This window comes from Erythrobacter sanguineus (assembly GCF_900143235.1).
GTDB lineage: Bacteria > Pseudomonadota > Alphaproteobacteria > Sphingomonadales > Sphingomonadaceae > Erythrobacter > Erythrobacter sanguineus.
The window spans coordinates 112,955-225,670 of record NZ_FRDF01000004.1 but is presented as its reverse complement, the minus strand read 5'-3'; the positions used below and the strand labels follow the sequence as shown (position 1 = coordinate 225,670).

Sequence of the window (112,716 nt, the reverse complement as noted above, 5' to 3'; positions counted from 1 at the left end):
GTCGCCTATGTCATCCGCCTGTGGATCGCGCCTTGAGCGCACCGGTCAAGGTCTGGTTCGACGGTGCCTGCCCGCTGTGCCGCCGCGAAATCGCGCTGATGCAGCGGCTGGACCGGCGCGGGGCGATTGCCTTCGTCGATGTGGCAGATGACGCCGACCCATCCTGCCCGATCGACCGCACCACGCTGCTCGCGCGATTCCACGCCGAAGAGGATGGCATTGTCCACGATGGCGCGGCGGCCTTTGCGGCGATGTGGCGGGCGATCCCGGTTCTGCGTCCGCTCGGGTTGGCGGCGCGCAATGGTGCGGTGCTACGTGTGCTGGAAGCCGCCTATCTGCAATTCCTCAAGGTTCGGCCCCGGCTGCAGCGGTTCTTCGCCTAGAAAACGCTTGCCCTGCATCGCTGCATCGTCTGAATTCCGTTTCGAAGATAGACGGGAGAAACCAGACGCCATGACCTATTTCGGCGCGATGCAGAACGAAATCTACAATGCCGGGCTGAAGGGCATTCTGCCCACCTGGCCGGTCGATTTCGCCACACTCGAACAGCGCGCGCACGAAGCGCTCGGGCCGAGCCTCACCAGTTATGTCGCGGGCGGCTGCGGGGACGAGCACACGCAGGATCAGAACGCCGCCGCCTTCCACCACTGGGGCATGGTGCCGCGCATGATGGTCGATTGTTCGGAGCGCGATCTGTCGATCGAGCTGTTCGGGCACAGGTATCCGTCCCCGCTGTTCATGGCCCCCATCGGCCTGAACGGAGAAGCCTCGCAGGATCGTCACGGCGACATGGCCGCTGCCCGCGCTTCGGCGCTGACAGGGGTGCCGTTCTGCGCCTCGACGCTGGCGAATGACCCTCTGGAGGATGTGAAGGCGGCCTGCGGCGATACGCCCGCGTGGTTCCAGCTCTACACGCCGCGCAACCGTGAACTGGCGACCAGTCTGATCCGCCGCGCCGAGGAGGCGGGTTACAAGGCGCTGGTGGTGACGCTCGATACGTGGGTGACAGGCTGGCGCCCGCGCGACCTCAACGCGTCGAACTTCCCGCAGCTGCGCGGCAAGGTCTTGCAGAACTACTTCACCGATCCGGTGTTCCGCTCGCTGCTGACGAGGCCCCCCGAGGAGGACCCGGCAGCAGCGATCTTCACCTGGGCGGCGACATTCGGGCAGGTGCTGACATGGGATGACATGGAATGGTTCAAGTCGGTGACCAAGCTGCCGATTGTCCTCAAGGGCATCTGCCACCCCGACGATGCGCGCCGCGCGGTCGATTGCGGGGCGGATGCGGTTTATTGTTCCAACCACGGCGGGCGGCAGGCCAATGGCGGGATTGCCACCATTGATCTGCTGGAGGACGTGGTGAAAGCCGCGGGCAACACCCCGGTGCTGTTTGACAGTGGAATCCGGTCAGGCACCGATGCGGTCAAGGCGCTGGCGCTGGGGGCGCGGGCTGTGGGCGTGGGTCGGCCCTATACCTACGGCTTGGCGCTTGGCGGTGCAGAAGGTGCCGCGTGGGTGCTGCGATCAATCCTTGCTGAAGCCGACCTTCTGATGGCTGTTAACGGTTATCCGACCCTTGCAGATGTACGAAAAGCCGGCGCACGGAGGACCGATCGGTAATCGCTCTGCGCGCAAGTGTGTTAACCAAGTTTGCGCTACGTTTTCCACAGTTTTTCTGTTAATGTGTCCTTATAACAAAAGCGAATCGGGGACGTGATCAATGGCAAGACCAACTATCTGGTCCAGTGGGCCGGATCCCATGCAGCGCACTGTCTGCATTCAGGACGAACATTCGCGCCGTGCGCGCTATGGCCGCATCCAGCCGATGCAACGCCGCCAGTCTCTGCTTTCGCGGATCGCCAGCCTGATCGATTGATGGCAGCGGGCAAGCGTCAGCCGCCCGACCTCGCCATCATCACCAGCTTGGTGTCGGTGAAGGCAAGATAGCCTTCCTCGCCGCCTTCCGATCCAAAACCGCTGTCGCCCACCCCGCCGAATGGTGTTTCGGGTGATGAGACGATCAGCTGGTTGATTCCCACCATCCCGGCGCGCAAGGCCCGGCCAAGGTAATGCGCCTCGTCAAGATCGCCGCTGAAGGCATAGGCGGCCAATCCGTAACGCAGGCCATTGGCGATCCGCACTGCATCCTCGATCGTGTCATAGGGGACGATCCCGGCAATCGGGCCAAAGGGTTCTTCGGTCATGAAGCGGCTGTCGGGCGCGGGGTTGGCGATAACGGTCGGCTGGAAGAAGAAGCCCCCACCTGAACCGATCCCCTGAATGGCCGAACCGCCTGTCACCACTTCGCCGCGATTGCCGCCGGCATCGGCCACCACTGCTTCCATCGCCGCGATCCGGCGACCATGGGCAAGCGGCCCCATGTCAACGCTGTCATCCGCGCCCGGATCGCCGACTTTCAGCTTGCCGGCCTGTTCGGCAAATTCGGCGACGAACCGGTCGTAGATCGCCTTGTCGACCAGAAACCGCGTCGGCGACACGCAGACCTGCCCGGCATTGCGGAACTTGGTGGCAGCACACATCGCCACCGCACGATCAAGGTCGGCGTGGCGGCTGACAATCACTGGGGCGTGGCCGCCAAGCTCGGGGGTAAACCGCTTCATGTGGCTCGCCGCCAGCGCGCCCAACTGCTTGCCCACCGCGGTCGATCCGGTGAAGCTGACCTTGCGGGTGGCAGGCGCGGCGATCAGGTGTTCGGACACCGGGCCGGGATCACCATAGACCAGGTTCAGCACGCCTTTCGGCAGCCCTGCATCGACGAAACATTCGACCAGCAACTGCGCCGAAGCCGGGGTGTTCTCCGCCGGTTTCAGGATCGCGGTGCAGCCCGCCGCCAGCGCGCCTGCGATCTTTTTGCCCGGCAGGTTGACCGGGAAGTTCCACGGGGTGAGCAGCACGCTTGGGCCAATCGGTTCGTGCGTAACCATCTGCGCGATCAGCTGCCCTCCTCGGGCCGGGATCAGCCGGCCGCCCTTGCGCTTGGCCTCCTCGCCGAGGAAGTCGGTCACATCGGCAAGCCCGGTAATCTCGCCCACCGCCTGTGCGTGCGGCTTGCCCATTTCGGCGGTGATGATGCGGGCGATGGCAGGCGCACGTTCGCGCAGCAAATCGGCCGCGCGCCGCAGAATGGCGTAACGTTCCGCGCCGGGCGTGTGGCTCCACCCGGCAAAGGCATCATCCGCCGCCTTGAGCGCCGCGTCGAGCTGTGCCGGCCCCGCCTTGGGACATTGCCCAATGGTCGCGCCCGTCGCCGGGTTCACCACCGCCATGCTTCCCGCCTCGCCGGTCTCGATCCACTGGCCGTCGATCAGCATCCTGAGGGCGGGGTAGGCTGTCATGAGAGGCTCCTGAGTTTGAATCGACCTTGCGCGATATTGTAATTATATTGCGCATACTGTAGCGGCATTTCGGCTGCATCGCGAGGAGAGAATCATGCTGGTCGGCGTTCCCAAGGAAATCAAACCGAGTGAATTTCGCGTCGGCCTTACCCCCGAAGCGGTGCGCGAATATGTCGCCGCCGGGCATTCCGTCATCGTCCAGACCGGGGCCGGGCTGGGCATCGACAAGGATGATGATATCTACCGCAGGGCCGGGGCCGAAGTGGTCGGCACCGCCGCCGAAGTCTTCGCCCGCGCCGATATGGTGGTGAAGGTCAAGGAACCGCAGCCCGGCGAATGGGTGCAACTGCGCGAAGGGCAGATCCTGTTTACCTATCTCCACCTCGCGCCCGATCCCGATCAGGCGAAGGGTCTGATGGCATCGGGCGTTTCCGCCATCGCCTATGAAACCGTGACCGGGCCGGGTGGCGGATTGCCGCTGCTGGCACCTATGAGCGAAGTCGCCGGGCGGCTGGCAATCGAGGCGGGCGCGCAGGCCCTGCGCGCCAGCAATGGCGGGCGCGGCACGTTGATGGGTGGGGTGCCGGGCGTGCTGCCGGCGCGGGTCGTGGTGCTGGGCGGCGGGGTGGTCGGCACGCAAGCCGCGCGCATGGCGGTGGGACTGGGTGCGAGCGTCGAGATCTTCGACCGTTCGCTGCCGCGCCTGCGCCAATTGGACGAGATGTTCCAGGGCCGCGCCATCACCCGCTTTTCGACCGCGGGCACGATCGAGCAGGCGGTGGCGCAGGCCGATGTGGTGATCGGCGCGGTGCTGATCCCGGGGGCCAGCGCGCCGCACCTTGTGACCCGCGCGATGCTGCCCGACATGAAGAACCGCGCGGTGCTGGTCGATGTCGCGATCGATCAGGGCGGCTGTTTCGAAACGTCGCATCCCACCACCCATGAAAACCCGACCTACGAAGTCGACGGGATCATCCATTACTGCGTTGCCAACATGCCCGGCGCGGTGCCGCTGACCAGTTCCTATGCGCTCAACAACGCGACCTTGCCGTTCGGCCTTGCGCTGGCGAACAAGGGGCTGAAGGCGTGCGAGGATGACCCGCATCTCGCCCTCGGCCTCAATGTCCATCAGGGCCGGATCGCCAATGCAGCGGTGGCCGAGAGCCTCGGTTTTTCCTAAACCCCTGCCACCTCCTGCTCGATCGCGCCGAAGATCGAGTGGTTGTTATTATCGCGCATTTCGATCCGGACCGTATCGCCAATCTGCATGAACGGCGTTGTCGGCTGACCATCGCGGATGGTCTCGATCATCCGGATTTCGGCGATACAGGAATAGCCCGCGCCGCCATCTGCCACCGGCGTGCCGGCGCCGCCATCCGCGCCCTTGTTCGAGACCGTGCCGGTGCCGATCACCGTGCCTGCACCAAGGTTGCGGGTCTTGGCAGCGTGGGCGACCAGTTGCGCAAGGTTGAAGGTCGCATCCTGCCCGGCATTGGCGCGGCCAAAGGGTGCGCCGTTGAGGTCGACCATCAGCGGCAGGTGGATAAGGCTGTCCGCCCACGCCTCGCCCAGTTCATCCGGCGTCACCGCCACGGGTGAAAAGGCGCTGGCCGGCTTGGACTGGAAGAAGCCGAAGCCCTTTTCCAGTTCGGCCGGGATCAGCCCGCGCAAGGACACATCATTGACCAGCATCAGCAGCTTGATGTGGCCCGCCGCATCCTCTGCCGAAACGCCCATCGGCACATCATCGGTGATGCACGCAATCTCGCCCTCCATGTCGCAACCCCATGCCACATCGCCCAGCGGGATGCTGGCGCGCGGCGGCAGGAAGCTGTCCGATCCGCCCTGATACATCAGCGGGTCGTGATAGAAGCTGCCCGGCACCTTGGCCCCGCGTGCCTGCCGGACCAGTTCGACATGGTTGATATAGGCGCTGCCATCGGCCCATTGATAGGCGCGCGGCAGGGGGGAATGGGCCTGGCGTTCGTGGAACCGCTCGCACGGCACGGTTTCATGTTCGACATCGCGCGCGAGCACTTCGAGTTCGGGCGCGACCCGCTCCCAGTTGTCGAGCGCGTATTGCAGTGTCGGCGCGATGTATCCGGCGGCGCAGCAGCGGGTAAGGTCTTTCGACACCACCACCAGCTTGCCATCGCGGGTGCCGTTGTTGAGGGTTGCGAGTTTCATTGCGGTTTTCTCTCCGGGGAATCTTGTTGATTATCTGGGTGTGCGCGCTCGAAGGCGGGCAGCGCAAGGCAGGCCGCTTCAATCCGGGTCAGGTGCGGGCTGGCCGACAGGTCGTAAGCGAACCGTCGCGCATTGTAGAGCTGCGGGACCAGCACCACTTCGAAAAGGCCGGGCGCATCGCCGTGGAGGAAATCGCCCGCATCTAGCTGCGCCAGCCGCGCTTCGACCGGCACCAGCGTGCGGGCGAGCCAGTGGCGATACCACGTATCGATTTCGTCCTGCGTGTGGCCGAGCGGGTCTTTCAGGTATTTCAGCACTGGCAGGTTGTTGATCGCGTGAATCTCGGTTGCGATTGCATAGGCCAGTTCGCGCATTGTGTAGCGCGCCTCAAGGTCTTGCGGCAGCAGCGGCGGGACGGGATAGGCCTCGTCCAACCATTCCAGCAGCGCCATCGACTGCGCCCGGTCGCGCCCGTCCGCCTCCAGCATGGGGAGCGATCCGAAGGGGTTGCGCTGCGTGAAACCTTCGTCCTTGTTCTCGGCGGTGACGAGATTGACGGGGATGTTCTCGAACGCCAGCCCCTTCAGATTGAGCGCAATCCTGAGCCGATAGGAGGTCGAACTGCGGAAGTAGCCGTAGAGCTTCATTCCGGTGTCCCCGCAAGGCTGTAGGAGACACATGTTACACTGTCCAGGAAGCGAAAACCGGCCCCCATGCGCGCGCCTTTGATAACAGGTGCGAGGGCAGGGAATTTGCGGCGCTGCATGGTGTAATGATGGCACCGCCCGGCGCTGTAGGACAGGGGCGAAATCATGACGCGCATCAGAACGCCGCAATCCCTGTAATCGCGCGGCCCAAAATCAGCGCGTGGACATCATGCGTGCCTTCATAGGTGTTGACCGTTTCGAGGTTCACGGCGTGGCGGATCACCTGATATTCTTCCGAAATGCCGTTCCCGCCATGCATGTCGCGCGAGGCCCGCGCGATATCGAGCGCCTTGCCGACATTGTTGCGCTTGACGATCGAGATCATGTCGGGGGCGAACCGCCCCTCGTCGATCAACCGGCCCACGCGCAAGCTCGCCTGCAGGCCCAGCGCAATGTCGCTCATCATGTCGGCGAGTTTCTTCTGGAACAGCTGCGTGCCTGCCAGCGGGCGGCCGAACTGGTGACGATCGAGGCCATATTGGCGCGCGGCGGCAAGGCAGAATTCCGCCGCCCCCATCGCGCCCCACGAAATGCCGTAGCGTGCGCGGTTGAGGCAGCCGAACGGGCCTTTGAGCCCCTCCACATTGGGCAGCAGCGCGGATGCAGGCACGCGCACCTCGTCCATCACGATCATCCCGGTGGTCGAGGCGCGCAGGGAAATTTTGCCCTTGATTTTGGGCGCGGAAAGCCCGGCCATGCCCTTTTCCAGCACGAAGCCGCGGATCGCGCCGCCATGTTCTTCGCTCTTGGCCCAGACCACGAAGACATCGGCGAAGGGGGCGTTGGAAATCCACGTCTTGCTGCCGGAGATGACGTAATCATCACCATCCTTGCGGGCGAAGCTTTTCATCCCCGAAGGATCGCTGCCCGCGTCAGGTTCAGTGAGGCCAAAGCAGCCGATCAATTCCCCGCTGGCAAGGCCGGGGAGATATTTGCGGCGCTGTTCGTCCGAGCCATAGGCATTGATCGGATGCATAACGAGGCTGGATTGCACGCTCGCCATCGAACGATACCCGCTGTCCACCCGCTCGATCTCGCGCGCGATCAACCCATAGGCGACATAGCCCGCGCCCGCGCCGCCGAATTCTTCAGGGATGGTCGCGCCCAGCAGCCCGGCCTTGCCCATCAGCGGGAACAGTTCGGGCGCGTCTGTTTCTTCGCGGAAAGCGTCGATCACGCGCGGCTGCAATTCGCTTTGCGCAAAGCCACGGGCGGCGTCGCGGATCATCCGCTCTTCTTCGCTGAGCTGGCTTTCAAGGTCGAACGGGTCGTCCCACCTGAACGGCGCGATGCCGCTTTTGCCCGATGCGCTTGTCGGTGCCGGGGTGCCATGCATGGCGTTGCTCCTGCTTGTCTTGTTGGCCAATGCCTTCGCAGGCTTGCAAGCCCAGAGCAAGGGGCCGCGCCCGCCCGTTCAGCAGGTCGCCAGCATCCGGCCCACCGCATCAAGCAGCGCCGCCGGCGGGCAGGGCTTGGCCACCGCAATCGCGCGCGGAAAGCGGGCGGCGATTTCTTCGCGCTCGGCCAGTTCGGAATGGAGGATCACCGGCACATTATCGTCGATCAGCGTCTGCGCCAGTTCATAGGTCAGCCCGTCAATCAGCTCGATATCAAGGATCGCAAGATCGGGCTTTATCTTCTGGCAAGCCAGCATCGCCGAGGAAATCCCGGCATGCGGGCCTTCGATCTCGTAACCCGCCTCTGCAAAAGTATCGCACAGGTCGGAGGCGGTGATCAATTCGTCTTCGGCCACCAATATTCGCAAGGCCATCCGCCCTCTCCCCGTGTCAGCGACTCCCCAATGACAGGAGCGTAACACGGATTGGACGTAAAGTTTGCTTGAATATTATCCATTCCGGCCGAATTTTTCGATGAAGCCGGCCTCGTCATGCGCGGCGAGCAATTGGGCCTGTTCAACCCATTGGTCGCGCGTGATGCGGCCCTTGAACCGGCCAAGCTGGCCATCGACCCGTTCGATATCGGCTGCTTGCCACACCGCGATCTGGGCATAGGACGTGACGCTGAGTTCGCCCAGAAGTGCCACCAGTTTGGGGCCAACCCCCTTGATGCGCGAAAGATCATCCGCGGCAGGGGCCGGTGCGCTTGCGGGCGCTTTGGGCGGCGCGGCGGTGGTGGGCACCACTTGCGGCCCGGCCTCGGCATCGGTGCCGAGCGGCGCGGCGGCCACCGCCTGGGCGTTGGCGGCGGCGGAAACCGGGGCTTGTGCCGGTGTCGTCGCGGCCGGTGCGGCATCGATCAGCGCCTGATTGCGCTGCGCCCGTTCGGCCCCTTCGTCGAGCACGTCGCGGCGCAGCGCGGGTGCGGACTGGTCGTCAACCACCTTGGCCTTGCGGCTGATCCGCACCAGCATCCACAGGCCAAGGACGAAAAGCGCAAGGCCGAGCAAAATCAGCGGAAGCGAGACAGACGGATCGAGAGACATGACAGGGCAAACTCCAACGGGAATCAGATAGGGCTGCCGCTCTAGCAGCCGATGGCGCTTCTGCCCAAGTCCGTTGATGACCTGTAATATTGGCCTGAAGTTCCGATGCGGGTGTCAGCCGCCCTTCATGCTGGCCGCCAGCGCAGTCAGCTGGAGGAATTCCTGCCGCCAGAAATTGTCCTGCCCCGATTCGGTGCGATCCCCTGCAAGACTGCCGATTTCCGCGAAGCCGAAGCCCATCATCATGTCGTCCCCGCGCAGCACCTGCCCAAAGGCGGCAACGGCGGCGGCGAAGGCGAAATCGCCGGATGGCGCGGCGGCTGATCTGAGCGCGGCAGACGGCACCGCCTGTTCGATCAGCTTCGACCTGTCGCCATCGGGCAGCTTGTAGCGCAGCTTGACATTGGCGGCTTCGGCCAGCCGCGCCGTGGCGGCGGCTTGCGGCGCATCCTCGTAGCGGCGGGGAGCGATCCAGCCCTTGCCGCCCACCGGCACCACTTCGTAAAGCGCGGTGACCTGATGGCCTGCGCCGATATCGCCGGCATCGACCCGGTCATTGTCGAAATCTTCCTCGCGCAAGCTCCGGTTTTCATAGCCGACAAGGCGGTACTGGCTGATCACAGCGGGGTTGAATTCGACCTGGATCTTCACATCCCTGGCGATGGTGAACAGGGTGGAGCTCATTTCATCGCCCAACACCTTTTTCGCTTCCAATGCGCTGTCGATGTAGAAGTAATTGCCGTTCCCGTGATTGGCGATCTGCTCCATCATCGCTTCGTTGAAATTGCCCTGACCAAAGCCGAGCGTGGTCAGCGTGATGCCGCTATCGCGCTTTTTCTCGATCAGTTCGATCAGCGCGCTGGTGTTCGACACGCCGACATTGAAATCGCCATCTGTGGCAAGGATCACGCGGTTGACGCCGCCCTTGATGAAGTTGTCCTCGGCGATGTTGTAGGCCAGCGCGATCCCCGCGCCGCCCGCCGTCGATCCGCCCGCATTGAGGCTTTCCAATGCGCGGCGGATCTTCCCGGTGTCATTGGTGGGTTCCAGCACCATGCCCGCAGCCCCGGCATAGACGACGATCGACACCTTGTCCTGCGGCGACAATTCTCCTGCCAGCCCGGCAAGCGCGGTCTTGACCAGTGGCAGCTTGTCGGCGGCGTTCATCGATCCCGACACATCCATCAGAAACACCAGATTGGCAGGCGGGCGTTCAGCGCGCTCGATATCATAACCGCGCAGGCCGATGCGCATCAGGTACGTGCCATCGTTCCACGGGGTCTTGGCGACATCGGTCGTCACCGTGAAGGGCTGGCTGCGATCCTCGGGCCTCGCATAATCATAGCGGAAATAGTTGATCATCTCCTCGGTCCGCACCGCGTCCTGGGGTGGCATCATGCCTTGCGTCAGGAACCGGCGGGTGTTGGCATAGGCCCCGGTATCGACATCGACGCTGAAGGTGGAGACCGGCTCTGCCTGCGTCAGTTTGACGGGCGAGACTTCCTTGCCGTCATATTGCTCGCGGCCCGGATCGGTGGCGACCATCACGGGCGGGGCGAAATAGGCGCTTTCGGCCATCACGGTATCGTTGCGGATGCGCAGGCCTTTGGCGGCAGTCATTTCCGGGACAGCCGCGACCGAAGGTGGCGGGGGTGGCGGCGGCGCGGCGTTCTCCTGCCCGGCACAGCCTGCGACCAATGCGGCGAGCGCCGCCATTCCTGCCCAATGCATCACTTTCATCGCGTCTCTCCCCGCAATCAGCCCGGGGTCAGAAATCGATTCGCAGCCGTGAATAGCGACTGAACGCCCGCAGCTTACGGCGCAGCGCTATCGGGCGGGGGGGCGACCTGCTTGCGGAACAGGACCTTGTCCTCCTCGCCGAAGCCGCGCCGCCAGATCACCAGCGCATAGGTGCCGAGCACGGCGGGAATGCCGAACACCAGTTCGATCCATTCGGGCAGGAAGGTGAAGGCATAGCCCACCACCACCGCGGCGCCTGCGGCATGGACCAGCGGCCAGCGCCAGTTCGACACGGCTGCGCCCAGCAGGTGTTTGAGCAGCAGCGCCTTGACGAGGCTCGATACCGCCAGCGCGATCATCAGCGCGCCTGCCGCACCTGCCGCCTGATAGCCTTCGCCCAGCCCGGCATTCCTGACCGCGATGATCAGCGCGATCGTCAAGCCCGCCTGCAATGCGATCACCCCGACCGAAATAGCCAGATTGCGCTTGCGGGCGATGTAGACCAGCACGCTTTCGGATACGACCGCCATCGATGCGACCACCTCTGCCGCCAGCAGGAAGGCGAGCGCAGCCGTGCCCGCGACATAATCCGGCCCCCACAGGCCCATCACGGCCTCGCCCGGCAGGCCCAGCACCAGCGCGATGCCCAATTGCAAGGCAATGATCCAGAACCCCACCTGCCGCACCTGCGCGGCGATGGCACCCATGTTGCCGATCCGCAGGTTCTTGGTGATGACGGGGGACAGGATCGGTTCGAAACTGGTCTTCAGTTTCTGCGGCAGCGATGCGATCTGCTGCGCGGCGTAATAGATGCCGACAGCTTGCGGCGGCGCGAACAGGCCGAGGATGAAGATGTCGAGCAGCCGCGTGCCGCGTTCAATCGCGTCGGCCCCCACCAGCGGGAAGGCGCGGGTGGACATCGCCAGCATGGCGCGCAGGCGCGGCGTCCAGTTGCGCGGCAGGCCATAGGTGCGCAGGAACGGCCAGGCCGCTGTCAGCAAGCCGGCATAGATCGAAGCAATGAAGGCCAGCGCCAGCCCCGCATCGCGGGTGCCCGGCAGGTAGAAGAACACCCCCGCCGCGATCGAGATCGTCCACGGTTCGACAATCGCCCGCGCGCGCACCGTGGTGGCGATATCAAAGCGATATGCCTGCGCGGCGAGCAGGATTTCGGTGACCGCAAAAGCCGGGATCGTCGCGACCAGCCAGATATCCCATGCGCTGTTGGTGCCGTTGGGAAACATCGGTTCGGGAAAGGCCAGCAACAGCAGGGCGGCTGCACCCGAATAGATCAGCGCCAGCGCGATGCCATCATAGACAAGGTTCGCCTCCGCGCTGCGATCTTCGCCCGCGCCTTCGGACAGGCGCTGTGCCAGCCCGCGCTTTTCGCCCAGCGAACAGATCAGCGCGATAATCTCGATCAGCACCATGGCTGAGGCAAAACGCCCCAGCGCCTCGGCCCCGTAAAGGCGCGTGGCGATAACGAGGAAGGGGATGCGCGCCACCAGCCGGATGGCAAAGCCCATGGTGTTGGTGCGCCCGCCCTTGGCCAGCGTGGCAAGGTCATCGCCGCCCTTTTCGGGTGCGGGGGCGCTGTCGGCCTGGGGCTGGCTCACGCGTCCTGTTCTTTCTCGGGGTCTTCCCGTTCGGCCTTGAGCGGACGGGACAGCAGTTCGGCCACCACCTTCCCCGCGCTCTCGCCGCCAAGGATGGCGTTGACGGCAGCGACAATCGGCATGGCAATGCCGCGCGTCTCTGCCAGTCCGGCCAGCACCGGGGCGGTGTGCGCGCCTTCGGCCACGGTGCGGCGGTCAGCCATCAGCGCGGCTGCGGACGCACCTTCGCCAAGCGCCTTGCCGAGCGAGAAATTGCGGCTGGAGGTCGATGAACAGGTCAGCACCAGATCGCCCAGCCCGCACAGGCCCGCCAGCGTCTCCGCCTGCGCGCCCAGCGCCTCGCCAAAGCGCAGCATCTCGGAAAACCCGCGCGCGATCAGCGCGGCGCGGGCGTTCTGGCCGAGGCCGAGGCCTTCCACCACCCCGCAGGCAATCGCGAGCACATTCTTGACCGCGCCGCCGATCTCCGCGCCGGTCAGGTCGTCGGAATAATAGGGCCGGAAGGCAGGCCGGGCGATGGCAGGGGCGATCCGGTGCCACTGTTCCAGCCCGCCCCCGCAGGCGAGCGTCACGGCAGTCGGCAGGCCGGCGGCGACTTCATGCGCAAATGTCGGCCCGGACAGCACGGCGATGGCGCTTTGCGGGCAGGCTTCGCGCGCCACATCGTTCATCAGCCGGCCGGTGCCTGCCTCGATCCCCTTGGAACACAGCACCACATCGCGCGGGCTGCGGGGCAGCCCGGCCAGCACCCGGCCCAGCACCTGCGCCGGGGTGACCGCGAGGATGATGTCGAGCGCGCCGAAATCGCCAAGCTCGCCGGTTGCGCGGATGCTGGGCGCCAGTATCGCAGACGGCAGATAAAGCGGGTTGCGGTGCCGGGTGTTGATCGCGTCCACCACTTCGGGCTCATAGGCCCACAGCAGCACATCGCGGCCATCACTGGCGAGCATCTGCGCCAGCGCCGTGCCCCATGCGCCTGCACCGATGACGCCGATGGTTTCGCGCCTGTCCTGAGCTTGTTGAGGGATCATCCCTTCACTCCCGCCCCGCGCACCTTGCCTGCGTCCGGATCGAGCGGCCAGCGCGGGCGGGCCACGAAATCGAGAGGATCGCCTGCGAAATCCGAACTTGCAAGCGCCAACCGCTCGTATCCCGCCCATGCGATCATCGCGGCATTATCCGTGCACAGCGCCAGCGGAGGGGCGACAAAACGCATCGCGTGCTTCGCCGCCAGCCATTCCAGCGCGCTGCGCACGGTCTGGTTCGCGGCGACCCCGCCTGCAACCACCAGCGCCGGAAACGGGCCCGCGCCTGCCAGCGCCAGTTCCAGCCGATCAATCAGGCAATCCACCGCCGCCTGCTGGAAACTGGCAGCAATATCGGCAGGCTGGTGCTTGCCGCTGTCCACCGCGCGCAGCACCGCGCTTTTGAGGCCAGCGAAGGAGAAGTGCGGCTCTGCCGAACCTTTCATCGGGCGGGGCAGGGGGACGGCGGTCGGATTACCCTGTAACGCCAGCCGCTCCACCGCAGGCCCGCCGGGATAGCCCAGCCCGATCAGCTTGGCGGTCTTGTCGAAGGCCTCGCCCAGCGCATCGTCGATGGTGGTGGCAAGGCGGCGATATTGCCCCACGCCTTCGACGGCGAGGATCTGGCAATGCCCGCCCGACACCAGCAGCAGGAGGTAGGGAAAGGCAAGGTCCGCGTCTGCCAGACGGGGTGAAAGCGCGTGGCCTTCAAGGTGATTGATCGCCAGCAGGGGTTTGTCCGATGCCATCGCCAGCGCCTTGGCACTGACGAGGCCCACCATCACCCCGCCGATCAGCCCCGGCCCGGCGGTGGCAGCAATCGCATCGACATCGTCCAGCGTCATTCCAGCCTCGGCCATGACCTTTGCCAGCATCGGTGCGAGCCGTTCGGCATGGGCGCGCGCGGCGATTTCCGGCACCACCCCGCCATAGGGCGCGTGTTCGGCTTCCTGACTGGCGATGGCTTGCGCAATGATCGTGCGATCCCCGCGCACCAGCGCCACCGCCGTCTCGTCACAGCTCGATTCGATGCCCAGGATAACGGGTCTGGGCACGACTGCCGCTTCAGATGTGTGTGTGAGCGAACCCATGGCGCTTCCATCTAGTCTGTATGGCCGCTAGGGCAAGCATAGCCATGAACGAAGCATCACGAACCACGCCCCGCATCCGTCTGGGCACCCGCAATTCCCCTTTGGCAATGGCGCAGGCGGTGGAAACCGCTGCGCGTCTGTGCGCGGCCCACGGCTGGACGGAAGGCGCGGTCGAACTGGTCCCGGTGCTCGCCAGCGGGGACAAGGTGCTTGACCGGCCCCTGTCCGAAATCGGCGGCAAGGCGCTGTGGACCAAGGAACTGGATCAATGGCTGGGCGAAGGGCGGATCGATGCCTCGGTCCATTCGGCCAAGGATGTCGAGACAATCCGGCCAAGCGAATTCCACTTCCCCGCCTTCCTCCCGCGTGCCGACCGGCGCGATAGTCTGGTCGGCGCGGCCAGCATCGCCGCGATTCCGCATGGCGCGATTGTCGGCACCAGCGCGCCGCGCCGCGCTTCGCAGCTTTTGAACCTGCGGCCCGATTGCAAGGTCGTGACCTTTCGCGGCAATGTCGCCACGCGGCTCGGCAAGCTGGAGGCGGGCGAGGCCGACGTGACCTTCCTTGCCGCTGCCGGGCTGGAACGGCTGGGGCAGAGCGCGGTCGGCCATCCTCTGGGTCAGGATGAATGGATCCCCGCCGCAGCCCAGGGCGTGATCGCGATCGAATGCCTCGCTGCCAATGCGCAAGTCACCGCGCTGCTGGCCGCGATCGACCATGCGCCCACCCGCGCCGAGCTGGAGGCGGAGCGCGCCCTGCTCGCGGAACTGGGCGGCACCTGCCATTCGCCGGTTGCGGTATTGTGCCAAACCGGGGACGGCGAACCTGCCCGGAGCCGGCTTTCCATGCGCGCCGCATTGTTCAGCCCCGATGGCACCGAACGGATCGAAGGCACTGCCGATTTTGCGCCGGGCGATCATGCCCCCGTGCGCGCGCTGGCGGCAGACCTGCTGGCCCGCGCCACGCCCGGCATCGCCCCGCATTTCCGCGCCCAGAATCTCCAGAATGGCGGGTGAGGATGCAGATCCTCGCGCTCAGGCCCGAACCGGGGTTGTCCGCGACCCTTGATAAAGCGCGGGCAAAGGGGCTTGCGATCACCGGACATGCCTTGTCGGCAATCCGCCCCGTTGCATGGCGATGCCCCGATCCGGCCCAGTTTGACAGTCTGCTGATCGGCAGCGCCAATGCCTTTCTGCATGGCGGGGAGAACCTCGACAGGCTGAAGCACAAGCCGGTTTTCGCGGTTGGCGAGGCGACCGCCGAGGCCGCGCGCGCGGCGGGCTTTGCCGTGGCGCAGGTGGGCAGCGGCGGATTGCAGGGCGTGCTGGATGCGATTGTCCCACCCCGCCACATGCTGCGCATCGCCGGAGAGGAACACATGCCGCTGGCCCCGTCCCAAGGGGTAAGCTTCGATACGGTGATCGCCTATCGCAGCGTGGCCCTGCCGCTTGATCCCGCTGCGCCAATGCTGGCGAACGGGGCGGCGCTGGTGCTGCTCCATTCGGCGGCGACAGCGCGGCATTTTGCCGCCGAGTGCGACCGGCTGGGACTGGCGCGCACGGGTCTGGCGCTCGCCGCGCTTGGCCCGCGCATTGCCAGCGCAGCGGGCAAGGGCTGGCGCGCTGTCCACACCGCGCCGCGCCCCGATGAAGCCGCCCTGTTGGATTTGGTGTTTGACTTGTGCCAAGAGGGAGGCTCCATTCCCGTCGCTCCTGCCGGGACGCCGTAAGCGCGGCCGTGGCATGGTGGGGACAGTTCCTGATAGGATGGGCTCCGGCAGGGCAGGCCCCAATGGGACAGGCCCAACGGGACAGATAAGGTCGCAGAACGGATTCTGATGGAATCGAAATATACAAGCCGCCGCAAACCTTCCTCGGGCCGGGGATTGTTGCTGGCCGTGCTGGCTGCCTTCATTGCCGGTGGTATACTGGTGGGCTGGGTGGTGTGGTACAATTTCCAGCCCGAACGCAACGGCGCCCCGCGCCCCGATCCCGTGGTCGCCGTCGAAGCGGGGGAGGGAGCTGCGGCCCTGACCGAAGCGGGGTCTTCGCCTGCGCCCACGCCGCTGGCCGATGCGATCAAGGCTGAAAATGCCGAACAGGCGGTTGAAGCGGTGACCCGCGTGGCCGAACAGCAAGGCGGGCTGGATCAACGCCTCGCCGCCGCCGAACAGCGGCTCACCCAGCTTGATCTGCAGGCCCAGGCGGCGGCGGGCAATGCCGCGCGTGCGGAAAGCCTGCTGATCGCCTTTGCCACCCGCCGCGCGGTCGAACGCGGGGCCGAACTGGGCTATCTTGCCGATCAGTTGCGGCTGCGGTTTGGCGATCAATGGCCCAATGCGGTGGCGAGCATCATCGATTTTTCGCGCGATCCGATCCGGCTGGATGGGCTGGTCGCGCGGCTTGAAGGGCTGGGGCCGAGCCTGCGCGAAAGCAATGATGGCCCGTCGTGGGAGGCTTTCCAGCGCGAGCTGGGCCAGTTGTTCGTGTTCCGGCGTGAAAGCACCCCCTCGCCGCAGCCGCAGCGACGGCTGGAACGCGCACGCTGGGCGCTCGAACAGGGGCGCTATCAGAACGCGATCGACGAAGTGAAAGGGATGCCCGGCGCGGCCAAGGCCGAAAGCTGGATCAAGGATGCCGAACGCTACGCCAAGGCGATGGAAGCGCTGGAAGTGATCGAAACTGCCGCCGTGCTCGACCAGCGCGGCCTGCGCGACGGGGCCGGCAATCGGGTGCGGCAATTGAGCAGCCCGCTGGTGCTGCCTTAGTTTGGCAATTGCGCTGATGCGGGAGGCCTGCGCAGCCCAAGGTGACATGCAAACAGACCAATACCAGCGCGCCAAGATGCTGACGCGTCACGCGCTGGAGATGCTCAAGCCCGCAAGATCGCCGGCAGATCGCCCGATACGCCGCGCGCCTCGTCCATGAAGAAATCCTTGAGCATCGGGGTGCGCTGCACCGCCGCCATGCCCAGCCGCCGCACGGCGGATGCGGCCCTGCCCGGCACGCCGAACAATCGGGTCAACCCGTCGGTCGCCAACGCCACCATGAAACTGTCGAGCCCGCGCCATGTCTCGTAGCGCTTGAGCAGTTCCGGATCGCCCGGATCAAGCCCCAGTCGCGCGCCGTCCGCCAGCACTTCGACCAGTGCACCGACATCGCGCAGGCCAAGGTTCAGGCCCTGACCGGCGATCGGGTGGATCCCATGCGCCGAATCCCCGATCAGCGCGAGCCGTTCGCCCGTGATCTTGGCGGTGTGGTGGAAGCCCAGCGGCCATGACGAGCGGTGGCCGACAGTCTGCACCTTGCCCAGCACCCCGCCCATGCGTTTTTCCACCTCGGCAAGGAACGCCCGGTCGCCCAGCTTCATCACGCCCGCGCCATCCGCCTCCGACACGGTCCACACGAGGGATGACCGGTGGGTGCCGTCGGCATCATCGTTCAGCGGCAGCAGCGCAAACGGCCCTGCGGGATAGAAGATTTCCCACGCGACATTACCGTGCGGTTTTTCATGGGTCAGCCCGGCAATGATCGCGCGGTGCTTGTAATCCCACTTGGCCATGGTGATTCCGGCAGCGTCACGGGTCGGCGACTGGCGGCCTTCGGCGGCGATCATCAAGCGGCCCTTCAGCTTGACGCCGCCTTCCAGCACCGCGGCAACACCATATTCGCTGCGCTGGCGTTCAATCACCTTGGCCTTGGCCACCCAGTGGATCAGCGGTTCCTGCGCCGCAGCCTCGAACAGGGCGAGGCGCAGGCGGCGGTTGGGGAACATCCGCCCCAGCGTGCCGCCATCCGCGCCGGGCTGGAAATCGAGCCGGCCGGGCTTGTTCTGATCGGTCACGGCGATGCTGGCGATATCGCAGGCGAATTGTTCGAGGCCTTCCGCAATCCCGATATTTTCGAACAGGTGCCAGCTTGCGGTGGAAATCGCGGTGGCGCGGTCATCAAAACCTTCGGCGGTCAGTTCCGCCGGATCGGCGCGGTCGATCACGTGGCTCGACAGGCCCTTCTTCGCCGCCGCCAGCGCGAGGGTCATGCCGACCAAGCCTCCGCCAAGGATCACCAGGTCGCGCGTTTCAATTTCAGGCTTGGTCACGGGTTCGCTCCGATTGCGAAGATTGCGGCGCCAGCCTAGAGGGCTATCCGTGTCCCGCGCAAGAACCTTCCCGCTACCGATCCGTCAATTGCTTGCATGGATGCTTGCGCTGTTCGCAACCGTAATGCTGACGGGGGCGGGGCGCGCGCAGGATGTGCCGGACGAGGCGCGCTACGGCGATAAGAATATCGCCGTCGCGCTGTTCGCCGATGGTTCGCCGGTGGCGGGCGGGGAGTGGATGCTGGCGCTGCGTTTTACGCCCAAAAGCGAGGAGTGGCACGGATATTGGTCCAACCCCGGCGATGCTGGGCAGGGGATGCGGCTGAGGCTGGATCTGCCCGATGGCTGGGAGCTGGGCGAGCCGATCTATCCGGTGCCGCAGCGGCTGACGATCAGCGGGCTGATGAACCACATCTACGAAGGCACCTATGTGGTGCTGGTGCCGGTCAAGGTCGGGCCGGATGCCGATGTGATCGATCCGGGGCCGATCACCGGCCATGTGGAATATCTCGCCTGCACCGATCAGATCTGCGTGCCGCAGGACGCGGTGCTCGAAGAACGCCGGGGCGGCGATTTCGCGCGCTGGCGGGCCGAGGCCGCGCCGCTGCTGGATGCAAGGGCGCGCTTTGCCGTGGCCGGGCAGGGTTTGCAGGTGGCGATACCCTTGCCTGCGAGCGTGGGGCTGGCTGATCCGCATGTCTTCATCGCCAATGAACGGCTGGTCGATTACGCCGCGCCGCAGACCTTCCGCCGCGTGGGCGATGTGCTGATCGCGGAAATTCCGCTTGATGCGCGCCGCGCGGGCGAAGCGGCGATGGTGTCCGGCATTCTCGGTTTCGGCAACGGGGCGGGGGTGCGGTTCGAGGCGGCGCCCGGTGATGTCCCCACCGGCGGCGAATTGGTCGCCGGGCCGAAGCCTGTGGTCACCCCGCCGCTGTGGACGCTGATCCTTGGTGCGCTGGCCGGGGGATTGCTGCTCAACATCATGCCTTGCGTCTTCCCGATCCTCAGCCTCAAGGCGCTCAGCCTCGCCCGCGCTGGCGAGAGCGAAGGCGCCAAAGAGGGGGGGGCGCGCGCCGAGGGGCTGGCCTATACCGCGGGCGTGGTGCTGGCCTGCGTCGGTTTGGGCGCGCTGCTGCTGGCGCTGCGCGCTGCGGGCGAACAGGTCGGCTGGGCGTTCCAGTTGCAGGAGCCGGGCGTGGTCGTCGCCCTGCTGGTGCTGGCCGCCGCGATCACCGCGAATTTTGCCGGATTGTTCGAACTGCCATCGCTCTCGGTCAGCATGGGGGGAGAGCGGACCGGTGCCTTCGCCACGGGCCTTCTCGCGGCCTTCGTCGCCACCCCTTGCACCGGCCCCTTCATGGCGGCGGCGCTGGGTGCGGCGCTGCTGCTGCCGACGGCGCAAGCTCTGCTGCTGTTCGCGTTGCTGGGGCTGGGGCTGGCGCTGCCGTTTCTGCTCCTCGGTTTCGTTCCGGCGCTGCGGCGGATGCTGCCCAGACCGGGGGCGTGGATGGAGCGGTTCCGGCGGTTCATGGCGATCCCGATGGGGCTCACCGCGCTGGCGCTGGTGTGGCTGACGGTGCAGCTGGGTGGTCGCAGCTTCGGCCTTGTCGCGCTGGTGCTGGTGATCGGCGTGCTGATGGCGCTGTGGATTGTCGGACGCCTGCAGCGCAGCGGCAAGATCGCCTGGCCCGCCTTTGCCCTTGTCGCTGCGCCGTTTCTTGTCTTTGCCGCGATTGCCCTGCCTTCGGTCCACCAGACGGAGAAGGCGGAACAGGCGGCCAGCATCCACAATCCTCAAGCCTTCAGCGCCCAAGCCCTTGCCGCCGCGCGCGCCTCGGGCCAGCCGGTGTTCCTGTGGTTCACCGCTGACTGGTGCGTCACCTGCAAGGTCAACGAAAGCGTCGCGATCGAGCGCGAGAGCGTGCGTGACGCTTTCACCAGCGCAGGGGTGGTGACGATGATGGGCGACTGGACGGTGCGCGATGAAGCGATCACCGCCTTTCTGACCGAACAGGGCGCGGCCGGCGTGCCGCTGTATCTGTGGTATGCGCCGGGCGCGTCAAACCCGGAACAGTTGCCGCAGGTGCTTACGCCGGATCTGCTGACTGGTCAGACGCGGCAGAACTAGCACGTGCCGGGCGGCTTCGGACCTTTGAGGGTTCACCAGCGTGGCCGCGCGCCCGCAGCGATCCGATTTTCAGATTGCATGAACGCGGATAACGCACGCCCCGCAAGGGGTGCGTCAATCTGCACTTCCCCGGCATGCTGCCACCAGCTGCATCGGTAACGGGCTTGGATTGAGCCGCACCAGCCCCGCGCCGGGGACGGTGGCTGTCACTTCGCGCATACCGTCCAGCGCGTTCCATCCACGATGGATCGCAGGCGTCTCGCCCTCCCAGAACATCCGCTTGCCCTGCGCCGTTGCATCAACCGGCAGCCGCCCGATCGCGCCATTGCCGATCAGCGCCAGCAGCGCGGCTGCGCCCTCGTCAGCTGGGGCATGGCGCGTGATCCTGATCCGCGCCCGCGGCTGGCCGGCATCGACACATTCCAGCGCCAGCAACACTGGCTCGCCCGGAATGCCATAGACCAGCCGCATCGCCTGATCCTGACCGGCGCCGCTTTGCGCCCATAGGGCACCTTCGGTGTCGGGCGAGGCAAGCGGGGGCGATGGCCCTTCGGCTGCGGGCAGGCTGGCAGCGCGCGCCACGGCGGCATCGGTCGGCGGCGGCTTGCAGGCGGACAATGCCAGCGCGCCCAACAAAGCAGGCACCAGCGCAGGCGCAGCAAGGAGGCGCCTTGCCCCCATCACCGCGCCTTGATGAAGGTGCGGATATCGGCGGAAAGCTTGGCCCGGTCTTCGTCACGGATATACATCATGTGGCCCGCATCATAATATTTCCACGTGATCCGGTCCTGCGGAATCCCGGTGCGTTTCAGCGAATATTCCGCGCCAAAAAACGGCGTGGCGAAATCATACCAGCCTTGCGCGTTGAACACGCGCAGCCCGCTGTTCTGGCGCATCGCCTTGCCCACCAGAGGCGCGATGTTGAGATAGGCGTTGCGGCCCCAGCCGGCGCCCAGCGACCAGTCCCACTGCCTGCCGACATTGCCAATCGACTGGTATTGCCGGTCGGTGGTGTAGCCCAGCGTTTCACGCGCCCATTGGTTGATCGCGGCGGTATAGCCTGCGTCGATGCCGTAGAAGCTCGGATCATTGTCCGGCGTTTCACCCGCATTGTCGTAATCGCGGCCGGTGTAGCGCGAATCCAGCCGCCCCACGGTCAGCCCGCGATCGCGCAGCAATTCCTTGTAGAACCGCTGATCGGTAACACGCAGATCGGCCTGTTCGAGATATTGTTCCGAAAGCCCGGTCAGGCGGGCGAGTTCGGCGCGCACAGCCTCGCGTTCGGCCTGCGGCAAATCCTGCCCTTTCAACAACGCGCTCGCATAGGGCCCGATGGCGAACTGGCGCGCTTCTTCGGCAATGGCTTCGACCGATGCCGCCTGCGCCTTGCCGTGGAAATACGCCGCCGTCGCCATGTTGGGCAGTGCGACCACATAGGCCATTTCATTCCCCGGCGTCGGTTCACGCCCGGCGAAATCGAGGATCGTGGAAATCAGGATCAACCCGTTGAGGCCCACGTCGCTATAGGTGCTGCCCTCCAGCTCATCCACCACCATCGCGGTGCGGCTGGTGCCATAGCTTTCCCCGCCGAGATATTTGGGGGAGGACCAGCGGCCATTGTCATTGATCCAGCGCCGGATGACATCGGCGACGGCGCGGCCATCCTGCTTGAGTCCGTAATATTTCTTGGGATCGGTGCCCTGCGTCAGATAGCTGAAGCCGGTGCCGGGCGGGTCGATGAAGACAAGATCGGCGACGTCCAGCAGGCTGTCCGGGTTGTCGAGCAGCGGATAGGGCGGCGCCCCATCATCGCGCGCGTCAGACGGGATCGCCACCCGCTTCGGCCCGAAGGCCCCCATCTGCAACCAGACCGAGCCTGAACCCGGCCCGCCGTTGTAGATGAAGAACACCGGGCGCGTGGGGTCAGCGGGGGTCTTTATATAGGAGGTGGTGACGACGACCGCTTCAGGTTTGCCGTCATCGGAGGACAGGATCGTGTCGGCCATGGTCGCGCGATAGGCGATGCGCTGCCCGCCAAAGGTGCCGGAAAGATCGCGGGTGCGGACCTGTGGGGTGGGCGCGGCGGGTTTGGCGGCCTCAGCCGGTTGCGCGTCTTGCGCCATGGTGGGAACAGCGAAGGCGAGGGCGCCGACAGCGGCCAGCGCACTAATGACTTTGTGGTTCATCAAATAGGAAGTGGCAGTCTTGGCACGCGTGTTCAAGCACAGCTTAAGGCTTTCCGCCCATCTTCTTGAAGCGGGTCTTCCCATACCGCGTCTTGCGCGTTCCCGGCTTGCCCTCGTTCGACCGCCCTACAATCGGCGCGCGTTTTTGTTGGCCTGCCGCTCCGCTGCTTGAGGCCTCGCCGGGCAACCCAAGCTCATCCGCTTCCAGCCGCCGGATTTCGTCGCGCAGCCTTCCGGCTTCCTCGAATTCGAGGTTCGCCGCCGCATTGCGCATCCGTTTTTCGAGGTCTTCGATGTAGCTGCGCAGGTTGTGGCCGACGAGGTTGTTGCGCTCCTCATCGCCGGTATCCACCAGCACGCTATCCTGCGCCGCCGAATGGGCCACGATGTCGTGGATGTTGCGCTTGATCGTCTGCGGGGTGATGCCGTGTTCGGTGTTGAACTCTTCCTGCTTTGATCGGCGGCGGTCGGTTTCGGCCAGCGCCCGTTCCATGCTGCCGGTGATGCGGTCGGCGTAAAGGATCACCCGGCCATCGACATTGCGCGCCGCCCGCCCGATCGTCTGGATCAGTGACGTTTCGCTGCGCAGGAAGCCTTCCTTGTCCGCATCCAGAATCGCCACCAGCCCGCATTCGGGAATGTCGAGCCCTTCGCGCAGCAGGTTGATCCCGATCAGTACGTCATAGACGCCGAGGCGTAGATCACGGATCAGCTCGATACGTTCCAGCGTCTCGACGTCCGAGTGCATGTACCGCACCCGCACACCGGCTTCGTGCATGAATTCGGTCAGGTCTTCGGCCATCCGCTTGGTGAGCGTGGTTACCAGGGTGCGATAACCCTTGGCGGCGGTGGCTTTGCATTCGACGATGCAATCCTGCACCTGATCTTCGACCGGGCGGATTTCGACCGGCGGATCGATCAGGCCGGTGGGGCGGATCACCTGTTCGGCAAAAACGCCGCCGGTCTGGTCCATTTCCCAATGGCCTGGCGTGGCCGACACAGCAAAGGTCTGCGGGCGCATCGCGTCCCATTCGTTGAAGCGCAAGGGGCGGTTGTCGATGCAGCTTGGCAGGCGGAAGCCATATTCGGCCAGCGTCAGCTTGCGGCGGTGATCGCCCTTGGCCATCGCGCCGATCTGCGGCACGGTCTGGTGGCTTTCATCGACGAACAATAGCGCGTTTTCGGGCAGGTATTCGAACAATGTCGGCGGCGGTTCGCCGGGGAGCCTGCCTGTCAGAAAGCGCGAGTAATTTTCGATCCCGGCGCAGCTTCCCGTCGCCGCGATCATCTCAAGGTCGAAATGCGTGCGCTGTTCTAGCCGCTGGCGTTCGAGCAGTTTGCCTTCCGCCTCCAACTCCTTGAGCCGTTCTTCCAGCTCGAACTTGATCGCGGCCGCCGCCTGCTTCATCGTCGGGCCGGGGGTGACATAGTGCGAATTGGCATAGACCCGCACCTTCTCCAGCGCTGCCCCCTTGGTGCCGGTAAGCGGATCGAACTCGGCAATCTCCTCGATCTCGTCCCCGAAAAAGCTGATCCGCCAGGCCATGTCCTCATAATGCGAGGGGAATATTTCGAGGTTGTCGCCGCGCACCCGGAACGTGCCGCGGGTGAAGGCCGCATCGTTGCGTTTATATTGCAGCGCCACCAGCTTGCGGATCAACTCGCGCTGATCAACGGAGTCGCCCGCCTTGATGTCGAAGATCATCGCCGAGTACGTCTCGACCGATCCGATGCCGTAAAGGCACGATACCGACGCGACGATGATCACATCGTCGCGTTCCAGCAGTGCGCGGGTGGCCGAATGGCGCATCCGGTCGATCGCCTCGTTAACGCTGGATTCCTTCTCGATATAGGTGTCGGAACGCGGGACGTAGGCTTCGGGCTGGTAGTAGTCGTAATAGCTGACGAAATATTCGACCGCGTTTTCGGGAAAGAAGCTTTTGAATTCGCCGTATAATTGCGCGGCGAGGATCTTGTTGGGGGCGAGGATCAGCGCCGGGCGTTGCAGGGTCTCGATCACCTTGGCCATGGTGAAGGTCTTGCCGCTGCCGGTGACACCCAGCAGCACCTGCGTCTTCTCGCCGTCCAATGCGCTTTGCGTGAGTTCGGCAATCGCGGTCGGCTGATCGCCCGCCGGTTCGTATTCCGACACCAGCTTGAACGGGATGCCGCCCATCGACTTGTCGGGCCGGGCGGGGCGGTGGGGGGTGAAGTCCGAGCTCGTATCAGGCTCGTCCAGCCCGCGTCGGATTACAAGTTCTGCCATGGCCCGCCATATGAGGCCGGGCCGCACGCTTCTCAAGCCCGGTGGATTTTCCTGCCCGGTTTGCGGCATAATCGGTTATGGAGTGTGCGCAAGATGGGCGTCGTGATGGCGCCCCGGTAAAGGAGAATGCTGCATGAAGCGGATGGCGATGATCGCGGCTCTGGGCGCGTTGGTGGCGGGCTGTTCGGATGGCAATGCCGAGGGTGCCGCAAGCAATGCGGGCGCGGTGAGTGCCGACGAGGTTGCCCGCAAGGTCGAGGGCGCAGGCATCATGCCCGAACCCGGCCAGTACAAGGCCACCATCACCATGACCGGGATGGAGATCCCCGGCATGCCGGCCGACATGGCGGGCCACGGCAGCGGCATGACCACCACCAGCGAATATTGCCTGACCGAGGAAGACGTTGCCCAAGGCTTTGAAGAGATGATGAAGCGCGGACAGGACGGCGAATGCGCCTATGAAAGCTTCAACCTCGACGGCGGCAAGATGGATGCGGTGATGGTGTGCAAGACCCCTGCGGGCGAAGCGCGCATGACCATGAACGGCACCGCCTCCCCCACCACGTCCGATTTCACCGCGACGATGAAGATGAACGTGCCGGAAATGGGCGAGGGCACCATGAGCTTTGCCGCAAAGCACGAACGGATCGGCGACTGCCCGGCAAAATGACCTCGCCTGCTGAGCCTCGCGATTGTGACACTTCAGGGAAGGTTAAGCCGCACGGGGGCTTGAATGGGGATATGTCCCCGAACCGTGATGCCATCGAATTATCGCGCCTGCCCCGCCACTTCGCGGCGGCGGGGGAGGGCGCGCGGCAGGCTTACGAGCAAAGCGAACTGGCGCGCCGGGTCGCGCTCGCACGCGAGGCCTGCCCCGAGGAGCACGAAGCGGGCAAGCCGCGGATGGTGCGGATGCTGGGCGAGGCGCAGATCCTGCTCGAACCGCTGCGCCGCCATCGCCGCAAGCTGGCGATTGCGGCCACCGCCAATCCGCAGATGGTGATGATCCTGCCCGGCTTTGCCACCCATCCGGTGCGGATGCGCTATCTCGCCCGCCAGCTCGAAATCGCCGGACACCGGACCAAGCGCTGGGGGCTGGGTTTCAACTGGGGGCCGGACGAGGCGCGGTTCCGGCAGCTTGATGCACGGCTGGCCGATCTCCACGCGCGCCACGGCGGGCCGGTTGTGCTGATCGGCTGGAGCCTGGGCGGGCTGTTCGCGCGCGAACTGGCCAAGCGCCAGCCCCACGCGGTGGCCAAGGTCATCACCATGGGCGCGCCTTTTTCAGGTTCGCCGCGCGCCAATAATGTGTGGCGCGCCTACCAGTTCATTACCGGCCACAGCGTCGATGCGCCGCCGGTGGAGGCTGATCTCGCCGCAAAGCCGCCGGTCGAGACGGTCGCGCTGTGGAGCGCCAATGACGGCGCGATTGCCCCGCGCTGCGCCGCGGGCCGTCCGGGAGAGCGCGACCGCGCAATCGCGGTGCGCTGCACGCATCTCGGATTCACCTATGATCCGCAGGTGATCATGACCTTGCTGGGCGAACTTGAAGCGACCCGTTGAAGCCGCCTGCGCAAAGATATTGTGCCAGCTTCAGCATTAGCTTTCATTTTTCCCGCGCATCGGTAGATTGCTGCATTGCACCTAAGGGCACATGCGGGGGTCAATGAGCGCAGGAAGCAGCACGTTCGATGAAATGTTCGATGGCAGCGGCCAGACCCGGCCCGCCTATGACGAATATTGCCGCTGGTTTGACGAACAGCCGGGCGAATGGATGCGGCGCAAGGCGCGCGAGGCCGATGATACCTTCCGCCGCACCGGCATCACCTTCAACGTCTATGGCGAAAACGAGGCGGAAGAACGCCTGATCCCCTTCGACATGGTGCCGCGCATCATCACTGCGGCCGAATGGCGCAAGCTGTCGCGCGGGATCGAACAGCGGGTGCGGGCGCTCAATTCGTTCCTGTATGATCTCTATCACCGGCAGGAAATCGTGCGCGCGGGGCGGCTGCCGGAACGCCTGCTGCAAACCAATGATGCGTGGCTGGCCAACATGGTCGGCTTCACCCCGCCGGGCGGGATCTACACCCATATTGTCGGGATTGATCTGGTGCGCACCGGGCCGGATGAATTCTTTGTGCTGGAGGATAATGCGCGCACGCCCTCGGGCGTCTCCTACATGCTGGAAAACCGCGAGACGATGATGGGGATGTTCCCCGATCTGTTCAGCCGCGTCGGGGTGGAGAGTGTTTCCAACTATCCGCGCCGTCTGGCCCGCAGCCTTGCCGCCTGTGTCCCGCCGGCCTTTGCCGGGGGCAAGCCGACCGTGGCGGTGCTGACGCCGGGGATCTACAATTCGGCCTATTTCGAACATGCCTTCCTTGCTGACCAGATGGGCGCCGAACTGGTCGAGGGCAGCGATCTGCGCGTGGTCGAAGGGCGGGTGCAGATGCGCACCACCCGCGGGTACAAGCCGATCGACGTGCTCTATCGCCGGGTCGATGACGAATTCCTTGATCCGTTGACCTTCAATCCGGATTCGATGCTGGGCGTGCCGGGGATCATGGATGTCTACCGCGCCGGCGGGATCACCATCGCCAATGCGCCGGGCACGGGGGTGGCCGATGACAAAGCGATCTATTCCTTCATGCCCGAGATCGTGGAATTCTACACTGGTGAAAAGCCGCTGTTGCCGAACGTGCAGACCTGGCGCTGCGCCGATCACGATAGCCTTGCCTATGTGCTCGACAACCTCGCCGAACTGGTGGTGAAGGAGGTGCACGGATCGGGCGGCTACGGAATGCTGATCGGGCCGACATCATCAAAGCGCGAGATCGCCGCCTTCCGCGACAAGCTGAAGGCCAAGCCGGAAAACTACATCGCCCAGCCGACATTGGCGCTGTCGACCTGCCCGATCTACACCCGTGCCGGCCTCGCGCCGCGCCATGTCGATCTGCGGCCCTTTGTGCTGGTCTCTCCCGAAGGGATCGACATCACGCCGGGCGGGCTGACGCGGGTGGCGCTGAAAAAGGGTTCGCTGGTGGTCAATTCCTCGCAAGGGGGCGGCACCAAGGATACCTGGGTGCTCAAGGACTGATGGTGGGGGAACGCTCATGCTAGGCCGCACCGCCAACGGATTGTTCTGGATGTTCCGCTATCTCGAACGGGCCGAGAATACCGCGCGCCTGCTCGAAGCGGCGCTGCGCATGGCGTTGACCCGCGATCTCGTCGCTGCCGAGGCCGAATGGCGCTCGGTGATCGCCACGCTTGGCCTGCAACAGCCCTTCGAGGCCACAAACGAGAGCTATGACGGGTTGTCGGTCTGGAACTTCGTGCTGCGCGGGCCTTCGAATCCCGGCAATGTCCGGGCGATGTTCGGCGCGGTGCGTGCCAATGCGCGCACGGCCCGCACCAACATCTCGTCCGATGTGTGGGAAGCGGTCAACGACAACTGGATGAAGCTCGACAAGCTGCTCGCGCGTCCGGTCGGCCAGACCGCGGTGGGCGAAGTGCTGGGCACCATCCGGCGGGCCGGCACGCAGGTCCACGGCGCTTTCGACGGGTCGATGCTGCGCGACGAGGGCTATCATTTCAGCCGCGCCGGCACCTTCATCGAGCGCGCTGATTCCACTGCGCGCATTCTCGACATGAAATATTTCCTGCTGCTGCCCTCGCTCTCCTATGTCGGGTCGAGCCTCGATACCGGGCAGTGGGAACAGGTGCTGCGATCGGTCGCCGGAGCGCGGGTCTATTCCTGGCTCAACGCCGGGCAGATCGAGGCGCGCGGGATTGTCGATTTCCTCGTGCTTGATGATCGTTTTCCGCGCAGCCTCGCCTTCTGCCGCAGCGCGCTGCGCGAAAACCTGGCCGCGCTGGCCCGGATGCACGGGGTGGAAGGGCGCTGCAACGCCTTGATGCGCGATGCCGATACCCGCATCAGCGACCTGACCGTGGACCAGATCTTTGATCAGGGGTTGCACGAATTCCTCGTCGATTTCCTCGCCCGCAACGCTGCGATCAGCAGGGCGATCGCCGAAGATTACCGGTTCCACGCATGAGGACGCAGCCATGAGCAGGATGAGACTGGCGATCCGGCACACCACCCACTATTCCTTTGGCAAGCCGGTGATGCACGCGCTCCAGCGCCTGCGGCTGACCCCCAAGGAAACGCAGGGCCAGCGCATCATCGAATGGCAGATGCACCTTGAGAATGCCCATGCCGAGCTTGCCTATGACGATCAGCATTTCAACCATGTCACGCTGATCGGGGTGGAACCGGGCGCGCGCGAGGTGATCGTGACCTGCGAAGGGATTGTCGAGACCGAGGACAATGCCGGGGTGATCGGCCGCCATTCGGGCCACTTGCCCTTGTGGAGCTTCCTGCGGCAGACTCCGCTGACCCGTCCGGGCCCGAAAATGCGGGCCTTGCTGCGCGAGGTGCAGGGGCCGGTCGAGGAAGCGCCGCTCGATTTTCTTCACGCATTGTCGGCGCTGATCCGCGAACGGGTCGCCTATGAAACGGGGCGCACCCATTCGGCCACGACCGGCGAGGAAGCGGTCAGCCACGGGTTTGGCGTGTGTCAGGATCATGCGCATATCTTCATCGGCGCGGCGCGGGCAACCGGCATCCCGGCGCGCTATGTCAGCGGCTATCTGATGATGGATGACCGCATTGATCAGGAGGCCACCCACGCCTGGGCCGAGGCCCATGTCGATGGGCTGGGCTGGGTCGGCTTCGATGTCTCGAACGGCATCTGCCCCGATCCGCGCTATGTGCGCGTGGCGACCGGGAGCGATTATCGCGATGCTGCGCCGGTGACGGGCATCAGCTTTGGCGGTACCGAGGAGGTGCTCAGGGTCGATGTCGCGGTATCGGCCCACACGCCCGGCCCCGGGCAGAGCCAGCAGCAGGATCAGACCACGCAATAAGCCGACAGGCAGCAACGCGGAGCTTTGCGCAGCCGCCTGCTTTGGTCTAGGGCGACGCGCCCGCTTCCGGGGCGCTTGGGGAGACGAACCGACATGACCTATTGCGTTGGCATGGTGCTCGACAAAGGCCTCGTGCTGATGAGCGACACCCGCACCAATTCGGGCGTCGACAATATCTCGACCTTCCGCAAGCTGTTCCACTGGCATGTGCCGGGCGAACGCATGATTGCGGTGATGACGGCGGGCAATCTTGCCACCACGCAGGCGGTGATCAGCCAGCTGGAAGAGCGCACCAAGGCCCCGGGTGAGCGCGACAACGCGCTGCTGAAAGGTCCGACCATGTTCCAGGTCGCAACCGAGATCGGCCGTCTGCTGCGGGCTACCATCGAGGAAGCCCAGCGCGTCAATGGCGATACCGGCAAGGGGCGCTTCACTGCCACCATGATCGTTGCCGGGCAGATCGCCGGGATGCAGCCACGCCTGTTCATGATCTATCCCGAAGGCAATTTCATTGAGGCCAGCTGGGACACCCCGTTCTTCCAGATCGGCGAGACCAAATATGGCCGCCCGATCCTGATCCGCGGTTATGATAGCGACATGAGCTTCGAGGATGCGGTCAAACTGCTAGTGGTCAGCTTCGATTCCACCATCAAGGCAAACCTCTCGGTCGGCCTGCCGCTCGATCTGCTGGTGATCGGCAAGGACACGTTTGCCCCCACCCATGACCACCGGATCGGTGCCGATGATCCCTATTTCGCCACGATTTCATCGGGTTGGGGCGATGCGCTGCGTTCGGCCTTCCATTCGCTGCCATCCTACAGCTTTGACGGTGAAGGTTGACGGGCAGCAACAATCAAGGTTCGTTATGGACCAGTTTAACGATTTTTATTCAATGATTTGACTTTCCAGAGATATGGTAAATCCTCCGGATTGGTGGCGACCTTGCGTGAATTACCTAAGGGGTTGGCGCAGTCATCATCGCATGACACGCAAAGCCCCCCTCCATTTCATCGATTCCTGCAGCCGCCAGCGTGCTGAACTGGCGCGTGTGGGATTTGCCCTCGGTCATCATTGCGAGGTCTACGGCGATCTGTCCGAACTTTCGGTCCACCCGCCGCGCGAAGGGATCATCATCGCCCATGACACCGCCGAAGAAGGCGGGGTCGGGATGATCCTTGAAAGGCTCAGCCGGCTCGGGATCTGGCTGCCGGTGATCGCGGTCGAGGTGCAGCCCCGCCCGAACCGCATTGTCGAGGCGATCAAGGCCGGGGCGCTTGATTATCTCGCCCTGCCGCTGGATCCGGATCGTTTCACCCGCTGCCTCGCCCGGATCGAGAAAGAGGCCGAACAATTCGGTGTGGCCCGCCGCCGGATGATCGAAGCGCGCGACCGTATCTCGGCCCTGTCGGCGCGGGAGCGCGAGGTGCTCGAATGGCTGTCCGAAGGCAGCAGCAACAAGGCGATCGCGCGCGAGCTCGATATCAGCCCGCGCACCGTGGAAATCCACCGCGCCAACATGATGAACAAGCTTGGTGCACGCCACGCGGCGGAGGCCGTGCGGCTGCGGCTGGAGGCCAAGCTCGAACCGAAATTGCACGCCTGACCACGCGCAGTTCCCAGAACTGCAAGGTCCGCCAGCCGCGCCAAAACCTCTGGCTTGGGCGGGCAGGCCCGGAATGAAATTCGGATCCGGTACCCCCGGAGCGGCCCCGGTGCTGATGGTTCAGCGTGCCGGGGCCCGCCAACCTCGGGCCAACAGCGCCATTCTGCATCAGCAAGAAAACACGCGCCGCTTGGGCTTCGGACTGGCCGCGATTTCAGCGCCGCGCAATCGGCCTGCCGTGATCCAGCGCATTGTCGCGCCCGGTGGTATCACCCGGCGGGTCGGAACAACGCGGTCATTCACAACCCTGAAGCGGTTGATCCGATGCAATCGCATCGCAAACCGTTCTAGCGGCAGAATTTCGCGCCAGTGCCTTCGAGATGGAAGTGATCCTCGTGCGCAGCGTTGTATTTCGGGCCAAGCACGGTGCCGAAGCGCTTGCACGCGCTTTTGTGCACCACCCGCAGGAATTCGCGCGTCATCGCATCGCCGCCATCCCAGTCGCGCTTGAGCATGATCCGGCGGCCATCTTCCAGCACAAAGCCCGAAACGTCGATCGCCTCGGCGCGGGCATGGGCCGAGCGGCGTTCCGTCCCCGCGACATTGCGGCAGGCATAGGAACCCATCGTCTCGATCCGCGCGATCGGGCTGCCGAGGATCTGGCGCGCGGCGCGATCGACCCCGAAACGCGCCCAGTCGCTGAAGGCCTTGGCCGTGCCGCAGCGCAGCGGGCCGAGATTGCTCACCCCGAAGGTCGAACGGTCGCCCGCCAGCGCCGACAATTGCACCGTGCCAAGCTTGTTGCACCCCGGTGCGGCATAGGTATCGGGCAGTGGCTGGAACCGCGCGCCGGTTGCACCCAGATCGGCCAGGCAGCCGCGATCCATGCTGCTGGCGGCATAGCTTTGCGGGGCCGAGGCGATACGGGTCGCGGGGCGGGCCTCGGTTGCGGCCGAGCGGTTTGCCGCGCCCGGCGCAGCGCCGCCATTTCCTCCGGGGATGAGCGAACCACAGCCCGCCAGAACCAGCGTGGTGGCAAGCAGCGTCAATCCGCGGATGAATATCGGGGCTTTCATGAGTAGGCAGTATTGCGCAGAATTGGTTAACGCTGCGGAAACAACTGCGCTCAAGCGAAGCTTTGCGCCGATCTAAGGGAAAACCCCTGGCCGCGCGGCGCTCAGAATCGGGTGGTGAAACGCACCAGCGAATCCGGCAGGACATCAAGCAAAGCGGCCTCCAGCACCTTGTCCAGCCCGGACAGCACCAGCGTGCCGACCATCACCAGCGCCGCGCCGAACAGCGGCTTGCCATAGCGAGCCAGCGCCGCGGGGGTCTTGCGACGTTCGCCCAGCGCCAGCGGCCCGGCGCGGCTTGTGCCCAGCGCCGATCCGATCAGGATCGGCACCAGCGGCAGCACGCAGGGGTTTAGGATCGTCACCAGCCCCGCAAGGAAGGCAAGCAACAGCCCGCTGGCCATGATCAGCCCCGGTTACAGCGCGCCGAGCACGACAGCGCGCAGGCGCTTGCGGTCGGTTTCGGCAATCGAACGTGCGACTTCGCGCTGGCCCTTGAACACCAGCACAGTCGATTGGCGCGGGATGCGGTGCGCGCGCAGGAAGGCTTTCTGCTTGTCGAAATCGACCTTGATGAAGGTCACCTTGTCGCTTGCAAGTTCGGTGCGCAGTTCATCAAGGATCGGGGCCTGCGCGCGGCAGGTCGGGCACCAGCTGGCATGGACATCGACTACGATGGTCTTGTCCGCAGCCTGTGCCGCAGCAAATGCCCCGGCGTCATATGCCTGCCAGCCAGCGCCCGTTTCTGCGCGGGCGGTAACGGTAAGGGCAGCAGCCAGCAGCGCACCGATGGCAGTCAGCAGGGACAGGATACGCAGCATCGGGCAACCTCCGAAAGGGAACGCAAGGCGCAGGAGCGCGCCGCCCGTCCGGGGGGAGGGGGAAGGAAAGGCTGCGCGTTCCTGACATTACCGGTTTCGGGCGCGCAAGGCCGGGGGTTACACCGCCAGCAGCTTTTTCCGGGTCGCCTTGCTGACGATGATGATGGCCAGCATCGCAGCGGCAAAGCCCGGCACGATCTCGTAAAGGCCCGGCCCGCCGAGAAATGCCGAGTTCCAGCCCAGCGCGATCCACACGGCGACCACGCCCGCGCCGGTCATCAGCCCTGCCACCGCGCCTGCACCGGTCATGCCCCCCCTGCGTTCGCCCGCCCTGTCTTCGCCGTGCCACATCAGCGCCAGCAGGATCAGCGGGCCGAAGGCGGCACCAAAGCCCGCCCAGGCATTGGCGACAAGGCCCAGCACTTCGCTGCCAGGGTCGCTCGCCAGCAGACAGGCAGCGATGGCCACCAGCGCCACGGCGATGCGGCTGACATTCACCGCCTCGCGTTCCGAGGCATCGCGGCGCAGGAACAGGCGGTAGAAATCTTCCGTCAGCGAGGAAGATGACACCAGCAATTGCGATGAAATCGTGCTCATGATCGCAGCCAGCAGCGCGGCATAGAGAAAGCCCGTCACCGCCGGGTGGAACAGCAACTGCGCCAGCACGATGAAGATCGTTTCGGGATCGGCGATCACCAGCCCGTTACGCTCGACATAGGCGCGGCCCGCAATACCGAGGCCGATCGAGCCGATCAGCGCAATCCCCATCCAGCCAAGGCCAAAGGCCGCCGCGCGCGGCACGTTCTTCACCTTGTCGATCGCCATGAAACGCACGATGATATGGGGCTGGCCGAAATAGCCCAGCCCCCATGTCACCGCGCTGATAAATCCGATCGCGGTCAGCCCGTGGGTGAGGTCAAGAAAGCCTTCGACCGGGACATCTTTCAGGCTTCCGCCCGCTTCGCCCCCGGCGCCGAACATCACCACCGCCGGCATGATGACAAGCGCGCCCATCATGATCAGGCCCTGCACGAAATCGGTCAGGCTGACGGCAAGAAACCCGCCGATCATGGTGTAGGCCAGCACGATCCCGGCGGTGATCAGGATGCCGAGCATGTAATCGCTCATGCCGCTATTCGGCAGGATACCCGCGAAAGCCGTCTCGAACAGCTTGCCTCCGCCCACCAGCCCTGCGGCGGTGTAGACGGTGAAGAAGGCGACGATGATGATGGCCGAGGTGACGCGCAGCGCGGTGCCGCGTTCGGGGAAACGGTTGGCGAGGAATTGCGGGATGGTGAGCGCATTGCCGATCCGTTCGGTCTGTTCGCGCAGGCGCGGCGCGACCAGCACCCAATTGGCGACCGCACCGAGGAACAACCCGATGCCGATCCACGCCTCGACCAGTCCGGCCGCATAAAGCGCGCCCGGCAGGCCCAGCAGCAGCCAGCCCGACATGTCGCTCGCCCCGGCGCTGAGCGCCGCAACCGAAGGCGGCAGATTGCGCCCGGCCAGCAGATAGCCTTCGGAATCCCCGGTCGATTTTTTCCAGGCATAAAGCCCGATGGCGAGCATGAGGACAAAATATGCGGCGAGAGAAGCGAGGGTGGCACTGTTCATGGCGCGCGGGGTAACAAGCTGGCCCGTGCTTGACCACCGGCGGGCCGAAATTCGCAAGGATTGCCAAGACAATCCCCCGCCACCCTAAGCCTGTGTCCCGCCAGCGCGGTTTGCGGCAAGATTATGTCGCTTGCCAGATGCCTGCGCCCCCGGCCCGGGGGCGCGTGCGCCTCAATCCTCTTTCTTGCGCCGCGCTTTCTTGCGCTCGTGCGGGTCGAGGATCGCCTTGCGCAGGCGGATCGATTGTGGGGTTACTTCGACCATTTCGTCATTGTCGATATAGGCGATGGACTGTTCCAGCGTCATCCGGCGCGGCGGGGTGAGGCGGATCGCATCGTCCTTGCCGCTGGAACGCACGTTGGACAATTGCTTGGCCTTCATCGGGTTCACTTCAAGATCATCGGGCTTGGCGTTCTCGCCGATGATCATCCCGGCGTAGACCTTCATCTGCGCGCCGATGAACAGCTCGCCGCGTTCTTCCAGCATGTTGAGCGCATAGGCATTGGCATCGCCATCGCCGTTGGAGATCAGCACGCCGTTGTTGCGGCCTTCGATCGGGCCTTTGTAGACGTCATACTTCTCGAACAACCGGTTCATGATCCCGGTGCCGCGCGTGTCGGACAGGAATTCGCCGTGATAGCCGATCAGCCCGCGCGAGGGGGCCGAGAAGGTGATGCGGGTCTTGCCCACGCCCGAGGGGCGCATTTCGGTAAGGTCGGCCTTGCGGCGCTGCATTTTCTCGACGACCGTGCCGGAATGTTCGTCATCCACGTCGATGACGACCGTTTCGTAAGGCTCCATGCGCTTGCCATCTTCCTCGCGGAACAGCACGCGCGGGCGGCTGATGCCGAGTTCGAAGCCTTCACGGCGCATCGTTTCGATCAGCACGCCCAGCTGCAATTCGCCGCGCCCGGCGACTTCGAAGCTGTCCTTGTCCTCGCTTTCTGTGACGCGGATGGCGACGTTGGTTTCCGCCTCGCGCAGCAACCGGTCGCGGATCATGCGGCTGGTGACCTTGCTGCCTTCGCGTCCCGCAAGCGGGCTGTCATTCACGGCAAAGCGCATCGCCAGGGTCGGCGGGTCGATCGGCTGCGCGGCGATCGGTTCGCTGACGGAAGGATCGCAGATGGTGTTGGCCACGGTCGCCTTTTCAAGGCCCGCCAGCGCGATGATGTCACCGGCCTGCGCGGTTTCCACCGGCACGCGTTCCAGACCGTCAAAGCTCATCAGCTTGGTGGCGCGGCCGACTTCGACGACCTTGCCGTCCATGTCGATGGCGTGAATCGGATCATTGACCTTGATGGTGCCCGACTGCACCCGGCCGGTGATCACGCGCCCCATGAAGTTGTCACGATCAAGCAGCGTCGCAAGGAAGCTGAACTTGGCGTCCGGATCGAGTCCGGGCGAGGGGACGTGCTCGATGATTTTCTCGAACAGCGGAGCAAGGCTGCCTTCGCGCCGATCCTGGTCCTCGCTCGCATAGCCATCGCGGCCCGAGGCATAGAGCACCGGGAATTCGAGCTGGTCGTCGGCGGCATCGAGGCTGACGAACAGGTCGAACACCTCGTCGAGCACTTCCTGCGGGCGGCCATCGGGACGGTCGATCTTGTTGACCACCACGATCGGGCGCAGTCCCAGCGCCAGCGCCTTGCCGGTCACGAATTTGGTCTGCGGCATCGCGCCTTCGGCGCTGTCGACCAGCAGGATCACGCCGTCGACCATGCTCAGGATGCGTTCCACCTCGGCGCCGAAATCGGCGTGGCCGGGGGTGTCGACGATGTTGATCCGCGTGGTCTCGCCATCGGCCCCGTGCCACTCGACACTGGTGCACTTGGCAAGGATGGTGATCCCGCGTTCCTTTTCGAGATCGCCCGAATCCATCGCCCGTTCTTCCACCCGCTGGTTGTCGCGGAAGGTGCCGGACTGGCGGAACAACTGGTCGACCAGCGTGGTCTTGCCGTGGTCGACGTGGGCGATGATCGCGATATTTCTCAGCGAGGAGGACATTTTTTCGATTTTTCCACTCTGCAACCCGGGCGCAGCGGCTCCGGGCAGGTCAAATGCATGGCGCGCGGCCGGGCGCGCGGGGTTAGGCCGGGTTTATGGCAGGTTGGCGACAGGCGGCGACGTTACGGCATGGTGCCGCGAGCGCGCTGCTTGTTGCGTTGCAACATTGCCGCGCCGCCTAGCGCAACTGCGCCCAAGGGGCAAGCTTTGGGGCGCGGACAATGCTTTGCGGCGGGTCAGACACTGTTGCCTGCGCGCCACACAGGGAGGTTTTGCCTCGGAAAAGCGCGGGCTTTGCGCTTGTCGCGCAATCGTCACTCGCTTATCAGTCTCACCCACGACCGCGGGAGAGAGCGCATCGTATGATGCGAGCCGGAAAACCGGTACCGGGGTCGGGGGATTTGAGGAGAGGAATTTCCATGCGTTCGACCGTGACCGGCAATGCCGGATCGTACCGATTCACCCTGCTTGCAGGTGCCGCCGCTTTTGCCGTTGCCATGCCGGGCGCCGCGCTCGCGCAGGATCAGGGGCCCGAACTCGAGGCGCCCGAAAGCAGCAACCAGATCATCGTTACCGCCTCCAAGCGTGAACAGACGTTGCAGGAAACCCCGATCGCGGTCTCGGTGACCAGCGGCGAGGTGATCGAACTGGCGCAAATCCGCGACGTGCTCGACCTGCAGACCGTCACCCCCTCGCTGCGGGTGAGCCAGTTGCAGACATCGTCGGCATCGACTTTCATCATCCGCGGCTTCGGCAACGGCGATAACAACTTCGGCGTGGAACCTTCGGTCGGCGTGTTCATCGACGGCGTGTTCCGCTCGCGCTCTGCCGGGGCCCTGTCCGATCTCAACAACATCCAGCGCATCGAAGTGCTGAACGGCCCGCAATCGACCCTGTTCGGCAAGAACGCCAGCGCCGGCGTGATCTCGATCATCACCAAGGAACCGCAGTTCGAATTCGGCGGCAGTGTTGAGGCGTCCTACGGGAACTTCAACAACGTCTTCTTGCGCGGTGATATTACCGGTCCGATTACCGACAACATCGCCTTCTCGCTCGACGCCACCTACCAGAATCGCGATGGTACGGCTGAAATCGTCAATCTCGGGGTTGATCAGAATGATCGCAACCGCTGGTCGACCCGTGGTCAGTTGCTGATCGAGCCTTCGGCCGATTTCCGCATCCGCGCCATTGCCGACTATTCGCGCATTGATGAAGTCTGCTGTCAGGTCGGCACTGTTGTCGCCGGCCCGACCGCGCCTGCGCTCAACCTGCTCGGCGGGCAGGTGCAGACGTTCGACACCTTCTTTGATCGCACTGCGAACCTTAACATTGTGCCGGAGAACACGGTCGACAATTACGGCGGCTCGATCCAGATGGATTACACCGCCGGGGCGCTGAGCTTCACCTCGATCACCGCCTATCGCGAACTGCAGAACTTCTTCCGTTCGGATATCGACTACACCGCAGCCGATATCGCCAATGAACAGCGCGATCAGGGGGTCAAGACCTTCACGCAGGAGTTCCGGGTTGCTTCGGATTTCGATGGTCCGATCAACTTCCTGGTTGGCGGCTTCTACTTCGACGAGACGATCACGCAGGAAAGCCGCATCGAGAACGGCGACCAGATCCGCGACTTCTTCGAAATCCTGGCAGGGGGCAATCCGGCCGATGTGCTGGCTGGCAACCCCAGCGTGTTCAACGGGGTCGAGGCCGGGCTGGGCCTGCCACAGGAAAGCATTTTCCTGACCCCGCTGCTCACCAGCGAGAACTTCCGGATGGAAAACGAAGCCTTGTCGATCTTCGGCACGGTGGATTTCGAGCCGGTCGACGGCCTCGTGCTGACCGCGGGCTTCAACTACACTGATGACAAGAAGCGGTTCGCGCTGAGCCAGCAGAGCTTCGATCCGATGGCCAACATCAATTTTGTTGATGCGGTGATTGTCGGCCAGATTGCTCAGGCCACAGCGACGCCTCCGGCCAATGTCGGCCCGGCTGAAATCGCTGCATTCCAGGCTGCCAACCCGGCAGCTTTTGCGGCGATCGCCGGGGCGGCGACCGACCCGTCCATCAACACGCTGCTTGGGCTTCAGCCATTCCAGTTCCAGCCGCCCTTCCTCGCCATTCCCAACGCTGTCGAAGATGGCCGGACGAATGACGACGAATTCACGTACCTGCTGCGGGCCGCCTATTCGGTTTCGCCGGAGGTCAATGTCTACGCCAGCTACGCCACCGGCTTCAAGGCAAGCTCGATCAACCTGTCACGTGATAGCCGTCCGCTGGGTACCGACTTCACGGCCGGGCCGCGCGGGTCGACCATTCTGGCTCCGTCCTCGCCGATCCGTGACGCTGGTCTGGCCGTGCCGAACCTCGTTTCGGGTACGCGCTTTGCCGCGCCGGAAAAAGCCGAAGTCTACGAAATCGGCATCAAGGGTCAGTGGCCGGGCATCGGCTTCAACCTTGCCGTGTTCGATCAGACGATTCAGGACTTCCAGAGCTTCGCCTTCACCGGCACCGGTTTTGCGCTGCGCAATGCGGGCGAGCAGTCGGTCAAGGGGTTCGAGTTCGACACCACGATCCAGCCGACCGATGGTCTGATCCTGACCTTTGCGGTGACCCACCTCGATCCGCTGTTCGACAGTTTCGAAGGTTCGGTCGTCGGCGATCTGTCGGGCCAGCGTCCGGGCGGTATTCCGGCGTGGGCCATCTCCACCTCGGCGACTTACACGCATGAGTGGGATAGCGGTTCAAGGCTGATCACCCGCCTCGATTACAATCACGAGAGCAACACCGACATTAACAACGGCCTGCCGACCTTCAACGCTGCGCTGGGCAACACCCAGATTTTCCGCCGCGAGGTGAACCTTGTGAATGGCGCGGTGACGCTGGCGCTCAACAACGGGCTGGAATTCGGTCTGTGGGGCCGCAACTTGCTCGACGATGAGTACCTTCTGACGGTGTTCGATGGCGTTGCGCAGGCGGGCACGGTGTCGGGTTATCCGAACCAGCCGCGGACCTATGGCGGTCTGGTGCGCTTCCGCTTCTGATCGGATAGCGACGCAAACATGAAAAGGCCCTGCGCAGCGATGCGCGGGGCCTTTTTCGTTGCGCCTGCGGCAGGAATGTGATGCTTTGTCAGGGCTTCGTCAGCACAAGGGGATCATCACATGAATTATGCCGGCTTCTGGATCCGGGTCGTTGCCTATATCATCGACCTGCTGCCGCTCATCGTAATCGGTATCGCATTGGCGCTGCTGTTCGGCGATCCGCTTGTCGATACAGACCCCAGCCCGACCTTCGGAGCCTCGGATCTGCTCGGTCTGGTGATCGGCATCGCCTATTTCGTCGGCTTCGAAAGCTCTTCGTGGCAGGCCACGCCGGGCAAGCGGGCACTGGGCCTGATCGTGACCGATGCCGAAGGGCGGCGGATCTCGCCTGCGCGCGCCTTGGGCCGGTATTTCGGCAAGATTCTGTCGGGTGTGATCCTGCTGATCGGCTACATCATGATCGCCTTTACCGAACGCAAGCAGGGCCTGCATGATTTTCTCGCAGGCACACTGGTGATCAAGGGCCAGCCCGGCGACGTCGGCTATGACCCGACGGTGTTCGATTAATTCCTGCGCGGCGCGCGCGGGCGGGGGCTATAGCTCGCGCAGCGCCCGCGCCGGTTTCGCCCGCAACAGCGGCAGCGATCCGGCCAGCGCAAACGCCAGTACCAGGGCCACGCCGAGGCCGAGTACGCCGAGCACCTGCCCCCAGTCGGGCAGCCAGTCGAAGCTGAACAGCTGGGTGATCACCACCCACGCCAGCGCCGATCCCAGCCCCAGCGCGACCAGCGCCAGCACGCCTGCGATCAGGCCATATTCCGCCAGTTGCAGAAGCAGGATCTGCCGCCGGCTTGCGCCCAGCACCCGCAGCATTACCGTGTCATAGGTGCGTGCCGCGCGCGCCGCTGCAATCGCGCCCATCAGCACCGCGAGCCCCGCCAGCACCGTCACCGCCGCCGCCGCCAGCGTTGCCAGACTCACCTGCTGGAGCAGATTGCGCGCCTCCACCAGAATACCGCCGATCTCGATCACCGAACTGGACGGCAGTTTGCGCACCATGGCCCGCAACAAGGCTCCGCGCGCGGCAGGATCGGCATCGTCGGGCAGATCGATGGTGGCGGCAAGATTGTGCGGTGCGTCGCTGATGGCATTGCGGCTAAAGACCAGCGTGAAATTGAATCCCATGCTTTCCCAGTCGATCTCGCGCAGATTGGCGATCCGGGCGGTGCGTTCCACCCCGAGAATGCCGATGGTCAGGTAATCGCCGACCTTCAGGCCGGTCGCTTCGGCCAGTTGGGTATCGATCGAAACCAGCGGTTCGCCATCATGCATCGGGCTCCACCACTGGCCGGCGATCACGCGGTTACCCGGCGGCAGGCGGTCGGCATAGGTCAGACCGCGTTCGCCGCGCAGCGCCCAGGCGCCTTCGGGAATTTCCGCAAGATCGGCAACGCGGGTCATGGCATCCCTTGGCCCATAGGCCAGCACCGCCCCGCGCATGGTTGGGACAGAGCGGATCGCGGCCTTGGGGAAATCGGCCTGCACCAGTTCGATAAACCGGCGTTCCTTGTCGCGCGGCACGTCGAGCACGAAATAGTCGGGGGCTTCGCGCGGCACGCGGCTCTGGATATTGCCGTCAATCGCGCTCTGCACCGCGGCGAGCAGCACGAAGGCGGCAAGGCCAAAGCCCAATGCCGTCACCAAGGCGCCGGTGGGCGCGCCGGGGCGGTGAATATTGGACAAGGCGCTCCTGAGCAGCGGGTTGGCCGGACGCGGCAGGCGGCGGGCGAGGTGCTGGATCGCCCAGCCAAGCCCCGACAGCACCAGCAGCGCAGCCCCCGCTCCCAACAGGAACCCGCCCGACAACATCGGCTGATCGGTGGTCAGCAGCGCCAGCGCACAGATCGCTGCAAGGCCGATGCCGGTCGCAATCAGCGCGCGCCGGTCACGCGACAGCGGCACCACGCCTGACCGCATCAGCGCCATCGCAGGGAAGGTGCGCGCGCGCAGCAGCGGGGCTGCGGCAAAGGCGAAGGCCACCAGCAGCCCATATGCGCCCGCCAGCGCCAGCGGGGCAGGCGCGATGATAAATCCGCTGTCGACCGGCAGCAGCCCATCAAGCGCGGCGGCGAGCAGCGGCGTGACCAGCACGCCTGCCGCCAGCCCGGCGATGCTCCCTGCCAGCGAGGCAACGCCGATCTGCATGGCATAGATGCGAACGATGTCGCTGGAGGTCGCCCCCAGCACCTTGAGCGTCGCGATGCTGGTGCGGCGCTGATCGAGATAGGATGATACGCCGCCGGCAATCCCGATCCCCGCAATCACCAGCGCGGCAAGCCCCACGAGCGTGAGAAAATCGCTCATCTGGCGCACGAAACGGTCGGCCCCGGGCGAGGCGCGGTCGCGGGTGCGGATGTCGAACCCGGCATCGGGGAAAGCCTTGGTCAGCGCTTCTTCCACCGCTTCGGGATTGCGCCCCGGATCGGCAAAGGCGACGCGGTGCTTGCTCTGGTATAGCGCGCCGGGTTGCAGCAATCCGGCCTGCGCGGGGACATCTTCGGCGACGATCACCGTCGGGCCGAGCTGGAACCCTTCTGACAGGCGATCAGGTTCGTCCGCGATGACCCCTGCGGCGGTCAGTCTTGCGGTGCCAACGGTGAATTCATCGCCCACCTTGATGCCGAGCCGTTCCAGCGCGCTTTCCGCGATCCACGCGTCCGTGCCGGAAGGCGCAGCCACTTCGCGCCCATCGGCCAGCACCAGTGCGCCGAACATCGGCCATTTGGCGTCCACCGCCTTCAATTCGATCGGCGCGGCGGCATCGGGCGTGCTCGCCATCGCCTGAAGGCGGAACCCGCCCGACACTTCGCCATATTCGCCAAGCGCGGCCAATTCCTCAGCCGAAAGGTCGCGCTGCCACACCTCGACTTCGAGATCGCCGCCCAGCAGTTCCTGCCCGCTCGACGCCAGCTCGCGCTCGATCGCCGAGGTCAGCGTGCCGATGGCAGCCAGCGCCGCGGTGCCGAGGAAGATGCACACCAGCAGCAGGCGCAGTCCCCTGAACCGGGCGTTGAGGTCGCGCCGGGCGATGGTCCAGGCTGTGCTCCAGGACAGGTTCATGCCGCGCCCGAAGTGTCGGACACGATCACGCCGTCAGCCATGGTCAGCACCCGTTCGCAGCGCGCGGCAAGGCTGGCATCATGGGTGATGATCAGCAGCGTCGCTCCGGTTTCGGCGCGGCGGGCAAACAGCAGTTCGATGATTTCCGCGCCGGTGGCGGCATCGAGATTGCCGGTCGGCTCGTCCGCGAAGATCAGTTCCGGGCGCGGTGCGGTGGCCCGCGCGATGGCGACGCGTTGCTGTTCCCCGCCCGAAAGCTGGGTGGGATAATGCCCGGTGCGATGGCCAAGACCAACCGCTTCCAGTTCGGCAATCGCGCGCGGGCGGGCGTTTTCCATGCCCGCCAGTTCCATCGGGGTAGCGACGTTTTCGGCCGCCGTCATGGTGGGGAGCAGGTGAAAGGCCTGCAGCACGATCCCGATCCGGCCCCGGCGCGCAGCGGCAAGGCCATCTTCCGAAAGTCCCGCGAAATCCGCGCCTGCAACCATCACGCTGCCCCCGCTGGCGCGCTCCAGCCCGGATAGCACGGCCATCAGCGAGCTTTTGCCCGAGCCTGATGGGCCGAGCAGCGCGACCACTTCGCCGCGGGCGATGTCGAGATCGATACCCCGCAGGATCGTGACCGGCGCGGCACTGCTGCCGAGGGTCAATGTGAGATTGCGGGCGGAGATTGCGAGAGAGGGGCTTGTCACGGGGTTCCGATGGCATAGGTGAGACGATGCAACAAGCTACAGGTATGGAAGGCTCGCGGATGCACAAGCGCGGTTGGTCGAAAATCGGGACATTGGGCGCAGTTCTTGCGCTGATGACGCTGGCGGCATGCGACAATCCGGCCGAGGATGCGGCGGTTCCGCCCGCTTCGGGCGCAGCGCTGGGCGCAGGCGAAGGGCCGCCGCCGATCCCGGTGATGGGGCCCGAACGCCGTATCCTTGCCTTTGGCGACAGCCTGTTTGCTGGCTATGGTCTCGACCCGGCGCAAAGTTACCCCGCGCAGCTTGAGGCGGCTTTGCGCGCAAAGGGGGTGAATGCACGGATCGCCAATGCGGGCGTATCGGGCGATACCACCGCTGCCGGACTGCAACGGCTGGCCTTCACGCTCGATGCGCAGAACGAAAAGCCCGATCTGTTCATCCTCGAACTGGGCGGCAATGATCTGCTGCGCGGGCTTTCGCCGACAGAGACCAAGGCCAATCTCGACAAGATGATCGATGAGCTGAAGGCGCGGGATATTCCGGTGCTGTTGATGGGCATGCGCGCGCCGCCGAACTACGGGCCGGAATATCAGGCGCAATTTGATGGGCTCTACCGCGAATTGGCGAAATCCCACCGCGTCGAGCTGATCCCGTTCTGGCTGGAGGACATCTACCGCGAGCCCGAGCTGTTCCAGAACGACAAGATCCACCCCACCGCCGAGGGGATCGATCGATTGGTGGCCTCGACCATTGAACAGGTCGAGGGGGCCTTGCCTCAGCCCGCCGAAAGCTAGAGCCGTTCCACGCCTCCGCCGCTGACCCGCCAGATTGCCGCTTCGCCCCGGATCGCTGCGAACGGGGCAAGTTCGGTGCCGGTCATCCACACCTGTGCGCGTCCCTCCCGGAGGCGGCGGAACAATTCGGTGCGGCGCACGGGATCGAGATGGGCGGCGACTTCATCGAGCAGCAGCACGCTGGGGCGGCCCGCTGACGCCAGAATCCCGTGGGCCAGCGTGATCGCGATCAGCATCGCCTTCTGCTCGCCGGTCGAACAGGACGCAGCGGGCTGCCGGGTCGATGCCATGACCACTTCCAGTTCATCGCGCTGTGGCCCGGTGAGCGTGCGCCCGGCGGCCCGGTCGCGCGGGCGCTGGCGGGCGAGTTCGGCGCGCAAACCGGTCTCGTCGGTCGGGCCGCCGGGGCGATAGGTCAGGGCGGGGCGGGCGAAGGGTTCAGGCGGGAGGGCGGAAAGTTCATCCGCCAGCCGCAGGATCAGCTGCGCGCGGGTCGCGGCCACCGCAGCGCCATGGTCTGCCGCCTGCGCTTCGACCGCATCCAGCCAGCTGCGATCACCGCCATGTTCGAGCAGGCGCCCGCGTTCGCGCAAGGCGGCCTCCAGCGCATTCACCCGCTGCGCATGATCGGGCGCAATCGCCAGCGCCATGCGGTCAACAAAGCGCCGCCGTGCGCCTGCGCTGTCGGTGAACAGTCCGTCCATCGCCGGGGTCAGCCAGGACAGGGCCAGCCATTCGGCAAGGCTGGCCGCGCTGGCGGGTGCGCCATTGACCCGCACCAGCCGCCGTCCGGGCTGGCCGGCTTCGGTATAGGTGCCGAGCCGGGCGGAGACCGTGCCCGCTTCGGTCAGGCTGGCGCCGATGGCGAAAGGCAGCGGGTCATCGCCCGGCGCGGGCCTGCGGGCAAGGTCAGCAAGGTTGGCACGCCTGAGCCCCCGTCCCGGCCCGAGCAGCGACAAAGCTTCGAGCAGGTTGGTTTTCCCGGCGCCATTCTCTCCCACCAACAGGTTGAAATGCGCCGTCTCGCCGAGCGTCGTGGCCGCATGATTGCGGAAATTTTCGAGGCTGATCTTGCTGAGCGCCATGGCTGATGCGCGGTTAGCGAGAGGGCGCGGATTTGGCCAGTCTGTGGCGTGCAAAACCCAGATCCCAATCCTTGGGAAATTTTCCTAAACTTTCGGCAAGGTGAATGATGTGTCGCCCAGTTGAAAGCAAGGGAATGGCTGATTTCCGCCATTCCTCGAGTTTGGCACGCCTCCTGCAAAGTGTTCTTCGTCCCCGGGATGGTCCCGGAAAAACGCACGAAACACCAAAAGGAGACTTCACATGTTTGCCATTGAAAGCGCCAACCGCCTGTTCGCCGCCGCGTTCTCGGTCGTCATTTCGGCCGCGTTCTTTGCCTACGCGATCATTCCTGCCAGCCCCGGCCTTGTTGCCTGAGCCTGACCAGCATCCACACTTTTACAAAGGACCAGTTTCCTATGTTCGGCCCCGAAAACACTGCCTGCTTCGCCTCTGCCGCCTTCGCGGTGATCCTGACGATTGCGAGCTTTGCCTACGCCATCGTTCCCGCCAGCCCCGGTCTGGTGGCCTGACAACCCCTTTCGCAACAGGAGCCTTACCCCAATGAACAACGTGACCCGCAATCCCGATGGCAAGCCGCCCCGCGCCGGCTTCCGCCTCGACAAGACCAACGCCAAGGTCTTTGGCGTCTGCGCCGGGATTGCCGACTATTTCGGCATTGATGCCCTGCTGGTGCGGATCGGCTTTGTCGCCGGCACCCTGCTCGGCTTCGGCAGCTTCCTGCTGATCTACCTCGCAATCGCGCTGATCGCGGATTGAGCCTGGCATCTTCGACCAGAGCGGTTCCCGGTTTGTCGGATCCGCCAGGCACCGAATTGAAACAACCGGGAGGGGCCGCAAAGGCCCCTCTCTTTTTTCATTGGCTCTGTTTCGTCACATCGCCGAAATGCCGCCGTCGAGCTTCAGCTCCGCCCCGGTCATGAAGCGGCTTTCGTCGCTGGCGAGATACAGCACCGCATTGGCGATGTCGTTCGGTTCGCCCACGAATTTGAGCGGGATCTGCCGCGCCAGCTTTTCCAGCAGCACATCCTTGTCGAGCGATGCCGCCCTGGCTGTCCCGTCAAGGATCGGAGTGTCGACAAAGGTCGGGTGCACCGAATTGCAGCGGATATTCATGTTCTTTTTGGCGCAATGCAGCGCGATCGACTTCGACAGCATCCACACCGCCGCCTTGGACGCATTATAGGCCGGCATGGTGTCGCTGGCGATCAGGCCTGCGATGCTGGAGATGTTGATGATCGATCCCGGCGCATGTTCGCGCATCAGCGGCAGTGCCTTCTGGCAGCCGTGGAAGATCGAATTGACGTTGATGTCGAAACAGCGCTGCCAATCGGCAAAGTCGCAGGTTTCGATGTTCCCCGCCACCCCGATCCCGGCATTGTTGACCAGCACGTTCAATCCGCCAAGGTGTTCGCGTGCCGCGTCAACCGCCGCTTCCCATTGTGCCGGATCGGTCACGTCATGCGCGATGCCGAAAGCGGTGCCTTCGCCCATCTCGGCGTTGATCAGCGCCGCGGTTTCGGCAGCGCCTGCGCCATTGATGTCGGTCGCCAACACCCGCGCACCTTCCTGCGCCAGCCGGATGCAATGCGCGCGGCCAAGGCCCTGCGCGCCCCCGGTTACCAATGCGAGCTTGCCCGCGACCCGTCCTGCCCGTTCTGCCATAACTCAATCCTCTCCCAGATATTCCGGTGTCAAAAGCATCGCGATCCGCACATCGACCGCGTGGCCTGCGCGCCGCCACTCGGCCACGAAGCGCGAAAGATCGTGCAAGGCAACCCGGTGGACGATGATATTTTCGCCTTCGGTGCCGCCGCCATCGCCGACCTTTTCCAGATCGCGCGCGCGTAGCAGCGTGAAACATTCCGAGACCATGCCCGGCGATGAGTAGAATTCGCCCAGCACCTCCAGCCGTCCGGCGCGATAACCGGTTTCCTCCTCCAGCTCGCGCGCGGCGGCAAGGGTCGCGTCCTCGCCCTGCTTGCCTTCATCATCGCCGACAAGACCGGCGGGAATTTCGAGGCTGAAACGCCCCAGCGGCACGCGGTACTGGCTGACCAGCAGGACGTGGCGGGTGCCATCAGGATCCCTGTCCAGCGCGATGATCGCCGCTGCCCGGATGCCGCGCGCACGCCCGACATATTCCCAGCGGCCGCGTGTCTTGGCGGTGATGAAGCGGCCTTCCCACATCACCTGTTCGGGAAGGTCGGCGTCGCGGTCTTTTTGCAAGGGAAACTCCGTCGGGGCAGGCAGGCTTGATCCTGCGAGACAGGCTCTGTCGCGCCGGGTCAAGAGGGAAGGGTGCCTAAACCTCGATCAGCCGGTCGGGCAGTTCGTTCTCGTCATCGTCCCCGCGCGGGAAATGCTGGGCGAGTACGAAGCCGACATCGCGGATTCCCACCGCCAGCCCCTCGGCGATGCATCCCTTGCGTATCTCGGCGAGCATGTCGCCCATCGCCTCGCCCCAGACTTCGGCGGACACAAGTTGTGCGATGCTTTCGTCAGCCACGATTTCAGCCCGGTGTTCGCGCATGGAAAGGTAGATCATCACGCCCGTATGGCCGGTGGTGCGGCGTTCTGCCCCGACCTTGAACTTGCGCACCGCCTGTTCGTGGACCCGCGCCGTCTTGGCCGGGCCGGGGATCAGCGCGAATTTGAGCGGCTCCCACTGCTGCACCAGTAGCACCATGAGGAAGGTGACGAGGCCCAGTCCGATCACCATGCTGGCCAGTTCCCCGGTGGTCCATTGGTGCCCCCAGCCGCCGATCAGGCTATCCCACAGTTGCAGGAACGGGAGCGGGAACGCGGCAAACACGCTCATCACGGTAAACGCCGCGCCTATCGCCCAGAGCAGGGCGACATCGGTATAATCGTCGCTGCGGTCGGCCAAGACCGGCACGATCTCGCCCGAGGTCGCGCTTTCCGCTTCGGTCACCGCTTCGGCGACCAGTTTTCGCCCGGCATCATCAAGATAGGCCATGTTCTACCACCCTCCGGAGGCGCCGCCGCCCCCGAACGAGCCGCCACCGCCCGAAAATCCGCCGCCCCCGCCAAAGCCGCCGCCGCTGCCGCCACCGCCCGACATCGCACCGCGCAGGATCGCGCTGCCGACTTCCCACAGGATGATGTCGCGCGCCGTATCACCGACATCGCGCCCGCGATCGCCCCACGGGCCGCGCCCGCTCGAGCGATATTTGCGCCGCCGGCCCGACCGCATGATTGGCAGGACGAAGAAGAAGAACATGAAGGCCAGCCAGATCAGCACGCCGACGGGAAAGCCGCCGTCGCTTTGCCTCGCCTTGCCCGCTTGGGCGGCGACCTGCGCGGCTTCTTCGGGGGGCAATTGCAACTGGGTGATAATCGCGTCGGTTCCGGCCGCAATCCCGCCGGGAAAATCCCCGTCGCGGAAACGCGGCAAGATGGCGTTCTGGATGATCAGCGAGGACAATGCATCGGTAAGATAGCCTTCGAGGCCATAGCCGACTTCGATCCGCACCTTGCGATCATTGGGCGCAACCAGCAGCAGCGCGCCGTCATTGCGGCTTTCATCGCCAAGGCCCCATGCACGTCCAAGCTGATAGCCGTAATCGGCGATGTCATAGCCTTGCAGATCGGGAATGGTGGCGACCACCAATTGCCGCTGCGACTGCGTTTCCAGCGCCTCAAGCCGGGCGGTCAGCGCCGCTTCTTCCTCTGGCGAGAGGATGTCGGCCTTATCGATCACGCGCCCGGTGAGTTCGGGAAATTGCGGCTGTGCGGCAAGCGGGGAGGCAAACCACGCCCCCGCCAACGCGAGCAATATGAGCAGCGACCGGATCACGCCGATCAGTTGCTCGTCATGTCGAGCGTCGGGGCGGCTTCCGCGCCTTCGGTCACGGCGGCATAGGGCACCAGCGGCTCGGCCCCGTGGATGATGTTTGCGCCGATGATGTCGGGGAAGGTGCGGATCGTGGTGTTATACTTGCGCACCGCCTCGTTGTAGTCGCGGATGGCGACCGCGATGCGGTTTTCCGTGCCTTCGAGCTGGCTTTGCAGCGCAAGGAAGTTCTGGTTCGACTGGATCTGCGGATAGGCCTCGAAGCTCGCCAGCAGACGTCCGATGCCCTGGCTCAATTGGCCCTGCGCGGCGGCGAACTGCTCCATCGCGGCGGGATCGTCAAGATTGTCGGCGCTGACATTGACGCTGGTCGCACGCGCGCGGGCCTCGGTTACTTCGGTGAGGATCGCCCGCTCGCTTTCGGCAGCACCGCGCGCGACTTCGGCGAGGTTGGGGACGAGGTTGGCACGGCGCTGGAACTGCGCTTCGACATCGGCCCACTTGGCCTTGGCTTCTTCCTCGGCCGCGGGCACCGAGTTGATCCCGCAGGCCGCAAGGCTGAGCGCGGCCACGGCGGCGAACGCGCCGCGCAGCATGGTGGTGAATTTCATGAATCGATCCCTTCTGATGGCGCGAGCCCCCGATTCAAAGCAGCGCAGCAACTTCCTGTATTGTCGATATAGCACACCCCCTTGCCGGTTCAAGCCGTGAACGGACAAAATCACGTGGCTTGGCAGGTCGCCGCGAGAGTGCCAGAAGGGGGCAAACAGCACATGAAGGGGATTAGCATGTTGTCGGAATTCAAGGCCTTCATCGCCAAGGGCAATGTGATGGAGCTGGCGGTCGCGGTGATCATCGGGGGCGCGTTTTCGGGGATCGTGAAGTCGCTGACAGATGAGATCATCATGCCGGTTGTCGGCGCGATTTTCGGCAATATCGATTTCTCGGATCGCTACATCGTGCTTGCGGGCGAGGTCGAACCCGGCACGACGCTGGCCGCCGCGCGCGAGGCCGGGGCCAATGTGCTGGGGCTGGGGGCGTTCGTTTCGGTGATGATCAACTTCGTGATCCTCGCCTTCATCATCTTTATGCTGGTGCGCTATGCGACCAGGATCACCACCCAGTTCGAAAAGAAGAAAGAAGAAGTCGCAGCGCCCGCCGGGCCGACTGAAATCGAGCTGCTGGCCGAGATCAGGGACGCGCTGAAGAAGTGAGGGCATGCCTGGCCGCGCGCACGCTTTAGTCACTTTAAATTCAGGATCGGCGCGCTATATCAGCGGCGTCGGGCAACCGACTATGGCGATAAATTGCTGCGTGCAATAGATGCAACGGACCCGGGGGCAGTACCCGGCGGCTCCACCAGAAGCGGCGGCCCATCACAGTGGCAACCGCAACTCCTGATGGGGCCGAACCAGGATCGACGTGTGTTGAAAAGCGTAGTTTTTGCCCGGGCTGAGTAACCCGCATAAGGCTCAAAAACCATAAGTGCCAACGATAACGAAGCACTCGCAATCGCCGCGTAATTGATGGGCTAACGCCCTGATATTATAAGGCTAAAAAGCGCGGTTGGACCGACCGGGCAACAGAACGGATACCGGGGGCCCGGGGGAGCCTAGCAACAGAATCCCCCACCTTTCCCACGGTTGATAAGACGTACAAGGGCCGCTGTCAGAGCGACGGACCTGCTCCCCCGAAACGGGAGCGCGAGCCTAGCAACGCAAATCCCCCACCTTTCCCACGGTTGATAAGACGTAGAAGGGCCGCTGCCAGAGCGACGGACCTGCTCCCCCGAAACGGGAGTGCGAGCCTAGCAACGCAAATCCCCCACCTTTTGCCGTCCACGCACCGGAAGTCTGAAGAAAGTTCAGCCCGCGTGCCGGTTCTGATCCAGCGCCCGCGCCAGCGCGACAAAATCGGCCACGCCCAGCGTTTCTGCCCGCCGCGTCTCGTCAATGCCCAGCACCGCCAGCGCATCGAGCGCGCCCGGCACCCCCTTCAAGCTCTGGCGCAGCATCTTGCGGCGCTGGCCAAAGGCGGCTTCGGTCAGGCGTTCGAGCATCCGGGCCGATACCGTTTCGGGCATGTCGGCGGGGGTAACATGGACAATCGCGCTCATGACCTTGGGCGGCGGGGTGAAGGCGCTGCGGTGGACTTTCATCGCCAGCGCGGCATCGGCGCGCCACTGGGCCAGCACGGCCAGCCGGCCATAGGCATCGCTGCCCGGCGCAGCGACAATCCGATCTGCCACCTCGCGCTGGAACATCAGCGTGAGCGAGCGCCATTGCGGCGGCCACGCCTCTCCCGAAAGCCATTTCACGAACAGCGCGGTGCCGACATTATAGGGCAGGTTGGAAGCCACGTGAAACGGCGCGCCGTGCATCAACGTGGCATGATCAAGCTTCAGCGCATCGCCCTCGATCACCGTCAGCTGACCCGGAAACGCCTCACCCAGTTCGGCCAGCGCGGGAAGGCAGCGGCGGTCCATCTCGATCGCGGTGACCTTCGCCCCGGCGCGCAGCAGCGCCCGGGTCAGCCCGCCGGGGCCGGGGCCGACCTCCAGCACGCTTTCGCCCGTCAGATCACCGGGCAATGCGGCAATGCGGGCGAGCAATTGTTCGTCGAGCAGAAAGTTCTGCCCCAGCGCCTTCGACGCGGCGAGGCCGTGACGCTTGATCACCTCGCGGATCGGGGGAAGATCAGCCATTGCTGCCCGCTGTCGCCCGCGCTGCGGCCATCTCGTTCGCCATGATGATCGCTGCTGCCATTGCGCCGGGATCGGCAAGACCTTTGCCCGCAATGTCGAAGGCGGTGCCGTGATCCGGCGAGGTGCGGATGATCGGCAGACCGAGCGTCACATTGACGCCCTCGTCCACCTCAAGCGCCTTGAGCGGGATCAGCGCCTGATCGTGATACATCGCCAGCGCTGCGTCATAGGTGGCGCGCGCGCGCGGGGTGAACAGCGCATCGCCGGGGACGGCGCCGAAGGCGTCGATCCCCTCGGCCTGAAGGGCAGCAATGGCAGGTGCGATGATGCGCGCTTCCTCGTCGCCGAACTGGCCGCCTTCTCCGGCATGCGGATTGAGCGCAGCGACCGCGAGGCGCGGTGCGGCGATCCCGAAATCGCGCCGGAGGCCCGTGGCAACGATCCGTCCCTTGTGGATGATCAGTTCCGACGAAAGCAAACCCGGCACTTCGGCGAGCGACACGTGGACCGTCAGCGGCACGGTGCGCAGGCTCGGCCCGACCAGCATCATCACCGCATCGCGATAGGGCTGGCCGCAGGCATCGGCGAGAAATTCGGTCTGGCCGGGATAGTCCCAGCCGATCGCCGCCAGCGCGCCTTTGGAGACAGGAGCGGTCACAAGGCCACCCGCCACGCCGGAAAGCGCGAACCGCGTTGCCCAGCTGAGCGAGGCGAGCGCAAGCTGTGCGCCCTCGCGGCTCGGCGCGCCCGGCGTCCATGCCGCATCCAGCCCGGCCATCACCGGCAGGCCAGCAGATGATGCGAACAGGGCTTCGGCCGGATCGGCGATTGGCACGATCGGGCAATCGATGCCGAGTGTCTCCGCCGCCGCCCGCAACAGCGAAGGGCCGCCGACCACGAAGGCGGGCGGCGGGCGCCCTTCCTTGCGAAGGCGCAGCCACGCGCCGAGTATCACTTCCGGGCCGATGCCCGCCGGATCACCCAGCGCGATGGCGAGAGGCGCGGCCTGTGCGCTCAATTGTATTCGATATAGGCGTCGTTGCGCAGGTCGCGCAGGTAACGCTGGGCGCGCTTGTTGATGCGTTCCTGCTCGATCTGGTCCATCACCGCGGCAAAGGTCGGTGCGCCGGCATCCTCGGGATCGTCACGTCCGCACAGCATCAGCACGCGCACACCATCCTCGATCCCGCCGAACAGCGGCGTGGTCTGGCCGATCTGCAGGTTCATGATCAGCGGCCGCAGCTGTTCGGGCAGGCTGGCGACCTTCAGCTGGTCGTTGGAAATCACCTGCGCGCCGAACTGCGCCGCCGCCCCGTCAACATCGCCGCAGCCCCTGAGGGATTCGACGAAGGTTCCGAATTCGTTGACCTTGATTTCGGCCTGCGCTTCGGTCACGTCCGGCGGGAACGCGATCGAAATCTGCTTGAGGCTGAGGATCGCGTCGCTGGGATCGGCCATCAGCACCTGGCGCTTGTTGATCAGGTAAAGGATCGAGAAACCGCCTGGAATTTCGATCGGCCCCTGCAACTGGCCTGCCTGCATCTGCCGCGCCGCGGTTGCAAGCGGCGGCGGAAGCTGGCCGAGCCGCACCCATCCCAGATCGCCGCCAACCACCGCCGTGGTCGCTTCGGAGAACTGCCGGGCATAGGCGACAAAGCTGCCGCCCTGCTGCAATTGCTGCATGATCGCCTGAGCATTGCTCAACACCGCAGCGCGGTTTTCGGTAGTGGCGGAGAGGTAGATTTCGCCGAGCCGGTATTCATCTGTCCCGCGCGAGGCTTCGAGCCGGGCGAGCACGTCGTTCACTTCTTCGGCCGAGACATTGACGAAGGGCATGATATTGCGCCGCAGCAGGTTTTCCCAAGCGGCTTCGCCTTCGATCTGGCGCTTGAGCGCGGAAGGCGAGGAGCCGATCGAAAGCAGATATTCGTCCATCTTTTCGGGATTTGTGCCGAAGTTCTGGGCTGCGAGCTGTTGATAGGTCTGCTCGACCTCCGCCGCCGACACTTTCAGTTCGGCGGCCTCGGCCGCTTGCACCTTGAGCGTTTCGTCGATCAGGTTGCGCAGCACCTGCACCCGCAGACGCAGCAGTTCCTCGCCTTCGATCGGCGCTTCCGAGGCCGAAGTGACGAGCGCGACGCGCTGGTCGATGTCGGTGCCGGTGATGACATAACCGTTGACCACCGCCGTCGCCGTGCGGCGGTCGGGATCGGCCTTGCCGAAGATGGTGATATCCGCGGGCAGCCCGAAAGGGTTGTCGGCGGTCGGCACGGCGATGGTCTGGGCCGGAGCGGCCGCCGGAACCAGCGCCAGCCCCGCCAGACCCGCCAGCGCAGTCAGCATCACGCCGCCGCGCATCCCGAACTTGGTGGTCTTGGAAAACAGCTTCATTTTCACTCGTTCAATCCCGCCATTATGCGAATTCCTGCGCGACCCCTCACGCGATAACTCCGGCCCATGCGTTGGCATGGCTGAACGCAAGCTGAGTCTGACCCTGTCCCGCGAGGGTCGGGCGAGCTTGCGCCTTGGCCTGCCCCTTAGCCCGATTTGTCGGCGCTGCCAATTCGCTGGGCACCTAGCGGAAGCCGAGGTTCCGCAAGGCGAAGAACAGCTGGAATGTGTTGCCGCGCGCAGCATCGCCTGCGGTGATGAAATCGCGCCGCCAGGTCGCGCCGAATTCGATGCAGTCGTCCTGATAGGCGATCCCGAGCCGTGTGCGGATCGGCTCGAAACCGTCGGGCTGGAAAACCGGGTCTTCATCGGCATTGGTCAGGTTGAACACGCCCGACCCGAACATCGACCATTTGCGCCCGAAGGCGATTCGCGCAGCGGCGCGCAATTCCTCGCGGTCACGCAGATCCTCCACCGTCTGGATATCACGGTTGAGGCGCAGGTAGCCGATCTCGACATAGGTGCGGCGTGATCCGATGGCCGCGTCGATTTCATTGCGGCGGATCGCAAGGTCGTCCTTGTCGAGCCGGAAGCGGTGGGTCAGATTGAGAAAATTGCGATAGCGGATCTGGGTGCGCCCGACGAAATCGGATACGCGTTCAGACAGGCCGGTGCCGACCGGGAAGATCTGATCTTCGGGATCATCGAAGCGGTAGGATTGGCCGATGGTGGTCGACACGCGCCAGCCGGGGCGCTGCAATTCCCAATCGACGCCCCAGGTGATGCGGGTCCCGTCTTCGACCCGATCATAGCCGGGAAAGCGGTTGAGGGCGAAAAGGTTCGAATCCTCAAGATCGATCGCGCGCGCATCCTCGTTGGGCACGGCAAGATTGGTGAGCTTGGGGCTGGCAACGATCTGAACGCGCGGCTTCAGGACCTGCGTGCCGCCGAAAGCCTCGCCCGCAAACGGCCATTCGATGTCGATCGCGGCGGTGGCAATGCCGCGCGTTGTCCACCCCTCGGTCCCGCGATAGGTCGGGGTGGTGGTCGCCAGAATATTGTCGGTATTGTAGACATCGCCGCGCACCAGCGCGGTCATGGTCACCACCTGACCAAGGCCGGTCAGGCGGCGCAGATCCCATTTCGCCCCGGCAAAGGCGCGCTGGGTATCCTGCCCGTCATTGCGCAGCAGCGCGAGCGAATTGACCTGCAATTCAACCTCGCCGCCCAGCACCGGGTCGGCGACAATCTGGCGGAAATCGAGCGCGGGCAGGGCCAGCGGGATCTGCCCCTGTTGGGCATTGATCCGCAGCGTCTGCGTGGCCCAGCCGGCAAGCGAGAAATAGGATTTGTCGGTGATCCGTTCGAGATTGATGGTCGAGCGCAGCCGGTCATCGCGGCTGAGATCGTAGCGGCGCAGGAAGGTGCGGTCCGTGGCAAGGCGGATCGAGCTGGTGAGGCTCCATTCGGGCGAGAACTGGAACCGCCCGTTGCCTTCGATGTAGCCGCGCGGTTCATTCTGAAACCCTGCCGCACCGGTGAAATCGGTAAGGCGGTCGCTGGCGGTAAGATAGCCTGTGACCTGATAGGCACCCTTGTCGGTCAGATGCCGCCACTTGGCGCTCGCCATCGGCGCGACGTTGGAGAACACATAGGCGCCCAGCGTCAGATCGCGGTTGTCGCCAAGCCGCCAGTAATATTCCCCGCTCATCTCCAGCCCGTTGACCTGGCTGACCCGGAAATCGGGAACGAGAAAGCCGGATTCGGCCTTGCCGTCGGTGCGCAGCGCAAGACCGGGCAGTGGCAGGATGCGCGCCCCGAACAGTTCCAGCATCGCGCCGGTAAACCGTATGCGCTGTGTCTCCTGATCAAAGGTCACGCGCTTGGCGGTGATGCGCCAGCTCGGATTCTTGGCACAGCCCTCGGCATCGGTCACGGCGCAGGCGGTGTAGGCGGCATCAGTCAGCACCGCGATGCCACTTTCATCGCGCTGCGCCGAGCGCGCGGCGAGCCGTCCCCCGGCGCGCAGGGCGATCAGCAATTCGGCCATGGCCCCGGCTTCGAAGGTCTCGCTCAGTTCGATCTGGTCGGTGAAGAGCTGGTTGCCGGCCTCGTCCACCAGCCGGATGTTGCCGGTGGCGATGATGTTCCCCGTGCGGCGATCCCAGCTGACCTGATCGGCCCGCACCGAGCGGTCGTCCGAGCGCAGGATGACATTGCCGAGAGCGATGACGGTGTCGACTTCGCGGTCATAGGCCAGTTGCTCGGCCTCGAAATCGATCGCCCGCGCGGTTTCGGTTTCGGTTTCGGTCGGGGTTTGCTCTGGCGGGCCTGTTGGCACGGCTTTGTCCTGTGCGGCCAGCGCAGCGGGCGCGGCTGCGAAGGCCAGCGCAAGCAGGGCGCACAGGGCAGCGGCCCGCGCCGGGGGACGCAAGCCTGGGGACGCGGCGATGCGCGATCCATTCGTGGAGCCTCCCGACATGGCCTTGCCTATTGCACCGCTCGCGCTTAATCGCAATCTGGTTTGCGGCGTTGCGCGCGCCGTTTCCGGCAGGTGCGGGTCAGACCCTGCCAGCGCCGGGCGACCGCGCCTTTGCCTCCGGCGCTTTTCCTATCCTTGCGGAGACCCCATGCAGATCCTTTTTACCGCCACGCCGCCCTCCGCAGTCCGCCTTCACGCCCGGATCGTGAACCAGGGTTCGCCCCTGACCGGGCTTGATGCGGCGCTGACCGAAGGTGCGGCTGCCGCGCGTTTCTCCGGACGAGTCGGGCAGGTGTTCGAAGGTTTTGCCAGCGACGGCGGAACGCTGCGGCGGATCGCGCTGGCTGGCGCGGGCGAGGCAGGGGCGGCCGAACGCAAGCTGCATCTGGAACGCGCGGGCGCTGCCCTGACCGGCAAATACCTGGTTTCTGGCGAAGCTGCGATGGTGCTCGATCTGGGGCAGGCCGGGCTTTCGGCCGATGATGCCGCTGCGGTGCTGCTCGGTCTGCGCCTGCGCGGCTGGCGGCATGACAAGTATCGCACCAAACTGGCTGCCGACAAGCGGCCATCGCTCGCCACCATCCATGTGATCAACGCGCCCGGCGGGACCGAAGCTGTGTGGGAGCGTGAGGCTGCGCTGGCCAAGGGCGTGGAATTCGCCCGCTCGCTTGTGACGGAACCGGCCAACATCATTTACCCCGCCACCTTCGTGGCCGCCTGCGAGGAAGCCTTCGCCGGCACCGGGGTGGAAATCACGGTGCTGGGCGAACCGGATATGGAGGCGCTCGGCATGGGCGCGCTGATCGGCGTGGGCAAGGGTTCCGAGCATGAATCGAAGCTGCTGGCGATCCGCTGGAACGGCGGCGGGGGGGATGACAAGCCGACCGTGTTCGTCGGCAAGGGTGTCACCTTTGATACCGGCGGGATCTCGCTCAAGCCGCCGCCGGGCATGGAAGACATGAAGTGGGACATGGGCGGTGCGGGCGCGGTGGCAGGCACGATGCTGGCGCTCGCCTCGCGCAAGGCCAGGGCCAACGTGATCGGCGTGATGGGCCTGGTCGAAAACATGCCCGACGGCAAGGCGCAGCGCCCCGGCGACATCGTCACCACCATGAGCGGGCAGACGGTCGAAGTGCTCAACACCGATGCCGAAGGGCGGCTGGTGCTATGCGATGCCTTGCATTGGGCGCAGGAAGAATATGCGCCGGCCCGGATCGTCGATCTTGCCACGCTGACCGGCGCGATGATCATTGCGCTGGGCAATGAATATGGCGGCATGTTCGCCAATGACGATCTGCTGGCCGACCAGTTGACGGCAGCGGGCAAGGCCACGGGCGACAAGCTGTGGCGGATGCCGCTTGGCGCCAATTACGACAAGCTGATCGATTCGCCCGTTGCAGACATCAAGAATGTCGGCCCGCGCGAGGCCGGATCGATCACCGCCGCGCAGTTCCTGCAACGGTTCGTGAAGAACGGCACGCCTTGGGCGCACCTCGATATCGCCGGGATGGTGTGGGCATCAAAGCCCGGTCATTCATGGGACAAGGGCGCAACCGGTTACGGGGTGCGCCTGCTCGATCAGTTCGTGCGGGATGTCGTGGAAGGCTGATCGGGGAGACGTTTCATCCCCAAGATGCGGAAGAAGTCGGATTTACCGACCAAGACCTGCCTCGCCTGCGGGCTGCCCTTCACCTGGCGCAAGAAGTGGGAGCGGGACTGGGGCGGTGTGAAATATTGTTCCGACCGGTGCCGGAGAGGGAAATATTCGTCATGAGATCGTCAATCACTCATCCCCTCCTCACGTAGCGAAGCGGTAGGATAGGATGACACAAAAGCTCGATTTCTGGCAATACACCCGTGACCCGCTTGAGAAGGTCGTCGCGCTGATCACCAGGCGTGTGCTGGGCGAGGGCGAGCGCGTGCTGGTGGTCACCGCCGAGGCGCAGCAGCGCGCCGCGATTTCGCGCGAATTGTGGCAGGCCGGCCCGGAAAGCTTCCTTGCCAATGGCGAGGCGGAGGCGCCGGGGGCCGAGCGTCAGCCGATCCTGCTGTCGGGCGATCTTGCGGCTCCCAATGGTGCCAGTCACCTGATCCTTGCCGATGGCGTTTACCGGGACAGCGAAGGGTTTGCCCGCGTCTTTCTGTTGTTCCCACCGGAGGCTGCGCCCGAAGCGCGGCAGGCGTGGCGCGCACAGGATGGCCGCGCCGATATCGAACGCGCCTATTTCGCGCAGGAAGACGGGCGCTGGGTGAAAAAGGGCTGAAGGCTTGCCGCAAGCGTGCCGATGGGGAATGCTGCGCGCCGGATGTGACTGGGGAGAGAGAAAATGCGCATTTCGGCACTGGTTATGGCTGGGGTTATGGCTGGCGGCACGGCGTTGATGCTGACGGCTTGCGGTTCGGAAACCTCGGGGGAATTCACGACTGATGACGGCGAAACCGCCGAATATTCCATCGACAAGGACAGCGGCGAAACCTCGATGACGGTCAAGAGCGCGGATGGCACCGCCACCTTGCGATCGGGCACGGATGTACCGGTCGATCTGCCCGACGGCTTCAGCCTCTATCCCGGTGCCAAGGTCCTTACCAACACGGTCGTCAACCAGCCCGACGGCAAGGGCACGATGGTGATGTTCGAAACCGGCGACGCTGCCGACAAGGTGATCGCGCATTTCCGCAAGCAGGCCGAGCAGGCCGGTTTCGACATCCAGATCGACGCCAACATGAATGGCAGCCTGATGATCGGGGGCGAGCGCAAGCGCGACGGATCGACCCTGTCGGTCACCGCCAATCCCAATGAAGGTGATGCCACCACCGGCCAGTTGATCATCGGCAGCAAGGCGGGCTGAACGGCGTGGCTGGCGGCTGCCAGTTGATGGGACTTGAAACCGCGCCCGCCCGGGGCTAGGGGCGCGGCGCAATTTACCTGTCCCGCGATGCCGGGCGGGATTTCCCCCGTGCAGCCACCCCGCTGCCTTTCAAGGACACTCATACCATGGCGGTTACCCGCACCTTTTCGATCATCAAGCCCGATGCCACCCGCCGCAACCTGACCGGCGCGGTCACCAAGATGCTGGAAGACGCCGGTCTGCGCGTTGTCGCTTCCAAGCGAATCCACATGACCCGCGAACAGGCCGAAGGCTTTTACGGCGTCCACCGCGAGCGTCCCTTCTTCGGGGAACTCGTCGATTTCATGATGAGCGAGCCGGTGGTGGTGCAGGTTCTCGAAGGCGAAGACGCCGTGACCCGCAACCGCGACATCATGGGCGCGACCAACCCGGCTGATGCTGCCCCCGGCACGATCCGCAAGGAACTGGCCCTGTCGATCGGTGAAAACACCGTCCACGGTTCGGACAGCGAAGAAAATGCCGCGATCGAAATCGCGTTCTTCTTCAACGAAGACGAAATCGTCGGCTGATTTTTCGCCGCTTGCGATGCCAAGGGCCGTCCCGGCTGGGGCGGCCCTTTTGCTTTATTCTGCCTCTGCAAACCGCGCGAGTTGCGCAGCATGGGCGTGGTGGTGGCCTTCGGCGCTTGCTGCCATCACCTTGTGCATCGCGATCAGCGCGTCGGCCGACAGCATCATCCCCAGATCGGCATAGCAGCGCGCCATCGCACCTTCCCAATCGGCGTTCAGTTCATCGAAGGTCAGCCGCGCGATGGGGCCTTGCCAGCCCGCCAGCGCGCCTGTGATCCGTTCCTCGCGCAGGGCGATCTTGTGCCGCCAGCGCGCGGCGATCTGTCCAAGGTCGCAAGCGTCGGACTGTATTGCCATCTGGTTCGCTGCGAGGCTGACGGCGCTGCGCAGCACCGCCTCAGGCTCGCGCTGGGCCAGCACCAACCGCGCCCCGGGCAGCAGGGCGAGCAGCGTGGCGAGATCCTCGGCAAAGGCGGGGACTTTCAGCACGCGGGGACGGTCGGCGATACCGCGGTGTGCAGCGTCGGTCCTGAGAATGCGCAGCATCTCGCGGTAGACGGGCGCAGGGTCCTGGCCTTCGCTCCACGCGCTGTAAGCGGGGATATGCCACTGCGATTCGAAAATCGAATGGTGGAGCGCGGCAGATAGCCATGCCAGCTCCTCCTCCACGCCGCTGGGTGCCATCGGGTGGATCGATTGCATCCACGGATTGATCGCGCCCAGCATCGCCAGTTCGACCTTGCTGACGAGCCTGTTCATCCCAAAGCGCGCCGGAACCGGGTGATAGGCATCGCAATAGCGGGTGTGCGAATGCGCGGGGTCAGCGGCCAGCAGCTTGTGGATCCGGGTGGTGCCGCTGCGCATGTGTCCGATGACGATGATCGGCGCAGGCAGCGGTGTGGCGGGAAGGGCGGGCCGATCTGCCCATAGCGCGCCGAACGCCAGCCGGTTCTTCACCACCCGCGACAATTGCCCCCAGGCCATCGCTGTGCCGAGCGGGTTGAGATCAGCCTCGGCATGGGCCGCTGCGACCAGCCGGGTGAGCCGCTCCCGGAAATCGGCAACGTCCTCGGCGCTGCGCCCGCCCTGCTCTGCCGCTTCGGCCTTCGCGCCATAGGGCTTGGCCGCGAGCGCCCACAGTGCGTCTGGATCGAGATTGGGCGGGGGCAACCAGCCCTTGTCCCACGCCTTGCCGAGGAAGTCGTTCGCCCGCTGCGCGAGTGGCCCGCGCGCCAGCAGATGATCGCGGGCCGGAGCCATCAGAATTCGTCCGCTACATCCATGAAGCGCGTCAACCGTCTGGGCGCGACAGAGCGCCAGCTTCTTTGCAGCCACGCATCGACATCGCCCCAGTCCAGATCAGCCCGGTCGAGGGTCAGCCCGACCCAGCCGCTCGGCCCATAGAAGGCGGGTTTGAAATAGGTCTCCGGCTGATCCTCGACCAGTGCATGGAGTTCGTCCATCCCGCTGGTCTTGACCAGCAGCGCGATCCGTTCATGGCCGTGGGGCCGGTCGGAGAAATAGGCGAAATATTTGCCCGATTTGCCTGTGCCGACCCGGAAACCCGCCGAACCGAAGCTGTCCTGCTCGCAGGTTTCCGGCAGGGCGAGGGCGCGGGCGCGCACTGCGGCCAGCAGCCATGCCGGATTGCGCCAGCGCGACACGTAATCGGCCACCGCACGCGGGAATAGCTGGTGTTCGGCCAGCCGCACCCGCTCGGCAAGGCTGGCGGGCGTTTCGCCCGGCGCGATGGCGACGCGGGCCTGCGCCAGAACTTCGCCCGAATCGAGATCGGGCGTGACCAGATGCACGCTCGCTCCGGCATGGCTGTCCCCGGCCTCGATCGCGCGGGCGAAGGTGTCCAGCCCCTTGTATCTGGGCAGCAGCGAGGGATGGATATTGAGCATCCGACCCTCCCAGCGCTGCACGAATTCATCCGACAGGATGCGCATATAGCCGGCCAGCACGATATGATCGGCGCCTGCCTCCAGCACGGCGGCCTCCATCGCCGCATCATGGCTCGCACGGGTCATCCCCTTGTGCGCTTGGGCGAAGGTGGGGATGCCTTCCAGCCCAGCCAGCTTCAGGCCGGGCGCTGCGGGATCGTTGCTGGCGACCAGTACCACCTCATAGGGCGCGTCAGCCATGCGGCTGGCATAGAGCAGCGCGGCCATGTTGGTGCCGGCACCCGATATGAGGATGGCGATGCGGGCCTTTTCAGCCAAGATGGGTCGCGCTCCATTCGCCTTGTGCCGCCCACGTTTCGACCGAACCGCGCACGGTGCAGCCCTTGTCGCCGCTTTCGATCCGGCCAACCTCGAACACTGTTTCGCCCGCCGCTTCAAGCCGCTGGGTGACCGCCGCAACCTTGTCCGCCGCCACGGCCAGCACCATGCCAACCCCGCAGTTGAAGGTGCGGGCCATTTCCTCCGGCTCGATATGCCCCTGCGCTTGCAGGAACGCCATCAGGCGCGGCTGCGGCCACAGGTCGGCGTCGACATGGGCGTGTGCGCCATCGGGCAGGATACGCGGGATGTTTTCCAGCAATCCGCCGCCAGTAATATGGGCGAGCGCGTTGATCTGGCCGTCGCGGATCAGCGGCAGCAGGCTCGAAACATAAATCCGGGTGGGCGCAATCAGCGCGTCGATCAGCAGTTGCTCCTGATCGAACAGGGCGGGACGGTTGAGTTTCCAGCCCTTGTCCGCCGCCAGCCTGCGCACCAGCGAATAGCCGTTGGAATGGACACCGGATGACGCCAGCCCGATCAGCACATCGCCCGGCGCAACCTTGTCGCCGGTAAGCTGCTCTCCGCGCTCGACCGCGCCGACGCAGAAGCCCGCCAGGTCGTAATCACCGGGCGCATACATCCCCGGCATTTCCGCCGTTTCGCCGCCGATCAGCGCGCAGCCCGCGATCTTGCAGCCTTCCGCAATCCCGGCGATCACCCGCTCGGCAACGCCGTTTTCCAGCTTGCCGGTGGCGAAATAATCGAGGAAGAACAAGGGCTCGGCGCCCTGCACGATCAGGTCGTTGACACACATGGCGACCAGATCAATGCCAACGTTATCATGCCGGTCATGCTCGATCGCGAGCTTCAGTTTGGTGCCGACCCCGTCGTTCGCCGCGACCAGCAGGGGATCGTTATAGCCTGCCGCCCTGGGATCGAAAAACCCGCCGAATCCACCCAGCTCGCTGGTCGCGCCGGGACGCGCGGTGGCCCTGGCCAGCGGGGCGATGGCTTTCACAAGGGCATTGCCCGCAGCGATCGATACGCCGGCTTCGGCATAGGTGTAAGGGGAGTTCTTGCCGTTCATGCACGCCGCTTTAGCCTTTCGTGCTTGGATTTCCACTCGCCATTGGGCAAAAGGCGCGCGATTTCCCCGATGAGCGTGTCTCCCTCCCTTTCCGGCCCCGGTGCCGCCCCTGATCGCCCGGCGGCTCGTGCCCTGCTGCGCCAGTTGGGCGGCGTGGCGCTGGCGCTCGGTTTGCTGGGCGGCGGCTATGCGCTGGTGGCGCAGGTGGCGGGCGATCGCGGCATCGCGCCCACTGCCGCCAGTGCAGATATCGAGGTGCGCGGGATCAGCGTCGATGTCACTGGCGATTCTGCCGAAGAAGCGCGCGCCAAGGGCTGGCGCGAGGCGCAGCGCAAGGCGTGGGCCAAGATCAAGGGCCCCAAGATCGGCGACAGCCAGCTTGACGGCCTCGTTTCCGCCATCGTGATCGAGCAGGAGCGGCTGGGCCCCAAACGCTATATCGCGACGCTGGGCGTGGTGTTGGACCGGCAGCGCGCCAGTGGCTATCTTGGCGGGGCGCAGCAAGCCTCGCGTTCGGCACCAATGCTGCTGATCCCGGTCGAAGTCAGCGGCGGGACTTATACCGCATTTGAACGGCGCAATGCGTGGCAGCGTGCCTGGGCCGGGTTCAATCCGGGCGCCAGCCGGATCGATTACATCCGGCCAAGCGGGGCGGGGGGCGATTCGCTGCTGATCAATTTCGGCCAGACCGGGCGCCACAGCCGCGCATGGTGGCGCAGCACGCTGGATCAGTATGGCGCGGCCGATGCGCTTATGGCCTTTGCCCGGATCGACCACCAGTTCCCGGGCGGCCCGGTGAACGCCACCTTCACGGCGCGCTATGGCCCCGATAGTCATGTGCTTGAAAGTTTCACCCTGACTGCCGCCGGGCCTGATGAAGTGCCTGCGATGCTGGCGCGCGCGGTCGTGCAGATGGACGGTATCTTCACCGGCGCGCTCGTCAGCGGCAAGTTGCGGCCCGATCCGACCTTGCGGCTGGGCGGTTCGGGCGAGGTCGATCCGGCGATCGCGCGCCTGATCGACATTGGCCGCGCGGTGCGCGAGCGGGCCGAGGCCGAAGCAGCGGCGGCGGCTGGCGTTGCGCCGCGGATTGAAGCCCAGCCGGTGACCGGCGCCGAAACCGGCGAGGCAGCAGTGCGATCCATTGTCGTGCAGTTCGCCACCCCCGATGCCGCGGCGTTCGATGCTGCACTTGGCGCGGTGCGCGGCACCGCGGGCGTGCGCGGACTGGCCGTTACCAGCACCGCGATCGGCGGCACCTCGGTGATGAGCGTAAGCTATGCCGGAACGCTCGAAGAACTCGCCGGCGCGCTTGAGGCGCGAGGGCTAACGGTGCGGCGGGGGGCAAACGCGCTCGCCATCAGCCGCTGAGGCGCGGGGTGCCATCGCGCATGAGCCGCCATACTTCCTCCCAGATCGCCCTGCCTTTGTCCGCCCGCGCGCCGACCGAGGCGCAGCGCATTGTCGTCGGCAACGCCAATGCTGCGGTGATCGAGGCCTTGCAGGATCCCTTGCGCTGGCCGTTTCACGTGGCGGTGCTGACCGGCCCGCCGCGCTCTGGCAAGTCGCTGCTGGCCCGCTGGGCGCAGGGCCTTGCCGAGGCCGGACGGCTCGACGTGATCGACGATGCCGAGCAGCTGGACGAGACCGACCTGTTCCATCGCTGGAACGCGGTGCAGCAAGGCGGGGTGCGTGAAAGCGGGGCGCTGCTGCTGGTCGCCAATGCCGATCATCGCAATGGCGGCTGGCAGATCGCGCTGCCCGATCTTGCCTCGCGCATTGGCGGATCGCTGCAACTGGCGATTGGCGCGCCCGATGATGCATTTGCCGCGGAGCTGATCCTTGCCCATGCGGAGGCGCGCGGCCTGACGCTGCCCGATGGCGCGGCGGAATATCTTGTGCCCCGCACCGAGCGCAGCTTTGCCGGGATCGAGACGCTGGTGGCGACAATCGACCGCATCTCTCTTGAACGTCAGTCGCCCGCCACCATGTCGGTATGGCGCGCGGCGCTTGAGGCCATGCATGGCCCCGAGCAGCAGCGCCTGCTCTAGCGCATGAGTTGCATCGCGCGGCTTTTGGTGGGAATTATGGTGCCATGTTCGACCGTCTGAGCAGCTACCTCGACTCGGTGCGTGCGCGCGATCCCGCGCCGCGTTCGCGTTGGGAAATCCTGCTTTATCCCGGCGTGCTGGCGCTGGGCTTTCACCGCATCGCGCATTGGCTGTTCCACGCGCGGCTTTATTTCCTCGCCCGTTTCGTGAACCACCTGTCGCGCCTGCTGACCGCGATCGATATCCATCCCGGCGCAAGCATCGGCAAGAATTTCTTCATCGACCACGGCTTTACCGTGATCGGCGAGACGGCCGAAATCGGCGATAATGTCACGATCTACCAATGTGTTACGCTGGGCGGCACCAACCCGACCAGCGGCAAGGGGGGCAAGCGCCATCCGACGCTGATGGACAATGTCATCATCGGTTCGGGCGCGCAGATCATCGGCCCGATCGTGGTTGGCGAACGCGCGCGGGTCGGGGCCAATGCGGTGGTGACCGAAGATGTGCCCGCGGGCGCGACCATGGTCGGATTGAAGGCACGCTCGACATTGGTTCCAGCCGAACAATGGCTGCGCGAATTCATCCCCTATGGCACGCCCTGCGATGATCCTCCTTGTGACGACGAAGGCCGCCCGCGCCGCGATTGCATCGAAAAGCTGGAGGCTGAAATTACCGGCATGAAGGAAGAACTCGCCACGATGAAAGCGATGCTGGCCCAGCGCGATGCGCCGGTGCAGGATGAATTGCCGTTGAAAAACGGGACCGAAGATTGATCCGGGGTGGGTGATTGAAAAATACGGGACAGATTTCCGGTCTGGCCGGTCAGGTGGTCAGCTTTCCAGGCCGTGGCGCGCAACAGGTCGGGTTCGAACGGGCCGAACTGATGCGGATTCTCGATCTCTATGGCCGGATGGTCGCTGCCGGTGAGTGGCGCGATTACGCGATGAATTTCGATCGCCACGCCGCCACCTTCGCCGCCTTTCGCCGCGCTGCCGAACGTCCGCAGGCGCGGCTGGAAAAGCGCCCGGCGCTCAGGGCCAAGCAGGGGATGTGGACGCTGTTCGGTGAGCACGGACAGGTGCTCAAGCGCGGTCATGATCTGGCAAATGTGCTCGCTCCGATGGAGCGGCGGCTGTTGAAGGCGGTCGATTAGCACCCCAAAAGCAAAGGCCCGCCCCTTTTGCAGGGACGGGCCTGAATTATCCCGATGTGAACCGGATCAGCCGCGCGCGCTGGCAGGGCCAGTGCCGGTGACCTTCTGCATCGCCTTGAGGATATTGGCCGACTGCTCGCTGCCCGATTGCGGGGCGACAAGGTTGGTGAAGGCGTTGATATCATCCCAGCGTGCGGCGAAGCCTTCAACAGTGCGCTCGCCGTCCGGCAGCCACACCGCGTCGTTCATCACCGTCCACGAGGAATGGAAGCCGCCCGCGCCCGCGCCGACGATGGCATTGGTGGGCGAATCCTCGCTGACGAGGAACAGTGCTGCCGGAACCACGTTTTCCGGCGCGAACAGCTTGAACGCTTCTTCGGGGAACAGGTCTTCGGTCATGCGCGTGCCGGCGACCGGCGACAGCGAGTTGACGCGGATGTTGTACTTCGCGCCTTCAAGTTGCAGCGTCTTGGTCAGGCCTGCAAGGCCCAGCTTGGCCGCGCCGTAATTGGCCTGGCCGAAATTGCCGAACAGCCCGGTTGAGGACGCGGTCATCAGCACGCGGCCATAGCCCTGTTCGCGCATGGTTTCCCAGCACGCCTTGGTGGCGAAGGCCGAACCGGTGAGGTGGACCTTGACCACGAATTCGAAGTCGGCGGGCTCCATCTTGATGAAGGTCTTGTCGCGCAGCACGCCCGCGTTGTTGATGAGGATGTGCACGCCGCCCCACTTCTGCTTGGCGTCGGCGACCATCTTTTCCATCTGATCATATTCGGTGACCGATGCGCCATTGGCGATCGCCTCGCCGCCCATCGCCTCGATCTCGGCGACGACCTGCGCGGCCGCGTCAGACGTGCCGGTGCCATCGCGCGATCCGCCGAGGTCATTGACCACAACCTTGGCACCGCGCCGCGCGAGTTCCAATGCATAGGCCTTACCCAAACCGCCGCCCGCACCGGTGACGATGGCTACCTTGTCCTTGAAACTGATGGTCATGCGTGTTTCTCCTGTCTTGCGAGTGGAGCGCAGCGCTGATGCGCTTTACGCCCGCGTAAACCTGATTGGCGGGCGCTGCGTGGCACTTTCGGGCGCGCCATGCAACTGCCGAACTGACAGAGCCGGATGCCGTAAGGTCAGCTGGCGCTGCCAATCGCTTCAAGCGCGGGAATCAATTCGGGAAACGAATCGATCACCACATCCGCGCCCAGTTCATGCGGTGGCATGTCGCAATAGCCATAGGCTGCGGCAACCACCGGAACGCCGGCCCCGCGCGCTGCGCGCACATCATAGGTCGAATCGCCGATAAAGGCCATGTGACCGTTTCCTGTCGCCTCGCGCGCGGCGATGACCGGGGCTGGGTGAGGCTTGGCGAGGAACTGGCCATCTTCGCCCTTGCCCATCGAATCGCCGCCGATCACCGTCTCGAACGCGCCGATCAGATCAAGCTGGCTGAGCACATCGCGGGCAAAGCCTTCAAACTTGTTGGTGACCACCGCCATCCGCACGCCCTTGTTCGCCAGATCCACCAGCGCCTCGCGCACACCGGGATAGGGCACGGTGTGGATGGCATTATGCGCGGAATAATAGGTCAGCATCGCCTTGTAGAGCTGCTTGAACTCGTCTGCCGGCAATCCGCCCTGCGCATCCACCGCGCGCGCCAGCATGATCTTGGCCCCGCCGCCGATCAGATCCTTGGAGGTTTCGACCGAAACCTCGGCGAACCCGCCCAGCACCAGCGCATGGTTCACCGCCGCGCCCAGATCGCGGAAGGTATCGAGCAGGGTGCCATCAAGGTCGAACCCGATCGCGTCGAAGGGAAATTTTTGCATGCTTGCCTCCAGAAGAATGGGCGGGTGGCGGATGCTTCTTCAAACCGCAAGCAATTGCTGCCATGCGCGCGTTTCCCTAAGGACAGGCCCCATGACTGATACGACACATCCCTTCGCCGCCATCATTCTTGCAGCGGGCAAGGGAACCCGGATGAAAAGCGATCTGCACAAGGTGCTGCACCCGATTGCGGGGCGGGCGATGATCCTGCACCTGCTCGACAGTTTCGCCGAATTGGCGCTGGCGCGGACGGTGGTGGTGGCAGGCGACCGGCGCGAACAGCTTGAAGCGGCACTGGCGGGGCACGGGGTTACCATCGCCTTGCAGGAACCGCAGCTTGGCACCGCCCACGCCGCGTTGATGGCACGCGATGCGCTGACCGATTTCGATGGCGATGTGCTGGTCTGCTTCGGCGATTGCCCGATGGTGCGGTCCGAAACGGTGCGCGCCATGATCGAACGGCTGCATGCGCCCGATGCCCCCGCCGCCGTGGTGCTGGGGTTCGAGCCTGACGATCCGCTGCACTATGGCCGGGTGATCGCCGACGACGATGGCATCATCCTCAAGATGGTCGAATACAAGGACGCAGACGAAGGCGAGCGCGCCTGCCACTTGTGCAATTCGGGCCTGCTGGCCGCCCGCGCTGCGGATCTGTTCGCGCTGCTGGCGCGGGTCGGCAACGACAACGCGCAAGGGGAGTACTACCTTCCCGATGTCATCAACATCGCCATCGCCGACGGAAGGCCTTGCGCGGTGGTGACCGCGGCCAGCGCGGACGAAGTGGCCGGGATCAACAGCCGCGCCGAACTCGCCGCTGCCGAAGCCCGCTGGCAGGCGGCACGCCGGCTGAAGGCGATGGATGAAGGCGCAACCTTGCTGGCGCCCGACACGGTGTTCTTCAGCTGGGATACCGCAGTCGGCCGCGATGTCACGATCGAACCCAACGTGTTCTTCGGCCCCGGCGTACGTGTGGCCGATCACGTGCTGGTGCGCGCCAACAGCCATATCGAAGGCGCGAGCCTCGCCAGCGGGGTCAAGGTCGGGCCTTTTGCCCGCCTGCGCCCGGGCACGGTGCTGGAAGAGGGCAGCTTCGTCGGCAATTTCGTCGAGGTCAAGAACGCGGTGTTGCACGCAGGGGCCAAGGCCAGCCACCTCACCTATCTCGGCGATGCCACCATCGGTGCGGGCGCCAATATCGGTGCTGGCACAATCACCTGCAATTACGATGGCTATTTCAAGTACAGGACCGTGATCGGGGAACGGGCCTTCATCGGCTCGAATTCCGCGCTGGTCGCCCCCGTCACCATCGGCGCGGATGCGATTGTCGCAGCGGGCAGCACCGTCAGCCGCGATGTCGCCACCGGAGAACTGCGCATGGTGCGCGCCGAACAGCTGGTGAAACCCGGCTGGGCTGATCGGTTCCACGATACGATGAAGAAGAAAAAGGCTGCCGGAAAAGACAAGGCCAAGGGATGAGCGATGAAAGCGGTCTCACCTGCTGGCTCTGCGCGCGCCCGCTGGGCGATATCGTCCAGTGGCATCACCCTGTGCCCAAGGCCAAGAAGGGCAAGGTGAAGGTTGCCGTCCACCCGATCTGCCACAAGACGATCCATGCCAACTTCACCAACAGCGAACTCGCGCGCATCGGCGATGATGTCGATGTGATCCGTGACAATCCTGCCATTGCCAAATTCGCCGCGTGGGTGGCCAACAAGCCCGCCGATTTCGACGCGCCGACGCGATAGACTGTCGCACGCGCGGGAACCTTTGCGCTCCCCGACGGCTGATTGTCCGGGGGCTTTGCACAAGGAACTTGCCAATGCGCATCGGACGATGGATCGCCGCCGGAACGGGCATCGCGCTTGTAGGAGCTGCCGCTGTTTACGCCCAGTATCGCAACACTGAGGAACCCGAATTTACGCTGGTCCGCGCCGAAGGGGATTTCGAACTGCGTGATTACCCGTCGCTGGTGGTGGCCGAAGTCACCTCCTCCGGGGATCGCCAGCGCGCCAGCGGGGCCAGTTTCCGCCGCCTTGCCGCCTATATCTTTGCGCAGGATCGCCCCCAAGGCGGGGAAAGCATCGCCATGACTGCGCCGGTGATCCAGCAGGAAACCGACCAAGGCGCATGGCAGATGCGGTTCGTGATGCCGGCCAAGTACACGCTCGAAACCCTGCCGCCTGCGCCCGCCGATATTGCGCTGACCGAGGTGCCGGCCCGACGGATGGCGGCAATCCGTTTTGCCGGCAACGGGAGCGCAGGCGATCTCGCCGCGCATGAAGCCAGCTTGCGTGAATGGCTGGCCGGGCAGGGTATCGCCCCTGTGGGTGAGGCGGAATATGCCTTTTACGATGCCCCGATGGTGCCCGGCCCGCTGCGCCGTAACGAGGTCCTGATCCCGGTCGCGGCGGACTGACCTTCAGGCGTCCTGCATCTGTGCCCTGTCGCAGGCCGCATCGCCTCCGCTGGCGATGTAATCCTTCTCCCACTGTTCAAACTCGCTGCGGCTGAGCAGGTAACGCGTGCGCGCCTCGTGAAAACTGATCGCCCGTTCGCGCACGGCGCGCACCACATCATCCTTGCGCGCCTTCGACCAGTGGACGCGGTGGCTCTTTGGCAGGCTGTAGCGCCTGACCGCTTCGGCAATCGAGATATCCCTGGGGTAGGCCATGCGTCGGCTCCTTTGTGATCTTGCTGTCATCGCCCCCGATGCAAGGAATGTTGACGGTCAGGCTTAACAAGGGGCTGCCAGACAGGGTTAAGCGGGCGTTGATGAAGTGCACCGTGCCGCGCTTGCGACGAGCCGAGGGCAAAGTGTCGGATTGGTTAAGCCCGTGCGGCGCTTGAGCATTTCCAGCGCGTGATGCGTCAGCATCTTAGCGCGCTGGTATTACAGGTTGTCGCGGCTGCTCTTGTTCGCGAATGCAAAAGGGGCGGCTCCATCGCTGAAGCCGCCCCTGATCTTCCTTGTCGCGATCGGCGAAGTTCAGTCGCCGCCGGTTGCACCGCGTTCGTCCATCAGCCGCTGCATCAGGTACACGAATTGCAGGGCCTGCAGCTTGGCGCGCTGATCATTGTCGACCCCGCCCGAATGGCCGCCGGTGGTATCCTCGAAGTAGTAATAGGGCTGGCCCAGTTCCTTCAGGCGCGCTGCGCCCTTGCGTGCGTGCGCGGGGTGGGTGCGATCATCCGCGGTCGATGCCCACAGGAACGGGGCGGGGTAATCCACGCCCGCTACGATCTTCTGATAGGGCGAATAGCCTTCGATCCAGGCGCGCTGTTCGGGGATGCGCGGGTCGCCATATTCGCCGATCCACGAAGCCCCGCGCCCGATCAGATGATAGCGCAGCATGTCGAACAGCGGGATCTGCACGATGGCCGCGCCGAACAGATCGGGCCGCTGGGTAAAGGCGGTACCGACCAGCAAGCCGCCTTGCGATCCGCCCTGAATGCCGAGATGTTCGGGGCTGGTGAAGCCGCGCTGCACCAGATCATCACCCACCGCGATAAAATCATCCCAGGTGCGCTGCTTGTTCTCGCGGATCGCAGTCTGGTGCCACATCGGCCCGAACTCGCCGCCCCCGCGCATATTGGCGAGCACATAGGCACCGCCCTTTTCAACCCACAGCTTGCCGGTCGAACCGAGATAGGCCGGCAGGCGCGCGACCTGGAAACCACCGTAACCGGTCAGCAGCGTCGCCGTATCGCCGTCCAGCACCATCCCCTTGGGCTTGACGATGAAGTAGGGGATTTTCGTTCCGTCCTTGCTGGTCGCCTCGTGCTGCTCGACCTCCATGCCGTCAGGCGCGAAATAGGCCGGGCTGGTCTTCAGCACCGCCGGGGGCGCGGAGCCATCAGTGTAATACAGCGTGGTCGGCTCCAGAAACCCGCTGACCGTGTACATGATCTGGTCGGTCTCGTTCGACGAGGCCACGATGCCGAGCGTGGCGTTGTCGGGCAGGGCGACCTCGCGGCTGACCCATTGGCCCCCGTTCTGGCTGGTATCAAAGTTGAACTCCAGCACCTTGCCCACGACATTGTCGAGCAGCGTCACGAACAGCGCATTCCCGGTGATCGCGCCGCCCTGCTTGGTCTGGCGTTCGCCCGGCGCCCAGACGAGGGTCTTTGCCGCACCGTTCGGGTTGGCCTTCCATTCCTCCAGATCGACCGCGATCAGGCTGTCGGCAGGGAAGGTCTGACCTTCCACCTCCCAGTTGACATCGGTCGAATAGAGCAGGTGACCGTCCACGATGCCGTAGGGTGATGCCTTCTTCGGGATATCGAGTTGCAACCACTCGCCGTCCTTTTCGACGTAGTAGAGGCTTTCGTGGAAGCTGACGCCGCGAAATGCTGTGTGGGCGTGAATCGTTCCGGTGTTGTCGCGCAGCAGGCTCGCCCCTGCCCACACGTCGGTTGGCTCACCGCGGAAGATTTCGGGCGCATCGGCGATGTCCGTGCCGCGCGTCCACACGCGGCTGGTGAAGGGATATTCGCTTTCCGTGAGGGTGCCTTCGCCGAAGCCGCGGCCTACCAGCAGCGTGTCTTCATCGATCCACTGCACGCCGCCCTGACTTTTCGCGTCGAGCACAAAGCCGCCTTCGACGAACTGCTTCGTCGCGGTATCGAATTCGCGCATGATGGTGGCATCTTCGCCCCCGTCAGACAGCGCGATCATGCACTTGTTGAGCGCCGGGGGCAGGCAGGTCGAGCCCTGATAGACCCACTCCTTGCCTTCAGCCGCGGCCAGCGCGTCGACATCCAGAATGATCTCCCATTCGGGTTCGTCGGTGCGGTAGCTTTCAAGGCTGGTGCGGCGCAGCAGGCCCTTGGGGTTCGCCTTGTCCTGCCAGAAATTGTACAGCCCATCGGGGCGGAAGCTGACGAAGGGGATGCGATCTTCGCTGTCGAAAATCGCCAGCGCCTCGGCCTTCAGCTGGGCAAATCGCGGGTCAGCCTCGAACGCGGCGAGGGTGCGGGTGTTTTCCTTGGCGACCCAATCGAGCGCCTCCTCGCTGCGGGCTTCCTCAAGCCAGATATAGGGATCCTGTTCAGGGCCGGGGATGCCGGCGACGCCGCTTTCCTTAGCGGTTTCCTCGGCGGCCGATGCGCCGGTGGTTGCGGTGATCGTCATTGCGAGCGCCAGAGCAAGGGTTGAGACAAGTTTCAAGCGTCCTCTCCTTCAAAACGATTCCCATCGCCGCGGCATCACTGCGCAGCCCGGAAATCGTGATCAAACAAGCAGCGAAAGCGGCCTTGTGCTTTCAGGAATTGCTGGGCCCATGTGTGGCCGGATAACCAAGCAAAGGGAAGGGGATAGACGCAAGAAGGGCGGGTCATTCGCCCGCCCTCGTTGTTGGTTCGTCGATTGGTCGTGCAGGCTTATCCCTCGACATGCTCCGCGAGTACGGTGAGGCCCTTTTCACTGACCTCGGCAAAGCCGCCGCGCACCTGAATGATTTCCGGCGCGCCGTTGGCGCTGGCGAAGACCTGCACTGCGCCGTCGCGGATGGTCGACATGAAAGGCGCATGGCCTTCCAGCACGCCGAATTCACCTTCGGTACCGGGGACGACCACCATGTGGACATCCTCCGAACGGACGAGCTTGGCGGGGGTCACGAGTTCGAAGTGGAGTGGCATTATCCGTTTCCGTCCAGCGCGGCATCGAAGTGCTTCGTGGCCGCATCAAATTTGTCCCGGCACCCCGGGTTGCAAAAGCCCACGACAGCCCCGCGATACAGCGTCAGGCTGTCACCCGACACCGGCTTGCCCGACCACGGACAGGTCTGGTTGACGCAGTCGGCAAGATCGGGTGATCCGGCGTGCTGTGGGTTTGTCATCGCTGCTTACGCCTCTTCGGCCATCTTCTTGGCCTTTTCGATGACCTGTTCGATCCCGCCAACCATGTAGAAGGCCTGTTCGGGCAGGTGGTCATATTCGCCATCGACCACCGCCTTGAAGCTCTTCACGGTGTCTTCGATTTGCACGAACACGCCCGAAATGCCGGTGAAGACTTCGGCGACGTGGAAGGGCTGGCTGAGAAACTTCTGGATCTTGCGCGCGCGGGCGACGATCAGCTTGTCCTCTTCCGACAGTTCATCCATCCCCAGAATGGCGATGATGTCCTGCAGGCTCTTGTACTTCTGCAAGGTTTCCTGAACGCGGCGCGCGGTTTCGTAGTGCTCGGCACCGACAACGCGTGGTTCGAGCACGCGGCTGGTGGAATCGAGCGGGTCAACCGCCGGATAAATGCCAAGCTCCGAGATCGCACGGTTCAGCGTCGTGGTCGCATCCAAGTGAGCGAACGAAGCAGCTGGTGCCGGATCGGTCAAATCATCCGCGGGAACGTAGATCGCCTGCACCGAGGTGATCGAACCCTTGTTGGTCGAGGTGATGCGTTCCTGCAACTTGCCCATGTCGGTGGCCAGCGTCGGCTGATAACCCACCGCCGAAGGAATGCGGCCGAGCAGCGCCGACACTTCGGACCCTGCCTGCGTGAAGCGGAAGATGTTGTCGACGAAGAACAGCACGTCCTGGCCTTCGACGTCGCGGAAATATTCCGCCATGGTCAGGCCCGACAGGGCGACGCGGGCACGCGCGCCCGGGGGCTCGTTCATCTGGCCGAACACGAGCGCCACCTTGGAGCCTTCGCTGGTCGCATTGCCATCGGCATCCTTGGCGATCACCCCTGCATCGAGGAATTCGTGGTAGAGGTCGTTGCCCTCGCGGGTGCGCTCACCCACGCCAGCAAACACCGACACGCCGCCGTGGCCCTTGGCAATGTTGTTGATGAGTTCCTGAATCAGCACAGTCTTGCCCACGCCCGCGCCGCCGAACAGGCCGATCTTGCCGCCCTTGGCATAAGGCGCCAGCAGATCGATCACCTTGATGCCGGTGACGAGGATCGCCGCGTCGGTTGACTGGTCGATGAAGGCCGGGGCTTCGGCATGGATCGGGGCGGTGCTTTCCGCACCGATGGGCCCGCGCTCGTCAATTGCTTCGCCGACGACATTCATGATCCGTCCCAGCACCTTTGGGCCGACCGGCACCGAGATCTGCGCGCCGGTGTTGACGACTTCGCTGCCGCGCACGAGGCCTTCGGTTGCGTCCATCGCGATGGTGCGCACGGTGTTTTCGCCAAGGTGCTGGGCGACTTCGAGCACCAGCGTCTTGTCGCCGTTGCGGGTTTCCAGCGCGGTCAGGATCGCGGGCAGATCCCCTGGGAACTGCACGTCGACGACAGCGCCGATGACCTGGCTGATGGTGCCGTTTGTCGTTTGATTCAGGGCGGGTGCGGTGGCCATTTTAGGTTTCCTTGCCTTCTAACCTTGTGTGCTCCTGCGAACACAGGAGCCTAGTCGCGAGTGGCTCCTGCTTTTGCAGGGGCGCACGGGGTTCCAAAACTACAGCGCTTCTGCGCCTGCGATAATTTCAATCAGCTCGGTGGTGATCGCCGCCTGACGCTGGCGGTTGTAAACGATCGTCAGCTTGCTGATCAGATCACCCGCGTTGCGCGTGGCGTTGTCCATCGCGGTCATCGAGGCGCCCTGTTCGGAAGCCTCACGTTCGAGCAGTGCGCCGAACAGCTGGGTGCGCACATAACGCGGCAGCAGTTCTTCGAGGATTTCCTCCTCGCCCGGTTCGTAATCGACCACCGATCCGGTGTCCTCGGCCACAGTCGGCGCGGGGACAGGGATCAGCTGGTTGACGGTCGGGTCCTGCACCAGCGCCGACTTGAAGGTCGGGTAGACGAGGTGCGCGATATCGAACTTGCCCGCATCGAACATCGCAATCAGTTCATCGGCGATGGCTTCGGCTTCTGGGAAACCGGGCGTCTTTACCGTGCTGGTGTCAAAGCCTGCGCCGATCAGGGTCGGGAATTCGCGCTTCAACGGCGCGCGGCCTTTCTTGCCGACGAGGTAGAATTCCACCACCTTGCCCTCGGCCAGCAATTCACGCGCCTTGATCTTGGCGGCCTTGACGATGTTCGAGTTCAGACCGCCGCACAGCCCCTTGTCGGTGTTGACCACCACGAGGAGGTGACGCTGATCCGCGCCGGTGCCGCTGAGCAGCTTGGGCGCAGAATCGCCCGCAACCTTGCCAGCGAGGCTGGCCATCACCGCCGCCAGCCGCGTGGCATAGGGCCGCCCGGCCTCGGCCGCAGCCTGCGCACGGCGCAGCTTGGCGGCTGCGACCATCTGCTTGGCCTTGGTGATCTTCTGGGTCGATTTGACCGAGTTGATCCGACCTTTCAGTTCCTTGAGTGAGGGCACTGGGCGGTGTCCTTACGCGAACTGCTTGGCGAAAGCTTGCAGCGCGGCCTTGGTCTTGTCCGCGACGTCGCCTTCGAATTTCTTGCTGGTGCGGATCTCGGTCAGCACGTCGCCATGTTCGCGGCGCATGAAATCCAGCATCTGGCTTTCATACTCGCCCACGCGGTTCACCGGGATGCTATCCAGATAGCCGTTGGTGCCGGCATAGATCGACACGGTCTGTTCTTCGAACGGCATCGGGCTGAACTGCTTCTGCTTGAGCAGTTCAGTGAGGCGCGCACCGCGGTTCAGCAGCTTTTGCGTGGCGGCATCGAGGTCCGAACCGAACTGCGCAAAGGCCGCCATTTCGCGGTACTGCGCCAGATCGAGCTTCATCGAGCCCGAGACCTTCTTCATCGCCTTGGTCTGGGCGGCACCGCCCACACGGCTCACCGACAGGCCGACGTTGATCGCGGGGCGGATGCCCTGATAGAACAACCCGGTTTCAAGGAAGATCTGCCCATCGGTGATCGAGATCACGTTGGTCGGGATATAGGCCGACACGTCGCCTGCCTGCGTTTCGATGATCGGCAGCGCGGTCAGCGAACCATGGCCGTTGTCTGCGTTCATCTTCGCCGCACGCTCCAGCAGGCGGCTGTGGAGGTAGAACACGTCGCCCGGATAGGCTTCACGGCCCGGAGGACGCCGCAGCAGCAGCGACATCTGGCGATAGGCGACGGCCTGCTTCGACAAGTCGTCATAAACGATCACGGCGTGCATGCCGTTGTCGCGGAAAAACTCGCCCATCGCGCAGCCGGTATAAGGTGCAAGATATTGCAGCGGGGCAGGCTCCGATGCGGTCGCTGCGACCACGATCGAATATTCCATCGCGCCGTTTTCTTCGAGCTGCTTGACGATCTGGGCGACGGTCGACCGCTTCTGGCCGACGGCGACATAGACGCAGTACAGCTTCTTGCCTTCGTCGTCGCCCGCGTTGGCTTCCTTCTGGTTGATGAAGGTGTCGATGGCGACAGCAGTCTTGCCGGTCTGACGGTCACCGATGATCAGCTCGCGCTGACCACGGCCCACGGGCACCAGCGCGTCAATCGCCTTGAGGCCGGTCTGCACCGGTTCGGAGACGGATTCGCGCGGGATGATGCCCGGCGCCTTCACTTCGACGCGGCGACGCTCTGACGAAACGATCGGGCCCTTGCCGTCGATCGGGTTGCCCAGCGCATCGACCACGCGGCCCAGCAGGCCCTTGCCGACCGGCACGTCGACGATGGTGCCGGTGCGCTTGACCACGTCACCTTCGCCGATTTCCGAATCCGACCCGAAGATCACGACGCCGACATTATCGGCTTCGAGGTTCAGGGCCATGCCCTGCACGCCATTGGCGAATTCGACCATCTCGCCGGCCTGCACCTGATCGAGGCCATGGATGCGGGCGATCCCGTCACCCACGCTGAGCACGGTGCCGGTTTCGCTGACTTCGGCTTCAGTGCCGAAATTGGCGATCTGGTCCTTGATGACCTTCGAGATTTCTGCGGCGCGGATTTGCATGGTTCAGTCCTTTAGGCCTGCATGGCTTTGGCAAGCGAGTTGAGACGGGTGCGGATCGAGGCATCAATGCGCTGCGATCCGATGGTGACGACAAGCCCGCCCAGCAGATCGGGATCGACCTTGGCGGAGAGCATGACAGTGCGGCCTTCGCGCGCCGTCAGCTTGGTCTTCAATGTGGCGAGCTGGTCATCCGAAAGCGGGTGGGCGCTGGTGACGGAGGCCGTGATCTCGCCGCGCTGGGCGGCGGCAATCGCCTTGAAGGCGGCAATGATCGAAGGCAGCTTCGACAGGCGCCGGTTGGCGGCCAGCACGCTAAGGAAATTGGTGGTGAGGGCCGACAGTTTCAGCTTCTTTGCCACGGCCGCCATCGCTGCGCCCTGCGCGCTGCGCGACAATTCGGGGTTGGTGGTCAGCGCGGCCAGATCGGCCGATTCTGTCAGGGCAGCGCCAAGCGTTTCGAGATCGCTCTCGACCGGGGTGACCTTGCCGTTCTCGCTGGCGAGATCGAACAGGGCCGAGGCGTAGCGTCCAGCAAGGCTGGCCTTGATACCGGCGGAAATATCCACGCGTGTGCAGTCCTCTTGCGAGATACGAAGGGTAATTGCTTGGGCCTCGGGATCGGGGCGAGCGCAAGGGCTGCCCGCTGAGGCTGGCGCGCGCCTAGCAATTGATTCCCGCTCGCGCAAGCCGCAGGGCGGGATTCTCTGGACAGCAGCCGGTCAGCGCGACAGATTGGGCAACAAGAGGCGCGTGACGCCCAAGGGAGAGGATTGATGGAAATGAAGCCGATGGCCCCGCGCTGCGGGGTTGAAGTCGCGGGCGTGTCGCTCAGTCAGTGCAGCGATGCCGAAATGGCGGCGATCAAGCAGGCGATCTACGAACACGGGGTGGCGGTGTTCCGCAATCAGGAATTCGCGCCGCAGGATCACATTGCTTTTGCGCGAGCCTGGGGCGGGATTGATCTCAACAATTATTTCCCGCTGGACCCGCGCTGGCCGGAAATTGCCTTGGTGGCCAAGGCACCCGACCAGACCACCAATATCGGCGGGGCGTGGCACACGGATCACTCCTATGATCAGGTGCCCGCGATGGGATCGATTCTGGTCGCCCGCGTGCTGCCGCCCGCAGGCGGGGATACGCTGTTCGCCCACATGGGCGCGGCCTATGACGATCTGCCGGACGACGTGAAGGCGCAGATCGAGGGGCTTGAGGCGTTCCACACCGCCGATCATGTCTACAAGGCCGATGGGCTCTATGCCCAGACCGATCAGGGCCAATCCCTGCGCGGTCAGGACATCCGCACCGGCGCGGTGCATCCGGTGGTGATCCGCCATCCGGTGACCGGGCGGCGGCTGCTTTATGTGAATGGCGGCTTCACGATCCATTTTGTCGGCCAGACCCGCGAACAAAGCCTGCCGCTGCTGTCAAAACTGCTCGCCGCGGCCGTGCGTGATGATAACCAATGCCGGATCCAATGGGAGCCGGGCACGGTGGCGATCTGGGATAACCGGACGACATGGCACAATGCGCTCAATGATTATCACGGCCACGCGCGCGAAATGCACCGCATTACCCTGAGTGGTGAGCCGCTGGCGGCGTAGGGTCGCTCCTCTGGTGCAAGGCAGGCCGTTTGCGCGTCCTGCCTTACGCCCCGGCCCTTGCCTTCTCCTTGCAGCTATAGACCAACCGTTCGTTGGGCCGATCCGGCAGCAGCGCGGCCAGCGCGGATTGCTGTTCGCCCAGGGTGCGTGCCGCTTCGCTGACGCCGCAGGCGGCCGGGGTGTATTGCGCGCGCGCCTCGATCGCCGTGGCCATCGCTGACTGCCCCAGAAGATAACGATCAGTGCGGAAGGTGCGGGTTTCGGGGTCATAGGAATTGACCGCCACCGCCGCTTCATCCTCCAGCACCAGCACGCGGTTCCATGCGCCCCCGGCCAAAAGCCCGTATTGCGTGCGCCCGTTGACGCAGCCATCAGCGCGCCAGTCAAGTTCGACATCATCGGTGCGCGCGGCGGTAACCCGGCTGCGTTCGGGCAGGAACGAACAGATCAGGGTGCCATCGGCTGCAAGCGAAGGCCTTGCATCATTTCCGCCCGCGGCGCCCGTGCCATCAGCCTCGGCGATGGCGGCGGCAACCCGGTCCTCGATCTCGGCGAGTCCCGGACGCGTGAGCCACAAGAGCAACGCCGTGATCAGCGCGGCGCCTGCCACGCCGGCCGCCAGCCCTGCACGCTTGACCGTTGCAGGTTCGCGCCGCCACTGCGCCGCCGTCGCGCCGCTGCCCACCGCCACCAGCAGCGCGATCAGCGCCAGCGCCATGGCGTTTTCGCGCGCTTCGAGCACCTCCATCTGCGCCTTGAGCCGCGCTGTCTCGCGCACCTCGCCCAACCGCGCGGTGCGCGTTGCCAGCCGCTCGCGCGCCTCGGTCTGCTGGGCCACCATCCGCTGGCGTTCCTCGGTGTTCAATTCCTCGATCGAGCGGCAGGGCAGCGCATTCGTGACCGGTTCCACTCCGTTGTCGCGCAGGAACGGGAGCAGTTCGCGCAAGGACACCGCAAAATAGAACTCCGCATCCGATCCGCCCGCATCCGTCCCGAAGGAATTGACCCCCAGCACCCGCCCGCACGGGTCGAGCAAGGGCCCGCCCGAATTGCCGCGCGCGATCGGGGCGGTATGGAGGATGGTGTCGAACTGGCGGCTGGGCCGTTCACCCGACAGGTATCCGCGCGATTTGACCGGCGGCTGCGCGCGGAAGATATCAGCTATATCAAGCCCCTGCGCCAGATCGACATTCATCGGATAGCCAACCGCCGAAACCTCTCCCAGATCGCGGTTCACGCCGCCCGCCAGCGTCAGCGGCGGCAGACGCAGCGTGCCCTTGGCGATCTCTATCAGCGCCAGATCATTGCGCGGGGAAACCGCCACCACGCGCGCAAATGTACCGCCTTCACCCTCGCTCGGCACCACGCCGATGCGCAGCGTATCATCCTGCAACGCCTCGCGGATGACGTGGGCATTGGTGACGATGCGGGTCGGGCTGACGGCAAAGCCGCTGCCATGACTGACCGGCACAAGCTCGCCGCCGCTGTCGCCGACCAGCACCACGCGCACCACACCGCGCGCCGCGGCATCAATATCGCCGGGGTCGGCTGCGGCAGGGGCGGCGACAAACGCCAGCGGGGCGATAAGGAGCAGCGCAAGCGCGCGAAGGAACAGAACCATGGCGGGCTTATAGCGGGTTTTGCGGCGCGCGCGACATTGAACGCAAGCGCCGGGGGTGCAGGGCGCGCGCGCATGTGGCACAATGTTTCACGTGAAACAAATGCAGAACTTATCGGATGATCAGCGTTGGCAGATCGTGCTTGCCAAGGACCGGCGATTTGACGGCGCGTTCGTCACCGGGGTCCATTCGACCGGGATCTATTGCCGCCCAAGCTGCCCGGCGCGCGCGCCCTTGCGCCGCAATGTGCGGTTCTACGCGGCGCCTGCCGCTGCGGAAAAGGCAGGGCTGCGCCCGTGCAAGCGCTGTTCGCCGCACTGCGAGAGTGCGGAGGAAGCCTGCGTGCTCGCCGCCATCGCAGCGATCCGCGCCAATGTCGTGCAGGGGCGCGGGGCGTTGACGCTGGGGCAACTGGGCGACCTCACCGGCTATGCGCCGACCCACTTCCAGCGATTGTTCAAACGCATGGTCGGCCTGTCGCCCGCCGCCTTTGCCCGGGCCTTGCGCACAGAGCAGGTGCGCGCGCATCTTGCCACGGGGGCGAGTGTAACCGCCGCGTTGCACGAAGCGGGATTTGCGTCGCCCGCACGGTTTTACGAGGAAACGAAAGGAAAGCTGGGAATGACGGCAAGCGATTGGCGCGGCGGGGGTGCCGGCAAGCTTATCCATTGGGCGATAGCGGAAACCACGCTTGGGCCGATGCTGGTCGGCGCAACCGACCGGGGTGTGTGCTGTCTGGCATTCGGCGAAGGCGAGGCCGAATTGCGCGCCCGCTTTCCCAAGGCCGAACTGGTCCCGGCGGCGGAGGATTTGCGCGACCTGTTTGCGCAAGTCGTGGCGGCGGTCGAACAGCCGGGCGCGAATGGTGGGGGCAGCGCCGCGATCCCGCTGGATGTCAAAGGCACGGTCTTCCAGCAGCGCGTCTGGGACGAGTTGCGGCGCATCCCCTGCGGCGAAACGCGCAGCTATGGCGAGCTTGCGGCGGCATTGGGCAATCCCAAAGCCAGCCGCGCGGTGGGCGGTGCGAACGGGGCCAATCATGTCGCGGTGCTGATCCCCTGCCACCGTGTTATCGCGGCGGACGGGACGCTGGGCGGCTACGCCTATGGCCTTGAGATAAAATCCGAATTGCTGCGGCGCGAACGCGGCAGCTGATCGGCGACCTGCGCCCATTCCCCCGGTTCATCACGTAATGACACCCCCCGGCAGATGGCTAGCCTTTCACCATTCTGGCTGAGAATGGGTGGAGGTTTCGATGAGTCAAACGATCTTGCCGGTGTTCGACAAATCGCTGCAGACGACAGCAATCTGGCTGGACGAGATCGAGCGCGATATCGGCCCCGATCGCGCCTTTGCATGGCGCGTGCTGTCGGTTGTGCTGCAACGGCTGCGCGATCATCTTCCGGTCGAGCTGCTGGCCCATTTCGGCGCGCAGCTTCCGCTGATCGTGCGCGCGACCTTCTATGACCAGTTCGACCCCACCGGCCTGCCGCGCCCCAATGCCGGAACCGATCAATTCCTCGATGCCGTGGCCGAGGGACTGCAGGGCAGCCGCGGCGTCAACCCGCGGGATGCAGCAGAATCGGTGTTCGCGCTGTTGCAGCGCCATGTTTCGGCCGGACAGATCACCAAGGTCGAAAACGCCCTTCCCAAGGGCATTCGGGAATTGTGGCCGCAGACGGAACAAGCGCAGTAGCCGAGGCGATCCGCGCGGCGCTGCCGATCATCACCGCTGCCTGCGCGCGTGCTGGTCAGGCCTACGACTTGCTGTTCGCAAGCACGCCGAGCGCATCAGCCTCGCTGATGACTTCGGCATATTTGGCCTGCAGGTCGAACAGGTTGGCTTCGTGCGGGCCTTCGTGACGGTCGGCACAGGCATCGCGCACGATCAGGGGCACGAAACCATATTGCATCGCGTCCAGCCCGCTTGCCCGGACGCAGCCCGAGGTCGAATAGCCGGTGATCAGCAGCGTATCGATGCCACTCGCTGTCAGCATCGCCGCCAGCGAAGTCCCGAAAAAGGCCGAGGGGTATTGCTTGGTAATGACATGATCGCCCGGCTGCGGGGTCAGATCATCGGGGAAGGCGCCCAGCGGCGAGCCTTCATGGAACACCTTCAGCACCGGAATCTTGCGATAGAACACGCCGCCATCCACGCCGTCGGTGCGGTACTGGACGTTGGTGAAGATCACCGGAACCCCCACTGCACGTGCTGCTTCGGCCAGCCGCCGGTTGCTGTCCTTGGCGGCCACGGCAGTATCCATGAACAGCGGCGAGCCTTCGGTGAGATAGGCCACCACCACATCGACGATCAGCAGCGCGGGCCGCGTGCCGGGCTGGAGCCGCCCCTCGTACACCCCGGCGTAATTGTCGGATGCCGAAGGGCCAGCCATCAGATGATCCCCGCCTCAGCCAGCCGCGCCAGCTCGCCTGCGTCCAGCCCCAGCCGTTCGGCATAGACCTCGGCATTGTCCTGCCCCGGCGCAGCGGGGGCGGGGCGGCGGATGGTGGAGGGGGTTTTGGACAGCTTGGGGAAGGCGTTCTGCATCTTGATCCGCCCGCGCTGCTGCGTTTCGACCTCGATAATCGCCTCACGCGCCTGAAAATGCGGATCGGCCAGCATATCGGGCGCGCGGTAGACTCGGCCTGCGGGGATCGAATACTCGGTCATCAGCGCATCGACCTCGTCCACCGTCAGCGTGCCTGTCCAGGCGTTGACCAGCGCGTCCAGTTCATCCTGATGGATGCCGCGCGCGATGTGGGTGGCGTAGCGTTCGTCGGTGGCCAGTTCCGGCTGGCCCATCGCCTGCGCCAGCCGCGCAAAGATCGCATCGCCATTGCCGCCGATCATGTAGCTGCCGTCGGAGCAGGTGTAGACGTTGGAGGGCGCGATGCCCTTCAGCACCGAGCCGGAACGCTCGCGGATCACGCCGTTGCGGTCATATTCGGGTACGAGGCCCTCCATCACCTGCAACACCGCCTCGTAGAGCGCGGAATCGACCACCTGACCCTCGCCGGTCTTCTCGCGGTGATGCAGCGCGGCGAGCACGCCCATGCAACCATAGGTCGCGCACAGCGTATCGCCGATGGAAATGCCCATGCGGGAAGGGGGCCGGTCGGGCTCGCCGACGATATAGCGCCAGCCGCCCATCGCCTCGCCAATCCCGCCGAAGCCCGCGCGGTCGCTATACGGCCCGTCCTGTCCGTAGCCCGACATGCGGGCGATGATCAGGCCGGGGTTGATGGCGTGCAATTCCGCCGGGCTGAGGCCCCAGCGTTCGAGCGTGCCGGGCTTGAAGTTCTCGATCAGCACGTCGGCCTCGGCGATCAACCGCTTGGCCAGCGCCTGACCTTCGGGCACGCGCAGGTTGCAGGTGACCGAGCGCTTGTTGCGGGCGATCACTTCCCACTGCACCTTCTCGTCGCCCTGACCCCAGTTGCGCATCGGATCGCCCCCGACACCATTGACCACCGGCGGCTCGATCTTGACCACGTCTGCGCCCATATCGCCGAGCAATTGCCCGCAGAAAGGGCCAGCAAGGAGCTGACCCATTTCCACGACCTTGATGCCTTGAAGCGCGCTCATTCCGCTGCCTCACGCAGGTTCCAGACCGGCTGGATCGGGGCGGGCAGGCCGGTTTCGGCGAGGCAGTTGGCGCGCAGGGTGTCGATACCGGGGCCGTAATCGAACAGCGGCAGTTCGCCGCGGCTGGCAGTCATTTCGCTGCGCAAGGCTTCGGTTGCGGCGGCATCGACCGCGCCTTCAGCATCAGCGACAACGCCATAGGCCCGCGCGCCTTCCGCCGTGACCAGCCCTTGCCGGATTTCGAGGCCCACCAGCTCAGGATCGCGCGCCAGCGGGTCGCCCCAGCCGCCGCCGCCCCAGGTGACGAAGTGGAGCAGATCGCCCGCCTTCACGCTGACGTTCTCGACCTTGTTGCCGACGATTGCGGTGGTGCCATCGGCGCGTTCGAGAACCTTTTTCGCGCGTGCGCCCGGATGGCCGCCATTGACGCCCCAGGGCGGGACGAACCAGCGGTCGTCATGGATCGCGATCTCGCCATCGGCCAGAAAGCGATAGGTCATGTGGATGCCGTTGCCGCCCCGGTGCAGCCCTGCGCCGCCGCTGTCGGGCGCTGTGGCGTAACGCTCGATCCGCAAGGGGAAATAGCGTTCGAGGAATTCGTTCGGCACATTGGTGAAGCCCGGCCACAGCGAGTGCCCGTCCGGCCCGTCGCCCAGCGGACGGCCCGGAATGCCGCCAAAGCCGATCTGGAACAGCTGGAACCAGTCGCGCGTGCCGTCCTCGCGGTTGTCCCAGCCGGAATAGAACAGGTGGGGGCTGGAGGAGAAACCGGCGGCGTTCAAAAACTCCGGCGTCTTCTGACCGAGCAATCCGCCGAGAATGTCGAAGATCCGGCCCAGCGCATGGGTGCGGCCCGACAGCGCAGCGGGGAAGTGCGGCTTCAGCAGCGAGCCTTCCGGGATGCGCACTTCGATGAGATCATAGAACCCGTCATTGAACAGGATCTGCGGATCGAAGACCATGATCATGTAGATGCCGAAGAACATCTTGAACATGTTTTCATTGAGGAAAAAGTTGATCGAGGCCGCCGACTGCGGGTCGGTGCCTTCGAAATCGAGGATCACGCGGTCGCCATCGCGCCACATGGTGCAGCGGATCTTGTAGGGGCCGTAGCCCTTGCCATCATCGCACAGGTAATCTTCGAAACTGACCGGTTCTTCCGCCACGGCCATCGCCAGCAGCGACTTCATCGCGCGGTGGTTGCGGGCGAGCAGTTCCTGCGTGGCGGACACGTAAACATCATCGCCGAAGCGTTCAGCCATTTCGACCACACGGCGTGCGGCAACGCGGCAGCTTGCGATCAGGGCGTTGAGGTCAGCCTGACACCAGTCGGGTTTGCGCGTCTGGTGCATCACCAGCTTCATCAGGTCTTCGTTGTATTCGCCCTTTTTCCAGATCTTCACCGGCGGGATGCGCACGCCCTCTTCGAAGATCGAGGACGCGCCGATGGGCATCGAGCCGGGCACCGAACCACCAATGTCGCTCTGGTGGCCGAACATCGCGGTGTAGGCGATCAACCGGCCATCCTTGAACACCGGCAGCATCACCAGCCAATCGTTCGAGTGGCTGATGGCGCCTGCGCAGGAATAGGGATCGGATAGGAAGATCATGTCCCCATCCTCAATCGTGCCGTCATAGCTGATCAGGAAGCCGTCGATGAAGCTGCCGAACTGGCCGACGATCATCTTGCCGGCGGGATCGGAGATCAGCGGGAAGGCGTCGCCCTGTTCGCGGATGCCGGGCGACATGGCCGTACGCACCAGCGTCGCGTCCATTTCGATGCGGGCGTTGCGCAGCGCGTTCTCGATGATGTCGAGCGTCACCGGATCGATTGCGACCTTCTGGAAGGGCGTGGTGTTGGGTTCGATGATGCGGGCAGGCATGGTCTTACCCCTTCGTCTTGAGGTTGATCAGGATGTTGCCGACCGCGTCGACCGTGGCGCGGCAATCATGTTCGACCAGCGTGGTCGAATCCATTTCGGTGATGATCGCTGGGCCTTCGATGACGTCGCCCTGTTTCAGCTTGGCGCGGTCGTAGATCACGGCGGGCCGCTCGGAACCGTCGATCCATACGGTGTGATCGCGGATCTTGGCGGCAGCAGGATCGCCGTCACCCTTGGGCAAGGTCGCGGCGGGGAGGGCAGGCGCCTGCCCTTGAGCAACTGCGCGCAGGTTCACGATTTCGTGGGGCGTATCCATGTTGAAGGTGAACAATCGCAGATGCTCTTCATCGAAACGGGCAAGGATGCCTTCGATCCCGTCCTGTTCGAGAATATCCTGCGTGATGGTCAGCGGCACTTCAAAGGCCTGTCCGGCATAACGCACGTCGATTTCGAACAGCGACGTGATCTGCTCTTCAGGGATGCCATCGGCCAGCAATTCGCTGCGGGTCTGGGCGGCCATGTCATCCAGCACCGCGACCAGATCGGCAATGCTGGTGTCCTTGGCGAGGCGCGAGAAACTGCGCGCCGTTTCGGTGCGCATCCGGGTTGTCGCATCGCCCAGTGCGCAGAGCACGCCGGGGGAGACGGGCGAGATCGCGGGCCAGGAACCCATAAGCCGCGCCACGGCATTCACATGCAGCGGCCCCGCGCCGCCAAAGCCCATTAGCGCAAATTCGCGCGGGTCATAGCCCTGCTGCACCGAGATCATTCGCAGTGCGCCGAACATGTTTTCATTGACGATGTCGATGATCCCCCGCGCGGCCTCCATCAGCGTGACGCCGAGCGCATCGGCGATGGTCTGCACCGCCGCCTTGGCGCCCTCGCGATCCAGCTTGAAACTGCCGCCGAGCAGGTCTTCGGGCAGATAGCCGAGCACGACATTGGCGTCCGTCACCGTGGGCAGCGTGCCGCCCTTGTTATAGGCCACCGGCCCCGGCACCGCACCTGCGCTTTCCGGGCCAACGCGCAGCGCGCCGGTCAATTGCGGCACGTGCGCGATCGACCCGCCGCCCGCGCCCACGGTCTTCACGTCCAATGCCGAAGCGCGCACCGACAGGTGACCGACTTCGGTGGTGCGCTGGCGGCGCGGCTCAAGGCCCTGGATCAGCGCCACGTCAGTCGAAGTGCCGCCAACATCCAGCGTCAGGATGTTTTCAAAGCCCGCATTCTTCGCCACCCACAGCGCGCCGGTCACCCCGCCTGCCGGGCCGGACATCAGGATGTTGACCGGGTGTTCCTCGGCCTTCTGGCTCGACATCAACCCGCCGTCGGAACGCAGCAGCGACAGGCGGCCCTTGAAGCCCTCGGTCGCCAGACGATCACGCAGGTTCGAGACATATTTGCTAACCACCGGGCGCACCGCAGCATTGGCCACGGTGGAAAGGGTGCGTTCGTATTCCTGCATTTCGGGCAGGACTTCATGGCTGAGCGACACCGGAATGCCCGGCAGTTCCTCGGCCGCAATCGCGCCGATCCGGGCCTCGTGCGCGCCGTTGAGATAGGCGTTCATCAGGCTGACGGTCAGGGCTTCGACGCGCTCGCCCTTCAGCTTGCGCAGCGCGGCGCGCACGGCGTTTTCATCGAGCGGGGCGACCTCGCGCCCGGCTGCGTCCATGCGGCCCGGCACTTCGACCGTATGTTCCAGGCGGGCGAGCGGCTGCGGCTTGGGCCACACGATCCACGCCGCCAGCCCGCCGGGGACGAAGCTGCGCGCGATCTGCATGATGTCGCGGTAGCCCTGCGTGGTGACCAGGCCGACTTTCGCGCCCTTGCCTTCCAGAACAGCATTGGTGGCAACCGTGGTGCCGTGGAGGAAGTAGGCGATTTCCTCCGCGGTGATCCCGGCCTGCGCCATGATCGCCTTCACGCCCGTCAGGATGCCCTCGGAACTGTCGTGCGGGGTCGAAGGGGTCTTGTGCCGCCAGAACGCCCCGCTCGCTTCGTCGAACAGCAAGAGGTCGGTAAACGTCCCGCCTACATCCACACCCAGCCTGTATGTCATGCCGCTTCCTTATGTCTTATGCTGCACGCGCGACGGCTGAGGGCAATTCGCGCCCCAGCACATCCGCAAACCACTTGTTTGCCGCAATCGCGGCGTCGAGATTGATGTTTGTAACGATCCCGGAACGGTCCATCATATAGGTCAGGTCCTCGGTCGCTATGTTGCCGGTCGCGCGCGGGGCGAAGGGGCAGCCGCCCAGCCCGCCGAGCGAGGCGTCGAACACCCGCACGCCCGCCTTGTAGGCCTCCCATGCATTGGCAATGCCGGTGCCGCGCGTGTTGTGAAAGTGGGCGCGCAGGGGTATCCGGCTGCTGAACACTTCGCCCAGCTTCGCGAAGAGTTCCCCGGCCTCGAACGGCGTGCCGACCCCGATGGTATCGGCCAGCGCGATTTCCTCGGGGTTCTCGATCGCCAGTTCCTCGGCGATGGCGAGGACGGTATCGTGCTTCACCTCGCCTTCGAAGGGGCAGCCAAAAGCGGCGCTGATGGTGACCTGCGCACGCATTCCCTCGGCGCGGGCGAAGCGCAGCATGTCGCGGGTTTCAGCCAGCCCTTCGGCGATGGTCTGGCCCTGGTTCTTCTGGCCGAAGGTGTCGCTCGCCACGATCACGCAGCCGACCTGATCGACACCCCTCGCGCCGCCGTCGCGGGTGGCAAGCGCGCGCATCACGCCGCGTTTGTTGAGGACGAGGCCGATATAGGTGCAGTCGGCACGATCGGGCAGGGCGGCGATCACAGCCTCGGCGTCGGCCATCTGCGGGACGCGCTGCGGATGAACGAAGCTCGCCACCTCCAGCCGCCGCGCACCATAGTCGATCATCCGGCCGATCAGGGCCAGCTTGGTGTCGGTCGCGATGATGTCGGGTTCGTTCTGGAGCCCGTCTCGCGGGCCGACTTCGACCAGTTCGATACTCTCGGGACCCATGGTGAATCGCCTGTTCTGGAAATGAGACAGGGGCGTGACTTACCCAATTTGTATACAATTGCAATCGTGATGCATCAGGTTGGCAGCTTTGGAAGCAACGTGCCGGCTGAAATTTTCACGCGGCTTCGGCTTCCTCGTCCCCGGTTGCCGGGCCGACGGTGTTGGCAAAGGTGTGGAACGCACGGCGCAGGTGGCTTCCCATGACCGCGCGTGCCCATTCGGGATCGCGCGCAGCGAAGGCAGCGATCAGTTCGTCATGGTCGCGGGCCGACTGGCGCAGATCTTCGAGCGAGTAATTGCGCGCGGTGCGTAGCACCACCGGGGCCTCCACCAGCCGCGCCAGCAACTGCCCCAGCCGCGGCGAATGGGCGGCGTCGATGATCGCCTCGTGGAAACGGCGATTCGCTTCGAGAAAGCGGGCGACATCAGGCACCGGCTGCTCGATCGCTGCCCTGAGCGCATGGTTGACCGCTTCCAGCTCGGCGACCTGAGCCTGTGTGAGGCGGTGAGCGGCGCGCTCGGCAGCGTGACATTCCAGCATCTGGCGCAGCGCAAACATCTCTTCGATGTCGTTGCGGCTCCAGTCGGCCACGAACAGCCGTTTCGATTCGCTGCGCACCAGCAGCAACTCGTCCTCCAGCCGCCGCACCGCCTCGCGCACCGGGGTGCGGCTGACCCCGGTGATCTGCGCCAATTGGTCTTCGGTGAGCTGTTCGCCCGCCTTCACCGCGCCGCTCAAAAGATGCGCGCGAATCTTGGCGTAGGCCTGATCGGATGCACGGCTCATAAGAAGGTGACCTGTTCGGCGAGAGGGGGGCGGAAAGGCGCCATGTTGCGCCTTCTTGCGGTCAGCCGCCTTCCACCGCAAGGCCTGCGGCGACAAAAACACACTCGTCAAATCACTGTCGGCCGATTTGCGCAAAGCACTTGACGTAGGCGTTTTGTATACAATAACAGTTCAGGAAATGGCAACAGGGGAGTGCCGTGAACCGTATCAAGGTCATCGTTCCGATCGCGATGGATGAAGCTGGGGTGGCCAATCGCGCCGAACAGCTGCCCGATTCCTTCGTCCGTCCCGGCTTTGCGCCGACGTTCGAAGCGGTGCGCTGGGGCGCGGCGCTGGGCGATTCCTATCACGACACGCTGTTGATGGACTGGACAGTGTTCCAGGCCGGCATCACCGCCGAGGAGGAAGGTTACGCTGGCGTGCTGATCGACACGGTCAGCGACAGCGGGCTGTGGCCCTTGCGTTCAGCTCTCAATATCCCGGTGGTCGGGCCGGGCGAGGCGAGCTTTGCCGCAGCGATGATGCTGGGCAAGAAATTCAGCGTCATCACCATGTGGCCGCAGTGGTTCCCGCTTTACGAAAAAGTGCTGAACCAGCACGGCTGGGATCATCGCTGCGCTTCGGTGCGGTCGATCAACACGCGCCCCGATGTCACCGAACTGCTCGAAGGCAAGGAAGAGGTCGTCTTCGCCAAGCTGAAGGCGGAAAGCCTGCGCGCAATTGATGAAGATGGCGCCGATGTGATCGTGCTGGGTTCGACCACGATGCACCAGTCCGCTGCCTACCTCGCCAGCGAATTGCCGGTGCCGGTGATCAATCCCGGACAGGTCGCCTACAAGAGCCTCGAAACGCTGATCGAACTGGGTCTGACCCATTCGAAAAAGGCATTCCCCGCACCCGAAGTGCCGATGCACGCCAATATCCGAAAGGGCTGGTACTGATGAGCGAATGGGCAGAGAACTGGAGCGAAGGCGGAGCCGGACAGGCACCGCTGCCGTACCCCGTCTATATCGATATCGTCACCAAGCGGTATTTTGATGGTGTCGACAACAAGAATGTCGACAAGGTGCTCGATTGCTTCACCCCCGATGCGGTGCTGACCGAAGTCACCAGCAACACCGTGCATCAGGGCCGTGAGGCGATCCGGGCCATGTTCGTCAAGCTGTTCACCGATTTCGAAAGCATCTGGCACGGCAATTTCGTCCACACCGCCGATCCTGAAACCAACGCGATCTGCAGCCAGTTCACCGTGCTGATCACCCCCAATGGCGGGGACGAGCTGCGCTACGAAAACTGCAACCGTTTCTACCTCAAGGACCGGTTGTTCCACCATGTCTATGTCTACATGTCGGGTGACAACCTGCTGAAGGAAGGGGAGGCCTGATGCAGTACGAACCGACATTGTCGCGCGCCGAGCTGATCGATTTCGCGCTGAACAAGTATTTCGCGCGCGTCGATGCCAAGGACATGGAAGGCGCGCTGGCGTGCTTCCACGATACGGCCCTGTTCTGCGTCCAGACCGCCTTCACCCGCCACAGCGGCAAGGCCGAGATCCGCCGCATGTTCGAGGATTTCTTCGGCGCCTATGAAACCATCATCCACCGCGATTTCAACTGCACCGTGGACGAGAAGAACGGCCGGATCACCGCCAGCTTCATTGCCGAGCTGCACGATGCAGACGGCAATGTGACGCTGCTCAGCAACACCAATTTCTGGCGCCTGCGCCCGGGTAGTGCCGAGGGCGCCGAAGGCCCGAAATTCCAGGAAGTCTATGTCTACATGAGCGGGGCCAACGTCCTCACCTGAGGCGTCCGCGTGCATTATCAGTTTTAGGAGAGCCTTGATGAACCTTCGTATCGTTCTTGCCTCTGGCGCGGCTCTGGGCGCCATGGTCCTTGCTGCGCCTGCGGTTGCCCAGCAGGCCGCCCCTGCCGCCGACGCGGCGCAGGAAGATGACAATGCCATCATCGTCACCGCGCGCCGCCAGTCGGAATCGCTCCAGGACGTGCCGGCCTCTGTTACCGTGTTCGGCGCGGATACCCTCGCCAAGACCGGGGTTCAGCGCGCCGATGATTTCATCCAGCTGACCCCCGGCGTGACCATCGTCACCGGCACCGCCGACGCGGGCGATACCCAGATCAACATCCGCGGCATCAACGGCGCGCGCGATGCGGAAAGCTCGGTTGCGCTGGTGGTCGATGGAATTCTCAAGACCAACACCGCGCAATTGAACCAGAACCAGGGCACCTTGCGGCAGGTCGAAATCCTGAAAGGCCCGCAAGGCGCGCTTTATGGTCGCAACGCGGCGGCGGGTGCGATCGTGCTTCAGACCGTCAAACCCGGCGACGTGCTTGAAGGCGGCATGACCGTGCGGGCAGCGCAGGATAACACCTATCTTGCCACCGGCTTTGTCTCGGTGCCGGTCGGCGACACGGCCGGGCTGGTGCTGTCGGGCAATTATTCGACCACTGACGGGTTTTTCCGCAACCGCTTCCTCGGCAATTCCAAGACGATCGACGATCAGGAAGTGTGGGGTATCGATGGACGCTTCGTGGCCGAGCTTGGCCCCCGCACCGAATTGGACATGAAGGCGCGCTATTCCGATCTGACCGGTGCCTCGATCAATTTCAACGCGAGCTTCCACCTGCCCAATTTTGCGGGCGTCGATCCGGCCTTCTTCGAGGATGTAAACGAGCATCCCTTCGGCTTCTATTCCAACATTCGCCCAACCAACGACCAGACCACCTTCGAGGCCTCGGCCAAGATCGAGCATGAATTCGATGCGGTGACGCTCACCGCCTGGGCGCTCTACACTGACGTCGATCAGTCGCTGACCGCGGACAGCACCTCGGCCGATTTTGCGCGCTTCACCTTTCCCGGCGCGACCCCGGCATCGGTCGCGGCCTCGGATGCCTGTTTCGCCAGCACCGCAGCGTTGACCGGCTTTCCGCTCAATGCGCCGACCTTCATCGGCAATAATCCGGTTCCCTTCATCTTCGATCCGGTCAACGGATCGACCTTCGGCCCGTATAGCCCGACCACCTGCGACGGCACCCAGTACCAGATCCGCGAACAGAGCGATTTCAGCGCAGAAGTGCGCCTCGCCTCGAACGGCGACGGCGACGTCAACTGGCAGGTCGGCGCCTACTACCTGCATATTGATCGCGAAGTCGGCGTCAGCCTCGGCGCGGATCTGGGCTTTGGCGTGACCCGCCAGCTGTTCAATGGGCCAGATTCCACCAACCCGACCACCCAGCTTTATCACGATGGGTTCAAGACCGATGTCTATGCGCTGTTCGCATCGGCCGATTTCGATCTCACCGATCGCTTCAATGTGAGCCTTGCGGGTCGTTACGACATCGAGGACCGCAGCGTGCGCAGCCTTGTCCCGAACGTGTTCGACCCGATTACGGGTGGGCCGATCAATCCGGGCCAGCAGGTCGTGGGCGGGGTTGTCCAGCCGATCGCGGGCCAGTCGCAGACGTTCCGCCAGTTCCAGCCCAAGGTCTCGCTGCGCTATGAGGCTGCGGACAACGTCAATCTCTATGCCAACTGGGGCATCGGCTTCAAATCGGGCGGGTTCAACAACCAGGGATCAGCCGCGATCGTCGATCAGTCGTTCAACCAGTTCATCGGCACCAACGTGCTGATCGAGGATCAGTATCGCAAGGAAGTGTCGAGCGCGTTCGAGGCCGGGGTCAAGGGCAGCCTGTTCGATGATCGCATCACCTTTGATCTGGCGGGCTACTATACCAGCATTGATGACATGCAGTTCTTCGAATTCTTCGTCGGCGGGTTTGGCCTGTTGCGCGTGGTTTCGAACATCGACGAGGTCGAAATCTTCGGGGCGGAAGTCAATCTGACCGCCAAAATCCTTGAAGGCTGGACGGTGTTTGGTTCGGCTAACGTGACCGATAGCGAGATCAAGGCCAATGCCTCGCGCCCCGTCACGGTCGGCAACAAATCGCCCTACACCGCCGATTACACCATCAACCTCGGCACCCAGTTTGATCTGCCGGTTTCGAACACCATCGATTTCGTCACCCGCGCGGATTACCGCATCACCGGGCCGACGTGGTTCCACACCCTGCAGGACGACACCAACCCGACGCTGTTCAGCGGGTTGCTGCCGGGCTCCGCGCTGGCGCTGCCGGCATTCGTGGGCGATGCCGATTACTCGGTTTCGCAGCGCGATGCCTTTGGCGTTGTCGATATGCGCATCGGGCTTGAAAGCGATCGCTGGTCAGTGTTCGCCTATGCTGAAAACCTGTTCGACGAGAAATATCTCAACGAGGTGATCACTGCGGTCGAATTCGGCGGATCGTTCATCTCGCCGGGCGGCTTGCAGCGCTTTGGTCTGGAGCTGGGATACAAGTTCTGATCCCGATCCCTTTGGGTCGCACCGAAGAACCAGGGAAATGCGGTCGGTAGATGCCGCATCTCCGGAAACCGGATCGGTCTGGGGATGCCGCTTATACCAGCGCGCCAAGATGCTGACGCATCACGCGCTGGAAATGCGCAAGCGCCGCACGGGCTTAACCAATGCGCGATGAGTGATACTCATCGAGCATTGGTATTAGTCCAGTTTGGGCGGCATCCCCGGTTCGCACTTTGCCATGGCGCGTTGATAGGCTTCGCGCGCGCCGATGCGTTGCAGATAGGCTTTCAGGTTGGGCATGTGATCGATGCTCATGCCGTTGAAGGCGCGGCTGGTGGTCAACTGGAACACCATCATGATGTCGGCGGTGGTCAGTTGCGCGCCGCCAAAATAATCCGCTTGGCCCAGCCGCCGCTCGATCTGTTCCCACGCATTGGTGACGCGCTTCATCAGCGGGGCGGGCATTTCTGCCCCGGCAAAATTCACCGCGATCTGCATCATGCCATTGGTCATGAAGGTCGCGTTGGCGAAGTGGAACCAGTAGAGGTGATCGGCGAAGTCCGGGTGATCCGGGCCGGGGACCAGCGGCGTGCCGGGCGCATATTTGCCGATGATATATTCAACGATCGCCCCGCTTTCCCCCAGCACCAGATCGCCGTCAGTAATCACCGGCGCGACCTGCATCGGATGGATCGCCTTCAATTCGGGCGGGGCGAGCCGCGTTTCGGGATCGCGGTTATAAAGCTTCAGATCATATTCGATCCCGAGCTCCTCAGCCAGCCAGACGATGCGTTCGGATTGCGAGATGCGCAGGTGGTGGACGGTCAGCATGGTCTGGATTCTCCCGGTCAGTTGCGGGCCCATCCCTCGCCTGCGGGCACGAGACTGTCGAGGAATTTTTCCGCGCTCTCCAGATATTCGGCCTGCTTCGCCTCGCCCATCCGGTCCCAGGTGGCAAAGATGCGGCCGATGCGGTGATTGCTTTCCAGCCGCTCCCGGTTGCGGTCCATGAAGTGCCAGTAGAGCGGGTTGAAGGGGCAGGCATCCGGCCCGGTCTTGTGGCTGACCTTGTAGCGACACTTGCCGCAGTAATCGGACATCTTGTTGATGTAATTGCCGGACGCCGCATAGGGCTTGGTCGCCAGCTTGCCGCCATCGGCATAAAGCACCATGCCGGCCACATTCGGCAGTTCGACCCATTCGAAGGCATCGGCATAGACGGCCAGATACCAGTCCTGCACCTCGCGCGGGGAAATCCCGGCGATCAGGCAGAAATTGCCGAGCACCATCAGCCGCTGGATGTGGTGCGCGTGGGCGTCTTCCCGCGTGGTGCGGATGCAGTCTGACAGGCAGCGCATATCGGTGTCGCCGGTCCAGAAGAATTCGGGCAGGGGGCGGTTGGCGGCAAGCTCGTTCGCCTCGGCCAGCCCCGGCATGGTGTACCAGTAGAAGCCCCGCACATATTCGCGCCAGCCGATGATCTGGCGGATGAAGCCTTCGACCGAATTCAAGGGTGCGTTGCCCTTGCGGTATTCCGCCTCGGCGCGTTCGCACAGTTCAATCGGGTCAAGCAGCCCGATATTGAGGCTGGTCGAGAGCATCGAGTGGTACAAGTCGTCTTTGCCGTGCACCATCGCGTCCTGATAGGGGCCGAACAGGTTCAGGCGCTGTGCAAAGAACGCCTCGGCAGCCTTCAGTGCCTCGGCGCGGGTGACGGGCCAGCCGAAGGGTTCGAGGTCGCCGAAATGACCGGAGAAGCGTTGGCCGACGAGGTCGATCACGTCGCGGGTGATGTCATCGGGTTCAAACTTTGGCGCAGGCGGCGCTTTCATCTCGCCTTTTGGCGGCTCGCGGTTGTCAGCGTCGAGGTTCCACTGGTCGCCTTCCGGTTTTCCGTCATCGCGCATCAACAGCCCGGTCTTGCGGCGCATGTCGCGGTAGAAATACTCCATCGTCAGATGTTTGCGCCCGTCAGCGAATTGGCGGAAATCTGCGTGGGTGGCGATGAAGCGGGTGTCGGGCAGGATGCTGACCGGGCAGGGCAGGCGGCCCTCCCATTCGGCGATGGCCTGGCTCACGCGCCATTCGCTCGCCTCGGTGACGCGCAGTTCGGACGGGGCGCGGCGCTCCACGGCGCTGGCGACCTCGCCGGTGAAGCTGCCGGTGTTGGCGGGATCATCCAGCGCCACGTAATCGACCTGCCAGCCTTCGGCGCGAAGCTCTGCCGCAAAGTGGCGCATCGCGGCGAAGATCAGCACGATCTTCTGCTTGTGGTGCTTCACATAGGTCGCCTCGTCCCACACCTCCATCATCAGGATGGTGGCATCGCCGGGCGAAAGGCCGTCGAGGCTGGAAAGAGAGCGTGAAAGCTGGTCGCCGAGGATGGGGACGAGGATGGGGCGGGTCATGCGGGGGTAATGATCGGGCTCGGGATTGGTGCCTCACACAAAGCTATAGGGATCAATATCCACTCCGACCCGCACCCCCGGCGCAAACTGAACGCCTGCGATCCAGTCGCGCAAGACAGCTTGCAGGTTCGCGCTGCGACGGGCGTTCACCAGAAACCGATAGCGATAGCGCCCGCGCAGCAGCGCCAGCGGGGCAGGCGCGGGGCCAAGGATCTGGCAATCATCGAACCGTGGCCGCACATCGCCCAGCCGCGCCGCCGCCTGCCGCGCCTCCTTTTCATCCTCCGATGAAAGAATGATCGCCGCCCAGCGCCCGAACGGCGGGGCTCCCGCATCGCGGCGGGCTTCGGTTTCGGCGGCGTAAAAGGCATCGCGGTCCCCATCCGCCAGCGCGGCGATGACGGGGGCATCGGGATGACGGGTCTGGATCAGCACCTCGCCCGCTTTCGCCTCGCGTCCGGCCCGGCCTGCGACCTGCGCGATCTGGCTGTAAGTGCGCTCGCCTGCGCGCAGGTCGCCGCCCTCGAGGCCGAGATCGGCATCGACCACGCCCACAAGCGTCAGGTCGGGAAAGTGGAACCCCTTGGTCACCAACTGCGTGCCGATGATGATGTCGATCGCACGGCCTTCGGCCATGGCGATGAATTCCGCCGCGCGTTCGGGGGTGTTGAGCGTATCCGAGGTGGCAACCGCCAGCCGTGCCTGCGGGAACAGGTCGCGCACTTCATCGGCGATGCGTTCCACCCCCGGCCCGCAGGCGACCAGACAATCGCTCTCCCCGCATTCGGGGCATTTTTCCGGCACCCGCGTTTCAAACCCGCAATGGTGGCAGGCGAGCCGCGCCGACAGGCGGTGTTCGACCAGCCATGCGCTGCAAGATGGGCATTTGAAGCGATGCCCGCAATTGCGGCACAAAGTCAGCGGGGCATAGCCGCGGCGGTTCAGGAACAATAGCGATTGTTCGCCCCGTTCCAGCCGTTCGCGCAGGCCATCGACGAGCGGCCCGGCGAGCCAGCGCCCGCTGCCGGGCTTTTCCCGGGTAAGGTTGATCAGCCGCACCGTCGGCAGGCTCGCCCCGCCGAAGCGGCTCGGCAGTTCGAGCCGTTCATACACCCCGATATCGGCCATGTGCAGGCTTTCCAGCGCGGGCGTGGCGCTGGCGAGCACCACCGGCAGCCCTTCAAACCGGGCGCGCATCACCGATACGTCGCGCGCGTTGTACCGCACCCCTTCATCCTGTTTGAAGCTCGTCTCGTGCGCCTCATCGACCACGATCAGGCCAAGGTTTGCATAGGGCAGGAACAGCGCCGAACGCGCGCCGACCACCACCTGCGCGGAACCATCGGCAATCGCCCGCCAAGCCCGCCGCCGCTCGGTCGATTTCAAGGAGGAATGCCACAGCACCGGCGCCGCGCCGAAGCGGGCAGCAAAACGCGACAGAAAATTCTCGGTCAGGGCGATTTCGGGCAGCAGGACGAGCACCTGTCGCCCCATGCGGATCGCCTCTGCCACGGGTTCGAAATAGGTTTCGGTCTTGCCCGATCCGGTCACCCCGTCGAGCAGGAAGGGGGCGTATGCCTGCGCCTTCACCGCATCCACCAGCCGCGCTGATACCTCGGCCTGAACGGGGGAGAGATCGGGCGGCGCGTGATCCGGGTCGGCGGCGGGGTAGGGACGGTCGATATTCACCGTCACCGGCTCGATCAGACCGCTGCCCGCCATGCCGCGCAGCACGCCTTCTGATACGCCCGCGAGCGCCGCCAATTCGCGCATTGTCCCTTGTTCGCCGCTGAGCTTTTCCAAAGCGGTCTTGCGTTGTGCAGTCATCCGACCGGAGCCTTCCGAGCCGGTCAGCCGGTATTCGGTCATGGTCGCAGGCCCGCCCAGCGCCCCACCGCTCGCCAGCGCCATCCGCGCCACGCTGGCGAGCGCGGCGCAGTAATAATCCGCCGTCCATTCGATCAGCCGCCGCAGCGCCTCGGGCAGGGGCGGGACGGGCAGCACCTCAAGGATCGGGCGCAGGCGTTCAAAGGCGATTTCCTCCCCCGGCAAGCGGCCTTCGTCCCACACGATGCCGGTCACCTTGCGCGGGCCGAGCGGCGCGATCACCACGCTGCCGGCAGGCGCGCTCACGCCTTCAGGCAGCCGGTAATCCAGCGGGCCGAGCGCAGCGTTGAGGACAAGCAGGCGAATGCGGTTCATCGTAGCGCCATATGGGCGGAGGCAGGAGTTGGGGGCAAGCTGGGAGACTGTAAAAAATGTCCGTGACGCTCAACCTTACCCCCACCCGTCGTTCGCTGCTGTCCGGCGCCGCTGGCGCGGGTGCCTTGCTGCTGCTGCCCGCCTGCGTTGGCACCGACGGCAGTTTCAGCATGGTCGAAGCCATTCGCCGCCTGCTGCTGCTTTCCAGCGACAACGCCTTCGCCCGCCTGACAGAGCCGGGCGGATTCTGGGATGAACAGGTGGCGCGGGTGGGCCTTGGCCAGTTTCTCGGCGGGCGCGGCGATACCCTGTCGCGCATCCTGACCTCGCAATTGTTCAAGGATCGGCTGGAAGAACGCTTTGCCGAATTCGCCATCGACGCGTCTTTCCGCGCCGCCCCGGTGGTGACTGATGCGGTGCGGGTGATCGGGTTTGAAAACGCGGTTGATCTGGTGCGCGGCGGGCCAAACGCGGCAAGCACCTTTCTGCGCGCCGAAATGGGCACGGCGCTGCTCGATGCGATGGTGCCCGAACTGGGCGAGGCGATCCGGCTGGCCGAAGACCCGCTGGTGGGCCAGGCGATCGGCGCGCTGACCGGGGTCGATCCGCGCAGTGTCGCCGGCCGAATCGGGCGCGAGGTCGATGATGCGATCTGGGGCGAAATCGCGCGCGAGGAAGCCGCAATCCGCGCCGATCCGCGCAGCACCCGCGATCCGCTGCTGATCGGGGTGTTCGGGCTGGGCCGGGGGATCTAGAACCGGTAGGTCACCACTGCCTGCGGGATGTGGTTGGTGCGCGAAGGCAGGCCTGCGCGCGGGAAGATCACCAGCCAGTAGATCGCGCCGATATCGAGGTTTTCGCCGAGGCTGTGGACGATGCTGGTCTGAAAGCGCCACTGATCGGTTGACGCGCCTTCATCTGAATTGCGCGATTGCATGATGCCGAGCCATTCGACTCCGGCGGTGCCGCGCCAGCCTTGGGCAATGGGCTGGTTGTATTGCACCCGCTGGCGCAGCCGCAGTTCCATCCGGTCGGCACTGTCGAAGAAGCGTTCCTCCAGCCGGGTGCGCAATTCGAACCGACCGGGCGTGAACACGGCCTGCTGGGCCAGGCGGATTTCGGTGAGGCCGCCAGTTTCGAACACGCCGATACCGCCGCCGACGCGCGCCGCATCGCCAACCTGCTGTTCGACAAGAACGCGGATGGTGCGCTGATCGGAGCCTTCCTCCTCCTTGCGCCAGCGCTGCGTACCGTCGATTGTCAGGGTGGTGTCTTCGCTCAACCCTCCGGTGACGATGGTGTTGAGCCAGAATTGCGTCTCTTCGTCCGAAGCAAACGCTTTGGACGGTTGCCAAGCGGCGGCGAGGGCGGCAAGCAGCATCGGGTATCGGATAAAGGCTGGAATCATGGTCGCGGCCTATGGGCGGTCAATGCGTCAGACAATCATATACCAGGAGAGCTTTCGTGAAATTCTTTGTCGACACTGCCGAGATCGAGGCGATCCGTGAACTGGCTGCGACCGGCCTGCTCGACGGGGTGACCACCAATCCTTCGCTGATCGCCAAGTCGGGGCGGGATTTCATGGAGGTGACTGCGGAAATCTGCGCGATCGTCGATGGTCCCGTAAGCGCCGAAGTGGTCGCATTGGATCACCCCACGATGATGAAAGAAGCCGAGGTGCTGCGCAAGATCGCCGACAATGTCTGCATCAAGGTGCCGCTGACGGTGGACGGGCTGAAGACCTGCAAGGCGCTGACGGGCGAGGGCACGATGGTCAATGTGACCCTGTGCTTCTCGGCCAATCAGGCGCTGCTGGCGGCCAAGGCGGGGGCGAGCTTTATCTCGCCCTTCGTCGGGCGGCATGATGACAATGGCTTTGACGGAATGGACCTGATCGAGGACATCCGGCTGATCTACGACAATTATGATTTCGCCACCGAAATCCTGGTGGCCAGCGTGCGCCACACCACCCACGTGCTGCAAGCTGCCAAGATCGGCGCCGACGTCATGACCGCGCCGCCCAAGGTGATCCACGACCTGTTCAAGCATGTCCTCACCGACAAGGGCATCGAAGGCTTCATGGCCGATTGGGCCAAGACCGGGCAGAGCATCCTCTGACCATTTGTGATCTCCTGCAAAAGCAGGAGTCCGGCAGGCCAAACCACCTTTCTGGGTTCCTGCTTTCGCACGAACGCGCAAGTTGCTAAAGAAAACGGATAATGGCTGACCAGTCCCCGCTCGATCTGTTCAAACAGGCGCTGACCGGCGCGAGCCGCGCGATTGCGCGCGATCCGGAGGTCGAGGTTGCGTGGAGCGCCGATGTGCCCGGCGCAGCGGGCAATCGGTTCCGCGTGCCGCTGCCGGGGCGCGATCTGCCCGCCGATCAGGTGACCGAAGCGCGCGGTTTTGCGGACTCGTTCGCGCTCAAGCTGCGCCACCATAACGCCGCGCTCCACGCCAAATCCGCTCCGCCCGAACCCATCGCGCGGGCCTGCTATGACGCCATCGAGCAGGTGCGTTACGAGGCGCTGGGCGCGAACCGGTTCGGCGGGATCAAGGCCAATCTCGATGCCGCGACCGAATTGCGCACCGCGGGCGACAAGATCGTGCGGGCGCAGAATTCGTCCGAAGTGCCGCTCCAGACGGCGCTCGCATTGCTGGTGCGTGAGGCGCTGACCGGTGAGGCTGTGCCCGAAAAGGCGCAGGGCGGGATCGAGCTGGTGCGCGATTTCCTTGAGGAGAAAGTCGGCAAGGATTTCGGCGCACTGGCAGAGAAGCTGGGCGATCAGCAGGCGTTCCAGAAGCTCGCGCTCGACATGCTGCGCGAACTCGATCTGACCCGCCCCACCGATGCGCCCGATGAAACCGACAGCGATTCGCCCGATGATGAAGACGGCGCGGACGACGAACAGACCGGCGAGGACGAAAACCAGGGCGAAGGCGACCCGCAGGCCGCCGAAATGGCGGGCGACATGGCCGAAGGCGAAGGCGAGGGCGATCAGAGCTCCGAAGCCGAAACCGACGGGGAGATGTCCGAAGGCGAGCCGGGCGAGGAGGGCGATGCCTCCAACGCCCCCGTGCGCCCCAACCGCCCGCAGGCCGACATCCCGCCGAGCATTGATTACAAACCCTTCACCACCCGTTTCGACGAGGAAGTCGCCGCGCCCGACCTGTGCGATGCCGAGGAACTTGATCGCCTGCGCGCCTATCTCGATAGCCAGCTGACCGGGCTGCAAGGTGTGGTCACGCGCCTCGCCAACCGCTTGCAGCGGCGGCTGATGGCGCAGCAGAACCGCAGCTGGGATTTCGACATGGAGGAAGGCGTGCTCGATGCAGCACGCCTCGCCCGCGTCATCATCTCGCCCGGCACCGCGCTATCCTACAAGGTCGAACGCGATGTCGAGTTCAAGGATACCATCGTCACGCTGCTGATCGACAATTCCGGATCAATGCGCGGACGCCCGATCAGCATCGCTGCGATCAGCGCCGACATTCTCGCGCGCACGCTGGAACGCTGCGGGGTCAAGACCGAGATCCTCGGCTTCACCACCCGCGCATGGAAGGGCGGGCAGAGCCGCGAGGCATGGCTCGCCGATGGCAAGCCGCAGAACCCGGGGCGTTTGAACGACCTGCGCCATATCATCTACAAACAGGCCGACGAGCCGTGGCGCCGCGCGCGCCGCAATCTCGGGCTGATGATGCGCGAGGGCCTGCTTAAGGAAAACATCGACGGCGAAGCGCTGATCTGGGCGCACTCCCGCCTGCTCTACCGCCCCGAAGAACGCCGCATCCTGATGGTGATTTCAGACGGTGCGCCGGTGGACGATTCGACGCTGTCGGTGAATTCCGCCGGTTACCTTGAGGCGCACCTCAGAAGCGTGATCGAGTGGATCGAAAAGGTCTCGCCCGTGCAACTGGTGGCGATCGGGATCGGGCACGACGTGACGCGCTACTACCGCCGCGCGGTGACGATCATGGACGTGGAGCAACTCGGCGGCACGATCATGGAACAGCTCGCCGAATTGTTCGAGGATGAGAAGGGCATAAAGAAAAAATGACCGAAGCAAAGACTGTTACCCAAGCCGTCACCACCCGCCGCTCTGTCCGCGAGTTTCTCGACAAGCCGGTGCCCTATGATGTCATTCACCGCGTGATGGACACCGCCCGCTGGTCGCCTTCGGGGTGCAATTATCAGCCGTGGCAGGCGACGATCCTGACGGGCCAGCCGCTCGCCGATTTTCGGGCGCAGATCGTCGGCAAGCCGATGGGGCAGCTTGAATATTCCTGGGATGCGCCTGCCGCTCATGAAGAATACAAGGCGCGGCTCGGCTGCGTGTCGGCCAAGATGTTCGAAGCGATGGGCATCGCCCGCGATGATGGCGCGGCGCGCATGGCGGCGATGGCGCGCAACACCACCAGTTTCGATGCGCCCGCGCTGCTATTGTGCTATTTCCCCAAGTTCATGCTGGAGCCGCAATGGTCGGACACCGGCATGTGGCTGCAAACCGTTGCCCTGCTGCTGCGCGAGGAGGGGCTGGATAGCTGCTTTCAGGAATTCATGGCGTTTTATGCAAACGAAATCCGTGACTTCCTCGGGCTGGACCATGACAGCACGATGTTCTTCTGCGGCATGGCGATCGGCTACCGCGACCCGGATGCGCCGGTGAACACCTTTGAACGCGAACGGGTGCCGCTGGACGAACAGGTGAAGTTCCTCGGCTGGGATTGACCCGCAGGCCGTCCACAAGCAAAGCGCGGGGCATGATCGACGCGCCTCTCAAATTGTTCAACTCGCTGACGCGCGAGCTGGAACCTTTCGTCCCTGTCCACCCGGGCGAGGCGCGCGTCTATACCTGCGGGCCGACGGTCTATAACTACCAGCATATCGGCAATATGCGCGCCTATGTGTTCGCCGATACGCTGGGGCGGGTGCTCCAATGGAAGGGCTACAAGCTCACCCACATCGTCAACATCACCGATGTCGGTCATCTGACCTCTGACGCCGACGAGGGCGAGGACAAGATGGAGCGCATGGCGGCGCGCGAGGGCAAGAGCGCGTGGGACATTGCGCGCTTCTATCAGGAGGATTTCGAGCGCGATCTGGCGCGGCTGAATGTGCAGCCGAAACAGCACCCGCGCGCGACCGAATATGTCACAGCGATGATCGACTGGGGCAAGAGCATTGCGGACAAGCACTGCTACGAGCTTGAGAGCGGGCTCTATTTCGATGTGTCGACCGTGGCGGATTACGGGCGGCTGGCGCGGGCCGTGACCGAAGACGGGGAAGGCCGCATCGAAAGCGTCGAAGGCAAGCGCAACGCGGCCGACTTCGCGATCTGGCGCAAGACTCCCGCGGGCGAGACCCGCCAGATGGAGTGGGATTCGCCGTGGGGCCGGGGCGCGCCCGGCTGGCATCTCGAATGTTCGGTCATGGGCGAGGCGCTGCTCGGCTTTCCCTTCGATATCCACACCGGCGGGATCGATCACCGCGAAATCCACCACCCCAACGAGATCGCGCAGAATCAAGCGTTCTGCTGCACGACTGGGCTCGATGACCCCAGAAATTCGGGCGCGAAAATCTGGATGCATAACAACTTCCTCGTCGAGCGATCAGGGAAGATGTCGAAGTCCTCGGGCGAGTTCCTGCGGCTGCAATTGCTGGTCGACAAGGGGTATCACCCGCTGGCCTATCGGCTGATGTGCTTGCAGGCGCATTATCGTTCCGAGCTGGAGTTTTCGTGGGAGGGGCTGGGCGCGGCGCTGACGCGGTTGAAGCGGATGGTGATGGGGATCGAAACCCTCAAGGCCCGTCACGCTGAACTCGTTTCAGCATCCATTGAGCAACAAGCTCCGTCCAAGCGGGATGCGGGATGGGCCCTGAGACAAGTTCAGGGTGACGATTGGGGCAAGTTGCAGCCGATGCTCGACAAGTTCGATGCTGCAATTGCCGATGATCTCAACACGGCTGTTGCGCTGACCGCGCTGGATGATGCCCTTACCGCAAAGAAGGTTGATCTGACGAAGAAGTATGATCTGGCGGCGGCAATGGATTCCGTCCTCGGCCTCAACCTCCTTCACCTCACCCGTGCCGACCTCCGCATCCGACCCAAGGCGGCGACAATTGGCGAGGATCAAGTCAATGCGGCCATTGAGTTCCGCAAGGAGCTTCGCGCGCAGCAGAACTATCCCGCTCTTGATCGCCAGCGCGATGAACTCGGCCAGCAGGGCGTCGAGGTGATGGACGGCGATCCGCTCGGCTGGGAGTGGAAGCTCACCTAGCCCTTGTCGTCTCCCCGGGCTTGACCCGGGGCCCCGCTGCCTTCAACCGCTTGGCAAAGAAAAGCAGGGCCCCGGATCAAGCCCGGGGAGACGACAAGGGGAGAATCAATGACCATCGCTGCCATCTCAGGCCTGATTCGCCCGATGCTCGAACCGCGCTTGCCTGATGGCCTCGACGTGCGCTGGTTCATGAACGCCGAACAGGCGCTCGAAGCGGTGGCCGACGCGGAAATCGGCTGGTTCGACATGAACGATCAAACCGCGATGGCGGACACCCTGCGTGCGGCCAAAAAGCTCAAATGGCTCAATTCGATCTATGCGGGGCTTGATTTCCTGCCGATGGACGTGCTGATCGAACGCGGGATTACCGTCACCAACGGGGCCGGGATCAATGCCGTCACCATCGCCGAATATGTGGTGATGGGGATGCTGAATATCGCCAAGGGTTATCGCGAACTGGTGCGTGCGCAGGAGCGCCGCGAATGGCTGTTTGATTCGCCGGGCAAGCGCGAACTGGCGGGATCAAAGGCGCTGCTTTTGGGCTATGGCGCGATCGGCCGGCTGATCGAACCGCGCCTGCAAGCCTTCGACATCGCGGTGAGCGTGGTGCGGCGATCGGAAGCGGAGGGCACCTTGCGGCCCGACGAATGGCGCGCGCGGCTGGGCGAATTTGACTGGATCATCCTTGCCGTGCCCGCCACGCCCGAGACCGAAGGCATGATCGGCGCGGCGGAGCTGGCCGCCATGAAATCCGACGCGGTGATCGTCAACATCGCACGCGGCAGCGTGATTGATCAGCCGGCATTGGTCGAAGCGCTTGAAAACAAGGCCATCGGCGGGGCCTTCCTTGATGTCACCACGCCCGAACCCCTGCCAGCGGATCATCCGCTGTGGGCGCTGGAGAATGCGCATATCACCATGCACCTGTCGGGCCGCGCGCAGGACAAGATGTTCATTCGCAGCGCCGACCGTTTCCTCGATAATCTGGACAAATATCTGCGCGGGGAACCGGTGGCGCCGGTGTTCGATCCGCGGCTGGGTTACTGAATCGCGGCTTTGCTTTGCGGCTTGGCGCATTTCTGCAATACAGCTGACGTCAGCTGGTCCATCACGGATCGGTCACATCACCGCGTTAGCCTTCATCGGGACGGAGCGCGGCGACAAGGGTGCCAGCCGAGCCGGGGGCTTCGGGGCAATGGGGGGAAATTCAATAATGAGCGATACCAAGAAAGCTTCGGACGTTTTTGTCGAGTGTCTTGAAGCCGAGGGCTGCGAGTATATTTTCGGGGTTCCCGGGGAAGAGAACCTCGATTTTCTCGACTCGCTGAGCCGATCCAAGCAGATCAAGCTGATCCTGACCCGCCACGAACAGGGCGCTGGTTTCATGGCTGCGACCTATGGCCGCCATACCGGCAAGACCGGCGTCTGCGTGGCGACGCTCGGGCCGGGGGCGACCAATTTCGTGACGTCTGCCGCCTATGCCCAGCTTGGCGGGATGCCGGTGCTGATGATCACCGGGCAGAAGCCGATCAAGAAATCAAAGCAGGGCCGGTTCCAGATCGTCGATATCGTCGCGCTGATGAAGCCGATCACCAAATATGCGATTCAGATTGCGGCGGGCGACAACCTGCCCAGTCGCGTGCGCGAAGCCTATCGCCTCGCCGAAGAGGAAAAGCCCGGCGCAACCCTGATCGAACTGCCCGAGGATATTGCCGAGGAAGCCACCACCGACTGGAAGCCGCTGCCCAAGAGCATCGCCCGGCGTCCTTCGGCCGAGCCCAAGGCGGTGCGCGCCGCGGTCGAAGCGATCGAAAAGGCCAAGAGCCCGATCATCGTCATCGGCGCAGGTGCCAACCGCAAGAAGGCGGGCCGGATGCTGGAACAGCTGGTCGAGAAGACCGGCATTCCCTTCCTCACCACCCAGATGGGCAAGGGCGTGATCGATGAACGCCATCCCAAATTCGTGGGCTGCGCTGCGCTGTCAGCGGGCGATTTCGTCCACCGCGCGGTCGAGGCATCGGATTGCATCATCAATGTCGGTCACGACGTGATCGAAAAACCGCCGTTCTTCATGAAAGACAATGGCGTCACCGTGATCCACATCTCGACCAAGACGGCGGAAGTCGATCCGGTCTATTTCCCGCAGGTCGAGGTGATCGGTGATATCGGCAATGCGATCTGGCAGATCAAGGAAGACGTCTCGCCCAATCGCGACTGGAATTTTGACCACATCCTTGCCTATCATCAGGCCGAACTTGACCATACCAACGCGCTGGCCGCCGATGCGCGCTTCCCGATCTTTCCGCCGCATCTGGTGAAACAGGTGCGCGATTGCATGCCGCGCGACGGGATCATCTGCCTTGATAACGGGGTCTACAAGATCTGGTTCGCGCGCGGCTATACCGCCTACCTGCCCAACACCGTGCTGCTCGACAATGCGCTGGCGACGATGGGCGCAGGTCTGCCATCCGCGATGATGAGCGCGATGCTTTACCCGGAACGCAAGGTCATGGCGATCTGCGGCGATGGCGGCTTCATGATGAACAGCCAGGAGATGGAAACGGCGGTGCGGCTTGGGCTCAATCTCACGGTGCTGATCCTGCGCGATGATGCTTACGGCATGATCCGCTGGAAGCAGGCGAACATGGGCTTTGCCGATTTCGGTCTGACCTATGGCAACCCCGATTTCGTCAAATATGCCGAAAGCTACGGCGCCATCGGGCACCGGGTCGAGAGCAGCGATCACCTGCGCGAAGTGCTCAGCACTTGCCGCGATACGCCCGGCGTGCATCTGATCGATTGCCCGGTCGACTACACCGAGAACGACCAGATCCTGAACATCGACATCAAGCGGCTGAGCAAGGAGCTTTAGGCCTTTTCGTCACCCCGGCGCAGGCCGGGGTCCACTCCGACGCCGGGACTGGATCCCGGCCTGCGCCGGGATGACGACATGAAACTGAAAGACACCTACCCGCTCTACCTCAACAACAAGGCGGTGCAGCCCAACACCGATCTTGAGGTGACCGACAAATACACCGGCGAGGTTGCCTTCCGCACCGCGCTGGCGACGCCCGATGTGATCGAGGAAGCCATAGCGGGCGCGGTGCGCGCGGCGGAGCCGATGGCGAAGCTTGCGTCTTACGAGAAACAGGACGTGCTGATGCACTGCGTCGCGCGGTTCAAGGAACGCTTCGATGAATTGGCCTACGCCCTGTGCGTCGAAGCGGGCAAGCCGATCAAGGACGCCGAGGGCGAGGTCACCCGCCTGATCGACACCTTCCGCATAGCGGCGGAAGAATCGGTGCGCAATTACGGCGAGGTCCAGCCGCTCGACATTTCGGCGCGGGCCAAGGGGTATCAGGGGATGTGGAAGCGCGTGCCGATCGGGCCGTGCAGCTTCATCTCGCCGTTCAACTTCCCGCTCAACCTTGCCGCGCACAAAATCGCACCGGCAATTGCGATGGGCTGCCCCTTCGTGATGAAGCCTGCGTCGAAGACCCCCTTGGGCGCGATCATCATGGGCGAGGTGCTGGCCGAATGCGACGTGCTGCCCGAGGGCGCGTTTTCTATCCTCCCCGCCAGCCGTGACGGGGCCGACCTGTTCACCGAGGACGAGCGGCTGAAGCTGCTGAGCTTCACCGGCTCACCGGGGGTAGGCTGGGATCTCAAGGCCAAGGCGGGCAAGAAGAAGGTCGTGCTCGAACTCGGCGGCAATGCGGCGGTGATCATCGACAAGGACGCTGATCTCGCCGACGCATTGGAGCGGGTGATCTTCGGCGCGTTCTATCAGTCTGGGCAGTCCTGCATCGGGGTGCAGCGCATCCTGATCCACGACGCGGTGTATGATGCGTTCAAGGCGATGCTGGTCGAGCGCGCGGGCAAGCTGGTGGCGGGCGACCCCAAGCACCGTGACACCTTCATCGGCCCGATGATCTCCAACGGCGAGGCCAAGCGGCTGAAAGGCTGGATCGACGAGGCGGTGGCCGCAGGCGCAACCCTGCTGTGCGGCGGGGGCCTGTCGCGCGGCAACATGCTGGAGGCGACCTTGCTCGAAGGCGTACCGGACGATGCCAAGGCCAAGAACGAAGAAGCCTTCGGCCCGCTCGCGATCCTGCAACGCTTCGACAAGTTCGATGCCGCGCTGGAGGAGGTCAACAACTCCAAGTTCGGCCTGCAGGCGGGCATCTTCACCCGCGACCTGTTCCAGATGTTCGACGCCTGGGATCGGCTCGATGTGGGCGGGATCGTGATCAACGACGTGCCGAGCTACCGCGTCGACAACATGCCCTACGGCGGGGTCAAGGATTCCGGGCTGGGCCGCGAGGGCATCCGCTTTGCCATGGAGGACATGAGCGAGATCCGGAATCTGGTGGTCAGAAGAATCTAGCCCCCTCGTCTCCCCGGCCCCCGAGCCGGGGCCCCGCTTTCTTCGTCATGGCAGGAAGGCAGCGGGATCCCGGGTCAAGCCCGGGAAGGCGTGGTTGTAACTAGCCCTCCTCCAGCAACAGCAGCACCGCTGTCACTTCCAGCCGCTCCATCGCGCCGAAGCGGTGATCGACCTTGGTGATGGTGGCATCGGCGACCAACTGTCCGGGGATCGCGAATTCGTGATCGGGCAGGCGCTCGATCAACTCCTCGCCGCCGACCACGGCATCCCCGCCGCAGAACTCCATCACCATTTCGTGGCGCGTGCCGGAGAAGGTGATCGAGGCCCAGGCTTTCTCGTCATGGGAAAGCACGGTTCCGCTGCCGCCGGTCAATTGCATCAGCGCGGTGCGCACGCGGTCGGCGATGGTGCGGCGGGCGCGCAAGGCGGGGCGCGGGGCCGACTTCACCTCGTAATCCTCGCAATCGGCAAAGGCGTGCGCGAAGGGATCGCGGTGCGATTCGGTCAGCATCATGCGGCCTCCTTCATCGGTTCGGCAGCGCGTGCGGCATAGCCCTGCATCCATGCGCGGGTGCGCAGTTCGGTATCAGGGCGGGGGATGCGGCCCATGCGCAGATCGAGCACAAATCGCGGATCATGGGCAGCGAGCCGCCCGAACTTGGTGGCGGGCATGGCGTGTTCCCGCAGGAAGGTTTCGACGGTCCGAAGCAGCATGGTTTTGCGTCCCTGAAGTTGCTGACTGGGTGGCTTACGCCGGACGAATCGCCCGGTGTTCCTTAAATGTTCCACTTCATTTCCTACTTGTCTAGGAAAAATCCTAAGTGTAGGAAGAATCCATGGTTACCGACCCGCAAAACCCCCGTCACAGCCTCGATGCGCCGCGTGCGCGGCTGCTTGCCTTGTCGCAGGAGCGCGGGGTCAGCCTTGCCGCCCTGTCCGAATTGCTGGGGCGCAATCCATCCTATCTCCAGCAATTTATTCGCAAAGGTTCCCCGCGCAAGCTGGAGGAGCAGGACCGCGCCACGCTCGCCCGCTTCCTTGGTGTGGGCGAAGAGGAATTACGCGAGGTGAAGGATATATCCTACGTAGAAACCCCAAAGCGGCGCGAATCGTGTGAATGGGTGGATGTGTCCCGGCTTGATCTGGGCGCATCGGCGGGGCCGGGGGTGGTTGCGGGCGGGGAGGGTGCGTTCGACACCTTCCGCTTCTCGCGCCGCTGGCTGGCCGAACAGGGGCTGGAACGCGCGCAGTTATCGGCGATCCGGGTCGAGGGGGATTCGATGGAGCCGCTATTGAATGACGGCGACGAAATTCTCGTAGACCGCAGCCCGTGGCCGTTCCGCGACGGCATCCATGTGGTGCGGCTGGGCGATACCCTGATGGTCAAACGCGTGGCTAGTGCGGGGGCGGGGCGGATGGCTTTGCTATCGCAGAACCTCGCCTACCCACCGGTCGAGGTCGCGGCGGAGGAGGTGGCGATTATCGGGCGGGTTGTGTGGAAGGGGGGGCGGGTTTAAGCCCATCGCCATGACCGACACCCCCAAGCCCACGCCCCCCATGAAAGCCGCGATCATTCCGGTGACGCCGCTCCAGCAGAACTGCTCGCTGATCTGGTGCACCAAGACCATGCGCGGGGCGCTGGTCGATCCTGGCGGCGATCTCGACAAGCTGAAGGAAGGCGTCGCCAAGGCGGGCGTCACGCTGGAGAAGATCCTCGTCACCCATGGGCATCTCGACCATTGCGGGCAGGCGGGGATGCTGGCGGACGAACTGGGGCTGGAAATCGAAGGCCCGCACGAGGATGACCGTTTCTGGATCGAGCAATTGGACGATGACGGCCCGCGCTGGGGTATGGTGGCGAAAAGCTTCGAACCGACCCGCTGGCTGAAGCAAGGCGATACCGTCACCGTGGGCGAACTCACGCTCGACGTGATCCACTGCCCCGGCCACACCCCCGGCCATGTGGTGTTTTTCCACGAACCCAGCCGCTTCGCGAT

General features: G+C 64.3%; 107 protein-coding genes and 1 other RNA gene (2 of these 108 only partly in view). 51 read left to right on the top strand and 57 right to left on the bottom strand.

Going from position 1 to position 112,716, the window contains the following annotated elements:
- From BUA05_RS04685 to BUA05_RS04675, 3 genes are all read left to right on the top strand, one after another.
- Positions 1-36: the 3' portion of a DUF2474 domain-containing protein gene (locus tag BUA05_RS04685; protein ID WP_072673494.1), read on the top strand. It extends 99 nt beyond the left edge of the window; 36 of the gene's 135 nt are visible here — the last part of the coding sequence; its start codon lies off the left edge, out of view; its stop codon occupies positions 34-36.
- Complete coding sequence (locus BUA05_RS04680) at positions 33-383, top strand: thiol-disulfide oxidoreductase DCC family protein (protein WP_072673533.1); 351 nt, start codon at positions 33-35, stop codon at positions 381-383. The genes BUA05_RS04685 and BUA05_RS04680 overlap by 4 nt, the downstream gene beginning before the upstream one ends.
- A 70-nt stretch (positions 384-453) precedes the next feature.
- On the top strand, positions 454-1,620 hold the full coding sequence (locus BUA05_RS04675; RefSeq protein ID WP_072673493.1) for an alpha-hydroxy-acid oxidizing protein: 1,167 nt from the start codon (positions 454-456) through the stop codon (positions 1,618-1,620).
- 272 nt (positions 1,621-1,892) lie between these two features.
- Here the strand turns inward: BUA05_RS04675 and BUA05_RS04670 are convergent, their stop codons facing one another.
- On the bottom strand, positions 1,893-3,356 hold the full coding sequence (locus BUA05_RS04670) for an NAD-dependent succinate-semialdehyde dehydrogenase (RefSeq protein ID WP_072673492.1): 1,464 nt from the start codon (positions 3,354-3,356) through the stop codon (positions 1,893-1,895).
- A gap of 94 nt (positions 3,357-3,450) precedes the next feature.
- Between BUA05_RS04670 and ald the strand changes: the two genes are divergently transcribed.
- Positions 3,451-4,536: an alanine dehydrogenase gene (ald, locus tag BUA05_RS04665; protein ID WP_072673491.1), complete on the top strand. Its 1,086-nt coding sequence runs from the start codon at positions 3,451-3,453 to the stop codon at positions 4,534-4,536.
- On the opposite strand, the gene BUA05_RS04660 is transcribed toward ald, so the two are convergent.
- The 9 genes from BUA05_RS04660 to tsaD all read right to left on the bottom strand — a co-directional run bounded on the left by BUA05_RS04660 (position 4,533) and on the right by tsaD (position 14,165).
- A complete protein-coding gene (locus BUA05_RS04660; RefSeq protein WP_072673490.1) occupies positions 4,533-5,543 on the bottom strand; it encodes a fumarylacetoacetate hydrolase family protein in 1,011 nt (336 codons plus the stop codon). The two genes, ald and BUA05_RS04660, sit on opposite strands and share 4 nt — an antisense overlap.
- Positions 5,540-6,190, bottom strand: a complete 651-nt coding sequence (maiA, locus tag BUA05_RS04655; RefSeq protein ID WP_072673489.1) for a maleylacetoacetate isomerase — start codon at positions 6,188-6,190, stop codon at positions 5,540-5,542. The genes BUA05_RS04660 and maiA overlap by 4 nt, the downstream gene beginning before the upstream one ends.
- 175 nt (positions 6,191-6,365) lie before the next feature.
- Positions 6,366-7,586, bottom strand: a complete 1,221-nt coding sequence (locus BUA05_RS04650; RefSeq protein WP_086616491.1) for an acyl-CoA dehydrogenase — start codon at positions 7,584-7,586, stop codon at positions 6,366-6,368.
- Positions 7,587-7,664: 78 nt separating this feature from the next.
- Positions 7,665-8,021, bottom strand: a complete 357-nt coding sequence (locus BUA05_RS04645) for an ANTAR domain-containing protein (protein ID WP_072673488.1) — start codon at positions 8,019-8,021, stop codon at positions 7,665-7,667.
- Between the two features lie 75 nt (positions 8,022-8,096).
- Complete coding sequence (locus BUA05_RS04640; RefSeq protein WP_072673487.1) at positions 8,097-8,693, bottom strand: hypothetical protein; 597 nt, start codon at positions 8,691-8,693, stop codon at positions 8,097-8,099.
- A 114-nt stretch (positions 8,694-8,807) separates the two neighbouring features.
- A complete protein-coding gene (locus BUA05_RS04635) occupies positions 8,808-10,433 on the bottom strand; it encodes a vWA domain-containing protein (RefSeq protein WP_072673486.1) in 1,626 nt (541 codons plus the stop codon).
- Positions 10,434-10,507: 74 nt separating this feature from the next.
- Positions 10,508-12,049: a lipopolysaccharide biosynthesis protein gene (locus tag BUA05_RS04630; RefSeq protein ID WP_072673485.1), complete on the bottom strand. Its 1,542-nt coding sequence runs from the start codon at positions 12,047-12,049 to the stop codon at positions 10,508-10,510.
- Entirely contained in the window at positions 12,046-13,080 is a 1,035-nt protein-coding gene (locus BUA05_RS04625; protein ID WP_072673484.1) for an NAD(P)H-dependent glycerol-3-phosphate dehydrogenase, read from the bottom strand. Before BUA05_RS04625 ends, BUA05_RS04630 begins: the two co-directional genes overlap by 4 nt.
- A complete protein-coding gene (gene tsaD, locus BUA05_RS04620; protein ID WP_072673483.1) occupies positions 13,077-14,165 on the bottom strand; it encodes a tRNA (adenosine(37)-N6)-threonylcarbamoyltransferase complex transferase subunit TsaD in 1,089 nt (362 codons plus the stop codon). The genes BUA05_RS04625 and tsaD overlap by 4 nt, the downstream gene beginning before the upstream one ends.
- A 44-nt stretch (positions 14,166-14,209) precedes the next feature.
- On the opposite strand from tsaD, the gene hemC reads away from it, so the two are divergent.
- The 3 genes from hemC to BUA05_RS04605 all read left to right on the top strand — a co-directional run bounded on the left by hemC (position 14,210) and on the right by BUA05_RS04605 (position 16,932).
- Entirely contained in the window at positions 14,210-15,181 is a 972-nt protein-coding gene (hemC, locus tag BUA05_RS04615) for a hydroxymethylbilane synthase (RefSeq protein WP_072673482.1), read from the top strand.
- Positions 15,182-15,183: 2 nt separating this feature from the next.
- Positions 15,184-15,894: a uroporphyrinogen-III synthase gene (locus BUA05_RS04610; protein ID WP_072673481.1), complete on the top strand. Its 711-nt coding sequence runs from the start codon at positions 15,184-15,186 to the stop codon at positions 15,892-15,894.
- 108 nt (positions 15,895-16,002) lie between these two features.
- Complete coding sequence (locus BUA05_RS04605) at positions 16,003-16,932, top strand: MICOS complex subunit MIC60 (protein ID WP_072673480.1); 930 nt, start codon at positions 16,003-16,005, stop codon at positions 16,930-16,932.
- A 104-nt stretch (positions 16,933-17,036) separates the two neighbouring features.
- On the opposite strand, the gene BUA05_RS04600 is transcribed toward BUA05_RS04605, so the two are convergent.
- On the bottom strand, positions 17,037-18,203 hold the full coding sequence (locus BUA05_RS04600) for an FAD-dependent monooxygenase (protein WP_084662472.1): 1,167 nt from the start codon (positions 18,201-18,203) through the stop codon (positions 17,037-17,039).
- Positions 18,204-18,363: 160 nt separating this feature from the next.
- Here BUA05_RS04600 and BUA05_RS04595 point away from each other — a divergent pair, with 160 nt between their 5' ends.
- Positions 18,364-20,394 carry a protein-disulfide reductase DsbD family protein gene (locus BUA05_RS04595; protein ID WP_084662467.1) on the top strand — a complete coding sequence of 677 codons (2,031 nt, stop codon included), beginning with the start codon at positions 18,364-18,366 and terminating at the stop codon, positions 20,392-20,394.
- 114 nt (positions 20,395-20,508) lie between these two features.
- On the opposite strand, the gene BUA05_RS04590 is transcribed toward BUA05_RS04595, so the two are convergent.
- The 3 genes from BUA05_RS04590 to uvrB are packed head-to-tail and all read right to left on the bottom strand — an operon-like array spanning position 20,509 to position 24,846.
- Positions 20,509-21,075 (bottom strand): hypothetical protein, encoded by a 567-nt coding sequence (locus BUA05_RS04590; RefSeq protein WP_072673477.1) that lies wholly within the window; start codon positions 21,073-21,075, stop codon positions 20,509-20,511.
- Entirely contained in the window at positions 21,075-22,580 is a 1,506-nt protein-coding gene (locus tag BUA05_RS04585) for a S10 family peptidase (protein ID WP_072673476.1), read from the bottom strand. The genes BUA05_RS04590 and BUA05_RS04585 overlap by 1 nt, the downstream gene beginning before the upstream one ends.
- A gap of 43 nt (positions 22,581-22,623) precedes the next feature.
- Positions 22,624-24,846 carry an excinuclease ABC subunit UvrB gene (gene uvrB, locus BUA05_RS04580; protein ID WP_072673475.1) on the bottom strand — a complete coding sequence of 741 codons (2,223 nt, stop codon included), beginning with the start codon at positions 24,844-24,846 and terminating at the stop codon, positions 22,624-22,626.
- 133 nt (positions 24,847-24,979) lie between these two features.
- Here uvrB and BUA05_RS04575 point away from each other — a divergent pair, with 133 nt between their 5' ends.
- The 7 genes from BUA05_RS04575 (at position 24,980) to BUA05_RS04545 (ending at position 31,378) form a co-directional block, all read left to right on the top strand.
- The gene (locus tag BUA05_RS04575; RefSeq protein WP_072673474.1) at positions 24,980-25,516 is read left to right on the top strand and encodes a DUF3617 domain-containing protein; all 537 of its coding nucleotides are present in this window, start codon (positions 24,980-24,982) and stop codon (positions 25,514-25,516) included.
- A 71-nt stretch (positions 25,517-25,587) separates the two neighbouring features.
- Entirely contained in the window at positions 25,588-26,409 is an 822-nt protein-coding gene (locus tag BUA05_RS04570; RefSeq protein ID WP_143150257.1) for an esterase/lipase family protein, read from the top strand.
- A gap of 103 nt (positions 26,410-26,512) precedes the next feature.
- On the top strand, positions 26,513-27,943 hold the full coding sequence (locus BUA05_RS04565; protein WP_072673473.1) for a circularly permuted type 2 ATP-grasp protein: 1,431 nt from the start codon (positions 26,513-26,515) through the stop codon (positions 27,941-27,943).
- Positions 27,944-27,959: 16 nt separating this feature from the next.
- The gene (locus BUA05_RS04560) at positions 27,960-28,904 is read left to right on the top strand and encodes an alpha-E domain-containing protein (RefSeq protein WP_072673472.1); all 945 of its coding nucleotides are present in this window, start codon (positions 27,960-27,962) and stop codon (positions 28,902-28,904) included.
- A 19-nt stretch (positions 28,905-28,923) separates the two neighbouring features.
- Positions 28,924-29,775 (top strand): transglutaminase family protein, encoded by an 852-nt coding sequence (locus BUA05_RS04555; protein ID WP_072673471.1) that lies wholly within the window; start codon positions 28,924-28,926, stop codon positions 29,773-29,775.
- Positions 29,776-29,868: 93 nt separating this feature from the next.
- Positions 29,869-30,615, top strand: coding sequence for a proteasome-type protease (locus tag BUA05_RS04550; RefSeq protein WP_072673470.1), 747 nt, complete (start codon positions 29,869-29,871; stop codon positions 30,613-30,615).
- Between the two features lie 142 nt (positions 30,616-30,757).
- On the top strand, positions 30,758-31,378 hold the full coding sequence (locus BUA05_RS04545; protein ID WP_072673469.1) for a response regulator transcription factor: 621 nt from the start codon (positions 30,758-30,760) through the stop codon (positions 31,376-31,378).
- A gap of 347 nt (positions 31,379-31,725) precedes the next feature.
- On the opposite strand, the gene BUA05_RS04540 is transcribed toward BUA05_RS04545, so the two are convergent.
- From BUA05_RS04540 to typA, 5 genes are all read right to left on the bottom strand, one after another.
- Positions 31,726-32,454 carry an extensin family protein gene (locus BUA05_RS04540; protein ID WP_072673468.1) on the bottom strand — a complete coding sequence of 243 codons (729 nt, stop codon included), beginning with the start codon at positions 32,452-32,454 and terminating at the stop codon, positions 31,726-31,728.
- A 101-nt stretch (positions 32,455-32,555) separates the two neighbouring features.
- Entirely contained in the window at positions 32,556-32,855 is a 300-nt protein-coding gene (locus BUA05_RS14900; protein WP_072673467.1) for a hypothetical protein, read from the bottom strand.
- A gap of 12 nt (positions 32,856-32,867) precedes the next feature.
- Positions 32,868-33,272, bottom strand: coding sequence for a thioredoxin family protein (locus tag BUA05_RS04530; protein ID WP_072673466.1), 405 nt, complete (start codon positions 33,270-33,272; stop codon positions 32,868-32,870).
- Positions 33,273-33,389: 117 nt separating this feature from the next.
- Positions 33,390-34,889 carry a sodium/proline symporter PutP gene (putP, locus tag BUA05_RS04525; protein WP_072673465.1) on the bottom strand — a complete coding sequence of 500 codons (1,500 nt, stop codon included), beginning with the start codon at positions 34,887-34,889 and terminating at the stop codon, positions 33,390-33,392.
- A gap of 171 nt (positions 34,890-35,060) precedes the next feature.
- Entirely contained in the window at positions 35,061-36,896 is a 1,836-nt protein-coding gene (typA, locus tag BUA05_RS04520; protein WP_072673464.1) for a translational GTPase TypA, read from the bottom strand.
- Between the two features lie 419 nt (positions 36,897-37,315).
- Here typA and BUA05_RS04515 point away from each other — a divergent pair, with 419 nt between their 5' ends.
- Entirely contained in the window at positions 37,316-39,940 is a 2,625-nt protein-coding gene (locus BUA05_RS04515; protein WP_072673463.1) for a TonB-dependent receptor, read from the top strand.
- A 120-nt stretch (positions 39,941-40,060) separates the two neighbouring features.
- Complete coding sequence (locus BUA05_RS04510; protein WP_072673462.1) at positions 40,061-40,507, top strand: RDD family protein; 447 nt, start codon at positions 40,061-40,063, stop codon at positions 40,505-40,507.
- Between the two features lie 27 nt (positions 40,508-40,534).
- On the opposite strand, the gene BUA05_RS04505 is transcribed toward BUA05_RS04510, so the two are convergent.
- Positions 40,535-43,060 (bottom strand): ABC transporter permease, encoded by a 2,526-nt coding sequence (locus BUA05_RS04505; protein ID WP_072673461.1) that lies wholly within the window; start codon positions 43,058-43,060, stop codon positions 40,535-40,537.
- On the bottom strand, positions 43,057-43,752 hold the full coding sequence (locus BUA05_RS04500; protein WP_072673460.1) for an ABC transporter ATP-binding protein: 696 nt from the start codon (positions 43,750-43,752) through the stop codon (positions 43,057-43,059). The genes BUA05_RS04505 and BUA05_RS04500 overlap by 4 nt, the downstream gene beginning before the upstream one ends.
- A 59-nt stretch (positions 43,753-43,811) precedes the next feature.
- Between BUA05_RS04500 and BUA05_RS04495 the strand changes: the two genes are divergently transcribed.
- On the top strand, positions 43,812-44,546 hold the full coding sequence (locus tag BUA05_RS04495; protein WP_245790078.1) for an arylesterase: 735 nt from the start codon (positions 43,812-43,814) through the stop codon (positions 44,544-44,546).
- Here BUA05_RS04495 and recF read toward each other — a convergent pair.
- Positions 44,543-45,631, bottom strand: coding sequence for a DNA replication/repair protein RecF (gene recF, locus BUA05_RS04490; RefSeq protein ID WP_072673458.1), 1,089 nt, complete (start codon positions 45,629-45,631; stop codon positions 44,543-44,545). The genes BUA05_RS04495 and recF overlap by 4 nt on opposite strands.
- Positions 45,632-45,872: 241 nt before the next feature.
- Between recF and BUA05_RS14835 the strand changes: the two genes are divergently transcribed.
- Both BUA05_RS14835 and BUA05_RS04485 read left to right on the top strand, forming a co-directional pair.
- On the top strand, positions 45,873-45,986 hold the full coding sequence (locus BUA05_RS14835; protein WP_211277603.1) for an enoyl-CoA hydratase: 114 nt from the start codon (positions 45,873-45,875) through the stop codon (positions 45,984-45,986).
- 186 nt (positions 45,987-46,172) lie between these two features.
- Positions 46,173-46,388 (top strand): PspC domain-containing protein, encoded by a 216-nt coding sequence (locus BUA05_RS04485; protein ID WP_072673457.1) that lies wholly within the window; start codon positions 46,173-46,175, stop codon positions 46,386-46,388.
- A 114-nt stretch (positions 46,389-46,502) separates the two neighbouring features.
- On the opposite strand, the gene BUA05_RS04480 is transcribed toward BUA05_RS04485, so the two are convergent.
- The 5 genes from BUA05_RS04480 to BUA05_RS04460 all read right to left on the bottom strand — a co-directional run bounded on the left by BUA05_RS04480 (position 46,503) and on the right by BUA05_RS04460 (position 50,057).
- Complete coding sequence (locus BUA05_RS04480; protein ID WP_072673456.1) at positions 46,503-47,294, bottom strand: SDR family oxidoreductase; 792 nt, start codon at positions 47,292-47,294, stop codon at positions 46,503-46,505.
- 3 nt (positions 47,295-47,297) lie between these two features.
- On the bottom strand, positions 47,298-47,819 hold the full coding sequence (locus tag BUA05_RS04475) for an NUDIX hydrolase (RefSeq protein WP_072673530.1): 522 nt from the start codon (positions 47,817-47,819) through the stop codon (positions 47,298-47,300).
- 115 nt (positions 47,820-47,934) lie between these two features.
- A complete protein-coding gene (locus tag BUA05_RS04470; protein ID WP_072673455.1) occupies positions 47,935-48,609 on the bottom strand; it encodes a TPM domain-containing protein in 675 nt (224 codons plus the stop codon).
- Positions 48,610-48,612: 3 nt separating this feature from the next.
- Positions 48,613-49,449: a TPM domain-containing protein gene (locus tag BUA05_RS04465; protein ID WP_072673454.1), complete on the bottom strand. Its 837-nt coding sequence runs from the start codon at positions 49,447-49,449 to the stop codon at positions 48,613-48,615.
- A 5-nt stretch (positions 49,450-49,454) separates the two neighbouring features.
- On the bottom strand, positions 49,455-50,057 hold the full coding sequence (locus BUA05_RS04460) for a LemA family protein (RefSeq protein WP_072673453.1): 603 nt from the start codon (positions 50,055-50,057) through the stop codon (positions 49,455-49,457).
- A gap of 177 nt (positions 50,058-50,234) precedes the next feature.
- Between BUA05_RS04460 and mscL the strand changes: the two genes are divergently transcribed.
- Positions 50,235-50,660, top strand: coding sequence for a large conductance mechanosensitive channel protein MscL (gene mscL / locus BUA05_RS04455; protein WP_072673452.1), 426 nt, complete (start codon positions 50,235-50,237; stop codon positions 50,658-50,660).
- A gap of 29 nt (positions 50,661-50,689) precedes the next feature.
- Positions 50,690-51,043: a transfer-messenger RNA gene (gene ssrA / locus BUA05_RS04450) on the top strand.
- Between the two features lie 267 nt (positions 51,044-51,310).
- Here the strand turns inward: ssrA and rsmA are convergent.
- The 4 genes from rsmA to BUA05_RS04430 all read right to left on the bottom strand — a co-directional run bounded on the left by rsmA (position 51,311) and on the right by BUA05_RS04430 (position 57,023).
- Positions 51,311-52,150 carry a 16S rRNA (adenine(1518)-N(6)/adenine(1519)-N(6))-dimethyltransferase RsmA gene (gene rsmA, locus BUA05_RS04445; RefSeq protein ID WP_072673451.1) on the bottom strand — a complete coding sequence of 280 codons (840 nt, stop codon included), beginning with the start codon at positions 52,148-52,150 and terminating at the stop codon, positions 51,311-51,313.
- Positions 52,143-53,168, bottom strand: a complete 1,026-nt coding sequence (pdxA, locus tag BUA05_RS04440) for a 4-hydroxythreonine-4-phosphate dehydrogenase PdxA (RefSeq protein WP_072673450.1) — start codon at positions 53,166-53,168, stop codon at positions 52,143-52,145. The genes rsmA and pdxA overlap by 8 nt, the downstream gene beginning before the upstream one ends.
- Entirely contained in the window at positions 53,165-54,541 is a 1,377-nt protein-coding gene (locus tag BUA05_RS04435) for a peptidylprolyl isomerase (RefSeq protein ID WP_072673449.1), read from the bottom strand. Before BUA05_RS04435 ends, pdxA begins: the two co-directional genes overlap by 4 nt.
- Positions 54,542-54,725: 184 nt before the next feature.
- Positions 54,726-57,023, bottom strand: a complete 2,298-nt coding sequence (locus BUA05_RS04430) for an LPS-assembly protein LptD (RefSeq protein WP_084662466.1) — start codon at positions 57,021-57,023, stop codon at positions 54,726-54,728.
- 148 nt (positions 57,024-57,171) lie between these two features.
- Here BUA05_RS04430 and BUA05_RS04425 point away from each other — a divergent pair, with 148 nt between their 5' ends.
- From BUA05_RS04425 to ndk, 5 genes are all read left to right on the top strand, one after another.
- Positions 57,172-58,632 (top strand): leucyl aminopeptidase, encoded by a 1,461-nt coding sequence (locus tag BUA05_RS04425; RefSeq protein WP_072673448.1) that lies wholly within the window; start codon positions 57,172-57,174, stop codon positions 58,630-58,632.
- A gap of 24 nt (positions 58,633-58,656) precedes the next feature.
- Positions 58,657-58,797: a DUF2256 domain-containing protein gene (locus BUA05_RS04420; protein ID WP_072673447.1), complete on the top strand. Its 141-nt coding sequence runs from the start codon at positions 58,657-58,659 to the stop codon at positions 58,795-58,797.
- 49 nt (positions 58,798-58,846) lie between these two features.
- Positions 58,847-59,287: a DNA polymerase III subunit chi gene (locus BUA05_RS04415; protein WP_072673446.1), complete on the top strand. Its 441-nt coding sequence runs from the start codon at positions 58,847-58,849 to the stop codon at positions 59,285-59,287.
- An 84-nt stretch (positions 59,288-59,371) separates the two neighbouring features.
- Positions 59,372-59,872, top strand: a complete 501-nt coding sequence (locus tag BUA05_RS04410) for a hypothetical protein (protein WP_158093679.1) — start codon at positions 59,372-59,374, stop codon at positions 59,870-59,872.
- Between the two features lie 146 nt (positions 59,873-60,018).
- Positions 60,019-60,441: a nucleoside-diphosphate kinase gene (gene ndk, locus BUA05_RS04405; protein WP_072673444.1), complete on the top strand. Its 423-nt coding sequence runs from the start codon at positions 60,019-60,021 to the stop codon at positions 60,439-60,441.
- Between the two features lie 54 nt (positions 60,442-60,495).
- Here the strand turns inward: ndk and BUA05_RS04400 are convergent, their stop codons facing one another.
- From BUA05_RS04400 to purM, 3 genes are read right to left on the bottom strand one after another with little or no spacing between them, the layout of a single operon-like run.
- On the bottom strand, positions 60,496-61,701 hold the full coding sequence (locus tag BUA05_RS04400; protein ID WP_072673443.1) for a sulfotransferase family protein: 1,206 nt from the start codon (positions 61,699-61,701) through the stop codon (positions 60,496-60,498).
- Positions 61,701-62,666, bottom strand: a complete 966-nt coding sequence (gene purN / locus BUA05_RS04395) for a phosphoribosylglycinamide formyltransferase (protein ID WP_072673442.1) — start codon at positions 62,664-62,666, stop codon at positions 61,701-61,703. Before purN ends, BUA05_RS04400 begins: the two co-directional genes overlap by 1 nt.
- The gene (purM, locus tag BUA05_RS04390) at positions 62,659-63,756 is read right to left on the bottom strand and encodes a phosphoribosylformylglycinamidine cyclo-ligase (RefSeq protein WP_072673441.1); all 1,098 of its coding nucleotides are present in this window, start codon (positions 63,754-63,756) and stop codon (positions 62,659-62,661) included. The genes purN and purM overlap by 8 nt, the downstream gene beginning before the upstream one ends.
- A 69-nt stretch (positions 63,757-63,825) precedes the next feature.
- On the opposite strand from purM, the gene BUA05_RS04385 reads away from it, so the two are divergent.
- From BUA05_RS04385 to BUA05_RS04370, 4 genes are read left to right on the top strand one after another with little or no spacing between them, the layout of a single operon-like run.
- Positions 63,826-65,127, top strand: a complete 1,302-nt coding sequence (locus BUA05_RS04385) for a hypothetical protein (protein ID WP_072673440.1) — start codon at positions 63,826-63,828, stop codon at positions 65,125-65,127.
- Between the two features lie 20 nt (positions 65,128-65,147).
- Positions 65,148-65,807: an HdaA/DnaA family protein gene (locus tag BUA05_RS04380; RefSeq protein ID WP_072673439.1), complete on the top strand. Its 660-nt coding sequence runs from the start codon at positions 65,148-65,150 to the stop codon at positions 65,805-65,807.
- A gap of 44 nt (positions 65,808-65,851) precedes the next feature.
- On the top strand, positions 65,852-66,583 hold the full coding sequence (gene epsC, locus BUA05_RS04375; RefSeq protein WP_072673438.1) for a serine O-acetyltransferase EpsC: 732 nt from the start codon (positions 65,852-65,854) through the stop codon (positions 66,581-66,583).
- 14 nt (positions 66,584-66,597) lie between these two features.
- Positions 66,598-66,963, top strand: coding sequence for a DUF2794 domain-containing protein (locus tag BUA05_RS04370; protein ID WP_342742086.1), 366 nt, complete (start codon positions 66,598-66,600; stop codon positions 66,961-66,963).
- Between the two features lie 66 nt (positions 66,964-67,029).
- On the opposite strand, the gene BUA05_RS04365 is transcribed toward BUA05_RS04370, so the two are convergent.
- Positions 67,030-67,959 carry an SDR family NAD(P)-dependent oxidoreductase gene (locus tag BUA05_RS04365; RefSeq protein ID WP_072673436.1) on the bottom strand — a complete coding sequence of 310 codons (930 nt, stop codon included), beginning with the start codon at positions 67,957-67,959 and terminating at the stop codon, positions 67,030-67,032.
- A gap of 137 nt (positions 67,960-68,096) precedes the next feature.
- Complete coding sequence (locus BUA05_RS04360; RefSeq protein WP_072673435.1) at positions 68,097-68,792, bottom strand: HAD-IA family hydrolase; 696 nt, start codon at positions 68,790-68,792, stop codon at positions 68,097-68,099.
- Between the two features lie 91 nt (positions 68,793-68,883).
- On the opposite strand from BUA05_RS04360, the gene glmU reads away from it, so the two are divergent.
- The 3 genes from glmU to BUA05_RS04345 all read left to right on the top strand — a co-directional run bounded on the left by glmU (position 68,884) and on the right by BUA05_RS04345 (position 71,206).
- Positions 68,884-70,266, top strand: a complete 1,383-nt coding sequence (glmU, locus tag BUA05_RS04355; protein ID WP_072673434.1) for a bifunctional UDP-N-acetylglucosamine diphosphorylase/glucosamine-1-phosphate N-acetyltransferase GlmU — start codon at positions 68,884-68,886, stop codon at positions 70,264-70,266.
- Positions 70,263-70,535, top strand: coding sequence for an HNH endonuclease (locus BUA05_RS04350; protein WP_072673433.1), 273 nt, complete (start codon positions 70,263-70,265; stop codon positions 70,533-70,535). The genes glmU and BUA05_RS04350 overlap by 4 nt, the downstream gene beginning before the upstream one ends.
- 74 nt (positions 70,536-70,609) lie before the next feature.
- The gene (locus BUA05_RS04345) at positions 70,610-71,206 is read left to right on the top strand and encodes an SOUL family heme-binding protein (RefSeq protein WP_072673432.1); all 597 of its coding nucleotides are present in this window, start codon (positions 70,610-70,612) and stop codon (positions 71,204-71,206) included.
- Positions 71,207-71,209: 3 nt separating this feature from the next.
- Here the strand turns inward: BUA05_RS04345 and BUA05_RS04340 are convergent, their stop codons facing one another.
- The 8 genes from BUA05_RS04340 to BUA05_RS04305 all read right to left on the bottom strand — a co-directional run bounded on the left by BUA05_RS04340 (position 71,210) and on the right by BUA05_RS04305 (position 79,168).
- The gene (locus BUA05_RS04340; RefSeq protein ID WP_072673431.1) at positions 71,210-71,461 is read right to left on the bottom strand and encodes a DUF1153 domain-containing protein; all 252 of its coding nucleotides are present in this window, start codon (positions 71,459-71,461) and stop codon (positions 71,210-71,212) included.
- Positions 71,462-71,776: 315 nt separating this feature from the next.
- Positions 71,777-73,921 (bottom strand): prolyl oligopeptidase family serine peptidase, encoded by a 2,145-nt coding sequence (locus BUA05_RS04335; protein ID WP_084662465.1) that lies wholly within the window; start codon positions 73,919-73,921, stop codon positions 71,777-71,779.
- A gap of 248 nt (positions 73,922-74,169) precedes the next feature.
- Positions 74,170-74,427, bottom strand: a complete 258-nt coding sequence (locus tag BUA05_RS04330; protein WP_072673429.1) for an ATP synthase F1 subunit epsilon — start codon at positions 74,425-74,427, stop codon at positions 74,170-74,172.
- Complete coding sequence (locus tag BUA05_RS04325) at positions 74,427-74,627, bottom strand: eL24 family ribosomal protein (RefSeq protein WP_072673428.1); 201 nt, start codon at positions 74,625-74,627, stop codon at positions 74,427-74,429. The genes BUA05_RS04330 and BUA05_RS04325 overlap by 1 nt, the downstream gene beginning before the upstream one ends.
- Positions 74,628-74,633: 6 nt before the next feature.
- Positions 74,634-76,091: a F0F1 ATP synthase subunit beta gene (gene atpD / locus BUA05_RS04320; RefSeq protein ID WP_072673427.1), complete on the bottom strand. Its 1,458-nt coding sequence runs from the start codon at positions 76,089-76,091 to the stop codon at positions 74,634-74,636.
- 99 nt (positions 76,092-76,190) lie between these two features.
- Positions 76,191-77,060, bottom strand: coding sequence for a F0F1 ATP synthase subunit gamma (locus BUA05_RS04315; protein ID WP_072673426.1), 870 nt, complete (start codon positions 77,058-77,060; stop codon positions 76,191-76,193).
- A 12-nt stretch (positions 77,061-77,072) separates the two neighbouring features.
- Positions 77,073-78,602 carry a F0F1 ATP synthase subunit alpha gene (gene atpA, locus BUA05_RS04310; RefSeq protein ID WP_072673425.1) on the bottom strand — a complete coding sequence of 510 codons (1,530 nt, stop codon included), beginning with the start codon at positions 78,600-78,602 and terminating at the stop codon, positions 77,073-77,075.
- Positions 78,603-78,613: 11 nt separating this feature from the next.
- Positions 78,614-79,168 (bottom strand): F0F1 ATP synthase subunit delta, encoded by a 555-nt coding sequence (locus tag BUA05_RS04305; RefSeq protein ID WP_072673424.1) that lies wholly within the window; start codon positions 79,166-79,168, stop codon positions 78,614-78,616.
- 207 nt (positions 79,169-79,375) lie between these two features.
- Here BUA05_RS04305 and BUA05_RS04300 point away from each other — a divergent pair, with 207 nt between their 5' ends.
- The gene (locus tag BUA05_RS04300; protein WP_072673423.1) at positions 79,376-80,203 is read left to right on the top strand and encodes a TauD/TfdA dioxygenase family protein; all 828 of its coding nucleotides are present in this window, start codon (positions 79,376-79,378) and stop codon (positions 80,201-80,203) included.
- Between the two features lie 43 nt (positions 80,204-80,246).
- Here the strand turns inward: BUA05_RS04300 and BUA05_RS04295 are convergent, their stop codons facing one another.
- Positions 80,247-81,824 (bottom strand): S1 family peptidase, encoded by a 1,578-nt coding sequence (locus tag BUA05_RS04295; RefSeq protein ID WP_072673422.1) that lies wholly within the window; start codon positions 81,822-81,824, stop codon positions 80,247-80,249.
- Positions 81,825-81,924: 100 nt separating this feature from the next.
- Between BUA05_RS04295 and ada the strand changes: the two genes are divergently transcribed.
- Positions 81,925-82,977, top strand: a complete 1,053-nt coding sequence (ada, locus tag BUA05_RS04290) for a bifunctional DNA-binding transcriptional regulator/O6-methylguanine-DNA methyltransferase Ada (RefSeq protein WP_086616493.1) — start codon at positions 81,925-81,927, stop codon at positions 82,975-82,977.
- A 100-nt stretch (positions 82,978-83,077) separates the two neighbouring features.
- A complete protein-coding gene (locus tag BUA05_RS04285) occupies positions 83,078-83,518 on the top strand; it encodes a DUF2267 domain-containing protein (protein ID WP_072673420.1) in 441 nt (146 codons plus the stop codon).
- A gap of 61 nt (positions 83,519-83,579) precedes the next feature.
- On the opposite strand, the gene BUA05_RS04280 is transcribed toward BUA05_RS04285, so the two are convergent.
- The 6 genes from BUA05_RS04280 to BUA05_RS04255 all read right to left on the bottom strand — a co-directional run bounded on the left by BUA05_RS04280 (position 83,580) and on the right by BUA05_RS04255 (position 91,065).
- Positions 83,580-84,215 (bottom strand): isochorismatase family protein, encoded by a 636-nt coding sequence (locus BUA05_RS04280; protein ID WP_072673419.1) that lies wholly within the window; start codon positions 84,213-84,215, stop codon positions 83,580-83,582.
- Positions 84,215-85,408, bottom strand: a complete 1,194-nt coding sequence (locus tag BUA05_RS04275) for a CaiB/BaiF CoA transferase family protein (RefSeq protein ID WP_072673418.1) — start codon at positions 85,406-85,408, stop codon at positions 84,215-84,217. Before BUA05_RS04275 ends, BUA05_RS04280 begins: the two co-directional genes overlap by 1 nt.
- Positions 85,405-87,291, bottom strand: a complete 1,887-nt coding sequence (locus BUA05_RS04270; protein ID WP_072673417.1) for a hydantoinase B/oxoprolinase family protein — start codon at positions 87,289-87,291, stop codon at positions 85,405-85,407. Before BUA05_RS04270 ends, BUA05_RS04275 begins: the two co-directional genes overlap by 4 nt.
- A 4-nt stretch (positions 87,292-87,295) precedes the next feature.
- Positions 87,296-89,353: a hydantoinase/oxoprolinase family protein gene (locus BUA05_RS04265; RefSeq protein WP_072673416.1), complete on the bottom strand. Its 2,058-nt coding sequence runs from the start codon at positions 89,351-89,353 to the stop codon at positions 87,296-87,298.
- Positions 89,354-89,369: 16 nt separating this feature from the next.
- Positions 89,370-90,278, bottom strand: coding sequence for a hydroxymethylglutaryl-CoA lyase (locus BUA05_RS04260; protein ID WP_072673415.1), 909 nt, complete (start codon positions 90,276-90,278; stop codon positions 89,370-89,372).
- 115 nt (positions 90,279-90,393) lie between these two features.
- The gene (locus BUA05_RS04255) at positions 90,394-91,065 is read right to left on the bottom strand and encodes a GntR family transcriptional regulator (RefSeq protein ID WP_072673414.1); all 672 of its coding nucleotides are present in this window, start codon (positions 91,063-91,065) and stop codon (positions 90,394-90,396) included.
- 197 nt (positions 91,066-91,262) lie between these two features.
- Between BUA05_RS04255 and BUA05_RS04250 the strand changes: the two genes are divergently transcribed.
- From BUA05_RS04250 to BUA05_RS04235, 4 genes are read left to right on the top strand one after another with little or no spacing between them, the layout of a single operon-like run.
- Entirely contained in the window at positions 91,263-92,006 is a 744-nt protein-coding gene (locus BUA05_RS04250; RefSeq protein ID WP_072673413.1) for an aspartate/glutamate racemase family protein, read from the top strand.
- Entirely contained in the window at positions 92,006-92,449 is a 444-nt protein-coding gene (locus BUA05_RS04245) for a nuclear transport factor 2 family protein (protein WP_072673412.1), read from the top strand. The genes BUA05_RS04250 and BUA05_RS04245 overlap by 1 nt, the downstream gene beginning before the upstream one ends.
- Positions 92,449-92,871 (top strand): nuclear transport factor 2 family protein, encoded by a 423-nt coding sequence (locus BUA05_RS04240; RefSeq protein WP_072673411.1) that lies wholly within the window; start codon positions 92,449-92,451, stop codon positions 92,869-92,871. The genes BUA05_RS04245 and BUA05_RS04240 overlap by 1 nt, the downstream gene beginning before the upstream one ends.
- Positions 92,872-92,908: 37 nt before the next feature.
- Entirely contained in the window at positions 92,909-95,446 is a 2,538-nt protein-coding gene (locus tag BUA05_RS04235) for a TonB-dependent receptor (protein WP_072673410.1), read from the top strand.
- Between the two features lie 195 nt (positions 95,447-95,641).
- Here BUA05_RS04235 and BUA05_RS04230 read toward each other — a convergent pair whose 3' ends face one another.
- Genes BUA05_RS04230 through BUA05_RS04220 form a run of 3 tightly spaced genes read right to left on the bottom strand, consistent with a single transcriptional unit; the run spans position 95,642 to position 100,053 of the window.
- Positions 95,642-96,274, bottom strand: a complete 633-nt coding sequence (locus BUA05_RS04230) for a glutathione S-transferase family protein (protein ID WP_072673528.1) — start codon at positions 96,272-96,274, stop codon at positions 95,642-95,644.
- Positions 96,275-96,291: 17 nt separating this feature from the next.
- Positions 96,292-97,851, bottom strand: coding sequence for a cryptochrome/photolyase family protein (locus tag BUA05_RS04225; RefSeq protein ID WP_072673409.1), 1,560 nt, complete (start codon positions 97,849-97,851; stop codon positions 96,292-96,294).
- A 33-nt stretch (positions 97,852-97,884) separates the two neighbouring features.
- Positions 97,885-100,053 (bottom strand): primosomal protein N', encoded by a 2,169-nt coding sequence (locus BUA05_RS04220; protein WP_072673408.1) that lies wholly within the window; start codon positions 100,051-100,053, stop codon positions 97,885-97,887.
- Between the two features lie 56 nt (positions 100,054-100,109).
- On the opposite strand from BUA05_RS04220, the gene BUA05_RS04215 reads away from it, so the two are divergent.
- The gene (locus tag BUA05_RS04215; RefSeq protein WP_072673407.1) at positions 100,110-100,808 is read left to right on the top strand and encodes a DUF4197 domain-containing protein; all 699 of its coding nucleotides are present in this window, start codon (positions 100,110-100,112) and stop codon (positions 100,806-100,808) included.
- On the opposite strand, the gene BUA05_RS04210 is transcribed toward BUA05_RS04215, so the two are convergent.
- A complete protein-coding gene (locus BUA05_RS04210) occupies positions 100,805-101,461 on the bottom strand; it encodes a DUF2490 domain-containing protein (RefSeq protein WP_084662464.1) in 657 nt (218 codons plus the stop codon). The two genes, BUA05_RS04215 and BUA05_RS04210, sit on opposite strands and share 4 nt — an antisense overlap.
- Before the next feature lie 56 nt (positions 101,462-101,517).
- On the opposite strand from BUA05_RS04210, the gene fsa reads away from it, so the two are divergent.
- From fsa to BUA05_RS04175, 7 genes are all read left to right on the top strand, one after another.
- Positions 101,518-102,171, top strand: a complete 654-nt coding sequence (gene fsa / locus BUA05_RS04205) for a fructose-6-phosphate aldolase (protein ID WP_072673405.1) — start codon at positions 101,518-101,520, stop codon at positions 102,169-102,171.
- Positions 102,172-102,272: 101 nt separating this feature from the next.
- On the top strand, positions 102,273-104,111 hold the full coding sequence (gene cobT, locus BUA05_RS04200) for a cobaltochelatase subunit CobT (protein ID WP_072673404.1): 1,839 nt from the start codon (positions 102,273-102,275) through the stop codon (positions 104,109-104,111).
- Positions 104,108-104,782 (top strand): nitroreductase, encoded by a 675-nt coding sequence (locus tag BUA05_RS04195; protein ID WP_072673403.1) that lies wholly within the window; start codon positions 104,108-104,110, stop codon positions 104,780-104,782. The genes cobT and BUA05_RS04195 overlap by 4 nt, the downstream gene beginning before the upstream one ends.
- A gap of 32 nt (positions 104,783-104,814) precedes the next feature.
- The gene (cysS, locus tag BUA05_RS04190; RefSeq protein WP_072673402.1) at positions 104,815-106,332 is read left to right on the top strand and encodes a cysteine--tRNA ligase; all 1,518 of its coding nucleotides are present in this window, start codon (positions 104,815-104,817) and stop codon (positions 106,330-106,332) included.
- A gap of 108 nt (positions 106,333-106,440) precedes the next feature.
- Positions 106,441-107,379, top strand: coding sequence for a D-2-hydroxyacid dehydrogenase (locus BUA05_RS04185; protein WP_072673401.1), 939 nt, complete (start codon positions 106,441-106,443; stop codon positions 107,377-107,379).
- A 166-nt stretch (positions 107,380-107,545) separates the two neighbouring features.
- Entirely contained in the window at positions 107,546-109,204 is a 1,659-nt protein-coding gene (locus BUA05_RS04180; protein ID WP_072673400.1) for an acetolactate synthase large subunit, read from the top strand.
- A gap of 78 nt (positions 109,205-109,282) precedes the next feature.
- Positions 109,283-110,719, top strand: coding sequence for an aldehyde dehydrogenase family protein (locus BUA05_RS04175; RefSeq protein ID WP_072673399.1), 1,437 nt, complete (start codon positions 109,283-109,285; stop codon positions 110,717-110,719).
- 100 nt (positions 110,720-110,819) lie between these two features.
- Here the strand turns inward: BUA05_RS04175 and BUA05_RS04170 are convergent, their stop codons facing one another.
- Together BUA05_RS04170 and BUA05_RS04165 are read right to left on the bottom strand one after the other, a co-directional pair.
- Positions 110,820-111,233 carry a hypothetical protein gene (locus tag BUA05_RS04170; RefSeq protein WP_084662463.1) on the bottom strand — a complete coding sequence of 138 codons (414 nt, stop codon included), beginning with the start codon at positions 111,231-111,233 and terminating at the stop codon, positions 110,820-110,822.
- Positions 111,230-111,433 (bottom strand): hypothetical protein, encoded by a 204-nt coding sequence (locus BUA05_RS04165; RefSeq protein WP_072673398.1) that lies wholly within the window; start codon positions 111,431-111,433, stop codon positions 111,230-111,232. Before BUA05_RS04165 ends, BUA05_RS04170 begins: the two co-directional genes overlap by 4 nt.
- A 122-nt stretch (positions 111,434-111,555) precedes the next feature.
- On the opposite strand from BUA05_RS04165, the gene BUA05_RS04160 reads away from it, so the two are divergent.
- Both BUA05_RS04160 and BUA05_RS04155 read left to right on the top strand, forming a co-directional pair.
- Positions 111,556-112,236 (top strand): LexA family transcriptional regulator, encoded by a 681-nt coding sequence (locus BUA05_RS04160; RefSeq protein WP_072673397.1) that lies wholly within the window; start codon positions 111,556-111,558, stop codon positions 112,234-112,236.
- A gap of 40 nt (positions 112,237-112,276) precedes the next feature.
- Positions 112,277-112,716 carry the 5' portion of an MBL fold metallo-hydrolase gene (locus tag BUA05_RS04155; RefSeq protein WP_072673526.1) on the top strand. 202 nt of this gene lie beyond the right edge of the window, so 440 of the gene's 642 nt are visible here — the first part of the coding sequence; the start codon lies at positions 112,277-112,279; its stop codon lies beyond the right edge, outside the window.

Excerpts from the sequence above, each read along its gene's own strand:
- BUA05_RS04545 (WP_072673469.1), top strand. The coding sequence starts at position 30,758 with ATGACACGCAAAGCCCCCCTCCATTTCATCGATTCCTGCAGCCGCCAG.
- atpA (WP_072673425.1), bottom strand. The coding sequence starts at position 78,602 with ATGCAAATCCGCGCCGCAGAAATCTCGAAGGTCATCAAGGACCAGATC.
- BUA05_RS04475 (WP_072673530.1), bottom strand. The coding sequence starts at position 47,819 with ATGTGGGAAGGCCGCTTCATCACCGCCAAGACACGCGGCCGCTGGGAA.
- atpD (WP_072673427.1), bottom strand. The coding sequence starts at position 76,091 with ATGGCCACCGCACCCGCCCTGAATCAAACGACAAACGGCACCATCAGC.
- BUA05_RS04410 (WP_158093679.1), top strand. The coding sequence starts at position 59,372 with ATGGCTGGGGTTATGGCTGGCGGCACGGCGTTGATGCTGACGGCTTGC.
- epsC (WP_072673438.1), top strand. The coding sequence starts at position 65,852 with ATGTTCGACCGTCTGAGCAGCTACCTCGACTCGGTGCGTGCGCGCGAT.
- BUA05_RS04645 (WP_072673488.1), bottom strand. The coding sequence starts at position 8,021 with ATGGCCTTGCGAATATTGGTGGCCGAAGACGAATTGATCACCGCCTCC.
- putP (WP_072673465.1), bottom strand. The coding sequence starts at position 34,889 with ATGAACAGTGCCACCCTCGCTTCTCTCGCCGCATATTTTGTCCTCATG.
- BUA05_RS04170 (WP_084662463.1), bottom strand. The coding sequence starts at position 111,233 with ATGATGCTGACCGAATCGCACCGCGATCCCTTCGCGCACGCCTTTGCC.
- BUA05_RS04650 (WP_086616491.1), bottom strand. The coding sequence starts at position 7,586 with ATGCATGGCACCCCGGCACCGACAAGCGCATCGGGCAAAAGCGGCATC.
- BUA05_RS04280 (WP_072673419.1), bottom strand. The coding sequence starts at position 84,215 with ATGGCTGGCCCTTCGGCATCCGACAATTACGCCGGGGTGTACGAGGGG.
- BUA05_RS04625 (WP_072673484.1), bottom strand. The coding sequence starts at position 13,080 with ATGATCCCTCAACAAGCTCAGGACAGGCGCGAAACCATCGGCGTCATC.
- BUA05_RS04165 (WP_072673398.1), bottom strand. The coding sequence starts at position 111,433 with ATGCTGCTTCGGACCGTCGAAACCTTCCTGCGGGAACACGCCATGCCC.
- BUA05_RS04245 (WP_072673412.1), top strand. The coding sequence starts at position 92,006 with ATGAGCGAATGGGCAGAGAACTGGAGCGAAGGCGGAGCCGGACAGGCA.
- BUA05_RS04225 (WP_072673409.1), bottom strand. The coding sequence starts at position 97,851 with ATGACCCGCCCCATCCTCGTCCCCATCCTCGGCGACCAGCTTTCACGC.
- BUA05_RS04435 (WP_072673449.1), bottom strand. The coding sequence starts at position 54,541 with ATGAAGCTGTTTTCCAAGACCACCAAGTTCGGGATGCGCGGCGGCGTG.
- maiA (WP_072673489.1), bottom strand. The coding sequence starts at position 6,190 with ATGAAGCTCTACGGCTACTTCCGCAGTTCGACCTCCTATCGGCTCAGG.
- BUA05_RS04215 (WP_072673407.1), top strand. The coding sequence starts at position 100,110 with ATGTCCGTGACGCTCAACCTTACCCCCACCCGTCGTTCGCTGCTGTCC.
- BUA05_RS04415 (WP_072673446.1), top strand. The coding sequence starts at position 58,847 with ATGACACAAAAGCTCGATTTCTGGCAATACACCCGTGACCCGCTTGAG.
- BUA05_RS04420 (WP_072673447.1), top strand. The coding sequence starts at position 58,657 with ATGCGGAAGAAGTCGGATTTACCGACCAAGACCTGCCTCGCCTGCGGG.
- BUA05_RS04265 (WP_072673416.1), bottom strand. The coding sequence starts at position 89,353 with ATGACATACAGGCTGGGTGTGGATGTAGGCGGGACGTTTACCGACCTC.
- BUA05_RS04510 (WP_072673462.1), top strand. The coding sequence starts at position 40,061 with ATGAATTATGCCGGCTTCTGGATCCGGGTCGTTGCCTATATCATCGAC.
- BUA05_RS04260 (WP_072673415.1), bottom strand. The coding sequence starts at position 90,278 with ATGGGTCCCGAGAGTATCGAACTGGTCGAAGTCGGCCCGCGAGACGGG.
- BUA05_RS04180 (WP_072673400.1), top strand. The coding sequence starts at position 107,546 with ATGAGCGATACCAAGAAAGCTTCGGACGTTTTTGTCGAGTGTCTTGAA.
- rsmA (WP_072673451.1), bottom strand. The coding sequence starts at position 52,150 with ATGGCTGATCTTCCCCCGATCCGCGAGGTGATCAAGCGTCACGGCCTC.
- BUA05_RS04160 (WP_072673397.1), top strand. The coding sequence starts at position 111,556 with ATGGTTACCGACCCGCAAAACCCCCGTCACAGCCTCGATGCGCCGCGT.
- BUA05_RS04300 (WP_072673423.1), top strand. The coding sequence starts at position 79,376 with ATGGAAATGAAGCCGATGGCCCCGCGCTGCGGGGTTGAAGTCGCGGGC.
- BUA05_RS04590 (WP_072673477.1), bottom strand. The coding sequence starts at position 21,075 with ATGGGGGCAAGGCGCCTCCTTGCTGCGCCTGCGCTGGTGCCTGCTTTG.
- BUA05_RS04530 (WP_072673466.1), bottom strand. The coding sequence starts at position 33,272 with ATGCTGCGTATCCTGTCCCTGCTGACTGCCATCGGTGCGCTGCTGGCT.
- glmU (WP_072673434.1), top strand. The coding sequence starts at position 68,884 with ATGACTGATACGACACATCCCTTCGCCGCCATCATTCTTGCAGCGGGC.
- BUA05_RS04285 (WP_072673420.1), top strand. The coding sequence starts at position 83,078 with ATGAGTCAAACGATCTTGCCGGTGTTCGACAAATCGCTGCAGACGACA.
- BUA05_RS04480 (WP_072673456.1), bottom strand. The coding sequence starts at position 47,294 with ATGGCAGAACGGGCAGGACGGGTCGCGGGCAAGCTCGCATTGGTAACC.
- typA (WP_072673464.1), bottom strand. The coding sequence starts at position 36,896 with ATGTCCTCCTCGCTGAGAAATATCGCGATCATCGCCCACGTCGACCAC.
- BUA05_RS04540 (WP_072673468.1), bottom strand. The coding sequence starts at position 32,454 with ATGAAAGCCCCGATATTCATCCGCGGATTGACGCTGCTTGCCACCACG.
- BUA05_RS04220 (WP_072673408.1), bottom strand. The coding sequence starts at position 100,053 with ATGAACCGCATTCGCCTGCTTGTCCTCAACGCTGCGCTCGGCCCGCTG.
- BUA05_RS04515 (WP_072673463.1), top strand. The coding sequence starts at position 37,316 with ATGCGTTCGACCGTGACCGGCAATGCCGGATCGTACCGATTCACCCTG.
- tsaD (WP_072673483.1), bottom strand. The coding sequence starts at position 14,165 with ATGGGTTCGCTCACACACACATCTGAAGCGGCAGTCGTGCCCAGACCC.
- BUA05_RS04240 (WP_072673411.1), top strand. The coding sequence starts at position 92,449 with ATGCAGTACGAACCGACATTGTCGCGCGCCGAGCTGATCGATTTCGCG.
- BUA05_RS04635 (WP_072673486.1), bottom strand. The coding sequence starts at position 10,433 with ATGAAAGTGATGCATTGGGCAGGAATGGCGGCGCTCGCCGCATTGGTC.
- BUA05_RS04430 (WP_084662466.1), bottom strand. The coding sequence starts at position 57,023 with ATGTCGGGAGGCTCCACGAATGGATCGCGCATCGCCGCGTCCCCAGGC.
- BUA05_RS04350 (WP_072673433.1), top strand. The coding sequence starts at position 70,263 with ATGAGCGATGAAAGCGGTCTCACCTGCTGGCTCTGCGCGCGCCCGCTG.
- BUA05_RS04505 (WP_072673461.1), bottom strand. The coding sequence starts at position 43,060 with ATGAACCTGTCCTGGAGCACAGCCTGGACCATCGCCCGGCGCGACCTC.
- BUA05_RS04195 (WP_072673403.1), top strand. The coding sequence starts at position 104,108 with ATGACCGAAGCAAAGACTGTTACCCAAGCCGTCACCACCCGCCGCTCT.
- BUA05_RS04610 (WP_072673481.1), top strand. The coding sequence starts at position 15,184 with ATGCAGATCCTCGCGCTCAGGCCCGAACCGGGGTTGTCCGCGACCCTT.
- BUA05_RS04270 (WP_072673417.1), bottom strand. The coding sequence starts at position 87,291 with ATGCCTGCCCGCATCATCGAACCCAACACCACGCCCTTCCAGAAGGTC.
- purM (WP_072673441.1), bottom strand. The coding sequence starts at position 63,756 with ATGAACGGCAAGAACTCCCCTTACACCTATGCCGAAGCCGGCGTATCG.
- BUA05_RS04335 (WP_084662465.1), bottom strand. The coding sequence starts at position 73,921 with ATGACGATCACCGCAACCACCGGCGCATCGGCCGCCGAGGAAACCGCT.
- BUA05_RS04670 (WP_072673492.1), bottom strand. The coding sequence starts at position 3,356 with ATGACAGCCTACCCCGCCCTCAGGATGCTGATCGACGGCCAGTGGATC.
- cysS (WP_072673402.1), top strand. The coding sequence starts at position 104,815 with ATGATCGACGCGCCTCTCAAATTGTTCAACTCGCTGACGCGCGAGCTG.
- BUA05_RS04380 (WP_072673439.1), top strand. The coding sequence starts at position 65,148 with ATGAGCCGCCATACTTCCTCCCAGATCGCCCTGCCTTTGTCCGCCCGC.
- BUA05_RS04660 (WP_072673490.1), bottom strand. The coding sequence starts at position 5,543 with ATGAAACTCGCAACCCTCAACAACGGCACCCGCGATGGCAAGCTGGTG.
- BUA05_RS04230 (WP_072673528.1), bottom strand. The coding sequence starts at position 96,274 with ATGCTGACCGTCCACCACCTGCGCATCTCGCAATCCGAACGCATCGTC.
- BUA05_RS04345 (WP_072673432.1), top strand. The coding sequence starts at position 70,610 with ATGCGCATCGGACGATGGATCGCCGCCGGAACGGGCATCGCGCTTGTA.
- BUA05_RS14900 (WP_072673467.1), bottom strand. The coding sequence starts at position 32,855 with ATGGCCAGCGGGCTGTTGCTTGCCTTCCTTGCGGGGCTGGTGACGATC.
- BUA05_RS04255 (WP_072673414.1), bottom strand. The coding sequence starts at position 91,065 with ATGAGCCGTGCATCCGATCAGGCCTACGCCAAGATTCGCGCGCATCTT.
- ald (WP_072673491.1), top strand. The coding sequence starts at position 3,451 with ATGCTGGTCGGCGTTCCCAAGGAAATCAAACCGAGTGAATTTCGCGTC.
- BUA05_RS04595 (WP_084662467.1), top strand. The coding sequence starts at position 18,364 with ATGCTTGCGCTGTTCGCAACCGTAATGCTGACGGGGGCGGGGCGCGCG.
- BUA05_RS04295 (WP_072673422.1), bottom strand. The coding sequence starts at position 81,824 with ATGGTTCTGTTCCTTCGCGCGCTTGCGCTGCTCCTTATCGCCCCGCTG.
- BUA05_RS04235 (WP_072673410.1), top strand. The coding sequence starts at position 92,909 with ATGAACCTTCGTATCGTTCTTGCCTCTGGCGCGGCTCTGGGCGCCATG.
- BUA05_RS04385 (WP_072673440.1), top strand. The coding sequence starts at position 63,826 with ATGAGCGTGTCTCCCTCCCTTTCCGGCCCCGGTGCCGCCCCTGATCGC.
- BUA05_RS04550 (WP_072673470.1), top strand. The coding sequence starts at position 29,869 with ATGACCTATTGCGTTGGCATGGTGCTCGACAAAGGCCTCGTGCTGATG.
- BUA05_RS04425 (WP_072673448.1), top strand. The coding sequence starts at position 57,172 with ATGCAGATCCTTTTTACCGCCACGCCGCCCTCCGCAGTCCGCCTTCAC.
- BUA05_RS04555 (WP_072673471.1), top strand. The coding sequence starts at position 28,924 with ATGAGACTGGCGATCCGGCACACCACCCACTATTCCTTTGGCAAGCCG.
- BUA05_RS04175 (WP_072673399.1), top strand. The coding sequence starts at position 109,283 with ATGAAACTGAAAGACACCTACCCGCTCTACCTCAACAACAAGGCGGTG.
- BUA05_RS04560 (WP_072673472.1), top strand. The coding sequence starts at position 27,960 with ATGCTAGGCCGCACCGCCAACGGATTGTTCTGGATGTTCCGCTATCTC.
- BUA05_RS04570 (WP_143150257.1), top strand. The coding sequence starts at position 25,588 with ATGTCCCCGAACCGTGATGCCATCGAATTATCGCGCCTGCCCCGCCAC.
- recF (WP_072673458.1), bottom strand. The coding sequence starts at position 45,631 with ATGGCGCTCAGCAAGATCAGCCTCGAAAATTTCCGCAATCATGCGGCC.
- BUA05_RS04360 (WP_072673435.1), bottom strand. The coding sequence starts at position 68,792 with ATGCAAAAATTTCCCTTCGACGCGATCGGGTTCGACCTTGATGGCACC.
- BUA05_RS04495 (WP_245790078.1), top strand. The coding sequence starts at position 43,812 with ATGCACAAGCGCGGTTGGTCGAAAATCGGGACATTGGGCGCAGTTCTT.
- BUA05_RS04485 (WP_072673457.1), top strand. The coding sequence starts at position 46,173 with ATGAACAACGTGACCCGCAATCCCGATGGCAAGCCGCCCCGCGCCGGC.
- ada (WP_086616493.1), top strand. The coding sequence starts at position 81,925 with ATGCAGAACTTATCGGATGATCAGCGTTGGCAGATCGTGCTTGCCAAG.
- BUA05_RS04640 (WP_072673487.1), bottom strand. The coding sequence starts at position 8,693 with ATGTCTCTCGATCCGTCTGTCTCGCTTCCGCTGATTTTGCTCGGCCTT.
- BUA05_RS04585 (WP_072673476.1), bottom strand. The coding sequence starts at position 22,580 with ATGAACCACAAAGTCATTAGTGCGCTGGCCGCTGTCGGCGCCCTCGCC.
- BUA05_RS04340 (WP_072673431.1), bottom strand. The coding sequence starts at position 71,461 with ATGGCCTACCCCAGGGATATCTCGATTGCCGAAGCGGTCAGGCGCTAC.
- BUA05_RS04330 (WP_072673429.1), bottom strand. The coding sequence starts at position 74,427 with ATGCCACTCCACTTCGAACTCGTGACCCCCGCCAAGCTCGTCCGTTCG.
- BUA05_RS04275 (WP_072673418.1), bottom strand. The coding sequence starts at position 85,408 with ATGAGCGCGCTTCAAGGCATCAAGGTCGTGGAAATGGGTCAGCTCCTT.
- BUA05_RS04605 (WP_072673480.1), top strand. The coding sequence starts at position 16,003 with ATGGAATCGAAATATACAAGCCGCCGCAAACCTTCCTCGGGCCGGGGA.
- cobT (WP_072673404.1), top strand. The coding sequence starts at position 102,273 with ATGGCTGACCAGTCCCCGCTCGATCTGTTCAAACAGGCGCTGACCGGC.
- BUA05_RS14835 (WP_211277603.1), top strand. The coding sequence starts at position 45,873 with ATGTTTGCCATTGAAAGCGCCAACCGCCTGTTCGCCGCCGCGTTCTCG.
- BUA05_RS04470 (WP_072673455.1), bottom strand. The coding sequence starts at position 48,609 with ATGGCCTATCTTGATGATGCCGGGCGAAAACTGGTCGCCGAAGCGGTG.
- BUA05_RS04185 (WP_072673401.1), top strand. The coding sequence starts at position 106,441 with ATGACCATCGCTGCCATCTCAGGCCTGATTCGCCCGATGCTCGAACCG.
- ndk (WP_072673444.1), top strand. The coding sequence starts at position 60,019 with ATGGCGGTTACCCGCACCTTTTCGATCATCAAGCCCGATGCCACCCGC.
- BUA05_RS04565 (WP_072673473.1), top strand. The coding sequence starts at position 26,513 with ATGAGCGCAGGAAGCAGCACGTTCGATGAAATGTTCGATGGCAGCGGC.
- BUA05_RS04460 (WP_072673453.1), bottom strand. The coding sequence starts at position 50,057 with ATGAAATTCACCACCATGCTGCGCGGCGCGTTCGCCGCCGTGGCCGCG.
- hemC (WP_072673482.1), top strand. The coding sequence starts at position 14,210 with ATGAACGAAGCATCACGAACCACGCCCCGCATCCGTCTGGGCACCCGC.
- BUA05_RS04400 (WP_072673443.1), bottom strand. The coding sequence starts at position 61,701 with ATGGCTCCGGCCCGCGATCATCTGCTGGCGCGCGGGCCACTCGCGCAG.
- BUA05_RS04575 (WP_072673474.1), top strand. The coding sequence starts at position 24,980 with ATGAAGCGGATGGCGATGATCGCGGCTCTGGGCGCGTTGGTGGCGGGC.
- uvrB (WP_072673475.1), bottom strand. The coding sequence starts at position 24,846 with ATGGCAGAACTTGTAATCCGACGCGGGCTGGACGAGCCTGATACGAGC.
- BUA05_RS04600 (WP_084662472.1), bottom strand. The coding sequence starts at position 18,203 with ATGACCCTCGCGCTGGCGGCGGCGAAGAAGGGCCTGTCGAGCCACGTG.
- BUA05_RS04210 (WP_084662464.1), bottom strand. The coding sequence starts at position 101,461 with ATGATTCCAGCCTTTATCCGATACCCGATGCTGCTTGCCGCCCTCGCC.
- BUA05_RS04365 (WP_072673436.1), bottom strand. The coding sequence starts at position 67,959 with ATGACCATCAGTTTCAAGGACAAGGTAGCCATCGTCACCGGTGCGGGC.
- mscL (WP_072673452.1), top strand. The coding sequence starts at position 50,235 with ATGTTGTCGGAATTCAAGGCCTTCATCGCCAAGGGCAATGTGATGGAG.
- BUA05_RS04675 (WP_072673493.1), top strand. The coding sequence starts at position 454 with ATGACCTATTTCGGCGCGATGCAGAACGAAATCTACAATGCCGGGCTG.
- BUA05_RS04325 (WP_072673428.1), bottom strand. The coding sequence starts at position 74,627 with ATGACAAACCCACAGCACGCCGGATCACCCGATCTTGCCGACTGCGTC.